This is a genomic window from Sinomicrobium pectinilyticum (assembly GCF_003725735.1).
In the GTDB taxonomy this organism is placed as follows: domain Bacteria; phylum Bacteroidota; class Bacteroidia; order Flavobacteriales; family Flavobacteriaceae; genus Sinomicrobium; species Sinomicrobium pectinilyticum.
This window is the reverse complement of sequence record NZ_RJTM01000072.1, coordinates 1-115,343: the sequence shown is the minus strand read 5'-3', so window position 1 is coordinate 115,343 and position 115,343 is coordinate 1. Positions and strand designations below refer to the sequence as shown.

Here is a 115,343-nt window from a genome sequence, read left to right as displayed (position 1 = left end):
TTTCGGTTTTCGGAATTCCGCTCCCCCGGGAAGATCCAGCTTTGCCCTGTTCTCATTGTGCCCGGACAGACTTTTGACATACAGGTAAACATCTTTATCTCTTTTACCGGCCCCTTCTTTTTTTCCAATAGTCACGAATTCCTCGTCATTTAAAAACTGTATGCGGTTTTCCACGGGATCTTTTCCCGGAAAACCGGACAATTCGCTTTCGTGTATACGATAAAAATCTTTGTCCCGGAATATGCCACCGTACCTGAAGATCGCATTTTTCCCGGTCTGTGACACGGCAATGAGGTCTTCCCCAGTGATCCTGTCTTTTCCCCGGAACCTGTATACCTCGTTCAGATCATTATCCAAAAGTGTAAGCCGGGTCCTGTTCGCGGCACTGCCGTTTTCCAGTATAAAAAAATTACCGGTGCCCGTAACATCACAATCCTGTACCCGGTAACTATCGTCAAGGGTAAATTGCATCGTTTTTTCCTGGGCCTGCAAAGAGATGATAAGGAGATAGAAAAATGTGGTGTAAAACTGTTTCATAACGGTTCGGCATTTTGTTCGTGGAAAAGGAATGCTGAGGCACAATTCCCTTAATCTTTTTTTTATTGATATTCAGTGTTTTTACAAGGAGTTCCGAAAATACATTGCAATCCTTTTGCGAAGACAAAAACGGGTATAGAACAAATTCTAAGACCATATAGAATTTGTTCTACGGCCGGGGCTGTTTTTTTCCGGAGGAGAAGAAAGCGGCATATTCTCCCGGAGGAAAATTATCCATCCGATGGCGAAGTTCGTCCATTTCCCGGCGGTTATACTTTTCAAATCTTTGTACTGTCAATAACGACCTGGATATTAATAATCAAATAAAATGCAAAGAATCGAAGCACTACAGCCGGAAACGGCTAAAGGAAAAACAAAAGAACTGTTTGACGGAATACACACCAAATTAGGTATGGTCCCTGCCATGATGCGGACCATGGGAAATTCACCCGTGGTATTGGAAAGCTACCTGACCATGAACGAAACGTTAGGCAAAAGTTCGCTGGGAGGTAAACTGGGTGAACTTATAGCCCTCACAATTGCCAATGCAAACAAATGTAATTACTGCAATGCTGCCCATAGCTTTATCGGGGAAAAACTGGCCGGGATAGAACCCCGGGCCATTGAAGCGGCGAGGGAAGGTAAATCCGCTATTCCCAAAACCCAGGCAGCGCTGACCTTTGCAAGGGCACTGCTGGCCAAAAAAGGGGAGGTAAGTGATGAAGATGTACAGGCCCTCCGGTCGGCAGGATATACGGATGCCGCGATAACCGAAATCATAGCCCATACTGCTCTGAATATTTTTACGAATTACTTTAACAATGCAGTCGCGGTAGCCATTGATTTTCCCGAAGCGGAATTAACGGAATCAGCCGCAATTTAACCATTCGATTATTCCGGGCGGATACATCACAGCCCGTGCCCGCCTTATTCTTCACTTTTTAAATTTATTTATAATGGAAATCAGAAAACCGGTCCCTCCTTTTTCACGGGAAACCGCCAAAGAAAAAGTACAACTGGCAGAAGATGCATGGAACAGCAAGGACCCCGCCAGGGTAGCCCTGGCCTATACGGCAGACTCCGAGTGGAGGAACCGGGCACAGTTCATTAACGGAAGAGATGAAATTATCGGGTTCTTGACCGAAAAATGGGAAAAAGAAAAGCATTACAAACTGAAAAAAGAGTTATGGGCCTTCAACGAAAACCGCATCGCGGTCCGTTTCGAATATGAATATGAGGATGTAAACGGGCAATGGTTCCGCGCTTATGGGAACGAGCTTTGGGAATTTGATAAAAACGGGCTGATGCAAAAACGATATGCCAGTATCAATGATCTGCCTATTCGAAAAGCGGACCGGAGACTATAAATATCACTTAGGGAGTAAAATAGTATTTTTACTTTTAATACCGTATTATTAATGCACAGTATCCATATGCTACAAACAAGCAACCATACACTCATAGATCCCAAAACGGGCAACCTGGCATTTAAGGTGATGACGTTTGAACACAATATATTCGAATCCTTACAACGGTTTAATTATTATACCCTCGTCTGGGTAACCGGGGGAACGGGCAGAGTACAGGCAGACCTGTCGGAATATGAGTTTACGGAGAATACTGTGCTTTCCTTCTCCTTGTATCAACCGTTTAAAATCCTGCCGGAAACGCAGTTAAAAGGTATTGTGATCCATTTCCACCCCGATTTCTTTTGTATCTACAAACATCATAAGGAAGTAGCCTGCGACGGGGTATTGTTTAACAATATGTACGGAGCGCCCCTGGTGTCCCTCCCGGAAACTTCACGGCAAACACTCCAACTATTGGCAGAACAAATGAAGGAAGGAATCCGGATAAAGGGATTTGCACAGTACGAGTTGCTGGTATCTTACCTGAAAATCTTTTTGATCATGCTGTCCCGGCTGAAATCGGAGCAATACCCTCAACAAGCAACTGATATGACGGGAGATGACGAACCTTTTGTACTGCAAAACTTAAAAGATTGTATCGAAGCCCATTATAAGAAAAAACATGCTGTCAGTGATTATGCCGATATGCTGGCCATTACTCCCAAGGCCCTGGCAAAAATTACAAAAAGGCACTATAAAAAAACCGTCACCGCCCTGATTTCCGACAGGATCATCATAGAAGCCAAGAGAGAACTTTACCTGACCAACAAAACGGTAAAAGAAATAGCCTACGACCTCGGATACAACGATGAATACTACTTCAGCAGGTTTTTTAAAAAGAATGTGGAAGTATCTCCCCAGGTCTACAGGGAAACTGTAGGGTCTGACCGGGGATAAACGGTTTGATCTGTTCCGGGCAATCCGTGAAAAAACTTTAGTAAAACGGAACTATAGGATAATTTGTTTCAGATGGTGAAGTGCCGGCCCTTCTATAACTTTTCCCCGGCTATCAAACCTGCTTCCGTGGCAAGGACAGTCCCAGCTTTTCTCAACAGTATTCCACACTACGGTGCACCCCATATGGGGACACGTAGCGGAAAGTACCTTCAGTTCTCCTTCGAGGTCCCTGTATACCGCTGCTTTTTCATTCCTGATCTTTATTACGGCTGCATCTCCCCTTTTTATACTGTCCAAAGTCTCTTTGTCATTTACACCGGGTTTGAGAAAGTGCGTCAGTACATCGGCATTTTCTTTTATGAACCTTCGGAAAGATTTGACCGGTGAACTCCGGGTAGACTTGTAAAAATAGGCATCATCGTTTTCTGTTCCGGAAATGGTATCGGAAATTATTTTTGCAGCCAATGTCCCAAATACCAGGCCATCGACGGAAAAGCCCGTTGCTACGAACTGGTTCGAATTTTTATTAAGCCTGCCTATGTAAGGCAAATGATCTGCGGGCTTATAATTCTGGGCACTCCACTGATAATCGATTTTATTTATATAGAAATTATCCTTCAGAAAGTCCATCAGTTCAATTACACTTTCCGGGGTGTCCTTTACTTCTCCTGTTTTGTGTTCTTTCCCTACCGCCAAAAAATACGTTTCACTTCCCCGTTCATAACGCCGGAAGGAAATTTTTCCTTTAGGGGTATACCTCCAGTAAATGCCTTCTGGAAAACCCGAATTGGCCACTTTTGTTGCCACCGCGTATTCCCTGTAGGGCAACAGAACGGAGTGATACTGTACTTTTTTGCCCTTGGGGACATGGGTTGACTGCACTACATACTTAGCGGTTACTTTCTTTTTATTTACCTCCAGCTCTATCTCTTCCTTTTTCTCCGTTATCTGGGTTACCGCAGAATTTTCAAATATCTTGCATGTGCCTCCTTCCGCAATTTTTGCTAATTCCTGCACGTACAGAAGAGGGTTAAATTGCGCCTGGTTGGGGAGCTTCAAACCGTTTTTAAAAGGGAAAACAATATCGGAATCATTGAGTTTGGTAAAGGAGGCATGTATTCTTTTTGCCGTTTCTTCCTCTTCCGATATCTTGTCCATACCACCGTCTTCGAAAAGGTACATGGACTGGTTCTGGTAATTACAATCTATGTCGTAGGTCAATATGATCTCCCTGATAAGTTCTATGGCTTTTCGCCTGGAAGAGATCAGTTTTTCCAGGTATTCCAGGTCGTATTTGGATGAAAACCGGGAAAATACGTCTTCTGTTATCTCGTACAAATTCCCCGTACTTTGTCCCGTAGTCCCTTTGCCTACGCTCTTTGCTTCCAGCACAATTACTTTAAAACCCTGTTCTTTCAGTAAATATGCCGTTGTAATTCCTGTTATTCCACCCCCGACTACTGCTATATCCGTTGTCAGGTTCTCCTTAACAGAGGGATAGGCATATGCCGAACTCCATATATTCCAAAAAGCTTCTTTATTCATTTTTTATTTTTTTAGGTAAACCGTTAATCATTGCAGTCCTTCCGACTTGCTTTTACCTCCTTGTGTAAAACAGCACCTCTCCTGGTATCAAAAACTGTATTACCCTAAAACTAGGTAAGATTTATATCTTAAAAGGAAATAATCCCTCAAATAATTGACTCAGATGACTTGTAACAGTGAAATTTCCGGTCACGCCCGTAAATACAGGAGTGTATTCTTTCTTCCCGAAATTTTTTCCCATACGCTCCCCTTCCTTACCGCAATGACCTTATACGCAATCTATGATAAAGAAACCCTCTTTGCCCTGTGACTGGTATAAGGGCATAAAAATGTACGAATCCCAGCGACTCGTTACTTCTTTACCGTTATGAACGGCCAGCAATTCTCCCTTCCTTATTTTTTGAAAATTGGAAAATCCCGGCTCCATCACAAACCGGTCTCCTTCTGCCAAAGCATATCTATGGATAATCCTGAAGGTCGATTGCTTTTGTATATCCTTCCGGAAAACCTCCAGGTATTCGGATAATTCGGGGATCTGGCCAAGGTTTAAGCCACATGCTTTTTCAATGGCAAGCCAAATGAGGCACTCCTGATTCTTTATGGCAGAAAGGGCATCGTGTTGTCCTGCCTCAAATACAAAGCCTGTTATTCCCCTTCTGCTCAGATATTGATCGATACAACCATCTACAATATCACTGAAGCCACGAACAACGGATACCGGAAACAAATGTGCCCACTTATCGTTGTCGCCGACATCCTGTACGGAAATAAAAGGCTGTGTTTCGGCCGAAGTGGTATGGCAGTCCAGGAAATAACGCTTTGTATGTTCCTTTTCCGAAAAGAGCCTGATAACGTTCAGGATATCGAGCATTTCTTTTTTCTCCTTCGTATCTGTTTTCCCGGACACAATGTTCTTTTCTGTCCATACACGGTTAAGATCTTCTTCTATAAAGCGTTTTTTAACTTTCAGCCCCCCGATATTTCCCCTTATTCCCACGACAGTCCCCCCGATTTCCGGCCGGAAATACTGCAATTCGGAAAATACTTTTTCCAGGGCAGCGACACCACTGGGTTCATTACCGTGAATACCTGCCGTTATAAATAATAACGCTCCCTCCCTGTTATTGGAATATGTGCCGATTATTCTTTCCATCATTTTATATATATGCCGGCTATTCCATTGTTGCCAATACCCGGTTACTGAACCTGCCTTTATACTTTTTTTTATAATAAAGCTTACGTTCGATAGCCTTTATTACGGTTTCCGAAAAATCGGACATGCCTATATCCTTGAACCTGTCCAGTCCCCCCGGGCTCAAGACATTTATTTCTATGAGCTTATCTTTTATAACATCGAGCCCCACCAGAAACAGGCCGTCTCTTATCAGTTTGGGAGAAGTAAGGCTAACGATCTTCTCTATGGCCGGGGTCAGCTGGCTGTTGCTGGCTATGGCCCCGACTTTAAAATTGCTTCGGAATTCTTCCTTGTTCTTATTCACCCTCCCGATGAGCGCTTTTTCCCCGTTTTCTTCCAACACCCTGCCGTTCATCAATAGTACCCGGATATCACCTCCCTGGTCTACTTCCGGAAGATATTCCTGGGCAATGACATATCCCTGCGCCAGAATGGTATCTATAATCTGATTGATATTCTTTTCTTTTTTGTCTATCAGGTACACATCCTTGCCCCCCGAGCCTTGTAGAGGTTTTAATACCATTTTCTTATCGTGTTTATCCCAGAACCTGAGGATCTCGCTTTTATACCGCGTAATGATAGATCCGGGTTTAATACATTTCGGCAGTTCTTCAAAATAAAGTTTATCTATAAAAGCTTCCGACAGGCCATAAGGGTCGTTCAACACAAGTACCCCCTCCTGCTCTGCCAGCCTGCCGAATGCTATCCCCGCCTGCTCCGCCCAATGCCTCATAGAATTTTCCTCCGTAGGATTATTCCTGAGAAAAAGCACATCCAGTTCTCCCAGGGGGATTTTACTTTTTATCATGTCGGCACTTTTCAGTTGTTGAAGGCACTCTTCAGGAGATAACAACCGGTCGCACTGTTCGATTTTATAGGCATAAATCTTCATACAGGAGTCATTACAGAAAATAAAGTCCCCCACATCCAGGGCATAGACGCTATGTCCCATCTGCGATGCTTTATTCATTAAGGTTACAGAAGTGCCACAACGTTCGGTAGCAAAATCATTTAAGACAAAACCTATTTTCATGATGAGATCATTTTAAAGAGAGGTAATCCCTCCCTGATGTTATTAAGTTTTTCCTGAAAAGACTCCCATTGCATGTACCTGGGAAGTAATTTCGGTTTTATGAGTATATCCCGTGTGGTCAGGTCCTTTACAACGTCCAGGTGCTTAATGGCAAATTTTCCCGCAAGCAAGGGTTCCAGTTCCCCGCCTTCCCTTAAATAATTCACCACCTGTAACAATCCGCGTAAATAAATTACATCCTTGAGAAAGCCCCCTCCCTGAAAAACCCTGGCTGTGATATTAAAGGCACGCTCCTTTGAAAAGTCGAATTCGGTATACAGTTTGAAAAAGACCTCGTGGAAATTGGAATCTTTAAGTAACTCGTTTCCGGCAACAACTCTCCCTGCCAGCATTCTCAACCGGTTACCTGTAAGGCCGCCACTGAAGTATTCCGAAAGTACGGAAATCCCTTCCTGCAACGTCTCATAATCGGCAAGTCCTATAGCCAGTTGGGTCAGGGGCTGCTCTTTACCATTGTAATACGTAAGGGCATGGGTCCCCACTTCATGCTGTATAAGTGCTTTTGCCTCTTTATGTGGCACCCGCAATGTGGTGGGGATGTACAGTTCTCCTCTTGATACCATCAGTATATTCAGGTCTTCCCTCAGGTGTATCCTGCTTTTAAAAAAAGAACCCCGCTGACGGTATTCCTCAAATTCTTCCATAGCGAGTGTTGCAAATTCCCTGGCGTTCAAAGCATCTTTGTCTTCTTCGTTTTTTTCGGGGATATTCTTTAAAATAGCTGTGGCTTCGGTTAAGAGGTCTTTGTTGACACCTTTGTAAATACGGATACTGTTATAAAAAAAATTCTTTGTCCCCCGCTCACCCAGCATGGATATTTGCTGGTCGAGTTCTTCTCTTTTTTCCTTGAAAATATAAAACAGGGCGGGGTCATCTATTTTCTCTATTTGCAGGTTGAATAATTTTCTTTTCAGCAAATCCGGATCGGCGGTCAGCAACCGGTAATGGTATTTGGACAATTTCTTGAAGTTGCTCTGAAAAAAATTCTTTTTAATCTGTTCGAGGTTTACCGGGGCCACCTGCATAAGGAACTGGTAAGTGTTTTGTATTTCCGTAAGCTGACGGTCCATTTTCAACACTTCTTCCTGGATCTGGCTTTTCCCCAGCGCCTGATAACTGGCAATACCGGAAGTGGTTTGGACACGCAGGTATTCAAAAAGCGTTTTTTGTATGGCCTTGGCAAAATCATTCCTGAACGTCTGGAAAAATACCGGGTAAATATTTCCGTCCTCATCGCGGTATATAGGAGGGACTTCGAGTGCGAGAAGCAATCCCGCACTTATTTTTGCATTTTTGATGTCTATAATAGGACTTTCTTCTTCCGCATGCCTTTTTTTGGTCTGTTCTATGACCACATCTATCGGTTTTACAAGAAAACCATAGGGTATATTTTGTAATTTCTCCTTTAAAACCTGCAACGTGGCCGGTAATTTATGAGCCGGGCCTTTTATAACAAAGGTGGTACTTTGGGGAGGCCCGCTGTAGATTTCAAAAAGCAGGTAGGAATTGTATTTTTTGGTAAAGAAGTTAATCAGTATTCTCAGCAATTTTGAATATTCGGAAAGGTCGTCTCCTCCCATCAGTAAATAAGATCCTATTGTTTTTACCAGCCGGCCTGTCCCTTCATCGTTGGCTTTCTTCCGGTAAATGAGAATAAAAGAGAGTTTTTCTTCTATATGAAGAAAGCCGTTATCCGGGAGAACCAGCTCAACAATAGCATCCTCTTCCAACTGTTTTTTAAATTTTTTATAGTCAATTTGATCCCATTGCATAGATGTGCTGTTGTTATGATTTTTAATAAAAAAAGGTGAGATTTCTAAGAGTAGGCCTAAGCAAATTACATATTCTCGTTCATTTTTTTATGAAAGAAAAGTTAATAATCAGAGGATTTAACCGAATGAGTCAAAAAAAACCTTGATGAGGTTCGCGACTGCTTAGATATTATAGCAACTTGCTCTTCCCTTTCGAATGTTCAGATAAAATGAAACCGACATGACTAAAATAATCTTTAGACACATAAGGCAATGATTATTTTAGTCATCAAAGGTTACATTCCTGTGCTGAGCTTGTCGAAGCATGACCATTTAAAACAATAAAAATAAACACATGAAAGATCAGACCATCTCATTCAGATACGGCAGTATAGTAGGAATAGCCTTAATAGCATATTTTCTGTTACTTTCCCTGATCGGGCTTCACATACAGCCTGTCTTCAGTGTTATGAATATAGTCATTACCGGGGCAGGGATATATTTGGTTATAAAGAACCTGAAAAAGCTCAAGGGAGAAAAGTTCAGGTACCAACACGGTTTTTCAGCCGGGTTGGTTACCGGTTTTACCGCTACTGCTGTTTGTGCCGTATTCTTTGCGCTCTATATTATAGAACTGAACCCGGGTTTTACGGATGAATTCATGACCATGTGGAAATTCGACTGGTTTGCGAAAAAGGGAATGCTGATACTCACGGTCATCCTTATGGGTGCCGCAACCACCATGGTACTTACACTGGCCTTTATGCAACTGTTCAAAGACAGCTGGAATACGAAAGAAGGAAGAAAGCATACCATTTCAAAAGACAAGGGCAAATCCGAAAAGCATGGATAGTGCCGCACTGGAAACAGGGAGCCCCGGGGTCAGAGGTCTATCTTCCCCTTGGTTTTATCCCCGGAATTATCTTCTTTCAACGATTTGTTTTCCACTAGGTTCTTCAGGAGTTCTATGAATTTGTTATGTTCCCTGTCCCAATAATAGATGGAAGCCGGAACTATTTTTATAGCAATCATTTCCACATCATTTATTCCGTCAAACCATTCATCATCCTTTTTGCTGTACAATTCCTCGAGAATACTTTTGTCGGTATAGATATAGGCTTTCCCGTATATACTTATGAACTGCATTTTTTCCGGGTGGCTGTAAAGCAGCTGTACCCTGATATCGGCCAGAATATTAGTGTAGTGGTTGCTGTTAAGGGAACTTAAAAACCAGATATTTCCGTTTTCCTCTATTTTCTTTGTATTCATCGGGTTAGCTCCGATCGGTACCGTTTTCAAGTCGGAAAGCAAAATGGCCACTTTGATATTGTCGACCATTTCTTTCATTTTTTCGAGAGCTTCCTTATGTGATAAATTTTCAGTTTTCATGGCATAAGTTTTTATAAGGTTTATAAATACTTTTTCAGGAGAATGTAACAAGTATGCGAACCGGTTTCGCACGGGTACCACAGGCTTAATACGTATGGTACGGTTTAGGAGGATGGCCCAGGGTAAGTACTGCTATAATTATTTCAATGGTCCCCAGTAATACGAAAGGCCATATCAATATATCCGAGAAACCGAATATCCACGGAGAAATTACCAGAAAAAGACCAGTTAAAATATCAATGGCCAGGTGCAGGTTCATGGGAATGATCTTTACAATTCCTCTTTCGTAATTGGTCGTCAAAGTAAGGAGTACGATCAGGATACCGACCGAAAATAATATGGTTGTCGGCGCCCCTCCGGGAAAAGAAAATAAAAGAGGGATTAACAACAGGAATATCCCCATCATGTAATCCAGCAGTCCGTGAACACGTGTTGTCATAATAATAGTGTTTAAATGTGCTTAGAGAAAAGAGAATACCAGAAACATCTTTCTTTAGAAAAAGATGGGCCTACAGTGCAGACAGGTTTATACAATGCCCTTTGCCTCCGGCATTCTCTTCATCCATTTTACAGTTACACCAACAAAGCTAAGCGTCTCTTTTTCTGATATGTATTGCAAAAAAATAAATAATTAACTCGTTTGGTTATTTGAAATAGGACGCTTTGAAAACCGTTTTTGGAGAATTCGCTTCCGGTGGACAAAGCCGGGGTACCCCCGTTCCAGAGTTGATATCCTCCATATCAAAGTTGACATCCCCGGGAGGAAAGTTGACATCCCCGTGCGCAAGGTTGGCATCCCCATACCTATAGTTAATGTCCCCGTGTGCAAAGCTGACATCCCCGTGCCTGGAGTTAATGTCCCCGGGAGTAAAGTTGGTATCCCCATGCGTAAAACCGCCCTCCTGTCGATAGTAAAGGATTATCCTGGCATTAACATGGCTGTTGGTTGTTAAGTTATTAGGCTATTAGGTTACTTAGTTAATTAGACAATACGCACTAAACAACTCACTAACTCCTCAACTACTACCTTTTGAGTCAAAATTTTTCGTATTACGGCCCACATGGGGCAATGGTAACTCCTAATTTTGTTTTACAACACTGTGAAAAAACAATTTTTGTAACAATATAAATGAAGAGCAACATGGGAAAACTGGAAGGAAAAACGGCAATTATCACCGGGGGAGCCACAGGTATCGGAGAAGCTATCAGCAAGAAATTCTCCCGGGAAGGCGCTAAAGTACTGGTTGTAGGTTTCCCGGACGATCCGGTAGATGATGTTGTACGGGAAATTAAGGATAAGGGAGGTGATGCTGCCGGGTATTCCGGCGATATTTCAGTTAAGGAGCATGCAGAAGAAGCCGTACGGGAAATCCTTAATCGCTGGGAAAAACTCGATATTCTCATTAATAATGCCGGGGTATTCCCGGAAATAAACCCTATAGAAAAATTCAGCACGGAAGCTTTTGAGAACCTGGTCAAAAACAATATCCGTACCGCTTTTCTGATGACAAAAGCATCGGTAAAGGAACTTCAGAAGACAGAAGGGTGCATTATTTATGCCGGCTCGGAATCAGGCACGCTGGGACTGCCTGAAAATGCCGCATATGGCGGAACAAAAGGTTTTCTCCATGCCTTCATGAAAGGTATAGCCGGAGAACAGGCTTCCCGCGGAGTACGTGTTAATTGTGTGGCTCCGGGCCCCATAGATACGGCATGGACGCACCGGGAAACCAGTGATATGGACAGGAGCATGGAAAAACTGACCGTAAACGCCACATTAATGGGAAGAAGGGGAACACCGGAAGAGGTGGCAAATGTTTATCTCTTCCTGGCCTCGGAAGAAGCTTCGTATGTTACCGGTGCCATCTACCCCGTAGACGGGGGGATCACCATAGCCAAGGGCCCTATGGGTGAAAAAGTACCTGACGGACTAAAAGAAAAAGCGACAAAACTGGCTTTACAACATTCTAAAGAAGGAGCTACAGATATGAAGTGAATTTACCGATTACACTTATCTCAACCAGTGGAAGATCAAAGAAAAATGCTATGGAAAGACAGTCGTGAGTTGTTTTACGTAAGTTAGTATATATGCCTCCGGAACTTATGACTTAAATATGTAGAAGGCATATATAGGGTGTAGGAGGTAAAAACCTCCTACACCCACTTTTTTCTCCCTGATCTGCCCTCCTTTGGTTTCCGGCAGATGAAAAATGTATTTCTTCATTATTATACCCGCTTAAACCCTTCTCTTACAATCACCTGTAACGGAATAAATTTTCTTCACAAAATGCTCACGGATTAATTTTTGATCGATATGGGTCAATTTCTCTTATGAAAGCTGATTAGATTTGATATAGAAGAAATTGAATAACTAAAAAAAAGAAACCATGAAAATTTTAAAGTTAACAGTCATAGCTATCGGTGTATTGGCATTGGTAGCCTGCAGAGACAGAAAAAACAAGGACCGTACGGACGATACTTATCCCGATACCACCAACAACAGGAGTTCAAGTGACATGAATGCCAATGAGAACGGGGATTACCAGTCCGGTTCTATGAGAACAAGCGTCGATAAGGAAGAATTGAACGCCTTATACACTCATGTACAGATGGATGATGAGCAAATCAAAAGATTTGAGAGGAACTACCAGACGCGTATAGACGACATGGGGAAGAACGCCCAGACTCCGGGAAATATCCGTGAGATAGACCGGGACAGTATTTTAAGGGAAATATTATCCCCCGAACAATACAAGAGGTACGAAGACTGGATCGAGGACCGCTCCAGGTAAAGGAAAGTGCGGATTCGACCTCCGGGTAAACAGAAGTTTAATTTTTGAAATCAGCAACATGAGCATACAAGCAGATGAACACGACCGGCAATTCCGGGGAAGAGGAAGTATGGACGATAAAGAGCAGGAACAGGAACAGGACGAGTTTCTGGAGGCTCACCTCCACGACGCCGAAGATGAAAATTCCGGTATTCGGGAAAAAGATCGGGAACTGGAAAAAAAATGGACGGAAATAAAAGATGATTTCCGGAAAAAATACAGCGACCTGAGCAATGTGGATGTCTCCTATGCTCCCGGGGAATTCGGCATCATGCTGGGACGCATACAGAAGAAGACCGGCAAAAGCCACGCACAACTGCGTGATGAAATTAACAGATGGAAACTGGGCGGAAGGTAAGGCTTTATATTTTCTCCCTGTGAACCTCTTTAGCAGATAACTACACCACTCCGCACTGCAAGTTCAGAGGTTTAGAAAGGCAATCCTGCCCGTCCGGCCTTTAGGCGGGGAAGTTGCCATAGTTATTAGGTGATTGAGTTATTTAGTCAACACGCAATAACTCTGTAACTCAGTAACCACAGAACAGCACAAAAAATTTGCAGGGACTAAGGTCTCTGCAATAATCCCGATATTCCTGATTATCGGGATCTTGATCGGGAACAGGGTTTTAACCTAAAATTGGGAGCAACAAAAAAAATGTAATCGGATTAATTTTTAATTTTTTCGAGGTAGTGTCCACTTAAAAAGAAGATTAGATTAGCAGTATCGTAAACAGCAATAAATAACAAAACTATGAAAACATTGGAAGATTTATTTGAACATCAGATCAAAGACCTGTATAGTGCCGAGGACCAACTGGTAAAAGCGCTCCCTAAAATGGCCCAAAAGGCAAAAACCGAAAAACTGAAAAATGCCATTGAAAAACACCTGGAACAAACCAAGGAACATAGGAACAGGATCGAAAAAATCTGTGACGAACTGGATATCAAGCCCCAGGGAGAAAAATGCCTGGCCATGAAAGGGCTTCTGGAAGAAGCGGAACATTTCATGAAAGACGATATGGATGATGATGTACTGGATGCCGGGATAATAGCCGAGGCCCAGCGGATAGAGCACTATGAGATTTCCGCATACGGTACCGCAACAAGATTTGCGAAGGAACTGGGACATGGCGACATTGCCAGTACATTACACAGTACGTTAACGGAAGAGTATGAAGCTGATGAGAGTTTAACGGAAATCGCAGAAAGCAGGGTAAATGAAAAAGCAAAAAGCAATGCGGATTAGAGTTGGTTGTCTTTGAATTTAATTCAAAGATGTAATTAGAGGCTCCCTTTCCTTAAGGGAGTCTTTTTTTGATTATATTTACGTTTAATTTTAATTCATCATTTTGTGATTATTCTATCCGTTTTCGTTCATGAATATCGACTGATTGTCTGAATTCATTTAAGTTATACAAAGAAATAGCACTTAATAACGTACCATTAACCGGGATTAATATGATTAGTGTATACTTAACCTATGATGCACAAGAAGTTTATATGAAAGTATTAGAAGAATGTCTTAAAGAAACTTCACTCAAATACGAATTAAATGGCTGGGGTGAAGTAAAATTTACAGGGCAACCCGACATTACGGAAGTTAATGAATTCAAAAACAAGTTACAGGGAACAGGTATTTATGTTATAGAAGATCCCCGGAATGAACTCATTCAACGCATAAAGGATACCATTTCGGAAATGATCTTATTACATGATAACTTCAAATCCAAAAAAATTTCCACCTACTTGACGGAGAAACTAAATTACTCATACTCTTACCTTTCCAAGATATTCTCCGAATACACTCATTATTCGATAGAACAATTTGTTATATTAAAGAAAATAGATTATGCCAAAAAATTGATTCTTGAGAATAAACTTTCCTTAACACAGATCTCCTATAAACTGGGGTATAGCAGTGTGGCGCACTTATCTCAACAATTCAAGAAAACAACAGGATTAACTCCTACAACCTTTTATAATATTATTGAAAAGAGAAAACAATAATATACCTTACACTTATACACACATTAATACATGAAAAGAACTTTTTTTAAACTAGCTATTGTTGATGATGATGAATACTCTATAAAACTATTTGAAAAAACTGTGAAGGAAATTAAACTATGGGTGGGTTTAATGGTTTTCCGTAACGAATCGGAACTCACAGCATATTTGAGCGATCGGCAAAACAATGTTCCCAACATTCTCTTCTTAAAATTAAACCTCCCGGATAAAAACGTTCTGGTTTATTTGCAGGAACTCAGAAAACAACAGCGGCTTCAAAATACGTTAATTACCGTTTACTCCGTCACTGCATCCGAAGAGAGCATTGAAGAGGTTTTCGTAAACGGTGCAAATATTTATATGGACCAGCCCCGCACCTATGAAGAATTTAAGACGGTCCTGGAAAAAGTGCTGAAAATCAACTTTCAATACCTGGAATCCAATTTAAATATCGAAAACTTTCTGTACCGTATATGAAAGAATGTACAGGCAGATGGCATTAAAGAAAGAGGTATGAGAAACGGGTAAAACCAGGAGCAGGAGCAGGTACTTATTTGCACCTAAATATTTGAATATAATAAAGTTACATCATTGCAAAGCATACTGTTTTTTTCATCTGTTCATTTTATTTATTTTTAATTGGTCAGATGTAATTCGCCATTGAACATGTCGTCCCGGTAGTCCCGATCCCGATAGTTATCGGGATTATCGGGATCGAAAGGTATCAACTCAAATTGTCATGGTTCATTTCATAAAAAAATATTTATTTTAAAAAGAATACCGAGGTTTGTTATTATCTTGTTAAATATCAGCAGTTTATTAACATTTTTTATAACGGAATTATATAATATAATACGGCAATTCTGTAATGGTATATCTGTAATCTTTTCTTTACTTTATTACATGTTATTTCACAGAAATCAATTTATTTTCAGACACCATAAACGTTCACACGAACAAGTTGAGTTTTGATTATCGTATTTTTAGTTCTTTGAAACAATTTAACCCCATTGTTTTACCAACTTAGATACCAACTCTATTAAAAAAGCAATCTTATCTCAATCACCGGCAATTTTCCCGTGGTTTTACGGGAAAGCAAAATCTCACCGATTTGATAATCATGGAATTTTTACCTTTCATGATATTCCGGGTTTCACCCCGGCAACAATAACCTTTGGGCTTAACCAGTATATTCGGGGCATCTTGTGTAATTGATAAAGATCCGGCCTGTGCATGTCTTCCTCCGCGGGATATACAGGCAACCTTAAGCAATTACAGCCGTGTTTCACCGGATTAACCCCTGCCCTGATCATACGGATCACCGTCGGATTTTGAAAAATAAGAATGTCTAACTCTATCGCATTAGCTAATAATGCCAGCATTTGAACGTGAAAAGACAGTCTGGTTGCTTCTTTAAATTAGAATTGACTTTACCTACCATCTTTTTGGGACAATGCGAGCATTGATGTGGCAAGCGATAACAAAAATGCTACCCCTTTACTATGAAAACCCCATTAATTATTGAATCGAAACAAACCGGAATTCTGGAGGCACTTGCCGCTTACAGCAATGAGGAAATCTCCAGGACCAAAAATGAAAAAATGCTTTCTTACAACAACCAGGTTGGAAAGATAAGAATAAAAGAATCTGTTATTAAAAAGGGACTGGTTTTTTCCCATTACAGGGTCTGCTTTAATCAGGACACAACTTATAAAGTTTTTACGGAAGAAAAAAGGTGTTTTTTATTTGCTTACAGTGTAAAAGGACAATTATTCCACAAGATCAGCAGCCTGGGAAATAAAGAAGAACACCTGGATGAATTCCAGACAGAGATCCTTCATATAAAAGCGGAAAATATCCTTCAGTACCACTTTAAGGAAAAACAGCCTTACGACTTTTTTGTGATATGCCTGTACGATATTGACCTGCTGCGCAGCAGGCTCAAGCAGGAGACCAGTCCGGACGGAAAGGAAACCTTCCGCTCCTTTCTGAATAAAACCCACACCTATAATTACATAGGTTCTTATAACCTCATGATTGCCGATTATGCCCGGCGCCTGAGACATATAGCGATAACAGATCTCTCAAAGCATTTGTTATTTGAAGGTATCGTAAATATCATTATAAGCCTTAAAATCCAACAATTCATTGAAGATGAAAGGAATAAAGAAAAAACGGCAGGCTCGTTAAACAAAAGGGAATGCAGGGAAATCCACAAACTTTCCGAATTTATCTATGAGAACCCGGAGAAACAATATACCGTGGAATATCTATGCAGTATCAGCGGCCTTGCTCCCTGCAAGCTGCAGGAAGGGTTCAAGGAAATGCACAACCGCACGGTAGCCGATTTTATAAGGAATGTAAGGGTGGAAAAAGCGGAAAGGCTTATCTCCAGTACAGACCTGAATATCTCCGAAGTGGTCTACAGCATCGGGTTTGCCAGCAGGAGCTATTTTTCCAAGATATTTAAAAGAAAATATAATTGCTCCCCGAAATTTTACCAGAAGAATAAAAGCAGAATGGCAGAAGTAAACGGAGCCATTTAGAAGTCATGCCTCCCTGCCATCTGCAGGGGGCGGGGTAAGAACCGGACATTCAATTTTTCATACGGAAGACAGATTGGTCCCCGAATCTTTTTACATAGTTTCCCCGGATACTGCTATCCATAAGAAATCGCCTGGCACAAGCTCAGGCGATTTCCCGTTTTTAAGGATACATGGGGCTTAGAATTATTTCATTTGAGGTCAACCGGTCCTGCCTTATTCCGGCATTTAAGGTAACCGGAGCAGTGAAACGCATATTCCTGGCGTTTGCCGGGTCGTTAGAGCCTTATCCCGCTTCTTCTTTCATGAGGATGCTTATATCCCCGTTGCGTTCCAGTCTCGCTATCTTCACCTTGCTGACATCCGTGGTATGTGCATTCAATCTCAGCGCCTGCATCAGGTCTTTTTCACTGAGGTTACTTTTACGCAATGCTTTCCGGATAATCACCCCGTTCCGTATTACTATTCTTTCCTTCCCGTTAATCATGCGATCGAATTTATCCGAAGTAGCGGCAAGCATGGAAAAAAGAGCATGAAGTATAATTAAGAAGACAGAGACAACGTTTATAGCCACAAACAGGTCTGCATCGACAATACCCCAGCTGAGCAAAGAACCGACCATCACGGCAAGTATCGTATCAAAAGCCGTCATTTTACCTATAAACCTTTTTTTCCCGATACGCACCATGACAATGCCCAGTATATACATCACAAAAGACCTCGTCACAACCTGAAAAACAGACGAATCTGCAATCCCGATACCAAAAAGCTGTTTAAAAAAAGATATGATTTCCGCCATAACACCGATACTCTCTTTTTGTATAAATAACCGGGATAATTTCTATACTACGGCCGGGCATTCTGACCGGAAAGATGCCATTTGTATTTTTCCCATATCAATACCTGCACACCCGGGGAATATCCGACCCGCGTCGGGAAACCCTCTAAAAGGAAATTATAAGAAGGATAGCTGAGGGCCAGGGTATCTACTTTCACCTTCTGTAAAGGCCATTCGATATGATGGATATTAAACTCTACTATATCATCCACACCATCCTGAAAAAGAACATACCGTTCCGTTAACCATCTGTCCAGTTCTGTTTTCTGAACAGGTGATGTCTCTGTCTCATACCGGATATGTAAATGGGACTGTTTTTCGGAATTCACACATTTAAACATATTCACAGTACTTTCTATCGTTGAATAGTAATACGGAAGCTCTGTTATAAATCTGGTTAATACGGACGAGAGAAACTTACTCGCTTCGAGGTTCAGAAAATAGATCCCGTCCTTATAAGAGTTTTTAACGTAGGTCCGTATATTAACCTCGTAAAAATTGGACAGCAATGGCAAAGGAGGAGCTCCCCTCCTTCTCACCCCCTGCGTTTTAAATGCCACTACCGACATCCAGGCCTTCCCCTGAAAAGTATCTATGGTCAATTGCCCGGGAACAAATCTTCTGAGTTCCGATTCATCGACTTCCCAATGTAAAAAAATCACATCTTTCCATTCCTGGTAATATTTCCAGTCCCCGGAAGGAGGTTTCCAGGTACGGTGATCCTGCATTTGAAGTATATCAAAAGTATCCATAACAATAAATGTTTTTCGATTTGTAATTTTTCATTTTTACCACGGTCCTGTGGTCTGTAACAGGGTTATTCCCGGTACGGGCACCGGAACATATACCTTACCCCGTCACTCAAATTTGTACCAATATTTTATTTCTTCACACCTCAAAAGAATATTTTATTGGCTCAAAAAAATATTAACCGCACGATCGCAAAACACACTATTAATTAATCGTTAAAGGCACAGATATTATTGGTAATTAATGTTTTATAGATTAAATTGAAGTATCTATTACCAATTCATGTAAAATTCAGGATTATGATAACGACAGATTTAAATTTCGAAACCTTCGCCCGGGAAGCCCAGACATATATAGATCAACTCGCACAAGAACTGGGACATCCCGATGAAAAGAAAAGGGTGCTCAAAATCTGGCGGGCGGTAATGCATACCATACGGGACAGGATACACCTGGGAGAATCTTTTGATATCATCGCCCCGTTGCCCATGATTTTAAAGGGAATATATGTGGAAGGATGGAAATACAAGGAGAAACCACCCTTAACGTATACTACACTGGAAGAAATGAAATCCAGTGTAAAAGCGCTTCAAAGCCATTACGGAGAACGTAGCTTTCCCTGGAAAAAATCTACGGAACAGATTATATCGGATACGCTGAACTCCCTGCAAAGATACCTTCCGAAAGAACAGTTAAACCACATAAAAAACCAGATGCCCAAGGAGATAAAGGAATATATGGACGGTAAAGTAGAAAATTAACGGGGGCGGAACTAGTTTAACCAAACGTGGATAATGTTTAAGCCTTTGGATTTTAAGTACTCAACCTGTTTATTTTGAATATTTTAAAGAGCTCCTCCCTTCAGATGAAGGGAGGTGGTCCCGATTTTAATCGGGATCGGAGGGTTTGAAAGCCCAAACCATGGGAAAAACACAAAGGTTTGGAGATAATTCCGGAGCCTGAGCCCGGTCAAACTCCCCGTCCCGCAAGCGGGACACCCCTCTTCTCCCGATAGACATCGGGATGAAGATGGGAGCCTTTTTTCTTACCCATTATTCATGTTAACCAATGCTTTCGGAAGTTGAGGAGTTATTGCGTTACAGGGGTATTTGCCGGGTGTTTTTCTATGGAACATCCCTGGTTTCTCCCGGGGGAAAGGTTTACGAAAAACGGACATTTTTAATGAACGGGATAATTCCTTTTCTCACTTCTGCACGGATATACTTGCCGGAGTAATCTTTGACCAGTTCATCATCCACATGCATCACGGCACTCCCGGATTTTATTTTCACACTTTTCACCCGGAGGGTCATCACAAAATTGGAAACACTGCCGGGTTCTTCCTTATTTTCCAGTGTGTTTGTCAAATACCTTTCCAGTGCTTTTCTTTTCTCCTCAGGGATCAGTACCAGGTGAAAGTACTCATCACTTACGGATGCCTCAGGGGCCAGCTCCACGTTGGGCCCTATATGTTTTATTTTCATAAGTTCTGCCAACAGGAAAGAACCTTTGATCGTTATTCCCCCCGTTTTTATCTTGATCTTTTCCGGTTTAAAGTCCTTTACGATAGAAATGAGCTGTTCCAGGGCCAGCTCCATTTTTTTTCCGGGGGAATCCGAATAGATATTACTGTTCTTCATAATGGAAAGCAGTTCGGGAAAAATGCCGAACCCAGCACTTTCAATAAAAAAATCCTTCTCTTTTAAACCTTCGATATCACCATAATTATAACGTTCTACATCCCCTTCGCCATAAGCTATCATTTTTAAAGGGGCCGTAAAAATATTTAAGGTCCTGGCAATGTTATTTGCTGTTCCGAACGGGAGAAGGACAACTGGACAAGTTACCTTTTCACTCCCCTTTTCCTTATTTAACAGGGCTTTTTCAAATACTTTACGCACCGTTCCATCTCCCCCGGCCAGGAAAACCAGGTCAGTTCCGTCAAATTCAAACGCTTTCCAGGCATCATCTTTGGTAGATATATAATTAATCCTGGGCGAGAACCCTTTAACAAGGTTTACGAGAAACGCTTTACTGTGATCTGCTTTTCCGGCAGTCGGATTATGTATGATCTGTAGTGTCTGCATAAGTACTTCATATTAAAATTGAAGTTATCCGGGAAATTTCCGATCTATATGGTTAAGATAATCAACCTGCCGCACATTTCAGAGGATTTTTTACATTTTTAATACCGGCCTAACGGATGAAATGAAAAAGCCCCTGTTCCTACTTCCGGTATATTGATAATATTATGATAAAGCCTATCCGCAAGCGCAGATAAGTCTGTTTTTTTTCGTAAATTAAAGTTTCAGAGAAAACTCAAAAACCATGAAAAACATGAAAATTCTAGTTACAAATGACGATGGTATTTACAGCCCCGGATTGAACTGTCTGGCCCGGGTAGCTTCTTCCTTCGGAAAAGTGATTGTCATGGCCCCGGATGTAGAACAATCCTCCATGGGGCAGGCCATTACCTCCGGAAGGCCCATAACCTACAAAAAATCGCCTATTACTTTTGAGGGGATCGAAGCATACAGGGTGCAGGGCACTCCTGCGGATTGTGTTGCACTTGGTATCCATTTGTTTGAAGATATCGATCTCGTATTATCCGGTATAAATATAGGTGCCAATCTCGGGAATTCCGCATGGCATTCCGGTACCTTGTCTGCCGCCCGCCAGGCAGTATTATTTAATGTGCGTGGTATTGCGCTCAGTGTATCCGTGGGAGAAAACGAACCGGACTTTCAATCGCTCGGGACTTTTGTCAGTACAGCATTAAAAGAAGTTATCGATTTAAACGAGCAAGAGCTGCTCAATATTAATTTCCCACAGCACCCGAACGGAAACATCATATGGACAAAACAATCCGTAAGGCAATATGACGGAAAAGTAATAGCCAGTAAAGATCCTATGGGCAGAAGGCATTATTGGTTTACTGTTATCCCCATTGAAAATGTGGAAAATGGCACGGACAGATGGGCCGTCAGACAGGGAAGCACGAGTATTACTCCTATGCGGCTGGATTTAACCGATAACCAATACCTGGATAAAAGAAGTAAAAATTACGAATAAAAAAGCCAGGCAATGCTTATAGCCTATCGGCTCATTTATCAAACCAACTACACTATATCCGGTAACCCTCAATTACTACTGTTACACTACCTGGCTATTAACCAACAATTAATTATCAATGAACATAAAAATTAAAAAGAAATCATTTTCTATGCAAAAAACTTTTCACACGCCCGGGCACATTCTTCACAGGCCCGCGCACATTTCTGGCAATGCTCTGCTTCGTGGCTTTTACATTCTTCGGCACACCTTTCGCAAATTTCCTGGCAATACCCCACCAACACTTCTGCCGGGTAATTAGTTGCCAATACATCTGCGGTGGCAGCACATACCGAAGCACATACCCTGTCTGTTCGTATACAATCTATCATTTCTTTTACATTCTCTTCCTCCAGGCAAGCATCTGCACAATAATTACAGTGATTTATACAATTGGAAAGAGAGGCCAATAATTCTGAATTTCTCATCATACCAAGTTTTTAAAAGTTTTTAATTCCGTTTATTTATAAAATACTTAACGATTTCATTACTAATGTATATTTCTTTTTTCAAACTCGGTTTACAATTTATTATACGAGCTATTTTTTTAAGGGATAGTATCAATAATCAATTAAATCAGGAGCAGCATCTTCTTCAATAACAAAAAAGACCAACCTTTTTTCTTTTTTGAGCGACGTTTCTTCATTTTTTCGTCCGGACAAATCTGCGCATATAAGCAATGTATCATCTATCCCGTTTCCACCGGATAAAAGATCAGGGGGTAAAATATTTATCGCGTCAATATTTAGTGCATTTGCAGTAATTCCTGTGGATTTTCTACAATACTTTCATCATACATACCGAAAATAATAACTGTCAGACATTGACAGTAAATAGTATGTAAGAACGCTGGACTTGCAATCCGGAGGTTTAGGAAGGCAAAAAATTGCCATAGTTATTAGGTCATGGAGTTGTTGCGTATTGACTAAATAACCTAATAACTCAGTAACTCAATAACCTATCCCCAGATGCAAGCAAAAAAAACAGGCAGAATCATCTTGTACATTATTCATTTGATTAACTAAATATTAAAGATTATGATAACAACAAAAACACACGGCTATATAGATTATCTAATGGGAATATTATTAATTATTCTGCCCTTTATAGCCAATTTTCCCCGGGGTGCGGCCACAACGATTCCTGTAATATTAGGTTTAGGTACGATCATGTATAGCTTGATAACCGATTATGAACTCAGTGTAGCTAATTTAATTACGGTAAAAATGCATTTGGCTCTTGACCTTATAGCCGGGGTTTTACTGGCGGTCTCTCCGTGGGTTTTCGGATTTTCCGAAGAAATTTACCTCCCGTTTTTAATTCTCGGGATAGGTGAAATAATTGCAAGTTTAATGACCTCCAAAAAGAGAAGATATCCTTTGAAACCTTAGGATAATCAGTGCATTACATCCGTTCGCTTTTTGTCCCGTATCCTGGCATATTACCGGTATTACAGCGTGTAAAAGGAACAGGGCCTTATGAAAACAAGGCAGTTGAACGGGATATTCTTCGGATTTATTTATTAATCATTTAAAATCAAAATTATGTTTTATCACGATGGTAAGTTACAATACGATGTTAAAGTCGATAAGCCCAATCCTCAGTTTGCCAAAATGTTACAACAGGCTATAGGCGGTATTGAGGGGGAAATGAAAGTGTGCCTGCAATACCTCTTCCAGGCATTCGGAGCAAGGGGGCCGGAGAAATACCGGGATATGTTACTGGAAACAGGTACAGAAGAGATGGCCCATATAGAGTTATTGGCCACTGCCGTAGCTCTCAACCTGGAAGGAGCTACCAACGATCTGAAAGATGAAGTGGCAAAAGATCCCTTTATGGAACAGATCATGGGAGGAGCCAATCCCCGTCATATTTTATCCAGTGGTATGTGTGCAATGGCCGTAGATAGCAGCGGGGTACCTTTTAACGGTTCCTGGGTTATCGGTACCGGAAATCTCGCAGCTGACATGTACGCCAATGTAACGGCAGAGTCCGCCGGAAGAACATTAGCTACCAGATTATGGCAATCTACGGATGATAAAGGAATGAAAGACATGCTGGCTTTCCTGATTGCCAGGGACACAATGCATCAAAACCAATGGCTGGCCGTACTGGAAGAAATAGGAGGCCTGGAAGGAAACCATCCCATCCCGAACAGTTTTCCCCGGGAAAAAGAAAATCAATACAATAATTATAATTTTCTTTCCACTCATATTAACGGGGAATCAAAAGCCAAAGGAAGATGGAGCGATGGTAAATCTATTGATGGCAAAGGGGAGTTCACTTTCGAAAAAGCAAAGCCACTGGGACGTAAACCTAATTTGGGAAGACCCCATCCCAATGCTTATGCCCAGAAAGAACAAATGAAAGCCAATCCGTCTATGGCAGAATCCGCCATAAACAAAATGAGAAACGATTAATTTTCATTTTTTCCATAAATCTACCCATAAACTCAACAGAGAGGGTAGATTTTTTCTTTGACCGGTGTTTCTACTACGTACCAAGACAACCGGTGATATAGATTTTCTACCCGAAAATCAGATCCCAGAGGTCAAACCGGGCTCATGCCAAAAAATGAGAACGAATGGCTTTTCTACCTGAAATAACTATTAAAAAAAATTACTATGAAAGCATTGGTATGGCATGGCAGGAACGACGTAAGAATAGACAATGTTCCTGATCCTGCAATTACAGATACAAACGATATTATTCTTAAAGTGACCTCTACTGCTATTTGCGGGTCTGACCTTCATATCCTGGACGGTATGGTACCCACAATGGAAAAAGGAGATATACTGGGGCACGAATTTATGGGCGAAGTGGTAGCTGCCGGGAAAAATGTCCGGAAGTTCAGGCCGGGGGACCGGGTAGTCGTACCCTTTACCATTGCCTGCGGACATTGCGAATATTGTAATGATACGCTATATTCCCTTTGCGATAATTCCAATCCCAATCCGGAAATGGCCAGGGCAAACCTGGGGCATTCCGTTTCGGGAATATTCGGGTACTCCCATATGCTGGGAGGCTTTGATGGCGGACAGGCAGAATACGTGAGGGTGCCTTATGCAGATGTAGGACCTGTAAAAGTACCGGAAAGCCTGAGTGATGATCAGTCCCTGTTTTTATCCGATATTTTTCCCACCGGTTATATGGCTGCTGAAAACGCGGATATTAACCGGGGAGATACTGTTGCGGTATGGGGATGCGGGCCCGTAGGACAATTGGCCATACAAAGCGCATGGATGCTGGGGGCCGCGCGTGTCATAGCCATTGATAACGTACCGGAACGTCTGAGCCTGGCAAAAAACTATTCGTTGGCAGAAACCATAAATACCACAGATCGTGATGATGTTTATGAAGAACTGATGGAAATGACCAACGGAAAAGGCCCCGATTGCTGCATTGACGCCGTAGGGGCGGAAGCCCACGGAGATACCATGGTGGGAAAAGCCATAGACAAAACCAAAGAGATCCTGCAATTACCCATGTCCAGGCCTTATGTACTGCAACAAATGATCATGGGCTGCAAGAAAGCGGGAACGGTTTCCATTCCCGGGGTCTATATCGGAATGGTTAACGAAATACCTTTCGGGGCGGCTATGAACAAAGCCCTTACCTTCAGGATGGGACAAACCCACGTACAGCGTTATCTGCAACCGCTCCTGAAAAAAATAGAAGAAGGGCTTATAGATCCCGGTTTTATAATTACCCACAGGATGAAACTAGAAGATGCGCCCCAAGCCTATGAAATCTTCAAAAAGAAAAAAGATAATTGTATAAAGGTTGTGCTGACGCCATAGCAATATGGCAAAAAGAATGTAATCATCCGGTATGATAAAATTACGGAAATCAAAGCCGCGCTAAAAGGTCCGAAAGCATATTTCCCGCTATTCCTATCCCGTATAAAATAAACGGGTAACGTTTATTACCTCCCCCATACCAACTGCATTATAATGATGACTTCCGGAATGCATTAACCTCTTTTTTAAAAAGCATAATTTTAAAAACAGTTTGTTTTTTTCCCGTAAACCAAACCTGATCTGCCTCTCAACCAATCTTCATCGTTTTATCTGGCTAATGGAGCGTCTTTGGTTTTCTTCATAAATATTTCTCAGTGGTAAAGAAAGGGAAAAAGCATACCTGGATTGCGGAAGAAGAAAAACATTTGCCCGGGTTAAGCAGTTGAAATTATGAAATACAACCTCATTATTATTCATTGGCCCCACCTGGGCGAAGAAACTGAAGTGATGAAAAGTAGTTAAAAATATGTAAAATAATAGGATAGAGTTAATTTTTTGTTCGAAAGCACTCACCTACATCTGCTACTTCCGATAGCTTAGCATAAAGATTAACAAATTAACATGCATTATCTCAAAAGTTAACGAAAAAGATTAATAAGTATTTAATCCCCGGACTATGACTGATATGGATAATTACAACAAAAATATATTGATAACGGGAGGAGCCAGTGGCATAGGAAAGGCAATTGCCACAAAATTTGCCGAAGAGGGTTATCGCTCCATTATCACAGACAGGCATGAGCCGGAAGAGGAAGAGGAAGAGAATAATTTCCACTTTAAAAAAGCTGATGTACGAAAAAAAGAAGAGGTCCGGGAATTGGGTGAATGGATAAAAGAAAGGTTTGGCTTTCCGGGGACAGTTATTGTCAACGCAGGACGTGGAATCCGGGAGAAACTTACCGAGGGCGATCCAGCCAAATGGCAGGAAATAATAGATACGAACCTCATGGGTGCCCTGCACTTTATAAGGGTCTTCGCCCCCGAAATGATAGAAAGAAAAAAAGGGAATATCGTTTTCATATCCTCTGTTTCCGCCGGACAACCCCACTCCTACGGTGGTATTTATGCCGCTTCTAAAACCGCGCTGGAGGTGATCGCCGAGACCTTACGGTTAGAGGCCCTTCCATTTATAAGGGTCACAGTCATAAGCCCCGGGATTACCGATACAAATTTTTTCTCCAACTGTATAGGGGGTCACCGGTCCGTTGAAGAAATGGGAATGGGAACAATATCCCCGGAAGAAATAGCCGATGATGTTTTTTACTGTATTAATAAAAAAAACAGCACAGGCATTAATAAAATAATAATACGCCCCATTGAACAATCATTTTAATTAAGGAAACTAACATACAAGATTATGAAAGATAAAATTTTGATTACCGGAGGAGCCGGCTTTATCGGGTCTCACCTTACAGACGAATTAATAAGCAAAGGATACCAGGTGAGAATCCTGGACAACTTATCCGAACAGGTACATGGAATAGCGGGAAAAAGACCGGATTATCTCAATCCGGAAGCCGAGTTGCAGATCGGGGATGTCAGGGATAAGGCTGCGGTTACAGAGGCCTTGAAAGGAGTAAAAGCCGTTTTCCATTTTGCCGCCATGGTAGGGGTCGGACAAAGCATGTATGAAATCCGGGATTATACGGAGGTAAACAACATAGGGACCGCAACACTGCTGGAGGCCCTGATAGACCACCCCGTAGAAAAGTTAATAGTAGCTTCAAGTATGAGCATTTACGGGGAGGGCCTCTATAAAAATGCCGAAGGGGAATATAAAATGGAATGCCGGCGGAAGTTTTCATCGCTCAAAAAGCATCAATGGGAAATGTACGAAAACGGGGAAGTATTAGAATCCGTCCCCACCCCGGAAACGAAAAGGCCCAATCTCTCTTCGATCTATGCGCTCTCCAAATATGACCAGGAACGGTTGTGCTTAATTACCGGCGAAGCCTACAATATTCCCACCACCGCTTTACGGTTTTTCAATGTGTACGGTACACGGCAGGCACTATCCAACCCCTACACAGGTGTGCTGGCCATATTTGCAGCCAGGTTGCTTAACGACAACCCTCCCGTCATTTTCGAAGACGGGAAACAAAAAAGGGATTTTATCCATGTAAAAGATGTAGCCCGCGCCTGCCGGCTGGCTATGGAAGTACCGGAAGCAAACGGAGAGGTTTTTAATATAGGGAGCGGAAACCAGTATAGTATTGCCTACATCGCACATAAACTTGCCAGGGTCATGAAAAAAGATATTACCCCGGAAATTACCGGTAAATATCGTGTGGGAGACATCAGACATTGCTATGCAGATACAGCAAAAGCAGAAAAAATATTAGGATTTAAACCCGAAATAAATTTTGAAGAGGGCTTATACGAATTATCCGAATGGCTCAAAGACCAGATCGCTATCGACAATGCACATAAAGCGAGCAATGAACTTTCTACCCGAGGACTAACAGTTTAAAAGTATATAACATGAAAACGAAAAATAACAAAGCCCAAGCTCCCGTACTAGGTATTCTCGAATGGTTCAGACCGGGAGAATACGAAGAGGTAAGAAGTGCTTTAGAAGATCTGAAAACTTTGGGAATAACACATCTCAGAACAGGGATTTCCTGGGCTGACTGGCACACCGAAGGGGCCAAAGAATGGTTCGACTGGCTGTTTTCCGAATTAAGCCGGGAGGTAGAGATCCTCCCTTGTTTTCTCTATACTCCCCCCTCTTTGGGCGAAACCCCGAAAACCTCCTCCCCTCCCAAATACCTGAAAGCCTATGCCGATTTTATTGACATTATGATCTCGGAATACGGGCAGTATTTTGAATGGGTAGAACTCTGGAACGAGCCTAATAATAAAATAGAGTACGACTATACGCTGGACTATTCATGGAATAAATTTTCCAGGATGATAGATATGGCTGCCTATTGGGCCAAGGAAAAAGGAAAAAAAACCTTACTGGGAGGAATGAGTCCTATAGACCCCAATTGGCTGCAGATGATGGCCGAACAGGGAACCCTGGGAAATATAGATGCCATAGGGATTCATGGCTTCCCCCATGTTTTTGATCAGCAGTGGGACGGCTGGGAAATCAATATAAAACACGTTAAGGACGTACTCAAACGCTTTGATCTCAAAAAGGAACTCTGGATCTCGGAAGCAGGGTTTTCCACGTGGCAGCACGACGAAGTAAAACAATACGAAGAATTTAAAAAAGTGCTCAGTACGGAAGCCGACAGGGTTTACTGGTATAGCCTGAAAGACCTGGCTACCAAGAATGCTACGGTGGGCGGATTCCATCTGGATGAAAGAGAATACTTTTTCGGGTTGAAAAAAATTGACGGGACCAAAAAACTTCTTTACAGGTTGCTGGAAAAAGGAGGTGTGGAAAATATTTTTTCGCACACGTATATTTCCAAAACATACGAACCTGATACTGCGGAAAACTACAGCTTAATAACGGGAGGTGCAGGTTTTATAGGTACCAATCTGGCTTCCAGGCTGCTTTCGGAAGGTAAGAAAGTAATGATATACGATAATCTTCACCGGGACGGGGTAGAGCAGAACTTACAGTGGTTAAAACACAAATACAAGGAGAAACTCATAATACAAATTGCGGATATACGGGAAAAAAGACTGCTTCAGAAATGTGTTGAACCCGCAAATGAAGTATTTCACTTTTCCGCTCAGGTCGCCGTAACACATGCTGTGCAAAACCCTTTGCAGGATTTTCAGGTCAATTTGAGGGGGACTTTTAATTTGCTGGAAGCCATAAGAGAATCCCCTCATCAACCTCCGCTCATTTTCACTTCTACCAATAAGGTGTACGGAAATCTGAAAAGCCTGAAAATGGTCTCCACCCCTACCCGGTATGTCCCTGATGACAAACACGTAAAAAAATATGGCATGGACGAGGAAACACCTCTCAATTTTCATAGCCCTTACGGTTGTTCAAAAGGAGCTGCCGACCAGTATATCCTCGACTATGCGCGCTCCTACGGACTGAAAACAATAGTCTTCAGGATGAGTTGTATATACGGTCCTCATCAATTCGGCACAGAAGACCAGGGGTGGGTTGCACATTTCCTGATCAGTGCTTTGGAAGGAAAACCCATTTCCATATATGGAGACGGAAAGCAGGTACGGGATATTCTGTATGTCCAGGATCTGGTAAACGCATTCACGCTTGCCGCAAAAAATATGGAAACACTTAAAGGAGAGGCTTACAATATCGGTGGAGGGCCCGAAAACAGTGTTAGCCTGAGGGAAGTCCTGAAAATCATAAAGGAAAAAACCGGAAAAGAGATCAATATGTCCTTTTCCGAATGGAGAACAGGAGATCAGTATTACTATGTATCCGATACTTCAAAATTTAAAAAAGCTACGGGTTGGTCTCCCGAATATTCGGTAGATATGGGGATACAAGCCCTGCTACAATGGTTAAGTGAAACCCGGCACATTAAAATCGACAAATCATCATCCATTAAAGCCATTGCGATATGAGAATAAGTAACACAATACAGGAAATGCCTCCCATGCCTTCCGAAACGAACATATACAGGTCCGTTACGCTGGAAGCCCCGAAAAAAGCGTCTGTAAAAGAATCTGCGCTTCCGGAACCGGGAGATGATGAAGTGAGGGTAAAACTGGAAGGCTCCGGAGTATGTGCTTCCAGTATCCCCGTATGGGAAGGAAGAGACTGGTTTGATTATCCGCTCTCAACAGGGAACCCCGGACACGAAGGCTGGGGTGTTATCGATGCGGTCGGCAAAAATGTGAAAAGCCTCCGGGAAAGACAAAGGGTTACCGGTTTGATGTACAATACTCATGCTACACACGATATAGCACATCCCGATATGCTGGTGAAACTTCCCGATTTTCTGGATAATAAGCCCTTTCCGGGAGAACCTATAGGATGTGCCCTGAATATCTTTACAAGGAGCAATATTACAAAAGGCGACACGGTAGCCGTTGTGGGATGCGGTTTTTTAGGGTTATTGCTCATTCAGCTGGCAAAAACGCAGGGGGCAAAAGTAATTGCCGTTTCCAAAAGGAAATACTCCTTACATGCGGCCGGTTTATACGAGGCGGATCACCTTGTTGAAATGGATGACCATTACCGGGTCATCGAAAACATAAAGGAACTGACGGACGGGAAATTTTGCGAACGGGTCATTGAGTGCACAGGAAAAGAATGGCCCCTTAACCTCTCCATTCAACTTACCGGTATTAGCGGAAAATTAATTATTGCAGGGTTTCACCAGGACGGCATGCGAAACATTGATCTGCAAACACTCAACTGGCGTGGGATTGACATGATCAGTGCCCACGAGCGCAATCCCAAACGCTATATCAAGGGCATTAAAAATGCCATTATAGCCGTCCAGACGGGCGCTCTGAATCCTTTTCCCCTGTTCACCCATACATTTTCATTGGAGGAAACGGAAAAAGCGTATCAGAACCTCGTACAAAGGCCCGATGGTTTTATAAAAGCCTTGATTATCAACTAATAATATTCTTTTCACTCATGATTACAGCACTTTCATCAACAAAACCAGAACAAAAACCTCTTTCTCTCGGCTTTTTAGGGTTGGGCTGGATTGGCAGAAACAGAATGGAGGTTCTGTTAAAGAACACCCATTCCGAAGCCAGTGTAATTGCAGAACCAGTCCCTGAAAATGCAGAACAGGCATTAGTTTACGCCAAAAATGCCAAAGTAATGGATGCTACCGATGAAATATACAACAGCCGGGAAATCGATGGAATTGTCATTGCTACGCCAAGCGCCATGCATGCCCGGCAGAGTATCGAGGCCTTAGAGGCGGGGAAAGCCGTATTCTGCCAGAAACCCCTGGGAAGAACTTCCGCAGAGGTCAAAAAAATAGTTGCAGCTTCATTAAAAGCAGATAAGCTGCTATCCGTTGATTTATCTTACCGGTATACAAGTGCTCTTCAAGCCATCCACAAACTCATTAAAAATGATGAGATCGGGGATATTTACGCCGTCGACCTGGCTTTTCACAATGCCTATGGCCCTGACAAGCCATGGTTTTACGATATAAAACAGTCCGGGGGCGGTTGTGTCATGGACCTGGGGATTCACCTCATTGACCTGGCATTGTGGAACCTCGGTTTTCCGGAAATTACAGAAATTACCGGTAACCTTTATTATCAGGGTAAAAAACTGCACTCCGCAGAAAACCAGGTAGAAGATTTTGCAAGTGTATCCATGACTTCGGAGCACAACACCATTATTAACCTGGAATGTTCCTGGAATATTTCCGCAGGAAAAGATGCCGTAATCGAAGCCACATTTTACGGAACAAAGGGCAGCCTGGCCTTTAGGAACATCAACGGATCTTTTTATGATTTCGTAGCGGAAAAATACGCCGGTACGCAAACGGAAGTTTTGGTGAGCCCTCCCGACGACTGGAGCGGCCGTGCAGGGATCATATGGGCTAAAGCCGTACAGGCGGGAAAAGGTTATGATTATAAATCAGCCAGAGAATACATAAAAGTAGCCGAACTAATAGACAGGATTTATGGAAGATAGAACATTCAAAATATTGATGACAACCGATACACTCGGCGGAGTGTGGAACTATTCGCTGGAACTTTGCAGGGAACTGCAAAGGTATGATATCCAGGTACATCTGGCATCTATGGGGGCCTATCCCACAAAAACACAGGAAAAAGAGGCCTCCGATATACGGAATGTAGTCTTTTATAAAAGTGATTATAAACTGGAATGGATGGAAAACCCGTGGGAAGACATCAGAAAGGTCACCAAATGGATTACGGCGATATTCCAGACCGCACGGCCAGACATCGTTCACTTAAACAACTATGCGCAAATAGTACATTATTGGGACTGTCCCATTATTACCGTGTACCACTCTTGTGTACATACCTGGTGGCAGGCCGTAAAAGGAACAACAGCTCCCCATGCCTGGGACTCCTATAAAGAACTGGTTAAAACCTCTTTAAACGCTTCGGATGTGGTGATCAGCCCTACCAGGTCGCTCCTGGAAAAAGCAACTGAAATACATGACATTACCTCAAAGACCAAGGTCATCTACAATGGCCGGGACATAAGTTTCCCGGAAACACCGAAAAAAGAACCATTCATTCTATGTACGGGAAGGATCTGGGACGAAGCCAAAAACTTAAAAGTCCTTTCCGGACTGGCAGATAAAATTACCTGGCCGATATATGTTGCGGGAGACAACGTAAATCCCGGCACAGGCACGGAAACGCGACTGGATAATGTAAATATCCTCGGAAAGCTCTCTTCCGCCGAACTGGCCGACTGGATGCAGCGGGCAAGTATTTACCTCAATCCTGCCAAATACGAACCGTTCGGGCTTGCCGTCCTGGAAGCGGCAGCAGCCGGTTGTGCCCTCGCCTTGAGCGATATAAGCACACTCCGTGAACTTTGGGGAAACAGTGCCGCCTACTTCAGTGCCGACGATCCGGAGGAAATGGAAAAAACAGTAAAAACGCTTATTCACAACACTACCTATAGAAAACAGCTTGCCGAAGCCTCCGGGCAAAGAGCAAAAACATACAATACCCGAAAAATGGGACATGAATATATAAACCTGTATTATCAACTCTTATCAGATAAAAAAACAGTATTAACTCATTAAGCCATAGTCTATGAAAATCGTAATGTTTTATCATTCATTGTATTCTGACTGGAATCACGGTAATGCTCATTTTTTAAGAGGTATAGTAAAAGAACTGACAAAAAGAGAGCATGAGGTAGAAGTTTATGAAGCTGAGAACAACTGGAGCCTGACAAACCTCGTCAAGGATTACGGCATTGAAAAAATGGAGGAGCTTAAATTGCATTACCCTTCATTGAAACCGCTGTTTTATTCCTCAGAGGAAAAATTGAATTATGCCGCCATCTTAAAAGATGCAGATGTCGTAATTGTTCATGAATGGAATTCTCCGGAACTGGTTGCCCGAATAGGCGCCCAGAAAAAACAATATGGATTTAAACTTTTATTTCACGATACCCATCACCGCTCAGTCTCGGATGAAGATAGCATGCAGAAATACGATCTCGGCAACTACGACGGCGCACTTGTATTCGGGGAAGTCCTCAGGCAGATCTATGAAGATAAAAAATGGACCGATAAGGTATGGACATGGCATGAGGCCGCAGACGCGGATTTCTTTAAACCGAACAGGGAGGAGAAAAAAGAAGGAGACCTGGTTTGGATAGGAAACTGGGGAGACGGCGAACGCACCGAAGAACTGATGGAATTTTTGATCGAACCCGTAAAGGAATTAGGCATTAAAGCCAAAGTCTACGGAGTGCGTTATCCCGAAGAAGCCAAGAAAATACTTCGCGAATCAGGTATCGAATACGGAGGCTGGCTACCCAATTACAGGGTTCCGGAAGTCTTTTCAAAATACAAGGTAACCGTACATGTCCCCCGGAGACCGTATGTGGAAATGCTGCCGGGAATACCTACCATCAGGCCGTTTGAAGCACTCTCCTGCGGAATTCCCCTTGTCTGCTCCCCATGGAACGATTCCGAAAACCTCTTTACGCAGGGCAGGGATTACCTTATGGCCAAAGATGGTAACACTATGGGATACAGGATAGCGGAGATCCTGAAAAGTTCACAACTGGCACAGAGTTTATCCGATTACGGAAGAGAAACCATTATAGAAAAACATACCTGCGCCCACCGAGTTAATGAGTTAGAAGAGATATTAACCCAAATCAATTGATATGAAATGCCCATGACCAAATTTTCGGACACCAACCTATATGATTATAGGGCATTCTATCTGACCGCTAAAAAACAATAAATATTAACAGATAAAAATAGCCATGGAAGACAGTAAATTGAATATAGCCTTTTTTGGATCCAGCATAGTCTCTGCGTATTGGAACGGGGCTGCCACATATTACCGGGGCATCGTAAAAGCCCTGCACAAAATGGGGCATAAAGTAACTTTTTATGAACCCGATATCATAGACCGTCAAAAACACAGGGATATTGAAGATCCGGATTGGTGTGAAGTTTACGTATACCCCCAGGACAAGGTAACTTTAAGGGCCCTGCTCAGAAAAGCACATGAGGAAGCCGATATAATTATCAAAGCAAGCGGGGTAGGCATTTTTGACAGTTTCCTGGAAAAAGAGGTCGCTTTGATGAAAGAAAATGATAACCTCATTGTTTTTTGGGATGTAGACGCACCCGCTACACTGGACCGGATAGAAAAGGACAAGAACGACCCTTTTCTCGAATTAATCCCACAATATGACCTGGTGCTTACCTATGGCGGAGGACAGCCGGTAATTGACGCTTATACGAAAAGAGGTGCCAGACAATGTATCCCCATATACAATGCCCTGGACATCAGTACACATTACACAGTGGAACATGAGCCGAGGTTCGAAGGCAGCCTGGCCTTTCTGGGAAACAGGCTTCCGGACCGCGAAAAGCGTGTAGAAGAGTTTTTTATACAGCCTGCTTTAAACCTTCCTCATTTAAAATTTTTACTCGGAGGAAGTGGCTGGGAGAGCAAATCGCTGCCCGAAAATGTCAGCTATCTGGGACATATATATACGAAAGATCACAATGCATTCAACAGTACGCCCACTGCCGTATTGAATATAAGCCGTGACAGCATGGCAAAATACGGCTTCTCTCCTGCTACACGTGTTTTCGAAGCAGCAGGGGCGGCGGCTTGTATTATAACCGATTACTGGGAAGGAATAGAAATGTTCTTTGAACCCGGCAAAGAAATCATTGTAGCTAAAGACGGGGAGGATGTTGAAAATATCCTGAAGGCACTCACCCCAGCCATGGCAAAAAAAATCGGGGAAGCTGCTTACAGGAGAGTTCTGGATGAACACACCTATCAGCACAGGGCTCAACTACTGGAATCCGTAATTTCCAAAAAAAATTGTGCATTGAACTGAAAAAATAACCTGTTAAAAAGAAAGATATGAATTTTGTTATTATAGGATTATCCGTTACGTCCTCCTGGGGAAACGGACATGCCACTACCTACAGGGCACTTCTGAGAGAACTTTCTTCTCTGGGCCATGATATTCTTTTTCTTGAAAAGGACGTTCCCTATTACGCCAGTAACCGCGATATGGCACGCCCTGAATTCTGTAAGCTGGGGCTGTATAAAGACAACTGGGAATTAAAAGAGCGATACGAATCCGAAGTGGTCAATGCCGATGTCGTTATCGTAGGGTCTTATGTTTCCAACGGCGTTGATGTGGGTAAATGGGTTACGGAAAAAGCCAAAGGGATAAAAGCCTTTTATGACATAGACACTCCCGTAACCATATCAAAACTGGGTAAAAGAGATTACGAATATATTCATCCGGAACTAATCCGCAAGTATGATATTTATCTTTCTTTTTCAGGTGGCGGAATTCTGGAGTATATCGAAAAACACTATCACTCCCCGAAAGCCAGGCCTTTATACTGTTCTGTAGATCCCGACATTTATTTTCCGAAAGACGAAGAAATAAAATGGCAGATGGGATATTTGGGGACCTATAGTATAGACAGGCAACCTACTATTCACAGGCTCCTTAACAAACCCGCCGCATTTTTCCCCGAAGGAAAATTTGTCGTTGTCGGCCCCCAATATCCCAAAGACTTCAAGTGGTCGGAAAACGTAGAGCGGATAGAACATTTACCGCCGACGAAACACAGGAAATTCTACAACGCCCAGAAATTCACCTTGAATGTCACCCGTGAAGCCATGATAAAGGTGGGCTACTCCCCCAGTGTGCGGTTATTCGAAGCTGCCGCTTGTGGCGTTCCGATCATTTCTGACTTCTGGAAAGGTATCGACAGCATATTTGAAATTGACAAAGAAATCCTCATTGCAAAAGCGGCTTCCGATGTATTAAAGTATTTCGAAAGCATCGGTGAAGAAGAACGGAAACAGATAGGAACAAATGCCCGTCGTAAAGTTTTGAAACACCATACAGCCAAAACAAGAGCTAAAGAACTGGAAAGTTATATAAACGAAATTTATGAACCTTCAAAAATGTAATATCCCATGACGACGGAAAACGACATAAAAAAGCTTGGGCCTTGGTTTCACAACATACATCTGCCCAACGGAAATCAAACTGCTCCCAATCATTTTTTAGGAGATTTTCCGTCGTTTAAATGGGAAAAAATAAAAGAAATAATCCCCGAAAACCTCACGGGCTGGAAGGTCCTGGATGTAGGCTGCAATGCAGGGTACTATACTGTTAAACTGGCCATGAGAGGGGCAAATGTAACAGCAATCGACCTCGACGCCCACTATTTAAGACAGGCGGAATGGGTAGCAAAACAATTTGGTTTAAGTGAAAAAATAACCTTCAGGCAAATGCAGGTATATGATATTGCCCGTACCGATGAACAGTATGACCTGGTCTGGTTTATGGGAGTACTCTACCATCTGCGTTACCCCATGTTTGCCCTGGACATTTTATCTCAGAAGACCCTGAAAATGATGGTTTTACAAACACTTACCGTCCCCGGAAAAAAAGAAATCAGTATGCCGAAAGATGTGAATCTGGATGAAAGAGAGATCATCAGGGCCCCGAACTGGCCTTCGCTGTCTTTCATCGAACACAAACTGGCCGGAGACCCTACCAATTGGTGGGTTCCCAACCATTCCGGGATCAGGGCCATGCTCCATAGCTGCGGGTTTGTAATAACGGCGACAATGCCCGAAGAAGAAACCTATATAGCCATGAAAAGTGAAGACGCCATAGCCAGTACGGACACCTGGAATCATTCGGAATACCTCTCTGCTATCGGGGAAAAATGGCAGAAGGAAGTAAAGAAAAAAACCAATAAATATTAAACCCAAAAATCAGTAAAAATGGAAAAGTCACAGGCAAATACAACTACGGACCATCGCATAATCAAGCGATGGACAGAAGAGAGAAACGGTAAACCGGCAATTGTCGAAGGCACAGGCAATACGGATGGCCCGGATGGACTGCTAAGAATAAAATTTTCAGATCAGGACGACAAATTGGAGCCCATATCATGGGATGATTTTTTTGAAATATTCGAAGATAACGATCTTGAGTTTTTATTTCAGGAAGAAACCGCAGCAGGTGAGAAAAGCCGCTTTTTTAAATTTATAGAAAAAGGAAATAACAAATAAATCAAATATTATGGAAGACCGGGTATTAATAACAGGTGCGGCAGGATTCATCGGTTCTCACCTATGTGATAAATTCATTGAAAAAGGATATCGGGTCGTTGGTGTGGATAATCTTATAACCGGTAGTTTAAAAAATATCCAGCACTTGTTCAAATTACCGAATTTTGAATTTTATCATCACGACATCACCTCTTTTATCCACATAAAAGGGCCGATAAAATACATATTACATTTTGCTTCTCCGGCAAGCCCTATAGATTATCTGAAAATACCTATACAGACATTAAAAGTAGGATCGATAGGAACTTATAACCTTCTGGGTTTGGCAAAGGAAAAAGGAGCGCGGATCCTCGTGGCCTCGACTTCCGAAATATACGGAGATCCGCTGGTCCACCCGCAAACAGAAGAATATCACGGAAATGTGGATACTCTGGGCCCCAGGGGAGTTTATGATGAGGCAAAACGTTTTATGGAATCCATTACAATGGCTTATCACAGATTTCATAATGTGGACACCAGAATTGTGCGCATTTTCAATACCTACGGTCCCCGTATGCGTATAAACGACGGGCGGGTAATTCCGGCCTTTATAGCTCAGGCATTGAAAAAGGAGAAATTTTCATTGTATGGTGACGGCATGCAGACACGGTCTTTCTGCTACATAGACGACCAGGTTGAGGGAATATACAAACTGTTGATGAGTGATTACATATACCCGGTGAACATGGGAAATCCGGAAGAAATTACCATACGGCAACTCGCTGAGGAAATAGCATTTTTAGCACAACATAAATGTGAAGTAGTTACCAAACCCATGCCGAAAGGAGACCCCTCCAGGAGAAAACCCGACATTTTAAAGGCTACCGAATTACTCCATTGGTTCCCCTTAACCACACGGGCAGAAGGCCTTAAAAAAACGTATGACTATTTTAAGAAACAACTGGAAGAAGAATTGATTACCACGGAACCAAGGGATTTTTCTTCATATAACAAATTTTAAATCTCGTAATTATAAATGAAATACCCCCACCCTAACATCATGTCTTCGGTTTTACCAGAAATCGTCGACATAGATTTCAGTCAAGTTAAATAATTGTATAACCCTTTAAAATGAATATCATGAAGATTATCAAAGTTATTGAAGTTATTGCCAGTTCAGACAGAAGTTTTGATGATGCGACGGAAAATGCTTTAAAAGAAGCGGCCAAAAGCGTCCAGAATATTAAATCTATTTACATCAAGGAAATGAAGGCAAAAGTGGAAAACAACAAAATTGCATCCTACGGCGTAAATGCCAAAATCTCTTTTGGTGTGGAAGACAAGCAATAACCATACAGAATTTCTGAGACTTTTTAAGCGGAAAAAGGATTATAAATATTCTTTTTTCGCTTTTATAACGAAAAAAATACCGTTCAAAACATTTATGTCAATCACGTAAGATCGTCCCATATTATGTCCATACTCCCAAATAACATGCAACGCTATCAGAAGTTTATAAGCTTTATGCTTAAATACTGGAATAGCGGGTTATTTGAACAGGCGACCACCAAAGCTTTTGAAGATAGAACAACTGAGGATAATAACCGGAATTTCAATCAGTCTCCCAAAGAATTGGTGGAGGATTTAAAAAAAATGGGGCCTACCTATGTAAAGTTAGGCCAGTTGTTATCTACCAGACCCGATTTGCTTCCTGATGCCTATCTACATGCCCTGACGGATCTGCAGGACAAAGTTTCCGCAATCAGTTTCAGTGATGTAAAAAGGACAATAGAAAATGAATTACACACCGGCCTGGATAAAGCCTTCAAAAGTTTCGAAAAAGATCCCTTGGCCTGTGCATCTATCGGGCAGGTCCACAAGGCTGTCCTGTTTTCCGGTGAAGAAGTTGCCGTAAAAATCCAACGTCCCGGGATAAAACAAAAATTTGCAGAAGACATTCAGACGCTGGAAAAAGTAATTGCCCTGGCAGTAAAGCATACCGAAGTAGCAAGAAAATATGCTTTTGGTGATATACTGGATGAACTCAGGCAAGTATTACTGCAGGAACTGAACTATGAACTGGAGGCCAGAAACCTCATTGCACTCCACCATAACTTAGCCGAATACGAAGAATTGATCGTCCCCCTTCCCTTCACCAACTATTCTTCGCTACGGGTACTCACCATGCAGTTTATCGAAGGGAAAAAAATCACCGATGTCCCTGTGGCCGCCATGAAGTCCGATCCGGAAGATCTGGCCCGTAAACTTGTAAATGCCTACCTGCAACAAATACTGAAAGACGGTTTTGTACACGCCGATCCTCATCCCGGAAATGTCCATTATACGACCAATCATAAAATAGCACTGATCGACCTGGGAATGGTGGCAAGGTTTTCTAAAAACATGCAGGAATATCTCATACAATTACTCCTGGCATTAACCAATAAAAATGCGCAGGGTACGGCAGAGATCTTACTTACCATCAGTGAAACACAGCAGGAAAGTGATATTCTCAACTTTAAGAAGAAAATCATATACCTGGTCGTAAACCAGCAGCTGAATACCTCGGGAGAAATGGAAACAGGCAGGTTGCTTATTCAATTAAACCGCATAGCGGCAGAACATTATGTGAAATTACCTGTCGATATTAATATTTTAGGGAAAGTACTGCTTAATCTGGAACAAATAATCACCACATTACATCCTTCCTTCGATGTCCGGAAAGCCATTAAAGAGAACCTTTTTAAAATCATCAGGAATAGCATAAAAGAGGAAACCAAACTGGAAAATCTTATTTCACTATTTATAGAAGGAAAGCGGTTGGCCAAAGATATGCCCCGGCGCCTGAATGAAATTTCCAGACATTTTGCCAATAATAATTTTAAAGTAAAAATAGAAGCGGTCGATGAAAAACGCATTACGGATGGCTTCCAAAAAGTAGCCAACAGAATAGCGCTGGGTTTAATTATTGCCGCTATGATTTTAGGCGCAGCCATACTGATGCGGGTCCCCTCGGATTTCGTGATTTTCGGTTATCCCGGGCTCGCCATGATATTCTTTCTGTTAGCCGCTTTGGGAGGAATAATCCTTTCGCTGGTTATCATATTTAAGGACGAAAATTAGCTTTAAAAGATAGCACCTGCAGAAGCTAAACAGGAAAAAACACATATGGTTTTAAGATGATTGAGCGAACAAATTTTCCTCTGTTAATTAGACCATTCCTTTTATATTGCTGCCCTTCAGAGTAAGCCAAAGGCTAAAATACAGGAAGTTGTCCGTATAAGATGGGACATAAAGCTTTAAACACAGAAAATGACAAAAATACAGGAGATAAAGACAATAAAAGAGTATGGCAGAGGAATTATCGGGGGCCTCCTTTTCAGTCTGCCGCTCCTTTACACCATGGAGCTTTGGTGGATAGGATTTTTAGCTTCTCCGGAAAAACTGCTGGCTTTTATCGGGGTAACATTTATCCTGCTCCTGGGGTATAACAGGTATGCCGGCATGAGGGAGGACAGCAGTTATTCGGAAGTCTTCAGGGAATCGGTGGAAGAAATCGGGATTGCTTTTGTGGTTACCTTTCTTTTTTTGCTTCTCATAAACAAAATCAATTTTCAGATGTCTTTTGATGAGATGATAGGAAAAGTCATTGTAGAATCCATGATTGTAGCTATTGGCATCTCCGTAGGGACCGCTCAACTAGGACAGGAAGATAAAGGAGATACCGGGATGGATAAAGAGGATAAAGAGGATAAAGAAAGTGACAAAAAGCAGGACCCGTTGCAATTGTGGATCCTCTCTTTCTGCGGAGCGGCACTCTTTTCCTCATCGGTAGCCCCGACGGAAGAGATATTGCAGATTGCCGTCGTGAGTGAAAATATACATTTGCTCCTCATGGTACTCACCTCTTTATTGCTGAGCTTTGTCATCCTGTATTACAGTGATTTCAAGAATTCAAAAGCGGCTAAAGGAGGGCTCCGGGAAATTTCGTTACACATTATGATCGCCTATTCCGCAGCGCTTTTTATTTCTGTTATCTTCCTGTGGTTTTTTGGAAGAACAGGAAGTAGTTTCAACAGTAGTTTTGATATTCTCCTGGCCCAGGTTATAGTACTTTCTATTCCCGGCCTGATAGGCGCTTCGGCAGGAAGATTATTGATCAAATAAAAAAAGAATATGGAACAGGTTCAGAGAAAATATAACCGTATAGAGCAAATATCCTTTTTTCTGGGAGTACTTATTCTCGTAACCCTGATCGGCGATTTGACATATCAGCTGGCAACAAATGAAAATGCACCTCCGCACCTGCTCGTTATCAGCAAATACGAACCTTCCATGCCAGGATATACCTATAGAGTAGAAATCGAAAATACCGGGGATAAAACTGCAGAAGCAGTAAATATTCAATTGAGTCTTTTTCAAAACGGGAAGTCAGCCGAAACAGCTACCCTGGAATTAAAATACGTACCCGCACAATCCAAGGAAACAGCCTGGGTTTCTTTTAACAATGAAAAGCAAACGTCAGATTCGCTGAAGGTAACCTCCCTTACATTCGTAAAGCCTTAAAGCAGTGTCATTTCTCCCGGACAGACAGTAAATTTCAGAAGCATTTCCGCTACCTCGTCTGTACCTCTACCACCACGACCACATATCATCTCATAATGATAACCGTGTTGTTAGTTATGGATGCTATAAGGATATACATTAATCCCATGGAAACAGCAAAAAAGAGGTGTGCCAATAACAGGTGGACATAAAATTCGCTGAATCTTATTTTAGGTGGATCATTATTAAGCGAAAACATGAACAACCATGAACATACACCGATAACCCCTATGACAATTCCATAGACAACACATATGACCAGGGAAAAATCAACGATGCCTGTACTTAACAGGATTTCAAAAATCAGGACAAAAAAGAAACCTATGGCATAGTGAAGTATCCATCCCAGGATATTTTTTTTAGAGGGAGAGAGGGGGATAATTCCCGAATTTTTCACTAACAGGTTCAGTAGTTCGGGTTCTTTGAATTGAGAAGAACGAGCCCGTGCGTACCTGTAACTGAATAGCGTCATCACACTCGTACTTACAATTGCCGTTATGATTAATTCAAATATATTCATTTGTCCTTTTTAACTTTAATGTTAGTTCCCCCCTCTCTCATCTGAGCGTACGGCCGGGGCATGTTCTTTATGTCTTTCCCGTACACTTGTCACATAATTTAACGTGCTCGTAATACTTAGTAGCTTTTTTAAGCGCTGATTGTGAGTTCTTTTGCCAGCCTAATTTAATCGGAAAAGGCTTCTCTTTCATTGTACACGCAAAGGTATGGACAAGGTGGTTCCCGTCCGGCTTGGCTTCGCTGTCCAGATAATAAAAGGCTTCCATGACATCAATTTTATGCATAACACGAAGATAGGTTGATCCTGCTTCATTTTTTAACTGTATCGATTTAACTAATAATGCGATCCGTTTTCACCCGTATTTCAATCCGTCAGCAACTTCTTGAATTAATTTTTTACTTCATTGAGTTAAGACATTTTATTTATTAAACCGACATTTCGTTATCATTTTCAAACCGGGAATTATTCATAAAAAGCATTTATAAAATTCAGTGCCATGGAAGAAAAGAAAGATAACCGTAAAACAGAACAGCTGGAGCAACACAAAAATCAGCAAAAGGATAAATTTATAACCACCAACCAGGGGGTTCGGGTAAACGACACCCAAAACTCCCTAACCGCAGGAGAAAGAGGCCCTACCCTGATGGAGGATTTTATGTTCAGGGAAAAAATGACACATTTTGATCATGAGCGCATACCGGAAAGGGTTGTCCATGCACGGGGAGCGGGGGCCCATGGTTATTTCCAGGTTTATGAACCGATGAAGGCCGTAACCAAGGCAGACTTTTTGCAGGATCCGGATGCCAAAATTCCTGTTTTCGTACGGTTTTCTACAGTGGTAGGATTCAGAGGATCCACTGATCTTGCAAGAGATGTAAGAGGATTTGCAGTTAAATTTTATACCGACGAAGGAAATTACGATCTGGTGGGGAACAATATTCCTGTTTTTTTTATTCAGGACGCCATGAAGTTTCCGGACCTAATCCATGCGGTAAAACCGGAAGCGGACAATGAGATACCCCAGGCATCCACAGCTCATGACACCTTCTGGGATTTCATTTCATTAATGCCCGAATCTATCCATATGATCATGTGGGCCATGTCCGACAGGGCGATACCCAGGAGTTACAGGATGATGGAAGGATTCGGAGTGCACACTTTCCGTTTTGTCAATGACGCGGGAAAATCAACACTTGTAAAGTTTCACTGGAAACCTTTACTGGGCGTACACGGAGTTCTGTGGGACGAAGCCCAAAAAATTTCAGGAGAAAATCCGGATTTCCATCGGCAGGATCTATGGGAAGCCATCGAAAACGGAAACTATCCGGAGTTTGAACTCGGGGTACAAATGGTTGCCGAAGAGGACATGGACCGATTCGATTTTGACCTGTTGGACCCTACCAAAATTATTCCGGAAGAATTGGTACCTGTGGTAAGGATCGGGAAGATGGTACTCAACAGGAATCCCGATAATTTCTTTGCGGAAACAGAACAAATAGCTTTTCATCCCGGGAATATAGTACCCGGCATCGATTTCACCAATGATCCCCTGCTACAGGGAAGGCTCTTTTCCTACTTAGACACTCAATTAATCCGTTTAGGCGGCCCGAATTTCCATGAGATTCCTATTAACCGTCCCATCTCTTCAGCCCTGAACAATCAGCGGGATGGCTTTATGCGGCAAGAGATCAATAAAGGAAAAAATCATTACCATCCCAATTCCATAGAAGGGGGCTGTCCTTTTCAGGCTAAAATGAGAGAAGGAGGATTTACCACATATACAGAAAAAATAGAAGGAAGGAAAGTGCGTACACGGAGTAAAAGTTTCTCCGATTTTTTCAGCCAGGCCACACTGTTTTACAACAGCCAGACGCCTATAGAAAAAAAGCATATGATAGATGCTTTCAGTTTTGAACTGGGAAAAGTAAAAAGAGAGAGGATCCGGGAAAGAATGGTGGGACTTCTTACCCAGGTCGATCATGAACTTTCCGAAAAAGTGGCTGCCAGACTAGGTATGGACTCCCCTCCCGAACCGGAAAAACCAATCAACAAGGGAGTCCCTGCGGATGCCGGTGCAGAGGAATTCGAACCTGTTTATGTAGAACAGAAAATCAAATCTTCCGAAGCACTGAGCATGCTTAAAAACCCTGTTTCCTTCATCGTTTCCCGCAGAATTGCTTTTTTATGTGCAGATGGAGTTGACGGTAATGCCATCCGGAATGCGAGGGAAAACCTGGAAAGCCAGGGTGCTAATGTTCAGGTAATAGCCCCTCATTCCGGTATGTTAAAAACCGATTCAGGAGAAAAAATAAAGATTGACAGTAGCTTTATAGCAACTTCCTCTGTTCTTTTTGATGCTGTTTACATTCCTGCCGGCAAACAAAGTACTGATGAACTTAAAAAGAATATGGAGGCTATTCATTTTATAAATGAATCCTATAAACATTGTAAAGCTATTGCTATTGAAGGTTCGGCAAAAGAGGTATGGGAAAAGACCTTTCCCGGCAGTATGATGCCGGACCTCCCCCAAGGGAATGATGCGTTGAAAAAAGGAATTTTCCTGGACAGCAAAATAGAAGATTTTATAGAAGGGGTCTCCAAACATCGTTTTTGGGAAAGAGAAGTCGCTGAAATGGAAAAGTAGTTCTTAAAAAAAGAACTCAGGTTTTAGCGAAAAAACATATAAATACCATGCATAACAGCATTCCAAAATTTAAGAAAATGGATAATAAACCCGACAAATTTCCGGAACAAAGCCAATCCCAGCCGGGGAAAGAACATCAAATGCATCCGCAACCTGAAATCATACAAAAAGGCTATCGGGGAAGCGGAAAACTGGAAGATAAAGTGGCGCTGATCACCGGGGGGGATAGCGGTATTGGGAGGAGTATAGCAGTACATTTTGCCCGCGAAGGTGCAAATGTGTGTATCGTATACCTGGAAGAGGACAAGGATGCCATGATGACCAAAGAGCTTGTAGAAAAAGAAGGCAGGGAGTGTCTACTCATCAGGGGGAATCTTATTGAGGAAAAATTCTGTATAGAAGCTGTACGGCACTGTATCTCTACTTTTAACCGTTTGGATGTTATTGTTAATAACGCCGCTAAGCAATTTACTAAAAGCAGTATCTCCGAAATCAGCTTTAAACAATTACAGGAAACTTTCGGAGTAAATATTTTCCCCTATTTCTCTGTTGTTAAAGAAGCCCTGCCTCATCTGAAGGAAGGAGCTTCTATCATTAATACGACTTCCGTTACCGCATACAGGGGCAGTGAGCACCTGTTGGATTATGCCAGTACCAAAGGAGCTATAGTAAGTTTTACCCGTGCACTGTCCAAAATGCTCGCAGAAAAGAATATACGGGTTAACGGGGTAGCCCCGGGGCCGATCTGGACCCCTTTAATACCGGCTACTTTTGATAGTGTTAAAGAATTCGGGCAACATACCCCTCTGGGACGAGCGGGACAACCGAGCGAAGTAGCCCCTGCCTATGTTTTTCTTGCTTGCAGGGATAGTAGCTATGTTACGGGTCAGATAATACATGTTAACGGGGGAGAATTAATCGGTAGCTAACAGTAAAACATATTGGATTATATAATTATTTTAGGATTAGTTGCCGGCGTCTGTACGACAATTGCCGTGATCCCGCAAATAAAGAAATCCTGGAGAAACAAAGAAGTGGAAGACATCTCTCCGTTGATGTTCATCATTCTCGTAACAGGACTATCGCTATGGACGGTATATGGCATTATTAAAAAAGATATTCCCATTATCCTGACTAACGGGACTTCGCTTATGTTGAACGGGATTATGCTATATTTAATGATGAGATATAGAAAAAAGTAAATATAAAACAGTATTTTAGAGAAGTATTCCTGCTCTCATGCAAGTTTTTTCACTTTCGGAAACGGATATGCTTTGTCAAATATAATCAGGAACCGGCTTATTCTCAATATATCCGCAATCTTCTTTTCACGCTGATATTGAGTTTACGGTTTAGAAATAATCAGGTAATGGTAATAGAGATAATTATTTCTGAAATAGATTTTTACATCACCCAAAATATTCGGGAAAAAAGGATATTATCGGGTATGAGCCAGCAGGATTTATCTTGTACCATAGGTGAATCGGAGAGCTATTTCCGCAATGTAGAAGATCCGAAACACCCTCAAAAAATGGACCACAGGATGCTGGCGAAAGCTGCCAGGGCACTTAAGATCGAACGGTACGAAGATATTTATCCCGAAAAAGTCCCGAAACATGATCTGGTCAAAATAAGATTAAAGTTGTTGAAGAAGGAAAATGACGAGAAAGAAATTGATGAAAACGGTAACGTTATCCCCAATATGGAGATCATATTTACCAAATATCTGTCCGAAAAAGAAATAAACGAATTTAAGATCAGGGAAGGAAGGGATAAATTTTTAAAGATAATTTCAAACGGATCATAGAAAGCCTGGCTGCAGAACCCCTTCTGTCCCCCATTTCTGCAATTCACTTATATTAGTTCATTTACATCTTGTCGAGGAGATATTTTTATTTTGAATTTCGCAGCGCTTTTATCAGTTCTTTCTTATTCATTTTACTCCGGCCTTTTATCCCGATCTGTTTTGCCTTCTCATATAAGTCCTTCCTGGAGCGCTCTTCGTATTTTTTAGCCCTACCGCCTTTTTCACCGGAATCCGGGGTATTGGCTATCCGGGCAGCTTTGGTCTTGCTCATGCCCTCTTCCCTGAGTTTCTCATATTTTTCATCATCCTTAATCTGTGGTCCATGATCTTTTGCCATCACTCGTAGTTTTAAATGTTAATCACTATTAATTTAAAAAAATATAATGGTCAGGCCATATCATATCAACGTTTTAAGAAAAATTTATACATATCCCCCTCTAAGAGCTTACGGAAAAGGAATTCCATACCGGTTTTTGCCCGCATACCTTTATTTACTCTTTATATATTCCTATCTTTGATAGGACCGACATATCCTCTTCTGTTCGGTTAATGACCACTATTCAAGAACAGAAAAATAACTTGTAGTTCAATAAAAAAGCAGGCCATGTTACGTTCCATAAACCCATATACCCAGAAAGAAATTTACCATACCGAAGAATTCACTTCGGCACAGGTCGAAGAGGCTATTAATAAGGCAGATCATACATTCGGCTCCTGGAAAACATTATCGTTTTCGGAAAGGAGCAAATTAATGCTGGCTGCCGCCCGGGAACTGAAAAAGAACAAAAAAGAGTATGCGGAAACCATAACCGCAGAAATGGGTAAACCCATACGCCAATCTGTGGCGGAAGTGGAAAAATGTGCCTGGGTATGTGAATATTACGCCGAAAAAGCGGAAAAGCACCTGGCGGACAAAATAATTCACACAGAAGCAGAAGAAAGTTATGTCAGTTATGAACCCATAGGAGTTGTACTGGCCGTTATGCCCTGGAATTATCCTTTCTGGCAGGTCTTCCGCTTTGCCGCCCCCGCATTGATGGCCGGCAATGTAGGCGTACTCAAGCATGCCAGCAACGTAATGAAAAGTGCTGCAAATATTGAAAAAGTGTTTATAAGAGCCGGTTTTCCCGAAGGATGTTTTACCAACCTTCCCATTGGCAGTGACAAGGTTGAAAATATTATTAAGAACAGGAAAGTAAAAGCAGTTACCCTTACGGGAAGTAAACCCGCAGGAGGTGCCGTAGCTTCCGCGGCAGGCAGGGAAATCAAGAAATCGGTACTGGAACTGGGAGGAAGCAATGCCCTGGTAGTTTTCGATGACTGTGATATCGACAAAACGGTTAAAACCTGCATCCAGGCCCGGTACCAGAATACCGGACAAAGCTGTATTGCGGGTAAAAGACTGCTCCTGCACAGGCCCATCGCCGACGCGTTTACGGAAAAATTCCTGCACGCCGTTCGCGAACTGAAAAGCGGAGATCCCATGGACGAAGAAACATATATCGGGACCATGGCACGCGAAGACCTTGCCGGGGAACTCGAAGATCAATTAAACAAATCGGTTGCACAGGGTGCCGCAATATTAATCGGAGGAAAAAGGGAAAAAGCGTATTTCGAACCAACCGTAGTTGGGGCAGTAACTCCCGAAATGTCTATTTTTAAAGAAGAAACTTTTGGCCCGGTTATCGGAATAACGGTGTTCGAAACCGAAGAAGAGGCCGTTGCATTGGTAAACCGTAGTGAATTCGGGCTGGGCGTCTCCCTCTTCACACAAGATTTCCACCGCGCAAAGAAACTGGTCCCTCAATTTGATGACGGAGCAGTATTCATTAATGAGCTCGTAAAAAGTGATCCCCGTTTACCGTTCGGAGGCACTAAAATTTCCGGATATGGCCGTGAATTATCCATGGATGGAATACAGGAATTTGTAAACAAAAAGACCGTGTATTTCCATAAATTCTAATATAAACCGTTTTCGGTAAACCGGGGCCTAGATGAAAAAAGTAAGATTATCGGTATTTGCAATACTTACTGTATTTCCATCAAGGCCGCAAGCCCCAAAAAAGATCGTAAATCTTCCTTAAAGATTTCCCTCTATCCCTTTGAATACTACCGTAGAATTATGTCCGCCAAAACCAAAAGCATTACTCATAGCCACTGTAACTTCTTTTTCCAGGGCCTTATTGGTCACGATCCGGAATTCTTTGGGAATGGCTGCGTCCAGTTCCTCCACATTAATGGTAGGCGGAATGATATTATGATTGATGGATTTGATACAAAGAATAGCTTCTATAGCCCCGGCGGCTCCCAGTAAATGTCCTGTCATGGATTTGGTCCCGCTGATATGCAAATTCCCGGAAAAACCAAATGCCGTTTGGACGGCATTGAGTTCGGCTATATCCCCCAGGCCCGTAGATGTGGCATGAACATTCAGATAATCGACCTCTTCCGGAGACAAACCTGCTTCTTTTAAAGCCAATTGCATAGATTTTGCCGCGGCAATTCCTTCCGGATGCGGAGATGTCATATGATAGGCATCTGCAGTCATTGCCGTACCCACCACTTCGGCATAAATTTTAGCGCCGCGCTTTCTGGCATGTTCGTATTCTTCCAGGACCAGTGCCCCGGCCCCTTCTCCCATTAAAAAACCATCGCGATCCTTATCAAAAGGCCTGCTCGCCCTTTCCGGGTCATCATTTCGTTTGGACATAGCTTTCAAAGCAGAGAACCCTCCTATGGAAGCCGGGGAAATTCCCGCTTCCGAACCACCTGTTATAAATACTTTTGCCTTACCGAGCTTGATGTAATTATATGCATCCATAATAGCGGTATTGGAAGTGGCACAGGCTGAAACCGGTGTATAATTAATCCCCATCAACCCCAATTTCATGGAAATCATACCCGAAGCCATGTTCACCAATAACTTGGGAATAAAAAACGGGCTGAAACGCGGGCGGTAATCACCTTCCACGTAATTTCTTACTTCTTCTTCGAAAGTAATCATACCTCCTTGCCCGCTTCCCCAAATCACCCCGATATCGAAAGGGTCCATTTCATCCACACGCAACCCTGCGTCTTCCCAGGATTGCATTGCCGCATAAAGTGCATATTGCGTAAACAGATCACTCCTTTTGATCTCGTTCCGGTCCAGGTATTTTTGCGGTGCAAAATCCTTGACTTCGCATGCAATCTGCGTTCTGAACTGCGATGCATCAAAACGGGTGATCTTCGTAGCACTGCTTTTTCCGGCAACGCTGTTTTCCCAAAATTCCTTAACCGTATTTCCCGAAGGGGTAACAGCTCCTAATCCTGTAACGACAACTCTGGTCATATTTAACTGATATTTCTTAATGCTTCACTGACTTGTTGATCGGCAAAGGTAGTTGCTCCGGCCGGAACTTCATACTGATCTTTGTGAAAAGCTTTGGATGAACTGCAAACTACTCCTGTAGAAGCAATCTCCTGCTCTCTTTTTCCGGTGGCTATCAACCCGTGCATTTGTGGCCCGGGGAGCAAACAGAGCCGTTTGTTCATTAGTATCACCATAAAATCCCGCTTGAAGGATTAAACTGAGACAATCCTTTAATTAGCAATTATGACATTAATATCCCTGCTTTCCAAAGCTTTTACCACTCCGGAGGGCACATCGGAATCTGTTATTATATAATGTACCTGTTCCAGGCTGCATACCTTACCGAGTCCCCTTTTCCCGAATTTGGAACTGTCGGCCAGTACGACCAATACCTGCGCCGACTCGATCATCTTCTTGTTCAGCGAAGCCTCCGCCAGGTTGGTAATGGACAGACCGAAATCGAGATCTATTCCGTCCACGCCCAGAAACAGGATCCCGGAAGAAATCTCCCCCAGCGTGTTTTCGGCAGTGGTCCCCGCTACCGAAGAAGAATTGGGCCTGATGATCCCGCCGAGCTGTACGATCTCCACATTGGGACGGTTACACAGGGCCATGGTCACCTTTACGGCAGGAGTGATCACCGTAAGCGGTTTTGCAGGGTGCAGCATATTGGCAAAAGTATATACCGTGGTCCCCGACCCGATAATGATCGAATCGTTGTCCTTAATCAGGTTCAGCGCCACTTTGCCGATCTTTTGTTTGGCTTCGGCATTGATGTGTTCCTTTTCATCAATGGTACGTTCGTTCATATAAGGATTACTCATAGAAGCCCCTCCATGCGTCCTGAACAATAACTTTTTGTCTTCCAGAATTTTAAGATCCTTTCTTATAGTAACCCCGGAAACATCAAGCAAAGCGCTGAGATCGTTGATCTTTACCCGCCCCTCTTCCTTGAGTTTCTGAAGGATCATTTCATGTCTATCGGTAATATCCATACTTCCTATTTTAAACAGTTGATTTAATATAAAATTAATAATAATTACAAAAGGTTTCACAAAGGGGCAAAAGCTAACTCTAAGTTAACATAACATGTTTAAATCACCACCGTGTTTAATCATTTATTAACTTTCATATTGTTTTATTAATGTTTTATTTCATTTAAAATACTAAAATAACAACTTTCATTATATTTAATTATGTTATTTTTAATTTTATTTCATTACTTTGCGATACCCAAAGCAAAGATACATGTCTTTTTGAAAGCCGAAATATTTATGCATTGAAAATCAAAAGTCCAATCAAAACACACTATTATTATGAAAACCAGACTGACCGTCTACCGCAAAACACGAAACGTGCTACAACTGCTGCTGCTCTCCTTTGCAGTATTCTTTTTCCCGGCCTGTAACCACATCGAAGCTCCCGACGACCCCGAATCCGCGGTCCAAAGTGAAGAAATGGTGACGGCCAACAGTGCCGAAGACACTTTTTTCCAGATCGCCGTCCTTCCGGACACCCAATATTACACGGCCCTGAAACACGGCGGCACCATGGATATGTTCCGCGAACAGATCGCCTGGATACGCCGCAACCGGGAAACCTCCAGAATTGCTTACGTTACACACCTGGGCGATGTAGTAGACCACGGCAGCACGGACAACGATGTGGAATGGCAACGCGCCTCGACAGAACTCTACAAGCTTGAAGAAGACAATATTCCCTACGGTATAGCTGTCGGCAACCACGACCAGACGCCTTACGGCAACCCGTCCTCCCCCGGTACCGCACACGGTTACGGTGTTTATTTCGGAAGAGACCGCATGGAGAATTTCCCCTGGTACGGCGGTGCGCAAGGCAGTTCCAATAACAATGACAACCACTATGATATTTTTACGGCGGCCGGACAATCCTTTCTCGTCATATACCTGGAATTCAACTCTCCCGGCCAGGAATTCTACAGTTCCAGCCGCGAGACCATCGTCATGGACTGGGCAGACCAGGTCATATCGGCCCATCCCGGTCACAAGGTCATCGTGGTGAGCCACAGCCTGCTCCGGAAACCTTCCGGCAGCAACAGCGATATCATTGACGGACAGGGAAACAACAGTGTAGCCAGTTCTTTCTCCAACCAGGGCGAGGTCATATATGAACGAATGAAACATCACGACAACGTATTCCTCATGCTGGGAGGACATGTCTCGGGCGAAGGCTTCAGGAGGGACGAATACAATGGCCATGTCATCAAATCCTATCTCTGCGATTACCAGTCGCGAAGGAACCCGCCCTATACCGAAAATGACCGGAACGGTGGAAACGGGCTCATGCGTATCATGCGGTTCGACCTGGCCAACGGGACCCTGAGCATCCGCACCTTTGCCCCGAGACCGGGCGCCAACATCCTGGAAGAAGACGAAGACAGCAAATTTACCACCTCCCTGTATAATTAAAGAACCTTAATTAAATAACTAAACACAATCATCGCTAACAAACCAGAACTATGAAAAAATCGCTGAAAATTTCTTTCATGTTCCTGCTATGCCTGTTCGCTGTGCCGGGATTTGCACAGGAACGCACGGTAACCGGAAGTGTAAAAGACGAAGAAGGCGTACCGCTCCCCGGAGTCTCTGTACTTATCAAAGGCAGTTCTACGGGGACCGCCACTGATTTTGATGGTAATTTTTCCCTGAAAGTACCCGGGGATGGTTCCGTACTGGTGTTTTCCTTTATGGGATATACCAAACAGGAAGTGACCGTCGGAACGCGCTCGGAGATCGGGGTTACCCTGACCCCCGACCTCACCTCCCTGGACGAGGTTGTTGTAGTAGGCTTCGGCAAACAGAAAAAGGTGAACCTGACCGGCTCGGTTTCGGAAATTTCCGATCAGAATATTTCCAACAGGCCCGTAGGACAGGCTTCGGCCGCATTACAGGGACTGGCTCCCGGTGTTACGGTAACACAATCTTCGGGGAGGCCCGGGGGTGATGCCGGAGCCATACGTATCCGGGGGATCGGAACCCTGAGCAGTGCCAATCCCCTAGTCATGATAGACGGCGTTGAGGGAAATCTCAATGACCTGGACCCGAATAATATAGAATCCATTTCCGTATTAAAGGATGCAGCCTCGGCTTCCATATACGGTTCCAGGGCCGCCAACGGGGTAATCCTGGTCACTACAAAACGATCTGACAGTGACAAGCTCGCCATAAATTATAAGGGATATGTAGGCTGGCAGGACCCCACAAATCTCCCGGATATGGTCGATGCCATCGACCATATGAGGCTTACCAATGTGGCTTACGTAAATACGGGCAGGGAGCCCCTGTATCCGGAAGAATTGATCCGGGAATATATTGCAGACGGAGGAGTGGATACCGATACATACCCCAATACCGACTGGCAAAAGGAGGTCCTTACCGGGTCAGGGCTGATGAACAGCCACTTTGTAACGGTTAGCGGCGGCGGAGGTAAAGTCAGGTTTATGACCTCTTTCGGCTATTTCGACCAAAAAGGGATCATTGAAAACTCGGGCTTTACCCGTTTGACCCTCAGGAACAACATGGATATAAATTTCTCCGAGAAATTTGATATGAGTATCGACCTGCAGCTCCTGGCCAAAGAGACAAAAGAACCGGGACGGAGCACTTCGAGCGTATTTCACTGGATGAACCGAATCCCCGCAAATCAACCGGGGATCAACCTGGACGGATCTTACGGTGAAGGCTGGAACGGGGCCAATCCCATTGCCTTCAGCAGAACGGGCGGTCTCCGGAAGAACAGCAGCTACCCCAGGATACAGATCAATTCCTCATTTAACTACAGGCCCGTCAACGACCTGGAACTTTCGCTTACCATAGCCCCGAGGTTTGCGGAATACAGTAATGACGAATTTTACGGCGCCATAGATACCTATCATCCCGACGGAACCGTGGCCAATACATCCCCGGCCAGAAGTACACTGACCAGAGAGGTCAGCAGGTCACTTTACAATAACCTCCGTGTCACGACAACCTACGATAAAACGTTTGGGGATCACAATTTCAAAGTCTTGCTGGGAGCATCCCGCGAGGATTATCAGAATAAGTACCTTTCCGCATTCAGGGATGACTTTCCCCTGCCGGAATATCCCGTACTGGACACCGGGTCCGCCCTGAACCAGCAGAATTCAGGAAATGAAGCAGAATGGGCCCTGCAATCTTTCTTCGGAAGAATAAATTACGATTACAAACAAAAGTATTTGCTGGAAATAAACAGTCGTTACGACGGTTCGTCCCGTTTTTCCAAAGGCAACAAATACGGTTTTTTCCCCTCGGTATCCGTAGGCTGGAGAATTTCAGAAGAAAGTTTTATGCAGCCATTAAAAAATACCCTGACCGAACTGAAACTAAGAGGCTCGTGGGGAATGCTGGGCAACCAGGATATAGGGAACTACCCTTTTACGACTTCGATAGATATCGGTACGTATAGCTTTAACAAGGAAATTGTGAACATAGCCGCTTTAAATACCATGGCCAATTCCGAAATATCCTGGGAAACCACCGAAATGATCGATTTCGGTCTCGATTTTACACTGTTCTCCAAATTGTCTGTTACCGCAGATTACTATTCCCGGGAGACCAGGGACATCCTGTACGACCTCAATATCCCCCTGACCATAGGTCTGGCCGCCCCTACCCAGAATGCAGGTGTGGTGACCAACAAAGGCTGGGAAGTCGGTGTTACCTACCGGGAAACCATTGAAGACTTTCAATTTGATGTCAACCTCAATATTTCCGATGTCAGAAATAAAGTGGTAGACCTGAAAGGGGTAAACCGTACGGGACTGACTGTTAGCCGGGAAGGTCATTCCATAAATTCTATCTGGGGCCTGGAATCACTTGGCCTGTTCCAGTCGGAAGAGGAAATAGAGAACCATGCCGCACAATTCGGTAATGTGGCTCCCGGCGACATCAAATACAAAGATCAGAACGGGGATGGTATCATCAATGACGACGACAATGTGATTATTGGCAGCACCATCCCCAGATATACCTTCGGGGCCATCCTGAATGCCGCCTATAAAGGATTCGATTTCAATGCTGTTATTCAGGGCGTGGGAAAGGCAGACGGATATCTGTACCAGCAGGGCATCATGCCCTTTTTTAACGGCGGAACGGTACAGGAGCAGCACAAGGACTACTGGACCCCCGAAAACACCAATGCCGCATTTCCCCGCCTCACCATCAGCGAGGCGAACAATGAAAAGAACTCCAGCTTTTGGGTGAAAGACGCTTCTTATGTACGTCTAAAGAACATCCAGATAGGCTATACCCTTCCCGAAAAGATATCAGCGAAAATAGGAATGAACAAAATACGACTGTATGCTACCGGTCAGAACCTGTTTACCATTGATAATTTCTGGAAAGGATATGATGTGGAAGCCCCGATAGGCAGAGGGGATGTATACCCGCAGGTAAAAGTTTACAATATAGGTTTGGACATTAACTTTTAAATTGCATAAAATGTTTAAAAAAATACAATTTTGGTTTTTTGCAGCCGGTCTGGTATCCTGCCTGGCAGCCTGCAGTGACGGGTATCTGGACAGGTACCCGTTGAACGGGCCGTCTTCGGAAACTTTTTACAGCAACGAAGACGAATTGATGATGGGACTGTTTGGCGCTTACAAGGCCCTGAATTTCAATCCGAAATCAAGCCGTCCCTGGCCGGTTATACTGGATGTCACAACGGACCTTAGCTGGAACAGGAGCAATCATGAAATGCAGCATATCGGAAACGGCAGCCATGAGAGTGACAACGGTTCTGTTCTCATATTCTGGAGGGAATTCTACCAGGCGATAGGCCGTGCCAATTTTCTTCTGGACAATATCGACCAGCTGAAAGATCAGATCTCTGCCGAAACATATAATCGGACCAGGGCCGAAGCACGTTTTATCAGGGCGTTGTGCTATCATTACCTGATCGAACTTTTTGGTGATGTTCCCCTGATAACAGCTACCCAAACCATAGAAGAAGCCCAGGTGCCCAGGAACCCTAAAAACGAAGTCGCGGAATTCGTAATGCAGGAAATGACCGAAGCAGCTTCGGATCTCCCGGAACGGTATGGCGATGATGCCTACCACGGCAGGGCTACCAAGGGAGCAGCTTTGGCCATAAAGGCCCGAACCGCTTTGTATAATGAGAAATGGGATATTGCCGCCGCAGCCGCCAGGGAAGTGATGGACCTGGGTTATGAATTACACCATGACTTCGGAGAACTCTTTACCTATGACGGTCAGACCTCTGACGAGATCATATTCTCCCTGCAATATTTAAGGGGAGTCATGACCCACGCAACAGCCAACTATCTGACCTCCCGTCTGGCAGGCGGAGTTTCCAACGAAGTCCCCTCACAAGCCGTTGTGGACTCCTACGAAGCCAGCGACGGACTCCCCATTGATAAGTCCGGACTGTACGACCCGGAAAAACCGTTTGAGAACCGCGACCCACGCTTGTATGAGACTGTTGTTCTCCCGGGATCGGTCTTATTCGGATACCAGTTCGAGACCCATGACGACAGCACAAAGGTCTGGAATTACAATACTAATCCGCCGACAAGGGTTAACAATATAGATGCCTCCCATGCCTATGCCACATATACGGGATATTTGTGGAGAAAATATACGGACATTGAAGACATGCCCGATGATACGAATTCACATATCAATATCATCCTGATACGTTACGCCGAAGTTTTGCTTATTTATGCCGAAGCAAAGATCGAGGCCGGCGAACTGGATGATTCGGTATACGATGCGATAAACCAGGTAAGGCAGAGACCGGGTGTGGACATGCCGCCCATAGCACCAGGTAAAACACAGGAAGAGCTACGTTCCATAGTGCGAAAGGAGCGCAAATACGAACTGGCTAACGAAGGGCTCCGGCTATTTGACATCCGGCGGTGGAGGATCGCCGAAGATGTTATGCCCGGGCCGTTCCTGGGCAGGATTCCCAACGAATTTCTGAGCGGTACACCGGAGATCGACGAGTACGGAACACCCGATTATTCCAACGTACCGAACGGCGCTGATCTCAGGCATGTGGAAACCAGGAATTTTAATCCGTCACGGGATTACTTGTTTCCGATACCTAATATAGATATTTTAACCAATGAGGCATTGGAACAAAACCCCGGCTATTAAGCACAGGATAAGTTTCGATTTAAAACTTATTTTTAATGGTTTTGGAAAATGTCCAGAATAAAAGAATGACGAACCCATAAACAAAATATGTATACAATAGATATTGTAGTATTAGTCATATACCTTATAGGCCTTATAGGAATGGGAAGCATTTTTTCCCGTTTGAAAAACACCAGCGAAATGTTCGCTGCGGCCGGAAAGTCACCCTGGTGGCTCTCCGGTCTCTCGTCGTTTATGACCACCTTCTCGGCAGGCACCTTTGTGGTCTGGGGCGGTATAGCCTACCGCTTCGGCATGGTAAGCGTTTCCATCCTTACGGTTATCGGTATTGCCGCCCTGTTTGCAGGCTGGTTCCTGGCCTCCAGGTGGAAAAAATTCGGCTACGTCTCCGCAGCAGAATTCCTCAACGACCGCTTCGGCAAGTCCTTGGTGCACTTTTATACCCTTCTGCAGGGACTGGTAGGACTGTTTACCATGGGCGGGGCCGTTTATGCCCTTTCCGTAGTGATCACAGCACTCGTTCCCCTGCCGGGGGGACATCTGCTTGCCGACCCGGAAACCGGGTACCTTTCAGTTACTTTTACTTCCCTGATACTTTGTGCTCTCGTAATTCTTATCACTTTCGGAGGCGGACTATGGGCCGTACTGATGACCGATGCCCTGCAATTTATTATTCTCTCAGCTTCCGTGCTCATCGTGGTGCCCCTGATCCTGTCTAAAATCGGCGGGCCTTCGGAGTTATTCCGCTCCGCCCCGGGCGGCTTTACCCAATTGGTCAACAGTGAGTTCTCCTGGTATTTTCTACTGGGCTGGAGCGTGGTCTTTTTCTTTAAGATCGGGGGCGAATGGGCCTATGTTCAACGGTTTGTATGTGTGCCGAACAGCAAGGATGCCAAAAAAGCAACCTATCTCTTCGGAATCCTTTACATTGTCAGCCCTTTTATCTGGATGATCCCTCCTATGGCCTACCGTGTTCTCAATCCGGATGCAGATTATGAACAGGCTTATATCCTCGCCAGTCAGGAGGTCCTTCCGGCAGGCATGCTCGGGCTGATGATCGCCGCCATGTGCTCGGCAACAGCAAGCATGGCCACTACCCAGCTCAATGTTTTTGCCGGGGCGTTTACCACGGAATTTTACCAGCGTATTTTCCGGCCCTATGCCACTGACAAAGAACTCGTAAAAGCCGGCCGGACCTTTACCCTGCTTCTCGGCACGATCATCATAGCCGGGGCACTGCTCATTCCCGCCCTGGGCACCTATACCGGCTATATCCTGGCTTCCGTGGCCATACTTACCGGGCCTCTAGTACTACCGACCATCTGGGGGCTGTATTCAAGGAAAATCGGTATCCGTACGGCATGGACCGTAACCATAACAAGCATCGTATTGGGCCTGACCGTCAGGATTGGCTTTCAACAAGGCGGATTCCTTACAGGACTCGCCTTCCTCTCCGGTATGGCCTCTGTCGTACAGGGACATGAACGCCTGACAGAAGTCATCGTGGGAACCCTGCTACCCTTATTACTTCTGGTGATATGTGAGATTTTCAGCAAAGAAACCAACCCTGGCTGGGACAAAGTACAACATAGCCGGAAAACATATACGGAGGGCATATCGTCAAATGCTTCTGCCCTGCCTGCCAGATTATGTGCATGGTCTTCCATTATTGTAGCCATACTTATGGCACTGATAGCCCTGTCAGGTGATGAAAAAGCGGTGCTTGTACTCTCTTTCAGCATAGGGCTTATGCTTTTGGGCTCGGTTATCCTCTGGTATCAAAAGAAAAAGACCAAACACAACATTATCACCTGATAAAAACTAAATAACTGACATATTATGAAATATATAACAGAAAAAGGAAAAGAGATCCCCATAAGAACGGAAGCAGATATCATTGTCGTAGGTGGCGGGCCTTCGGGAATTACAGCCGCACAGGCCGCAGCCGAAGACGGCTTAAAGGTCATACTCATTGAAAACCGCAGCTTCCTGGGCGGAAATATGACCATAGGCCTTCCCGTACTGGGATTCCTGGGGCAAAAGGGCAACCAGATCATCAAGGGCCTTCCCCAGCAGTTCATCGACAGGCTGGCCGCACAGGATGCTGCCAGTGAACACCGCCCCTGCCCCCTGCACATGAGCATCACCCTGGTAGAACCCGAAGCCGTAAAAAATACGGCATTGGAAATGCTGCTGGAAAGCGGTGTGGATGTCCTGCTCTACACCTATTTTGTAGATGCCGTTGTGGAAAACGACCGGATGAAAGGTATCATCATAGAAAGCAAGGCGGGAAGGGAAGCCATCCTCGCCAAAACGGTCATCGATTGCAGCGGTGATGCCGACGTTGCTTTCCGGGCCGGTGTTCCCTGCGAAAAAGGCAATGAAAAAGGCGGGATGCAGCCCCCTACCCTCATGTTCTGTATGGGTGGCGTGGATACAGAGAAACTGCGGATGAGCATCGCCAACGAACACCGCACCTACCTCACCGATTTCATACCTGCGGAATACTTCGGGCAGAACCACCAGTTCATCGTCGTGGGACTCCGCGACCTGATGAACAAGGCCCGCAACGAAGGATTTACGCTCAATACGGAAAGGACTATTATCATCACGGGGCTCCGGAAAGGCGAGGTATGGATCAATATGTCCAGCGTACACGGTGTGGACGGCACAAAACCGGAAGACCTGACCTACGGGGAAGTCAAAGGCCGGGAACAGATCAGGGACATTCAGAAATACCTCATAGAATACGTTCCGGGATTCGAAAAGGCATTCTTTACCAAAATGGCACCGTTCCTCGGTATCCGGGAAACCCGGAGGATCGTGGGCAAATATGTAATGACCAGTGAAGACGTGCTCGGCTGCAGGCGGTTCGACGATGCCATTGCCGTAGCCAGCTACCCGCTGGACCTGCATCATCCCCACGACGGCGGTTGTACCCTGACCTGGTGCGGGGACTGTTATGACATCCCCTATGCCTCCCTGGTGCCACAACGTATCGAAAACCTCCTGGTGGCCGGAAGGGCCATCTCCACGACACACGAAGCCATGTCCGCCATAAGGGTCATGGCACCCTGCATGGCCATGGGAGAAGCCGCCGGGAGAGCCGCAAAGCTCGCCATTCGCAACGGGGTATTACCCTCAACTCTTGATGTCCGCCTCGTACAAAAAGAACTCCTGGAAAAAGGGGCTTACCTGAATGAAGAAATCGCTTTAAACCGGCAAACATTATGAAGTTGTACATAACAAAACACCGGGGCTTATGTCTGATCCCGGTCGGAATACTCCTGCTGATGTTCTGCGTTTCCGTCTCTGCCCAGGAAAGCAGGACCGCCTTTAAGGTGATCAGCGCCAATATCAGGGTGGCCCTGTCTTCAGATGCAGACAAAGGGCACGACTGGGACAGCCGGAAAGAACTGCTCTTCGATATTCTTAAAAATCACGAACCGGACATTATCTGCCTACAGGAAGTCCTCGAAGTCCAGAACAGCGATTTCAAAACAGCTTTCCCGGACTTTACCATTATAGGGTTCGAAGGCCCGGAAATGGATGTCCATACGGATGGAGAATACCACGGCATAGCCAAGAACCCCATCGCATTTTCCAATACAAGGTTCGAACTGGTGGCGGCCGGGCAATACTGGCTTTCCGAAACGCCGCTAAAAGCCGGAAGCATTTCCTGGAATTCGGCCAGGGCCAGGAATGCTAATTGGGTGCGGCTCAAAGACCGGGCGAGCTCCCGGGAATTCCGGGTGGTAAGCCTCCATCTGGACCATAAAAGCCAACCGGCAAGGGAAGGCCAGATCAGGGTAGTGACGGACGAAGCCACGCAATATCCGCCCGATTTTCCCCAGATACTCGCGGGAGATTTCAATTCCAGTGCAAAAAACGAAGTGCATCGTATGATCAGGAATGCCGCCTGGAATGATACGTATGCTGCCATTCATGGCAATGCGGAGCCCGGCTATACGGTGCATCTGTTCAAGGGCGATACATATGAGAAAAAAGATAAAGGCCGTAAGATCGACTTTATCTACACCAGAGGGACCGGATGGCAGGTGAAGGATGCCGCCATCATCCGGGACCATGTTGACGGGAGGTACCCGAGCGACCATTATTTCGTATCCGCGGATGTTTTGCTGGATTAACTTTATACGAGGGGTCCGTTCCCAAATCTTTTCGCCATAAGAAACTAATAAAACCGACTAAACAATCCTTAAACACATGAAAAAAATTAAAATACCATTAATAGTAAGGACGGTTTTGATCTTCTCTTTTTTGCTGATGAATGGAAATGTACCGGCCCAGAAAGATACCCTGTCAATTCTTCATATTTCCGATCTTCACGTGATCTTCAATCCGTATGCCTATATCCCCGAGATGATGGAATACAGGAAAAAGAAGCAATATGATATGGGTGAAACCCGTCTGAGGAATTTCCTTGAAACCATACCGGACAGGACAAACAGTGACATGGTCGTTGCTACGGGAGACCTGGTCGACTTTTTTGAATCAAAAACCGTGGACAGCACCACAATAGATATTCAGCCGGCAGAATTCTCCGGATTGCTCAACGACTATCAGATCCCCGTCCTGTTAACATTGGGCAATCACGACATTTTTACATTTGATTGGGACAACAGCCGGGACTATAAACTTTTACACAATCAGAATCATTCTGGTCGTGCACGGTCTTTATGGATCAAAAATATTCCCTGCTTTAGTAATGGGACCTATTACAGCAAAATGGTCAGTGCGGGGCAAACCGATTATCGGCTCATTTTTCTGGATGACAGTTTTTACCAGTTTTCACCGGAGGATAAAACAAGGATAGTTCCTTATCTCGATAAATCACAACTTTACTGGTTGAAAGATCAGCTGAATGCATCGGAAAATGATATCGAGATCATTTTTATGCATATTCCCTTCGGTACAAAAGACGAAAAGTATAAAAACAATGAGCTCTATACGGTCATTGCTCAAAACCCATCATGCAAATTAATAGTCGGAGGGCACCACCATAAGAGTATTGTTAAAAAAATCCCGGCAGGTACGCATAATCAAATTATCCAGGTACAAACCGATGCCCTTGTTAAAAATACGGAAAACTGGAGGTTGATTCGGCTCACCGAAAACAATATCCTGGTTTCTGAAACGGGAAAAACCGAAAATGAATTGACAATCGATATTAAATAACCCCTCACACAAATAAAAATGTATTTAAAATCCGTTTCCATTTTTGCAGTTCTCCTCGTGTCTTTTTGTTCGCGTGCACAAACCGTGGAGATAAACACTTTGAGCTTTGAAGAAGTATCGGACACCAGGGCCTATTTTCAATATACGGAAAACGTATTTCCCATCATCAGCGCCCATCGCGGGGGAGCCCGGGCCGGTTACCCGGAAAACTGTATCGCTACCCTGGAATACACCCTGAGTAAAACCCCGGCCATTTTTGAAATAGATGCCCGTATGACCAAAGATGACCAGGCGGTATTGCTGCACGATAAAACCCTGGAACGCACCACTACGGGGAAAGGCAAACTCAGGGATCATACCCGTAATGAGATTAAAAAGTTCCGGTTAAAGGATACGGAAGGTAATATCACACCTTATGCCATCCCTACCCTCGAAGATGCCATCGTATGGAGTAAGGGAAAAACTCTGATCAACCTGGATGTCAAGGACGTGCCCTTAAGAACAAAAGCGGAACTGGTAAAAAAACACAATGCCTTTCCGCATGTGATCTTTACGGTACATAATGCAGATGAAGCCCGGTTCTTTTACGACTTCGACAACCGGAGCATGTTTTCTGCTTTCGTAAAGACCAAAGAAGCTCTGGCCTCATATGAAGAGGCAGGTATTCCATGGGAAAATGTCCTGATAGCTTATGTAGGGGCAAAAAGTACGAAAGCAAACAAAGAACTGTACGACCTGCTCCACCGCAGGGGTGTGATGATCATGGTGAGCGCTGCACCTGTTTACGATAAAATGGAAAAACGTGTGGATGCGTACCGGAAAATCCTGGAAGACGGGGCGGATGTTATCGAAACCGATCGCCCTGCCGAAGTTGCCGAAGCCATCAAAATGCTATACCCGGAGAAAAGCAGCAAATACAATTATTGGAAAACCCAAAAAATAAAAGAATGAAATACTAAATCATAACTTATGTTTTATAATCAACCACCAAAACTTTCTTTGAAATCATTGTGGAACAAGGCCGGCCCGCCCAAACAACTCGCCTGGGGGTACCTGGGAGTTTTGATCTTTATGATGGGAGACGGTGTGGAACAAGGCTGGCTCAGCCCCTACCTGATCGAAAAGGGAATATCCATGCAGTATTCGGCTACCCTATTTACCATGTACGGGGTTGCCATTGCCGTATCTTCCTGGTTCTCCGGCGTACTGGCGGAAGGGTTCGGTCCCAGAAGAACCATGTTAACGGGTGTTGTACTTTATATTCTCGGAACGATCGGTTTTGTAGGATACGGTCTTCCCGACCTGGATTACGGTATCATGCTTTTTATGTATACTATCAGGGGGTTCGGTTACCCGCTTTTTGCGTATTCGTTCCTGGTATGGATCACGTATCGCAGCCCCCGGAAGAAGCTGGGAAGCGCCGTAGGCTGGTTCTGGTTTGTCTTTACAGGAGGGCTGAATGTCCTCGGAGCCTATTACTCCAGTTGGGCCATCAGGGAGCTCGGTTATCTGAACACCTTATGGAGTTCCGTTTTCTGGGTCCTGGTCGGGGCATTCTTTGCTATTATCATGAACAAAGACAAATTTAAAAGTTCCGACGACAAAAAGCGAAACACCAGGAGACAGGAATTGATAAAAGGATTGACCATAGTCACGGAGCAACCGAAAGTCCTTGTCGGAGGAGTGGTCCGTATCATTAATACCACTGCCCAGTTTGCCTTTCCGGTATTTATTCCCACCTATCTGGCCGGGTATGGCTTTACCACCACGGAATGGCTCCAGATCTGGGGAACGATCTTTACCGCCAATATTGCCTTTAACCTGATCTTCGGCTTTATAGGCGACCTGTTCGGATGGCGTAATACGGTGCTGTGGTTCGGCGGTGTGGGTTGCGGGATCAGTACGCTGCTCTTTTTTTATTCACCGGTCCTGTTCGGAAACAGTTTCTGGCCGGTGATGCTATGCGGCATATTGTGGGGCATTTTATTAGCCGGGTATGTCCCCTTGTCGGCACTGGTCCCTTCCCTGGTCAAAAAAGACAAAGGAGCAGCCATGTCCATATTAAACCTGGGAGCCGGTCTTGCGGTTTTTGCAGGCCCGGCCATTGTAGGACTGTTTATCGGCTCGCTCGGGAATGAAGGCGTAGTATGGATACTGGCCGGGCTTTACTTTTTAAGCGCCGTACTGACCTGTTTTATAACTCTTCCGGAGCATGCAAAAACCGCTTCGGGAATCACAAAAACAAACGCCATACGGCCGGCAGAATAAACTGATGTTTTCCGCCGGTCCAAAAGTGACTATACATTTAATTAAAATCTGGATAAAATGAAATGCCCATAAGCAAAATCAGCATACTAACCGATATGATTACTTTGGGCATTACTTACGGTTTTAAACATTTAATGGATGGAGTTCGTGAAATTGAAAATTTGCTTGCCAAATTAAAAATCGGCGAAGCCAATCTCCGATTTCCATCTGACCTATAAAAACAAATAAAAAATAAACAGATGAAATTATTGATTACCGCACCTTATCATGAAAAAGCCTTAAATGAACTCAGGAATGCCTTCGGGGAGATCGTATATAAACCCTGGAAGCCCCACGGAAGGGCCTACAACGAAACGGAACTCCTGGACCTGCTGAAAGAACACGGAGCCGATGCCCTGATCACCGAACACGACGAGGTCTCGGAAAAGGTCATCGAAAGTTTCCCGAATCTCCGGTTCATCGGAGTTTGCCGGGGCACCCCTTCCAATGTCGCGGTAGCTAAAGCCAAAGAACAGAACATCCCCCTGTTCCACACCCCCGGGCGCAATGCACAGGCCGTGGCCGAGTTGTTCCTGGCCGGGGTCATTACCCTCCTGCGTAAAGTGGTACCCGCAGTCGCATGGCTGCAAGGTGAAGAATGGGAAAAAGGGGCACATACGTCCTACCTGCAGTTCAAGGGTAATGAAATGGCTAATAAGACTATCGGACTCGTAGGATTCGGCGACATCGGCCGGAAGATCGCCGGAATGACCACCGCTTTTCCATGCCATATCCAGTATTACGACCCTTATGTGTCTACAGATAACCCGCTGTATAAAAGCGTCTCCCTCGAAACCCTGTTCGAGACCAGCGATATTGTATCCATACATTTGCCTGTAAATGACGAGACCACAGGCATGATCGACAAACGTCTCTTCGATAAAATGAAAAAGGATGCCGTTTTTGTCAATACGGCACGGGCAGCCGTAGTAGACCGGGAGGCCCTGTTGGAAGCTTTGGAAAACAGGCACATCCTCGGTGCGTACCTGGATGTGTTCGACCATGAACCTCCGGACGAAACAGATTACAGGATCATCCACCTGCCCAATGTTTTTGCCACCCCACATATCGCCGGGGCCACGCATGAAGTGGAAGATCACCATTCGTTTATCATGAATGCCAGATTGCTCGAAACCTTTCAAAAAACTAAAACCAAAGCTGTTTAACCGATGAATACCGACAAAACATTCAATTACCTGGTTACCGATATCGGAACGGGAAATGTACGGGTAGCCCTGATCGATTCCCACGGGAAACTAATCGGTATAGAACGCGACGAAGTACATTATCACCGGGATGATACCCATCCCGAAGCCCTTTATTTCGATCCCGAACAATTGTGGGAGCAGATCATGACATTGGCCGGAAAGCTGTTGTCCCGCTTTCCAGATATTAAGATCAGGGCCATAACGGCATCGAGCCAGCGCGAGGGTATCGTTCTCACCGACCGGGAAGGCCGTAGCCTTATCGGGCTTCCCAACCACGATCACAGGGGACGGGAATGGGAATCGGTCATCACCGACCCCGAAAAGATATACCGTCTTTGCGGAAGGTTTCCCGGTTCCATTTTTTCAGCATTAAAACTGTATGGTATTAAAAAGAAACGCCCCGAATTGTTCAACGCCACGGAAACATGTATGAGTATCAGCGACTGGGCGCAATACCGGTTTTGCGGGGTCGCGGGATACGAGCATTCCCAGGCTTCCGAAACACTACTGTATGATATTTCGGCCAGGCAATGGTCTGCCGGGTTATGCAGGGAATTTGACATCAACCCCGGTATCCTTCCCCCACTGAGGGAATCGGGGACCCTGCTCGGCAGCGTTTTGCCCGAAATTGCGGAAAAACTCGGTATTTCCGGGGAAACCGAAGTGATCGTCGGCGGTGCGGACACCCAACTGGCCATTCACAGCACCCGGCCCGAGACCGATGATGTGATCGTTGTGGCGGGGACCACGACCCCCGTTGTAAAACTGCTTCCCTCCTACACGCTCGATCCGCAAATGAAAACCTGGACCGGAAGGCATACCGACCCCGATCATTTTGTACTGGAAACCAACGCTGGGGTCACGGGCCTTAACTACCAGCGCTTAAAATCCCTGTTCTATCCCGATTGCGGATACGCCCGCATCGAAGAAGAGATGAGTCCTTACAACGATCCGTCGTGTGTAGCCTCGCTGGGATCCCTCATTGCTTCCGAAACAAGTGCGATCACTACCGGGGGATTCCGGTTCATCACTCCTGTTCCCCATCACCTGAAGCGGTCGGATTTTATGCTGGCCACCCTGTGGGACATGGCTTTCTGCATTGCGGAGAACTACAACTACCTGCAATCGGTAAACGGCCATGATAAAGACTATATCTGGGGATGTGGCGGCGGATTTCAGAGTGCTACGTTTGCCCGTATCCTGGCTGATGTGTTACAGAAAAAAATAAGGATACACACCGGCTCTGAACACGCCACAATAGCGGGGGCAGCTTATTGTTGTAACCAGACATACGGACTGAAGGTACAGCCCCCGGAGGATTCCATTACCGAATATTTTCCGAAAAACAAGGTACCCGCATCCGTTTCGGAGGCGTGGCGACAAACCAGAGAAACTTTTATCAGATAAGACCAGCAAAAAACATGCGATATTTTTTAGGAATTGATATCGGCACCCAGGGTGCCCGGATAGCCGTAACCGATATTTCGGGAAACCAGGTGGTTAACGGAGAAGAAATTTTTAAACTCACCGAAGATTCCCGGCAGGAACAATCCCCGGAAATGTGGTGGGACTGCTGCCGCTATCTCATACAAAAGAACATCAATGACGATATAAAGAACAGTATAGAAAGTATTTCCGTTACCTCTACCTCGGGAACGGTCATCCCCCTGGATCGGGAGAACAGGCCCCTGCACCCGGCACTGATGTACAGTGATAAAAGGTCGGCCGTACAGGGAAAACGCTGTATGGAAGTTGCCCGGCAAAACAGTAAGGGCTATACCGGGTTTAACGCTTCGAGCGGGCTGTCCAAAATGATCTGGTTTGCCGAAAATCACCCCGGAAAGACGGAAAGCATAGCCCGGTGGGTTCATGCTGCTGACTATATCACGGGTAAATTATCTGGCGTCTGGGGGGTAACGGACCATACCAATGCCCTGAAATCGGGATACGACACTGCAAACGAGATTTGGCCGGAATACCTGTTTTCGGAACTCGGGCTTTCCGGGGCATGGATGCCGGAAGTGCTTCCGTCAGGTACGGTTATCGGCACCATGAGCCCGGAAACCGCACAAGCCCTCGGTTTTAAGAACCGCCCGAAAGTAACGACGGGGATTACTGACGGCTGTGCTTCCCAGATCGCTTCCGGAGCCATCTACCCGGGGACGTGGAATACCACCATCGGCACCACGCTTGTGATCAAGGGCGTTACCCAAAAGCAGATGATCGATCCGGTCGGAAGATTTTACAGTCATAAGCATCCGCAGGGCTACTGGATGCCCGGCGGTGCCGGGAATATCGGTGCCGACTGGGTGAGCCGCGATTTCGGGAAGGGGCTGGACCTTGTGGAAAGAGAGGCTGCAGACAATATTCCTACAGGCAAAATGAGTTTTCCCCTGGTACAAAAGGGAGAGCGCTTTCCCTTTATAGCCCCCGAGGCTGTCGGGTTTAGCCCGGACGATATTTCCAGGGCCATTCTCTACGCCTCCAATATGGAAGGGGTAGCTTTTGTAGAACGAATGGCCTATACCCTGGCACAAAAACTGTCCGGAGAGAATATTGAAGCGGTCTATACCGCCGGAGGGGGCAGTAACAGCCCGTTATGGCTCAAGATCAGGAGCAGTGTACTGAATTTACCTGTATACAAAATGAAATACACATCCGGGGCTTTCGGTGCCGCGGTCCTGGCCGCTTCACAAACTTTTTTCGGGACGCTTACGGAAGCGGGGAAAGAACTGATACGAATGGAAAAAGAAGTTCTTCCCGATACCGGACTGAATGAAGCTTATGAGAGGCAATACGAACAGTTTCTCCGGCTGATGGAAACAAAAAAATACATAAAACAAGAAGACTATGCTTAATATATACCTTGCAAGGCACGGGGAAACCCCCTTCAATGCCGACGGCAACCGATACTGCGGAAAAACAGATGTGAAACTCAATGAAAAAGGCATATCGCAAGCCGAAAACCTGCGCAACCTCATCCGGAACATCCGGTTTGAGGCGGTTTACTGTTCTCCCCTCAAACGGGCATATAAAACGGCTGTTACCGCTGCCCCGGACCAGCAAATACTTGTAGACGAAAGGCTAACAGAACTGGATTTCGGCCGTTGGGAAGGAAAGACCCGGAGCGAATTTATCGCCGAAGCCCCTGACTTGTGGCATAACTGGAATACCGCTCCGGAAAACCATCCCGCCGGGGGAACAGGTGAAACGGCATCGGGACTTATACAACGGCTCTCCTCCTTTATGGAAGAACTGCATACCCATCATCCGGAAGGGAATGTCCTGGTCGTTGCCCACAATGCCGTAAACCGTTTTCTCATAGCTCACCTGATAGGCCTGCCGCTAAAAAATTATCGGAAAATCCGCCAGGAGAACTCTGTATTGTCCTGTATTACCTATGATATCAACGAAGGGTATATCCTTTCCAAACTCAATTGTAAGGGAGTGACAAATTACTGAAGTGACCGCAAAAACTTCTTAAAGATACGCTATACCACTACACCACAGACTTGAAGTCCATAGGTTTGTGGTAGACTGAAAGTCGGTTTGCCACGGATTCACGAATCATTTTTTTACACTACTATAGATTATATATAGAGATTCGTGAATCAGTGGTAAAAAATTTATAGAAAGTAAAGCAACTGCAATAATCCCGATAATCGGGATCGGGAGCAGTGATACTCAATCCTCCCTGGAAATCCAGGACAAAATTTGTTCCGGCTAAAATTATTGTAACATAAAAGGCACTATGCCATAGGTAAATTCAGTACCGGAATTGTTAACCAACCCGAACCATCCACGGTCGTCCCATACGCAGTAGGACATGGATTGCCCCAATATGGCATCGGCCATTGTTTTATAATACCCCCGGACCAGGTCAGTATTGCGTTCGCCCGTATTACTGCTTCTCCCTACCCCGAACTCACCGTAATTCACCGGAACACCCAATAAGGTGGAATGCACGCTGACCTCCTGAATTCCTGTTTCAAAGAAAGAACTTCCGGGAAATGCCGCATTGCTCCCTGTTTCCCCGCAAAAAGACCAGGGCGAATAACTATGGACCTGAATAGCCAGGTACGGGTCTGCCCCTTCCCCCGGAAGACTGGACTTGTTCGGATAAACTTCATCGATATATAACGCATTTCCCTGCCCGTTGGTCCCCACCATGATAATACGGGTGGTGTTATTTCCTCCGGTGGCCCTGATAGCGTCATAACCTATTTTATTTATTTTTCTCGTATATTCGAGTGCAGTAGGATCGGTGGGATCGGGAAAAGGGCCCGAACCATCGTTTTCTCCCAGATTCCCCTCGGGTTCATTGAGGACCTCAAAAACGAGGTTTACCGGGTATTCCCTGAAGTAGGTCGCGATCCCGCTCCACAAGTTCCGGAATTTATTATCAAACCCGGCAGATCCGTCGTAATGATCCTTGAGCCAATGTTCGTGATGTGTATTCAGAATCACATATATATCTCGTTCAATCGCATAGTCGATTACCTGAACAAGTTCGAGAAATCTCGGGTGGTTTATATTTATATTCCCTTCACTGTCCGCCAGGTGATCTTCAAAACGGTCCATCCAGGTGGTAGGAATCCGCATATGCTTCATCCCTGCATTCGTGTAGAGGTCCACAATAGGTTTTATTCCCGAAAATGAAGTTGCATTAATTCCGTTATCAAACGTATTGCCCAGATTAAACCCGGCTTTCATGTCCAGGATAATCTCCTGTGCGGTGGGAAATGCCGAATCGACAGGTTGCTCGAGGGGCTGCTCCCCGTCTACAAAGACTATCCTTTCATCCTGAGAGCAGGAACAGGACGTCAGGAGGACTACTAATGCGAAAAGTCTGAATTTATATTTCATGGTGTATTTTTTAAGAATGTTCAAGAAGATTAATTAGTTTTTCCCATTGTTTTGGTTTTATAATAATCCTGCAGTACGTAAAATGCCTTTTTCTTCTTCCCTGTATTGGATATCAGTCCTTTTCTGTTCCAGAAATTCTGATAAACGGGATGTTGCCGTCGCGGGGACTTGAAATCGACAAGTATCCAGGGGGTCATGCCACGAAGGGCGTCCATTTTTTCGAGCATTTTAATCTGGTTGATATAAACCAGTTCCTGGTGTTCTTCACTCCAGACCGTATCCTCGTCGCCGTGAAACCCGGCCAGTGCTCCGGCCCCGAATTCCGAGATTACCACCGGTTTATTAAACCTGATATCAAAGGAGTACTTCGGTAATTCCTTGGGGGCAGACCAATACCAGCCTCCATATTCGTTAAAGCTTGCCAGGTCCAGTTTATCGCCGAGAGGATCTTCTACCTTAATCGTATATCCTTCCCGCTCTACTTCCAGTGCCGCAGCCACCAATCGGGTATCATCAAGACTTTTCGCCTTGTCGACGAGACGGCCCATAAAGATATTCCGCTCCTCGGTAACCGGGGTTTCATTCCCTACGGACCAGATGATGATACTGGCCCTGTTCTTATCTCTGTCTATACCTACGGCAAGCTGATTTTCGGCATTGGCATAGGTATGAGGGTTAGTCCAGGATATCGTCCAGTATACCGGGATCTCCGCCCAGACCAGCAAACCGATCTCATCGGCCAGGCGAAGTATGGTTTCATTGTGGGTATAATGTGCCAGACGGATATAGTTACATCCGAGTTCCTTGGCCCAGTTGAGCATCATCCTCATATCACCTTCGGACCGCAATCTTCCGCCAAGGATCGGATTTTCATCATGTATGGAAATTCCTTTCAGGAAAACGGATTCGCCATTGAGCAGGATATCCTTGTTTACTGTCCGAATGGTCCTGAAACCTATCTTATCATGGACTTTATCACTTCCGGAAGTTATGGTTACATCGTATAATTTTGGATGTTCGGGCGACCAGTAATCCACTTTCCTCGTACGGAACCTGAATGTTGCCCGTCCGCGGTTATCTGTCGTAAACGATGATTTTATTCCAAGTTCCGGAATCTCCAGTACGACATGTTCCGGTTTATGGTTTCCCTTCATTTGGATAAATCCTTCGATAAACTCTTTGTTGTCTTTGGACAATTGTACCTTGTAGTCTTCAATATAGACCGGCGGGGTTTCAACCAGCATAACATCCCTGGTGATCCCTCCGTAATTCCACCAGTCGGTATTGATCGTGGGGATTTCATCCTTTTTCCGGGTATTATCCACCATCAGTACTACAAAATTATTACCGTCGTTGAGTTTTCCGGAGACATCGAACTGGAAGGGGGTAAAACCACCCTTGTGAACTCCCAGTTTTTTTCCGTTGAGATATACATGACACTCATAATTTACCGCCCCGAAGTAAAGCAGGTAGCGTTTATTGTTCTTCGGGGAAATGACAAAATCCCTTTTATACCACAACGTGCCTTCATAAAACGAAAGTTTTTCCTCCTGTGAATTCCAGTCTCCCGGAACCTCTAAGGCAGGAGCGTACGTAAAATCGTATTCTACTTTCATACTTTTGTCCACATCGGTCAGATTATCATAAAAACCTCCTTTTCCCGATTTGCTCTGGTCAAAGGGCTTTTGCCTGTAATCCAGGTATCCCATCTGGTAAGGGTCCATAATATAATTCCACGGGCCATTAAGGCTCAGAAAAGTCCTGCCATATACATTATGAATCGTCTCCTGACCATACCCCTGGCCATAAAATGCGGTAAAGGCGATAAGGGCTAAAATTATTATTCTCAACATAAGATGTACTTTTAAATTCTAAAATTTATGGGTTGTATTAAAAATCATTAAATTCCATCCGCGGTTAATAACCGGTATTGAACTGGGATGCACTGCTTCCCATGATGTCTATCTGACTTTGTGGTATGGGGCAATTGACAAAATGCGGTTGCCAGGGAGTCTCGCTGTTATTTGCGTCATTGGCTTCTGCGGTTGAATTATCGCCGTTCCTGTAGTACAGTGAAACCCGTTCTCCCAGGATACCGAGCCGTTTTAGCAGGAACCAACGGTTATTTTCAAAAGCGAGTTCCCGGGCCGATTCCTCCAGGTAGTCTTCCAGTGTCCACGAGGTAAAATCCACAGCCGGAGCAACAGTATCGGGATCGAGACCATATCCTCTGCGCCTTACCTTGTTCATATATTCCAGGGCAATACCGTCTTCACCCAGGTTATGGTATGCTTCTGAGGCCAGTAATAAGGTCTCGGCAAACCTGTAATACATATAGTTCTTATAACTCTCGTTGGTGTTGGGTAATTTGGTCTCAAAATCGGCATATTTTTTCAGGCTCCAGTGAAATCTCCTGTAATTATCCTCCGGCTCGGTAATAGGTTGTCCGAAATTCGGATGCTCCGGATTATTTACGGTATATTCCCTGTAGTCTTCGGGCCAGTAATATGTGGAAAACCTGAGATCGTTTTCCTTGTCGTACAGCCCGTTCAGATAGGAGTTTGGAAAAAACCATCCCAGGGATTGCCCGCCATAGTCAGCGTCAATAATCACTTCTGGTTGTCCGTTAACTTCCCCGGACTGTTTTTCATACAACCTCTGATTAAACACACTTCCCAGCCAGGACCCCCCGCCTCCTGCCAGATCGTCTTCATCACCCAGCATCTGGTCTTTCTGGTAGACAAACAGGGCCTCATGATGATTTACATCGGCACCAAAAACCTGGTTTATGCCCACAAGCTGGTGCGTTCCGTTGTTTATAATAGTATCAAATTGTCCTGCCGCCTCTTCCCAGTCGCCGGTCCACATTGCAGCTTTTCCCCGTAAATGCCTGGCCACACCCTGCCCGTAACGTCCGTTCGGGACCTGCCAGTCCAGATAACGGACGGCAAAATCGAGATCCTCGTTTATCACCCCGAAAACAGCCTCCTCCGTGGCTGCTTCATAGACCACGGGATCGTCAATATTCTGGGGAGTTGTGGGGATGGTGTCCAGAAGAATGTTTCCGTACATCCTGATCAGGTCAAGGTACAATTCGCCCCGGATCACCCTGGCCTGTGCCACCAATTTATTTTTGGCGGTCTCTTCCATTTCAATATTCCCGGCACTGGTAATAATGGCCGAGGCCCTGTCTATAATACGGTAAGCATTATTCCATTTATCTGCCGGGAATACCATAGGGGTATGTGTGGTAGGGCCGTACGGGGTGAACCAGGTCCTGTGCAGACCAAGGTCTGTCGCGGCCAGGAAAAACACATTGGATTTCAGATTATTGTTATCCCTGGAAGGAGCATTGTATACCCGCATCCTGTTATAAAGCGCATTTACCCCCACTTCGAGTCCTTCGGGTGAATTGTAAATGAAATCTACGGAAACTTCATCTGTTATTTCTTCCTCAAGGAATGATTCGCATGATACCAATGAAAATGCCGCTAAAAGGGAAGAAAAGAATATATATTTAATTTTTTTCATCTGTCTGTTTTTTATGGTTAGTATCAAAACCCGAACTGAAGTCCGACTACTACCGTCACCGGCTCCGGGTATTCGTTGGGGGTTCTTTCCGGACTGAAAGATTGAAAATCCGTGATCGTTACCAGATTACTTCCTGTGGTATACACCCTAAGATTGCTCAGCCCGAACCGGGTCAGTACCTCCTCCGGTAAAGTATATCCCAAAGTAATATTCTGTAGCCTTACATAGGACGCATCCTGTAATCCAAGGAAATAGATGTTGGCAGGATCGTTTCCTTCCCTGGGCCTCGGGAAATCCCCTCCGGGATTTTCCGGGGTCCAGTAATTTTGCCTGATCCCGTTTTTGATCCCTCTCAGGGACCCTCCTTCCTGGTAGCCGTACAGGAACGGGTTATTTCTTGTAACTCCCTGCACCGTGTATATATCGGCAGACATATCAAAACCTTTATATTCGGCACCGAGGGAAAGTGTTCCGAACCAATCCGGGGCCTGTGAAGTAATGACACGGTCCTGGTCGTTGATAGCCCCGTCTCCGTTCGTATCCTGCAGTTTGATATCGCCCGGAAGGGCCAGGGGCTGAGCCGAACCCGCAATATTCTCTCCTTCCTGGAATATTCCCACGGGTTTATACTGGTAGAAAACACCGATGGGATACCCGATAAACCTTCGGTTCAGTACATCATCATCTTCTCTCCCGTCACCGTCGGCATCTTCTCCGTAAAGACTGATTATTTTATTTTTATTTTTTGTAAAAGAAGCTCCCAGTGTTACCTTAAAATCTTCTTTCCTTATAATATCCGCATTAAGTGTAACCTCTATTCCCGCATTCTCTATTTCCCCTATGTTGGTCAGCTTTGAGGTATAGCCGGAAGAAGGATCCAGTGCTTCTGCCACCAGCAGGTCTTTTGTCCGTGTATTGTAATATTCTACTGTTGAAGTAATCTGGTTATTGAAAAGCCCCAGATCTATGGCCGCATTAAAAGTAGTGGAAGTTTCCCATTTCAGATCGGGATTGGGTAATGTAGTACCCGGCACATACCCGGAAACGCGGTTTCCGTCTATAACGTAACCTCTCTGGTCTGCAGTACTCTGGCTCTGCCCCGGGCTGATCCCCTCATTCCCCACACTTCCATAGCTGAACCGCAATTTCAAATTGTTGATCTCACTGATATTCTTCATGAAATCTTCCCGGTGTACATTCCATCCCAGATTGGTCGCAGGGAAAAATGCCCATTTGTTGTTCTTTCCGAACACGGTAGAACCATCTGCCCTTCCGGAAACTGTAAAATAATATTTATTATCGTAATCATATTCGATCCTGCCCACCGCAGAGACGATACCCCTCTTATTCCCGGAAATGGAGGGTGTGTTTAAAAATGCACCTTCCAGACCTTTAATGCCAAGAATATCATTGGGAATCCTGTCTGCCTCGTTAACAAAATTATTATATTCCGTTTCGGAAACACTCTGTACTGCGGTAATGGCAAAATGGTTTACTTCTTTTATATTGAAATCATAGGTCAGAATATTTTCGATCTGCCATTCTACATTATCCTGAAACTGGATGGCGCCACTTCCCTGCCCGTTTTTAGCTATCCCGGCCAGTGACCTTGAGGTATTGTATGAATATCTCTTGTAATTCCAGGATCGCCTGCTGGCATTTAACCTGTACTTGAACCCCTCGAAAGGCATGACATCCACGAAAACATTTAAGATATCGTTCCTGTTCCTGACCTGATTGGTTGTTTCCTCCAGATCGATCAGCGGGTTTTTATTTTCTTCAAATCCGCCGGGTAACCAGCGTAGGGTACCGTCGTCATTATACACCCGCCCCAGGGGTGCCGTAGTAATGGCATTGAGTAATACCCCGCCGTTATTCGGATTATTGGTCCCGGAAAACTGAAAGGAAGTGTTCAACCCGATTTTCAACCAGTCCCGGATTTTCTGGTCGGCGTTCAGCCGCAATCCTACTTTATGGTAATCGGAATTGGGTATAACACCTTTGGTATTAATATAGTTAACACTACTGAAAATACTGAATTTCTCCGTACCGGAAGAAATACTCAGGGCGTGGTTCTGGGTCTGTCCCGTACGAAGTATCAAATCCTCCCAATTGATATAGTTCCCGCTTTCTACACTCTCCAGCTCCAGGGTAGAAAATATATCCGCATCCGGCCGGTAGACACCCCCGTTGTTCGTCCGGAATGCTTCCCGTTTTAACCGGGCAAATTCTTCACCGCTGTAGATATCAAAGTTCCTGTTGATGGTCTGAAGGCCGGAAAAGCCATTGTAGGATACGCTCATTCTACCCTCCTTCCCTCTCTTGGTTGTGATGAGAATCACCCCGTTTGAGGCCCTCGCTCCGTAAATAGCCTGGGCTGCAGCATCTTTGAGAACTTCCAGCGATTCGATGTCATTGGCATTAATATCGTTAATACTTCCTATTCTTACACCATCCGCAATAATAATAGGGTCATTACCTCCGGTGATGGAACGTTGCCCTCTTATACGAATGGTAGATGACCCTCCGGGGGCACCACTGGCCAGGGTTACCTGTACCCCTGCCGCTTTTCCGCGCAGCATTTCCCCGATATCCGAAGTAGCGACTTTAACCAGGTCTTCGGTCTCCACCCTGGCTACGGAACTTATCACATCGCTTTTCTTTTTGGTCCCATACCCGATGACGACTACATTGTCCAGCAGAGAATCACTTTCCAGTGTCACATTGATGATGTCCTGGTTTTCCACGGTTACGGAAACGGGTTTCATCCCTACAAAAGAAAATATGAGTTTCTGACCCGACGATACGCTAATGGCATAATTCCCGTCAAAATCCGTTTGTGTACCTATTGTCGTACCTTCGATCAGAATATTGACACCTCCAAGCGGCAAACCGGTATCATCTACCACCGTACCGGTGATTGTATTCCCCTGGGCGTAAGTATTCGTACATATGAGGCAGACATAAACGATGAGACCCCAATGCAGATAAGCTGCAAACTGTAAAAGAACATTTTTCTGGTTTTGGTTTTTCATTATTCAGTAAAGTTGATTAATCGATACGCAAATATGGTCCATTCCGTTTTTGCATGGGGGATTTATATATTCGTTTGTGGGGGTAAAAATGTGTTTATACATATAAAACCATAACTTTCAATACATTAGTAAAAACAAAAAACATCCTTTTTAGCGATAAAGCCTTTCAAAGGATGTTTAAAACCGTATTGCCCGGTAACAGCTATTCTGTAGTGTATCCGGAATCTTTATAAGCAGTAGGAGAAACCTTATACACTTTTTTAAACTCCCGGCTAAAGTGCTTCCTGTCATTGAAGCCCACCATAAATGCCACTTCAGAAATGGGAAATGTTGTTTTTGAAATAATGTCCGCCGCCTTTTTCAAACGTGCCTGTTTGATTAAGCTGGCCACGGAATGATCGGTAAGGGTATTGACTTTTTTGTAAAGTACGGTCCTGCTCATCCCGATTTTGTCCACAAGCATACTTACATCAAAATCGGGATTCTCTATATTCTCCGCGATGATTTTCATGAGCTTTTTGAGAAATAACTCTTCGGGAGTCGTCAGTGTATCCAGATCTGAATCGAAAATAAAATTACCGCTGTACTTCTGGCGGAAAACCTCTTTGGACTTGAGCAGGTTCTGAACACTCAACATCAGGATCTTTGTGCTGAAAGGTTTTGAAATATAAGCATCCGCCCCGGTAGACAGTCCCTCAATCTTATTGTCCAGCGAGGCTTTGGCTGTCAACAATATTACGGGAATATGATTGGTACTCTCATTGGTCTTCACATGCTTACAAAACTGCAAACCATCCATTTCCGGCATCATGATGTCGCTAATAATCAGATCGGGAATTTCCTTCTCCATATATGAAATGGCATCTCCGGCATTTGAGAAATCCATTACATTATACTTTTCATATAAAATATTGGTTATAAATCTCCTTACCTGATCATTATCTTCTACCGCAAAAATTGTTTTTTTGCCGGGATCGAAATCGTTAAAAGTAAATTCCTCATCCACATCATCTTCAAACGATCCCGGTATTTTCGAAGGAATATTCTCTGCATCTATAACAGTGTGATATACATCGGTTTCACTTTCACTGACCTGGTCGGCATTCAGGTGGTCCTTGCCTAGCAGTAAAGCGATCTGAAAGACGGTATTGGCCCAGCTTTCTTTCTCTTCGGGCACGGTGATCTCGCCTTTATGAAGTTCCACTATGGTTTTGGAAAGTGCCAGGCCAACACCACTTCCCATATTGTGGATTCCCCTGTTATCTACCTGGAAAAAACGATTAAAAATAGTGTCTTTGCTATTCTCCGGGATTCCTATACCGTTATCTTTTATCTTAATGAGAACCTTTTTCCCGTCCTGCGCGGGTTGCTCCACAGCGAATACTATTTTTCCATTCTTCCCGGTAAATTTAAAAGCATTGGAAAGCAGGTTAAAAATAACCTTTTCCAGCTGGTCCCTGTCAAAATACACCTGTACGGAACTGGAATTCAACACAAATTTATATTCTATGTTCTTTTTGGCTGCCAGTTCTTTAAAAGATTCGTAAATCTCAAAACAAAAGGACACAATATCCTGTTTTCTGCAATGAATGCGCATGAGTCCTTTTTCGGATTTCCTGAAATCCAGCAGTTCATTGACAAGTTTCAATAGCCTGTCTGAATTCTGTTGAATTGTTTTTAACTTACTTTCTGTTTTAGGGTCCTTTCCGGAAACGGACAGCAGTTCTTCTATCGGGCCTTTGATAAGGGTTAGGGGAGTTCGTATCTCATGAGAAATATTCGTAAAGAAATTAAGCTGCATATTGAGCATTTCCTGCTTCCGCTCGCTTTCTACATGCTCCAGGAACAACTTTCTTTTTAGTTTTACCCTATTGCTCACAAACCTGAAGATAGTAAAACCGCAGGACAGCAGCAGCAAAAAATAAACAAGATAGGCCCACCAGGTTTTCCACCAGGGCGGTAGCACATGGATCTGCAATGTCTTTATCCTGGGGTTCCAATTGTTATCCTCATTAGTAGACTTTATGGATAGCAAATAATTGCCGGGATTCAAATTGGATAAATTGATCCTGTTCTGTGTTCCGGTATCGTGCCATTCGTCTTTTCGCAAATCATCGTCCAGTTTATAGGCATACCTGCTTTTTCCGGGATTAATAAAATTAAGGCTGCTGAATTCCAACCCCACATAGCCCTGGTCGTAATTGATCGTAATTTCCGAAGTTTCCGAAATTGTCTTTTTCAGTATGGCATTTCCGGGACCAGGCTCTATGGTCTCATTATTAATGATAAGCGTTGTAAATACTATTTCACTATCATTAGGAGTTTTGTACAGCTTATCGGGTTCAAAAACAGTCAGTCCCCGGGTGGAACCGAAAACCAGTTGCTTTTCATTGAGTGCGAGACCGGTATTATAGGAAAACTGCTTTACGGAAACCCCGTCCTTATCAGCATATTTGGCAATCTTAAAGTCAGTTTCTTTTAAGGCCGTAGATGAATCCTTTACGCTGATCTTAAACAGGAAATCTTCGGAACTGACCCAGATATTTCCCCCAGTGTCTTCGGTAATACTCTTAATGGCTGCATTGGTAAACCCTTTCTCTTTATTAAGCCTTGAAAATGTTTCCGAGGCACGGTCAAAACAGAAAAGTCCGTCATAATCCCCCCCTATCCATAGCCTTTCTTTCGAATCGGTGAATAAAACGGTTAAACTGTTATTGCCTATAGACAATGGTCCGCCTCCCGTTCTGTATATCCTGGTCACTTTTTTAAGGGACTTATCAAAATAGTTCAGACCGTTCTGGGTGGATATCCAGATTCCTTTCTTGCTGTTTTCCAGGTCCATGATAAAATTATCGGAAAGCGAATTCGGAGATCTTTCGTGAAGATAGTGCTCCACACCACCATCTTTCAATACCCGTTTCAGGCCATTCCCATCGGTACCCACCCAGATATCACCATTATCTGCCAGTAAGGACGTAATAGGACGTTCGTCTTCCACACCCCCATGCGCTGAAAGAGGAACCGGTGTAAATTGTTTGTTTCTCTTATCGAAAGTATATAAACCGTTAAAGGTACCACATACCAGCTGGTGCCTGTTCTTCTGCTCCAGGGCTGTGATTACATTTTTGTTTTTTTTATCAACCTTATCTTCAATCATATAGGAGACAGAACTGCGCCGGTTAAAATCGATATATGTCAATCCTCCGCCATAGGTCCCCACCCACAGTGCATGGTCATTTTCCCTGGCCAGGGCACGCACGATGGAGTTGTTCAAACCGAAACCCTGTCCAATGGTCTCACCAACATTGATGAAGTTCGAATTGGCTTTATTGTAGAAATTGATCCCGCCGGCCACGGTACCGGCCCAGATACAGCCGTGCCTGTCCTTCAGAAAACACCGGATATCATTATCAGTAAGGCTGGAATTGTTGAGCGGATGATGTTTATACTGTGTAAAAGCCGCTTTGGCCTGATCGTAAACACTAAGTCCGTCCTTTGTTGCAAACCATAAGATATTGTCATCAATCGCAATGATATCATTGATCCAGTTGGAAGAAATAGAAGTGCTGTCATCATATTGATGCATGAATTGAACGAGAGTCTTTTTCTCCGGAGAATATAAAAATGTCCCCATTGTTTCCGTCCCGAACCACAGATCGCCATCGGGTTCCTTTATGATCTTCCAAATCTTGGCTTTTAAAAACTTTTTGTTCTCACGTAAAATTTCCGGAAGCTCCCGTAGTTCTGAAGTTGCCGGATCAAAACATTGTAGCCCCTGTGCCGTACCTGCCAGGATTCCGTAATCTTTATCATAAAACAGGGAGAGTACCCTGCTTTTATTTAGTGTAAAATTAGAATCGCTGGTGATATTGTCAAGTAACTTGTTTTTTTTATTCAGTTTTTTTACACCGCCGAAAGTCCCCACCCATACGTTTTGATCGCCATCCTCGACAAAAGAACTGATATAGTTTCTGCCTCCTTTGGTCATAGAGACATCGACAGGGGAAAAATTATCCCGGTTTTTATTAAAGAGGTTAACTCCGTGATTAGTACCTACCCATAACAACCCTTCGCTGTCTTCGAAAATCACATTTACATGGTTGTTACTCAGGCTTCCCTGGCTCTTATCCCTCATATACCGGTAAAAGCGATATCCGTCATACCTGAATAATCCGTTTTCGGTCCCGATCCAGACAAATCCCCTATCGCTCTGAGCCAGACAGGAAATCATACTGGGTGAAAAATCTTCGTCGTAACTGATATGTTCAAAGTGTAAAGCGGGGTCCTGTGCCTGGAGGATACAGTTACCTCCGGCAAAAAACAACAGGTATATTATGTTTCTAATCAAACGAAGCATATTGTGCCCGAACTTGAGAACTATTAAATTATCATTGGCGCAGGTGAACTTTGATTCCAGACCAACCTGGCTAAAAATACGATTTTTTTAGTCTCTCCATATATTGATAGGGATAACAGAGAGAAGCTTTCCTTTCCTTTCCTTTCCTTTCCTTTCCTTCACTACATTTACACTACAGTACATCCTGTATTCCTGCAAAAGTAACACTCCTTGCAGTTGCCGCTTGTCTTATATATCTTTTTTTAGGGGTAAAAACGTACATGTTGTTTACAAATGCCGGATATGGTAATCACCTGAATGGCTGATGAACAATAGCGCCAAAACAAGATTTTTTATATTACACCTGTCTCTTGCCTATTTACAGCCCGGATACGGAAAAAAAATACATTTTTACCCCTAAAGAAAAACGATCAGGCTCCTTTTTGTTTTATAAAATCCCAATATTTGCCATCATCATAACTCCTTCGGGACTATCCATTCCGGGGACATTAACTATACAAAACTAACCATAGCTCATTGTAATTATGAAAAAGTACATACTTCTGAAAAACCGGTACCTGATCCTGGTCTGCCTTTTTCTGGCCTTTTCCTGTGAAGATGATATCCGGGAGGTTGCCCTGTTTGACAAAGGAGAAACCATTGCGGAAGCATCGGAATCCGATATAGAGTTTGGGGAGTCTGTCCGTTTTACGAGTACCTCCACCAAAGCCCTGACTACCAACTGGACTTTCCAGGGTGGTTCGCCCGCTACATCCATCAATCCGGAAGTCTCCGTAACCTATGCTACACCGGGAACATTTGAAGCTCAACTCATCGTAAAATACATCGATAATACTATCGATACCCGGACCTTTACCATTACGGTACGGGGTATTGCCCATCCCCTGCCTTTCGGAGGTACTCCTGTCGAAATAGAAGGGATCATCGAAGCAGAAAATTTCGATTTGGGGGGCCAGGGTGTAGGCTATCATGATACCGAGGAAGAAAATCTGGCAGTCATCAACGGCAGTTCTATATACCGGGATGATAAAGGAGTGGATGTCGAGGTCGGTGAAACAGTAACCAACATTGGCTATACCAATGAAGGAGAATGGGTAAACTATACCGTGAACGTATCAGAAACCGGAGATTATGACTTTGAATTTACGGTAGCGTCCGGCAGTGATACCGGAGGGCATTCCATTAAACTTCAGTTGGTGGACCGGAATACCGGTGCGGTTTCTGACCTTGGAGAAACAGGTGATTTCAGCAATACCGGGGGATGGTCTGCCTATACCGGAATTACTGTTCCCGAAGTCGGTCTGTCAGAAGGTTTGAATACCTTACGGGTATATTTTACCGGAGGGGGTACCAACCTGGATAAAATACATGCCACTCTTCGGGGTACTACACCGCCGATCGTGGGACTAGGCATCTACACCGAACGTGAGATCACGGAAACCAATCCGGCAGTTATACCACCGGTCAATAATGCTAATTTTATTGTCAGCGAGGTCGGAAATGCAGCTCATGGCAGTCATGCTTTATATTATCAATTTGATCCGGCAAATTCATCCAGTCCCCAAACATGGGGGGCCATGGCCACGTTATTTCCCAAAGAAAATGTAGATGCCTCTTCTTATTCCTATTATCATATCAGCCTGAAAACGACATCAACATCAAATATCAGGATCCGTATCAAAGCTAACGACACAAATTACTGGGTCACCCTCAACAGCGGTACCACCGATGAAACCTATGGCATGGCAAGGGATGGACAATGGCACGATGTAAAAATACCTTTAGCCGATTTCAATGCCCCCGATCTGTCATCGATATCCGAAATCCTGGTACTGCGGAGCGATGATGCAGATTTCGGCAATACATCACCGGAGGATACGGAAAGGGATTATGACTGGTATGCGGATGATATTTACCTGAGCGCAGAATAAAAAAATATCACCAGACTCCACTCCGCTCAGGACTCCAGAAAGACCGGAAACGGCGATGAACCCTTGTAAGATCACTGCTTATAAGGGTTCACAATTTCATTACCTTACATGGCTTAGTCATATCGCGGTAGGTTTTTCACCTGCAAAGGGATTGCCTTCCGATGCAGGTCCTGAGTCACCTTATCTCACAAGGTTATTGGACCGAAATTCATAATCACTTATTTTAGTATACTTTAACTGCGTCTTATTTTTCGGGTGCCGGACAAAAAACGGCTGGAGTGGGCTGCTTCCGGCAAACCGGCCATTCAGGTCATCTCTCCGGGTGTTTGTACAGGCACCATATTCCAACTGCCGTCTGCATGTGTACAAAAAATATCTGTCTCTTCAATTACACGCAGAAGTAGAATACGAAATTAGTATAGATTGCAGAAAAATCGATAAAAAATCATGTTTTTCAGTTGTGCAAAAAATCGTTATGTTTAAAAAACAAGTGAAATATGCAATTGGGCTTACGGATTCTTAAAAGTTTTTAACCTTTCAAAATAGAATTTTTATATTTTTATAGTTAATCAAACCCTTTATCTTTTGAAGAATCATAGAGATCACATATATCGGACCTTTTAAAAGCAGGAAATTAATGCCAAGGGAAGGAAAGCATCCGGAAGCCGGTCTCATACAAAATTTATATCACGATGTAAGATGAACAGTAAGATCTTTAAACCAATTTTAGTACTTGCATTTTCTATTCTGAGCACATCTGTGTTCGGACAAAAAAGCAGAAAAAATGACGAAGCATTGCGCTTTGCTATTGAAGAACGATATAAAAAAGACCAGGCTTATGCTCAAGCAAAGAGGGCAGCGTTTAACAGAAGTTCCTGGATTGGCTCAAAATTGTCGGAGCTAATCTCCAGTTGGGGGCCACCAACCCGGGTAGTTACCGATGGCGCAGACGGAAAAATAGCTGTTTATGAAAAAGCCTCCTATAATTCAGGAGGAACGTACACCCCGGGTTATGTGGTAACAAACGGATGGGGCCAGGTAGTGGCAGAAAAAAAATCAGAGGATACCCGGTGGTCCAGTTCCTATTCGGAAACAGTGGCAGTGTATGCGGACAAAGATAACATTATCCGCGAAGTGAAATTTGACAACACTTATAAACAAAACTGAGCATGATCAAATTAAGACTCTTCACGTTATTCTTTTTCTGTTTATCTATGGGTATCCTAGGTGCACAAGAAAAATACTTTGAATTGGTAGCTGAAAAAAGTACCAATTCCTTTAATGAAAAAGGATATACTTATTTTGGCCATATCAAACCCCTTAACAATCATCCATATGCCATATTACATTTTGAAGGGATAAGCAAAACAGAACTTCACAAGGGTATTATGGATTACCTGAAAGAGCGGCCGGGATTGGTCATCAAACCAAAGTACACCAATGAGCATCTTATCATATACCGGGATTTTGCAACTATCGGAAGTAAAGAACAATGTTTTGCCGACCTGGTAGGGTTGGTTTATGTATATGCCATACCTGAAGAGGATGGGACAATTAAGCTGGATATGAGTACGAGCGATCTGTTCGCCTCTGTAAACAATGCCGTGCTTAGAATCACACCGGATGATAATGTCGCTTCCGATGCTGATGTTCCGTTTAATGAATATAAGTATGTGCAACCTGCGGATCAAACGTATTTATCATCTGGTTCTACCGCATCCCGCATTCTATTGGGAAGCAGGACCAAACGCAAAAAACACTCCCTGAAGGAAGCTTATCCGGATAGTGTATTTGACCCGGAAGGAAACGTGGTAAATGCTACGAATAAAGTGCTTATAGAAACTTTTTTTAATAACTATGCCGAAGACCTGCACAATTACCTGAAAGCCCGTTTTAAATAGTGATCTAATACAACTAGAAGTCAAAATAAATTTGAAAATATAACAAAGGATAAAATATGCTTCTCTTCCCATCAATTTGTGGGATCGATCCGAACTATGCTCTCATATGGAAATAAAAAACCATAAAGATATATCTTTATGGTTTTCAATTATTTAATGGATCAAAATTAAAATTTTAATGTCCTGAAAAAGTCGGGGTGGCAGGATGACGCCACACCACTATATTGTATTGTATATCAGAAATTTACAGAACCCAAAATAGTCTGTTATCCGAATTGTTGACGGTAATGTAAATGAACTGTAAAGAAAGATGAAATCCTTCCGGTTTTGTAAAGATAACGGCTTTATTTTAACAGAACAATTTAATGGATACCAAATTTCATTAATTCCAATCAATCATATACTTAAACTTAAATTACTATTATAGATGACCCTCATAAAATGTCCAGTTTAATTTTGGATTTCCCCGTTTCTCAAAATCCTGTACTTTTTGGATTATTGGCCTTCTATGTGTTGCTCCACAGATGAACAATGCTTTATTGAATGGATTCTGTTTACTATACTCGTATATATTTCGTAACATTTCATTTTCCCGCTTTTCATGCAATCCAATTTCCGACTTAAATTCCCGGGACAATTTTTCGTTATTCAATTGTAATAAAACATTTTGTTCAATTGTTCGAATTTTATCAAACAGCTCTATGCATGTGTTGCTATTCAGGAAGTTAAAACCGTATTTTGCAACCAATAATACTTGCTCCCTCCATAGTTTGTTGTATTCCAAACTTGATTGTAATATTTTATCAGACCCACTGAAAAGTTCCGTTTCTTTTATGGGATAGGTATCCACTGGAAAATGCTTTATAGAATAATCCCTTAAATACTTTTTGATTGTTATTGCCTCAATGGTACTTGGAATATATCCATCTGAATACACATTGGAAAAAGTGCCTATGGAAAGTTCCTCAAAAATAATTTCTGGCCCAATCTTTTTAATGATTTTGAACAATTCATTAGGGTTACATTTTCCAAGATTCTTATGGAATGATGAAAGTAAAGTGATATTGTACATTAGTTTTCAATGGTAATACTTTATTGGTTTAAATAGCTTTTCTTGGATACATATATGCTTTAGAAAATAAGTTGATTAAGCACCTAAAAATCGGCACGAGAGTCTTTTATTATGATTAATAGCCTGATCTCCTTTTCTGTTATTCTTTGATGAGTGTATGGCTTACCTGCCTACAAGAAAGGTTATAACAAGTCTTCCAATTCCAGAAAGAACGAGCCGCGCGACCTAACAATACTTAATCTTGAAATACCCTTAATTTTATCTTTTTTCACCATTCCTTCGATTCAGTTATATTCATAAATTATAGAATTCAATTGCCTAGTAGGAAAATATGAATTGCCAGAATTTGTCGTCCTACCTGTTTCTGAAATTAAGTGTAATTCACGTTTTGCTCTGGAACAAATTACGTAGAGTAATTTTTCCGCTGCATTTTCAGTACTTTCATTCCAATTAGGTAGCTTCCCATGTAATAACCCAAAAGCAATTACTGTATCAAATTCTGCTCCTTTGATTCCATGACAAGTATTTACAACTACACCTTCCTCATGCTTAAACATTTTTTTGAAGCTCTCGATATCCTTTGCTAAATCAAAATCTGGGTTTTCAAGTCTCTTTTCTGCTCCTTTAAAAAAAAAGTCCCATTGCACTTGCAAATGCTCATTCAAAGAAAAATCGACTTCAATAATTACAAATAATTTTAAGAAGCATTCCTTTAAGTAATTCAATCCTTCAGTTTCTTTAGAACTTATTGAATTAATATTCTTTAAAAGTGTCTTTGATTTAAAATCGTCATTCTCAAATAATACAACACCATAATCCTTTAATTCATTGATAAGCTCAGTTGCCCATCTCTTTCTTGTAAGATAAGTATTAGGAGATGGAGGAACAAGAAATAATCTAGCAAATTTAAACCAAACGTTTTCTTTGTTTTTCAACAAAGGAGAAAGACCAACTGCATCAAACTTTACATCAGGCAATAAAGACTTTAATTTCCGCCCCATTGGAATTACCATATACCAAGTTGGTGCTAATACACATATTTCATGTTCAGGAATACCTGCCTCTAACTTGTCACTAATTATCTTTACAATATATTCAACCAATTCATCTTTATGTACTGTCTTATTATATGTTATAATCGCTGATTCATCAGCATTTGAGCCAAAGGCTTTAATCTCTATTGTTGATGTTTGAAAATTCCTATAATAGTCGATTATTTGTTGATTACTACGATAATTCCCTGACAATTCTTTATTTATAAAAGTTGTTTTAAATTCTTTTTCTATTTCAGCCAATGACTTTGCTACTCCACCCAAAGAACCATATATTGCTTGGTCTGAATCACCAACCATAAACATTTTACAACTTCCAGAAGCTCCTTTCATAATCTGTGAAAGTATGGCATATTGCAAAAGTTGGGTATCCTGATACTCATCAACACAAATGAGTTGAAACATATTCTTTAGCGTTTCCGAGATTTTGGGATATGTTGTAATCAGTTTATGTGAATAATGTAGAATCTGGTCAAAATCAACCAATTTTTCGTTTGATAGTATTTCATGATACTCATCAATCAATTCACGATTAATCGTTTCTTCCTTTTCTCCATTAGGTAAATACCTGGTTGAAACAGAATCAAAAAAAACTAGACCGTACTTCTCTTTTAATTCACTAATCAATCTCTCAGAATTAAATTCATCAGATATTGAAAAACCATTCTTAAGCTCATCTAAGTAACACATATATGGTCTCAAAATCCATTCTAAACAAAATGAATGAATTGTGCCTGCCCATAAATTTGTATCATCTGCATTTAGATTTCTGATTCTTTTTTTTATTTCATCGGCAGCTCTGTTTGTGAATGTTACAGCAATAATGATTTTTTTTGAGTTTGTTAGTCTTTCTAACTCGTATGCAATTTTATATGTTAGAGCACGAGTTTTGCCACTACCTGGACAAGCAGTTAAAAGAACATTCCCTTGTTCAACCACAGCCTCAATCTGTTGCTCATTAAGTCCCTTAAGCATATGCTAAATGGATTAGTTTGGTTAGAACATCTTCGGGTAATTGTTTCTTATAAAACTCTATTGCCTCAATTTGATTGTCAAATGAAATTAGCTCAGAAAGCAACTTTTTATAGTCAGTATCATCACCATCAAAATGTCTCGTCTCTAATTTTTTGAGTCTATATTTAGCAATAGAAAATAAAGTGTTAGTATTAAAAGAAGGACAAGCAAAAGATATTGCTTTTAGGATATATTTTGGGATAATGGTAATATTATCTATATTTTCCGAAACCATTATTGCAAACCATCCTTTTCCAAATTTTTCAGCCAAACGCAAGACTTCTTTACCTGAAATTGCAACGTCTTTATCTTCAATTAGTTTTTTAATTCGTTTTTTGTCAGCAACCTGCTTATAAGCCTTATTAACTGTAGCAATAATTTCAAATGAATTATTAGCTAATAAAAAATCAACTTCAAATGTATGTTTGGCATAAAATGGTCGTAAGTATTTGTTCCCTTTACAATAAGCGTCAAGTTTTTGTTTACGTGCTTTCCCAGAAATTTCAGATTGTCTGCATGATTTTTCATAATCTGAATCACCTATTAAAGAGTCTGGTAACTCAACTATTGAAAGGTCATTATCTGTCAAAATGCTACAATTACGTTGAACACGTTCTTCATGAAATAGCTGTGCAACATTTTCAAAACCCGTACTTCCAATATTGATTATAGAAATGCCAAGTTCATCCAAAGAAACACCCAATACTTTTTTTACTAATTCTGGAATCAAAATATGTTCAGCATCACCTTCAACCAGAATAACGCCTTTTGCAAATAGTAAATTAGTTCTATTTGTGTCCAAATATCTTTCCAATTTAACTATATCCCCTCCATCAAGATTTTTTGAGGGATTATAAATTTCTGCTTTTTGCTTCCCTCTACCCAAAATATTCATTGAACTAATTGCGCTAACAGAAGAAATATGAGTTGAGTGCGTAGATATAAAAACTTGTGTTTTTTGCTTGTCTAATTTTTGAAATAGGGTTTTCTGAATATGTGTATGTATGTGTGCTTCTGGCTCTTCAATTAGGATAAAGTTTGCTATCTTATTTTCTTTTTTTACTTTTTCAAACTCTAATAATTTAAGGGAAAGATATATAAGATTTGCACCACCTAAACTCAATTCCCACAATCGTCCTTCATGTCCTTCCTCGTCAGGGTCACCTACCCATAATTTTAAGGATTGCAGTAATTTTTCCATATCAGAAGGCAATTCTGATTTTATATTCACATTCGGAGCGTATGTTTCACCAACAGCTTCTTTAATTGTTTGGGTTATACCCGTTGACACACCTTTTACTTCATCAAGTCCTGAAATGTTGTTATTTAAAACCTCCACTTGTCCTTCAATTTCAGCCTTTTTAGCAACAGAGATATTTTTTTCATTGTCTCTCAAAAGATTAAGTAGTGGATTATCACGATACGAACGTAAATCAGATTCAACATCTCTAAGTGCTTTTGCAAATGTGCAAGCAAATTCATTGGGAATCGAAATGCCATACATTTTAACTCCATAAACATCAGTTTTTTCTTCGTCGGGGTCTGGAAATGTTATTGATTCAAAGTCACCAACATATTTTAAATAATTATCATCAATTGAAAAATCTATATTGCCACGTCCTGCAAAAACCGTTTCATAGTCGTTAAGAGATATGCCAGTCAGTATTTTTTCTAGTTCATCATCAGTTTTGTCTTCGTCTTCCGAAAGTTCAAACAGACTTCTTCTAAAGTCGATTCGTGGTCTAAAGTATAGAGAATAAGTTCCTTTTGTGCTATCAAAATCATCAGCAGCGCCAATTTTATGCATTGCAATAGACTGAGCCTCCTCACTTGAATCAAGTTCTTGGAATTCTAATTGAATTATTATCCAATGACCTTTCCATTCCCCAATAGAGCGATTAAAATCAGTTTCAAATAACTTTGTAATTCTTGGCATACTTTCATCAATCATTATTCGAATTGCATGAAAGAGATTTGTTTTACCTGAACCATTCTCTCCAATTATTGTATTTACTCCTTTATTAAAGTCTAAAGATGCATTACTAAAGTTTCTGAAATTCCTTATGGATAGTTTGGATATATACATTTCAAATCAGTTAATTATTTGCGTTCTTATACAAAATACAACCCACTTGCTTATTTAGGTTGTTGATCTCTATGATTGATGTGCCGAAGAAATATTTAAAGCAGTGGCACCTTATTTTAATCTCTCACCTCCTGTATATTCATTGTAAGACCATATTGTTTATAGTCAATCTTTAAACTAAGTGTTTTATTCCTTTTTCAATTCTTCAATCATCCACTCAAGTCTGTTTCTAGCAGAACTTATACAGTCGAGATAAGTCATATATTTAATATTGTCCTTAACGTCACGTATAGTTTTATCGATCTTTCCTCCCATTAATAATATATCTATTGGTTGATTTCCAAAATATTCCCCCAACTCGTCCATATATCTCTGAGCTTGACTTTCAGTGTCTCTAGTCAATGTAAAGTTTGGTCTTTTGAACTCAATAAGTAATAATCTTTTATTTGTTGTCCTTGAAAGGAATAAATCAGGACGTTTTTTTGGATTTTTTCCTTTATATTTTTTGTCAAGTAAATTGCTGATTGCGGACTTTAAGTTCGTGTCAGAAAAGAGGACAGAATAATCTTCACCTAAAACCCATGTGCTTTTCTCCAAAGCAGTATGAATATCTTTTTCTAATGTGTTAGAATTATGAATGAGAATAGATAATTCATCCAAATATCTCAATCGGTTAATAGCCTGACTTGTAACTATGCTCATTTCCAATAGTCCAAATTCAGAAAGTGCACTTGCAAACTTTTCAATATCGTGATTTTCCGTTTCTTGGATATTTGAAACTATGTCCCAATAATGGTCTTTTTCCATTGCAGATACCATAACGGAAATGACAGTATTTATCCGCTCTTCTGTTTCCCCGTAAAACTTTTCCAAGGTCTTATACAGGGCTTTTTTTGCAAATGGTTGTTTATATTCAGGTAGTTTTGCAAGTTCTTTATTTATCTTTCTTTGATATCTAGCTCTTGCCATTTTCATATCCGTAGCAAAAACTTCATCAACGGATATTTTTACACTTTTAGTTGTTTCAAAAATAATTGAATTATAAAGTTTACTATTTTCGATTATGGCCCCATGGTCGGCGGTTACATCATCTTCTAAATCATCACAAATTAATTCACCATAAATTCTGTTTTTTAATTTCTTGGGAACAATTTCATCATCTTTAAGAAGATTTTGGGGTCGTCCGATAATCTTATTGTTAACACGGGTGACAATTCCTGCTTGTTTTATCGGTTTTGGGGTTATAGTATATTTTAATATTGCCTTTTTCCCTTCTTTGGTAGTTATTTTTTTTTCAAAAGTTTTACCTGCCAAATCCTCAACTCCAAGCTTTTCACCATTTATGAATAATTCAAAGTCAGGTTCTCGTCCATAATCCCACATTAAAATTTGTCCGAGTCTGGTTGCATTAGGAAATTCCAAATTTTGATTGAGTCCTATAAGTGTAATTGTCGTTCCACGTTTCTCCTTATTACATCTTTCTGTTTCAATGGGTAGTGGCACTTTTTCTAAATCATAATTACCTTTCGCAAGTTCAGATTTATTGATTTTTAATGTGGTCTTTGTCCCGTTTGCGTAGGTTTCAACAACCATAATTTCCGCAACCATTAAGCCTGAAAATTTTCCAATTCCCTTTCTGCCTTTGACTTTTCGTTTTTTCTTGAAGGTTACATCTCCCTTTCTACTGGTACGGCTATTGGCTACATTTAAGTATTCTGAACGAACTTCATTTTCTTTCATTCCTGAACCATTGTCTGAAATAATAATATTTGGGTCAGGAGTAAGTTCCTTTGGCAAGGATATCTCAACTTTATCTGAGTCGGCGTCATAAGCATTATCGATTAGTTCTTTAATTGCATCTTCTGTCGAACGATATGTTTCGCCAAGAAGTTCAGCTAGTTTAGTGTCTACTTTGAAAAATGCCTTTTTATTCATTATGCCGTTTTTTAGAAGTACCTCAATTAGTTTATTCTGAAACATTATCTATTTATGCCTCACCATAGAACCTAAAAGGCATAATTTTTTATCTATAAAATTTATTGTAATCCAAATCCCTTTTCAAACCAGGCGAAGGGGGGACTTTTTACTGGAAACATCCAGTATAACCGGTTTTTACTTTAATAAGAATAAGGCTGTTAAAAACAAACACCCAATATACTAAATATTCCCAAAATGATCCAAAATGAAAACCGGAGTTTTATTCCATAAAAAAATGGGATATAGGGGCTGTTTTACCAGTATTCCAAAAGCAAAAACAGTACTATAAATATATGCTCATACAATATTCCCGAAAGGTAAGCTCGCAAACTTTTCTCGGACAAGGGACGGCATAAAGCCGTTCTTCCCTCACTTTTTATTCCGTTTCCTTCCCACTCCAAAAATTTGTCTTCCGCTTAGTGCCATCCTCAAATATTGTTTAACCATAAATTCATGTATCATGGAAACTAAAACAAAACAAAAGGTAAGCCGGAGAACCGCAGCTAGGAAAAAAACCAGCCCGGTCAACACCAAAACAAATGTGAGGAAGAACATTCCCCTACAGGTCCAGGACATGGATCTGGCATCAATCGCCATCGATCCCGACCAACCCAGGAAGACCCTGAACGGCGAGAGTCTCAAACAGCTTGCCCAAAGCATTACGGAATATGGCGTACTTCAGCCCATCACCGTCCGGAAGACTGGAAAGAACTTCATCATTGTGATGGGGGAACGTCGGTTTCGGGCCAGTCAGCTGGCTGGACTAAAGACCATTCCGGCCATGGTCAGGGAATATGCCGACAACGATGTCCTGGAGGTACAGATCATCGAGAACCTACAACGTAAGGATGTCGAACCCACGGAGGAAGCGGAGGCCATTGCCTTCCTTACGGATCGGTACGACCCCACGGAAATCGCCAAAAGATTGGGTCGCTCGGAAAACTTCGTTAGGCAACGGCTCAAACTTGCAGGCCTGATCGAAGGGTTCAAGGCATTTGTCCGGACTGGGGAAATGTCACTGGGCCTCGGGGTGGCCGTGGCGCTTTTTGAACCCGGGGAACAACAGATGATGCTGGAAAGTCTCGAAGGGAAGTTCAATGCCAACCAAGTCAAGCGGATGGTGGACAACAAGACCTTTGATTTGTCCAAGGCACCCTTCGACCTCGCCGACGACAAATTGCTCCCCAAGGCAGGGTCCTGTACCCTCTGCCCTTTTAATGCCGCCAACCAGGGCAACCTCTTTGGGGAAGGCCACATGGTCTGTACCCGCACGGCCTGTTTTGAGAACAAGAAGACCAAGACCTTGATGAACCTCATCGAAAGAGCGAAAAAGGAAGGGTTCCGACTGGTTCCCAAAATCAGGTACTATTGGAAGGACGAAGAGCACAACCAGTTGTTCATCGCCCATTTGGAAGAACACGGGTTTACCGTCCACCTTCCCGATGAACTGGAAATTATCGAAAAACCCGTGGAACCGACCCTGGAGAGCATCAAGGAAAAATACCACTACCGTGATCTAAACGAAGATGAACTACAACAGGAGTTTGACCATGCAATGCAGGAACACATGCTGGCACAGGAACGTTTCGATACCGCCTCAGACCATGGATTTGAAAATGGGTTCTTTGTCCACACCGATTCCTACCACACAGAGGAAATCTTCGTAAAGGTCAGGGAAACTGCCGATGAGGAAGAGGACCATGCCCTACCCCTGGAAAAACGTAAGATGGACGAATGCACCCCGGAGGAACAGATTGTAAAAATCAATGGTCGGGAGGAACGCAAAAAGGAAATCGAGAACAACAAACTCTTCGAGGAAGTGGTACAGATGGTACGCGATACCGAATATATCGATATGGACAAACCCCTGTCCAAGGATGAAATGGCCGCCTTTGCCATCTCCCTGTACCAGAACAATATCGGATACCACAATCAAAGCCAGTATTTCCAAAACTTCTTCGGGGATATGGGCAATAGGTCCAGGGAAGAGATCGTGGCCGATTTCAGGAAGGACTTTAAGGAGGCAACCCTCAACAGGCTCATCCGCCTACTACTCACCAAACAGGTGCATTTCGGGGAAAGCAACCATACCAATGACTGGACCAATATCAGTTTTTATTCGGCCATGAAGGAGTACCATAAAAAGGACATCGAAACCATCGAGGTCCGGTACGACAAGGACAGGAAAAAGCGGGAGAAAAGGTTGAAGGAGCGGATCAAGGAACTTCAGCAACAGGTCAAGGTCCTGAAAGGTTAGTCCTCAGCATGGGGAATATTAAAAGGGTTCGGGAAACCGGACTCTTTTTTATTTATTCACACAGGGAATTTTCTTCATACACAAAGGGGGGAGTATGGGGCTTTAATTCAATTGTCCAGGGAAACCTTAATCTACTTTTAAAATTACTTTTTTACTCGTAACTGTCAGATTAAATATTGACTAATTCAGATTACCTCAATTCAAACCATCCAAGACTTTAATGAGGTCGAGTATGGTGCCATTGGGCTCTATTTTATGGTCCATCCAATCGTTGAGTTCGTCAACAACTCCCTTCCCTGAATAGACCGTCTTGATTTCTCCGCTAAATGAAAATTCCTTTTTGCCCTTTTCATTGAGATGACCGTTCAATATTTCCATAACGGCATCGGCCGTTTCCGTGGAATCAAAAAGCAGGCTCATCAAGCGTTGCTTCTTGTAATGTATGGTCAATTCAGCGACCGTTTTTTTTTCATTCATATCAATCTATTTGTAGTGGTCTACCATGTTCCACGATCAGAAACGCCCGGCACTGTATGCCAATTCTACTGGGAAATAATGAGCACATTAAAAATACCAATAAGCGAATAAAAAACTCTTTAATATTCAGAGTTGAAACTTTCCCTTTGGACCAAGTCTAATCTTGATGCTCTACAATAGTCAAGGAAACTTCTTTTTTCATCTTAATATTATTTAACGGAAGCTTCCGGACAGAGACTTTTGGCCCTTTCGAATTCCTTCCATGTTTTTTCCCCAGCGTTATCTATGGCCAAAAACTCTTCTTTGGTCAACATAAAGGGAGATACTTCATCCTCATTACAAATACGCCATAGAACATTGCGTAGGCGGGTGCTGACCCCTCCCGGTACCTGTTGGCACCATTGATTGAGTTTCGAGTGGTTCCAGATGACAGCCCGTTCGAAAGCAGGGTCTGAAAGAACCGTTTCAATCTGTTCACTGAAGAATGGCTTCTTACAGTCCGGATCTTTACTCCGGAAATATAGCATGGTCATGAACTTTGTCGGCGACTCCACCGAGGTGACCTTGATATCTATGATCTCATAAAATTCCCCGTCCACCTTAAAGAACTGGCCTCTGGCAATCTCCGGATATGCCTTCTTTTGCTTTCCCATCAGGGTGTTCTTTCTCAGTACGCAATGGAAACTTCCGGGTAGTCCACCTTTTCAATTATTCCCGGATAGTTGGAATCCACACTCCTGCTGTACAGGTCGCGTGTTACCGGGTAAGCTTTCAGTTCCCCTTCCCATAGGTCGTCCTCCATAATGTCCTGTACATCGGATTCCGTGTTACCGGGATACAGCCAGGATTCCAGGTTCTCCTCATTGATGATCACGGGACGTCTTTTCTTTTCATTGTGGATCTCTTCAAACTTCGGGGTAGCCTCCTTGGTAAGCACCGCAAAGGTCCTGCGGCCATCCGCGGTATTGGTATAGATGCCCGCCAGGTACAAGGGATCCCCGTTCTTCCTGCTGAAGTAAAAGGGGACCTTGAAATCCTTGCCCTTGACCTTCACATGGGTATTATGGGGTTCAAAAAAGCCATCCACCGGGATCAGGCAGCGCTGCCGTTCCCAACTATACCTATAGATAAAATGATCGAAGAGTTTTTCGGATTTGGCATTCAGTCCCCCAAAGGTCTTGGGGTTGCTGAAATATGCCTTGTAATCCCGCTGGTTTTCCTTCGGGGGCATAATGCCCCACATGGCCGGGAGCATATTGTCCGGATCTTCCTGTCCAATGGTCCACATCACCGGGTGGCTCCATCCGTTGGCATGAAAATAAATGAGTTCCAGGTCAGTGTCAAGGTCGCCGTACATGGCCTTGACCGACAACAATTTCTCCAGTTCCTTGCGTTCCCTGGTCTGTCTGGTAGAGTAACACATATCGAGGTTGATTAAACACTAATAAGATAAGTAAAATTGTTAAAGTTTGGAAACAACGTTCCTTCTTTTGTAATTTTGGACATTTTCCAACTACTTGGAATATATCCAATTTTTAATGATGAGCACTACTATTCTCCATATGGACCTGGACACCTTTTTCGTGTCCTGTGAACGACTGCTGGACACCCGTTTGATGAAACGGCCCCTGCTTGTCGGTGGCCTTGGCGATCGGGGAGTTGTAGCGGCATGCAGCTATGAGACCCGGCGGTTCGGGGTGCATTCGGGCATGTCCATGAAAGTGGCCCGCAGGCTCTGCCCGGAGGCTACGGTCATCAAAGGCAATGCCGGCACCTACATGAAGTTTTCGGACAATGTGACGGAGATCATCAAAGAAAGTGTGCCCGTTTTTGAAAAGGCCAGCGTGGACGAGTTCTATGCAGACCTTTCGGGCATGGACCGCTTTTTCGGTTGTTACAAATATGCTTCGGAACTGCGGCAACGGATATTGCAGGAAACCGGGCTGCCCATCTCCTTCGGACTGTCCAAGAACAAGGTGGTCTCCAAAGTGGCCACCGGAGAGGCCAAGCCCAACAACCAGATGATGATCGATCTCGGCTACGAACGGGAATTCCTGGCCCCGCTCTCCATCCGGAAACTGCCCTCCGTCGGGGAAAAGACCTATGGCCTGTTGTCCAACATGGGCGTCACCACCATCCGTACCCTTCAGGAACTGCCCCTGGAAATGATGGAAAGTGGCTTTGGTGCACACGGACGTACCATCTGGATGCGGGCCCACGGACTGGACAACCCGCCCCTTGTCCCCTTCCATGAACGAAAGTCCATTTCTTCCGAGCGTACCTACGGCAAGGACACCATCGATATGGACAAACTGGAGACCACGCTGGTGGCCATGGCCGAGAACCTGGCCTACCAATTGCGGCGTGGACAGAAAATGACAGGCTGTGTCAGCGTGAAAATCCGGTATTCCGATTTCCAGACCTATACCAAACAGAAACGCATTCCCTATACCAGTGCAGACCACATCCTTATCCCCCTGGTCCGGGAATTGTTCCATACCCTGTACCAGCGCAGGATGCTCATCCGTCTGGTCGGGGTCAACTACAGCCATATCGTGGGCGGCCATTACCAGATTGACCTGTTCGAGGACAGCGACAAGCGCCTGGACCTCTACCAGGCCATGGACAAGATCCGCAACCGCTTCGGGGAATCCGCCCTGATGCGGGCCTCGGCCCTGGGTGCCCGTACCATCGGAAGGGGCGGGAACCCGTTTGATGGAAAACCGCCTATTTTATTGGCACATCGACAGCAATAATGTACCTGAACTGCCATACATATTACTCCCTGAACTACGGAACCTTTTCCGAAGCGGAACTCTTGACCCTGGCCGAAGCCCATGGGGTCCGGGCATTGGCATTGACCGACATCAACAATACCTCCACGGCCATGAATTTTGTGCGACTGGCCCGCGTGCAGGGCATCAAGCCCGTGGTGGGTATTGATTTCAGGAACGGCAATCAGCAGCAGTTTGTTGCACTGGCCCAAAACCATGAGGGCTTCCGGGAACTCAATGCCTTTCTGTCCGGGCACCTGCATTCGGGAAAACCCATAGCTTCCGATGCCCCGGCCTTTGCCAATGCCTATACCATCCATCCTTTCGAAAAGGTACTGAAAGAGGAACGCTCCCGGTTCCGGGAACGTGAATTCATCGGGGTATCCCTGGGGGAACTCCGCAAACTGCGCTTTTCCCATTACCGGAATGATCACGATAGACTGGTGCTCTTGCAGCCCGTCACCTTCAGGAACAAAAAGGATTTCAATACCCATCGGCTGCTCAGGGCCATCGGGCTGAATACCCTGCTCAGTAAACTGCCCCAATCGGAACAGGGCAGCCAGGACGATACCATGCGCCCCATTTCGGAGGTGGAAAGCCTGTTGGCCGACTTTCCCCATATCGTTGCCAATACCCGGAAATTGCTGGAGGACTGTACCCTTGATTTCGGGTTCGGGAAGGACAGGGTCTCCCAGAACCAATCCCGCTTCCTGGAATCGAAAGAAGCCGATTTCCAAAAATTGAGGGAACTGGCCGAAGCAGGACTGCCCAAGCGTTATGCCAACCCTTCCGACACCGTCAGGGAACGGATGGAACGGGAACTGGAAACCATCCGGAAACTGGATTTCGTATCCTACTTCCTCATCAACCACGATATTGTCTCCTATGCCCGGTCCAGGGACTATCCCTATGTGGGACGGGGCAGCGGGGCCAATAGCCTGGTGGCCTACCTTATCGGTATCACCGATGTGGACCCCATTGAACTGGATCTCTATTTCGAGCGGTTCATCAATCCCTTTCGGGCCTCCCCTCCCGATTTTGATATTGATTTCTCCACCTGGGACCGGGACGATGTGACCGGGTATATCTTTAAACGCTTCGACCATGTCGCCCTGTTGGGTACCTACAACACCTTTAAGTACCGGGCAGCCGTTAGGGAACTCGGCAAAGTGTTCGGACTGCCCAAGGAAGAAATCGACAAGCTGGTCTCGGACCGCTTTAAACACCATTCCCTGGATGAGCTCTCCAAACTGGTCTTGAAATATGCCACGTATATCCATGGGATGCCCAATTACGTCAGTGTGCATTCCTCCGGCATCCTGATATTGGAACGGTCCCCCCATTACTATTCGGCCACTACCCTGCCGCCCAAAGGATTTCCGATGGTACAGTTCGATATGATCATTGCCGAGGATGTGGGGATATTCAAGTTCGACATCCTGGGACAACGTGGACTGGCCAAGATCAAGGAGGCCGTCTCGATCATCCGGGAGAACCGGCCCGAAGCGGAACTGTGGGACATCAAAGAGGTGGAACGCCTCAAACGGGACCCCAACATCAACCGTTTGTTAAGCGAGGGCCGGGCCATCGGGGCCTATTATGTGGAGTCCCCGGCCATGCGGGGCCTGATGAAAAAACTAAGCACCCATGACTACCTGGGACTGGTGGCCGCCAGTTCCGTCATCCGCCCGGGTGTGTCCTCCTCCGGGATGAAGGACGAATATATCCGTAGGGAGCGGGAACCGGAACGCCGGAAGCAGGCCAATCCCATTCTCCTGGAGATCATGCCAGAGACCCATGGCATCATGGTCTATCAAGAAGATGTACTTAAAGTGGCCCACCTGTTCGCAGGGCTGGACCTGGGCGAGGCCGATGTCCTGCGCAGGGGCATGAGCGGGAAGTTCCGCTCCCGGGAGGAATTCCAGGCCGTCAGGACCAAGTTTTTTGCCAACTGTAAGGAAAGGGGCCATGATGCCGTTTTGACCAACATGGTCTGGGAGCAGATCGAGAGTTTTGCAGGCTATGCCTTTGCCAAGGGACATTCCGCTTCCTATGCCGTGGAAAGTTACCAGAGCCTTTACCTGAAATGTTATTTCCCGCTGGAGTTCATGGTCGCCGTGCTCAATAATGGGGGTGGCTTTTACGATATGGAGCTCTATGCCCATGAGGCCAAAATGTGGGGGGCAACCATCCTCCCTCCCTGTATCAACCTGAGCGACCACATCAATGTCATCCATGGACGCAACATTTACCTTGGGCTGGGAAACCTGAGGGACCTGGAACGGCCTGTCATCCAAAGGCTGTTGACCGAACGGCAGCTTCATGGCAAATTCCGGGACTTTGACGATTTTATCGACCGGGTGCCGATATCCATCGAACAACTCTCCATACTGGTGCGTATCGATGCTTTCCGCTGTTTCGGGGTGCCCAAAAAGGAAGTGCTCTGGCATGCGGTGTTCAAGACCCGTGCCTATGGCAAACGCACACCCCAAACACTGCTGTTCAAGCCCAGGCACCGGAACTTCAAGTTGCCCCAGTTGCCCTCCCACCCCATTGAGGATGCCTATGACCAACTGGAACTGTTGGGGTTCCCCTTGTGCGGGTACTATGCCCTGATGGACGGGGAGCCAAAGAGCCGATTGGTTTACCGGGATTTTCCGGACCATTTGAACAGAAAGATACTGGTCTATGGTGCCATGGTACACACCCGTACCAATACCACCTCCAAAGGGGAAATCATGCGTTTTACCACCATGCTGGACCTAAACGGGGAATTCTTCGATTGTGTCCACTTTCCGCAGGCCATGGACCAAACCCCCATTCATGGTAAAGGCATTTATGCCTGTTTTGGAACGGTCACCGAGGAATTTGGCCATTACAGTCTGGAAGTGCTGGCCACTAAAAAACAACCCCTCAAACCGGACCCCAGGCAAACCTCAGGGGCAATGGTTAAGACCAAATAGCAGAGGGAATAAAAGTATAATTCCAAAAAAAATTAGGACGACTAAGTTAGGTTTACTCAATATTAAACGAAGAAAAATTACTCCGAAGTTCAAGACCAAGGTTTATGTAGTTCCATTGTTACTATTTTCTTTAAAGCAATTTACTATTTACTATTTATGAATTCGATAATTATCTTGTTTGTTTACCTTCCTAATTTCACCATTTATTCTGTAGTCCTCATAAACTTGAGGTAACCAATACAAAAAATAATCAGATTTTTCCATAAAGATTTCGAACCACTCTTTCATATTTTTTAATTCAATTTCGCCCTTATTACTAAGGATTTCAAGTGAGTGTTGGAGTTTGGTTGTAATCTCTCCATTTTCCATATTATTATCTTCATTAAGAGTTTCAAAGTGTAATGAATGTGCAAATCCATTCCTTATATTGGCGAGTTGCATTAATCGAGAAAATTCATCTTCATCAATTATTGAGAGGCTACGCAAAAGCTTCACTTTCCCCCCAAATCCAATAATACTGCCATTTAATAAAACTTTAACAAAATCATATTCTTTGTCTTTTTTTGGTTCAAAATATGAAAGTAATATAAGGGAGCAGTAATATTCAAATTGATTAATGGTTACAATTATATGAGACCGTATTTCTGAGACATTTAAGTTATTTACATCACTCAGTTTGGTGCTTATTCTATCGTCTATTATTTTCTTGTCATCCATTTTATAAATTCATTTAAAAATTCAATTAGCGGTCTCCTCGTAACCATGGTTCCGTGGTTTAGCGGTTAACATTGCAAGTATATATACAAAATTGAAAATCCTCAAGGATTTTCAGAAGTAGGCGAGAACAAGCAATTACTTATAGCCAACTTTGGTGTAAGGCGTTTTTTTCTTTATATTTTTTATTGGATTTATCAATTTCCCAAAGTTCATATATCCTTTGGATTTCTTCATCACTTATCAAATTCAATCCGCTTACTTTTTCGGTTTGCAATAATTTATTTAAAATAATCTCTCGTCCTTCTAATGTTATTGGACCTAATCCTTTTACACCATTTCTTCTAAAATCACAGCGATATTTTTCATTATCCCTAAATTCCGAAATCCAGTTCCGAAATTCATATAATTCTTTTAATTCCGAATAACCATTATCAATTAGATTTCCCATTGATTTGTCTTTTCTGACAACTGTACAAGTCCAACATCCAAACCTTGAGTTACCGCAAGACGAACCTTTTGTTTCTTTGTAAGCTGGACATTCGGATTCAGCATCTTGGTAGATATCCCTAATTTTAGAGAAATCAATGCTTTTCGGTAAATCAGAGTATCTCAAAGTCAACCATACATCTTCTAATGTGTGATTAATAATTGGGCTAAAAATAATTTTACTTGATGAGCCATTTTGTTTCAAAAAATATTCGTTTGCCGTTTTGTGCTTTTCAATGGTTCTGTCTCTTTGTTCGCTCTCTGTATTTCTTATTCCAAGTAAAATAATAGCCTTGTCATCTTTTTCAATTAATTGTTTTACTGGATTTATTCTCAATTTGTCAGTACACCATCGGAAAATATTAGTTGGCGTAGGATATCCACGACCTATAACTTTAACAAAAAACCTATCGTTTAATTTTGGTTTAAGGATTTTAAACTTTAGAGGTATGTTATGTATAGAGCATTCTTTCTTTAAATTCTCAAAAGTCTCAAAAACGTAATCAGTTACTATCGGGTTTTCTACTCCAGTATCACAATACATTACAGTAACATCTTTGTGAAATTTATTTACTTTCATTAGAGCATTGAATACTAATGAAAGCATAGAGGAAGAATCTTTGCCACCACTATAGCCAATAAACCAAGGAATATCATTTTTTTGATATTCTTCAATTATTATTTCTATAGCTTTTTTATCCCCTTCAGTCATTAAATCAAATGTTATTTATCATACCATCAATTATTTCATCTACTCTTTTAATGTGATGTGTTTCAATATATTCGATTTGTTCATTAGAAAGTTTAATATGTTTCAGAAAAGCCAAAACGTGTCCAACTAATGAAATTAGAGATATTAGTATTAAAATAAAACCGCCCATCAGAAGTGGGTCAGCTACCTCTTTGAAAATCATAATAGAAACTAAAAATACTAATGCGAATAAGAAACTAATCAAAACTAAATCAGCAGTCGATGTCCAAATAAGACCATTGAAATAAACATTAGTTTGTTTTTTCTTTAAAGACTCATCATTATCAATTATATTATAGAATACGCTTTTAAGTCTATTATTTTTATATAAAAATTGCTTTTGTTCATCTGTTAAGCTTTTGGTGTATAGCTTAATCACATGGTTTTTAATATTCAAGTCAATTTTTTTATGTGAGAAGTTTGTAATTAAAAACCTTATGTCTGTTAAGTAAAATAATGTCCCAAAAGCAATTGCTATAAGAATTGGAATTGAATATTCTTTAAATTCTATTTCTTCGATTGATTGGCCTGTTATTATCCAATAATAATAAGTACCAATAATAACTCCAATTATACCTGGAATTAGTAGTCTTAATTTCTTTAAAGTATTTTGCTCCATAGTTTATTTCAAATGCCTTGCAACTAGGTTTATGTTTATGAGGTGTGGAGTGTCTCGGCACAGAACTCTCCTGAAAAAACCGGCTTTGGAAAATCCGCAGGACTTTCCAATTGTGGACTGACCAAGCCATAGCTTATATACGGTGTTACCAACCGTTTTCTATTCAAATTACTATATGCAGTTGGAATTACGACAAAAATTAAAGACTCTGGGATAAATAGATTTTTGTTAATTCCTTTGTGAAATTAGCCATAATTACCTTTATCTCACTCTTTAATTTTTCTTGGAAATCAACTGTTGTATTTGAACCTTTAAATTTTTCATTAAAGTTTATAAGCGGTTCTTCTAAATAGCTCCTAAAATCGGATTCAGATAAATTGATGTTTTTAGAAGCGGATAATACTCTATCACATTCATTGCTTAAATAACTTTTTAATTCTTCAATATTCATAATATTATTTGTTCAAATTATTAAAACCCACATTTTATAAAAGTCTAATTTAATTTAAACTATCTTTTAACATGACTTGTTCTTTGTTCAATTGTTGGACAGTAGTTGGTTGTTCTTTCGTGTAATTATTATCATCGACACGCCAAAATTCAAGAGTCAAAACAGTTATTAGAAAACTCAAAAAGGCGATTACAAAGCCAGCAATGATTAGTTTTTTTCCAATCCTAGATTCAAACTGTTTAAGTTTCAAGTCCAAGTCCATTAATTTGTCCGATTTAGCTTCTCGTTCAGCTTGTTTAATACGTTCGATTTCTAAATCTTGTTCAATTCTAGTAAATCCTCCTTTTTTTAAAAATGAATCTACTAACCCAGAAGGTGATACAGCAAAAGGCTCTCCAATTACTTTTTCTATCTTTATTAATTCAGGTTTTTCTCTAATAATTTCTTTAATTAAGAACTCTATTTCGTCTCTGTGTTTGTCTTTTAATATTACAGAAATTAAAGATTCAGGAGTAAAATATGTATCAGGATTTCTATTTGGATTCGAAATCATTTGTTGTAATATCAAATCTTTATCATTCATTTTTCAAATGGTTGGCAACTTGTTTATATTCTGAACTTATCTCAGTATAGACAGCCAATTTAGTTGGTCATGCCCAAGTTTTATGATTTTTTATTCATTGTATTTTCCAATTGATATGTTATTTTCTTAAATATCAAATAAATACTGTTAGCTAATGGCTCAATCCCAATAGGATTATAGAAATAATTGTTTATGGCATCGTCAAACCAATACTTCTTTTGTAAAACAGAATCCTTATTTAAACCGGGCGAAGAGGGGACTTTTGCTTTAACACCAAGCAAAGCCGGCTTTACATTTAATAAGAATATGGCTGTTAAAAAAACAGTTCCCAAGTTAATAAAAAACTCTTAAAAAAATCTAAATAATTTTACGGTTCCATTACCTATCGAAATAGTTTTGAAGAAACCAATTCCTCAGCCCATTCCCCTACTTTCCATTGACTCCAATTCGGGAAATGCGCATCGTCAAAATATTCTTGGACACAACCCCTTCCTTTTTGCTCCCGTTCCGCTTCCTATTCCGGAAAGGCCTGGAATAGGACACTACACTTCCCGGTCAGCGTCGGTCCACAAAAATAAAGGGGTTAAGTCCGCTTTGCCCCTACTTCCAATGGAACAATAGTAATTAAGAAGTATCCCACCATTATTTCCACAAGATAAACCCGGAAAATGTTTCCCGGACAAGGGACGGCATAAAGCCACTCCCCTTCCACCACCTGCCTAGCGGCAGGCCGATTTATTCCGTTTCCTTGCCTCGTTAAAATTTTCGCTTCCGTTTGCTTCAGCCTGAAAATAATGTTGAATCCTAAAAACAAGTATCATGGAACATCCGGAAATGCAACAACTCGATTTCGGCTTTGATTTGGAACCATTGGCACAACCCAGACCCAAACAAAAATCCCCGAAACAGGCCCAGTCCGATTTTGTCTTCGATTTTATGGATTGCCTGACCAGTCCCATCATCGTCTATCCGAACTCCTGGCAGAATGCCGTACCCAATCATCTGCTCAACGACATTACCCTGGCCCGCCTCTTGACCCAGATGCAGGGACAGCCGATGGCCTCCCTGACCGAGGTAGTGGCCTATATGATGCCCCGTACCCTTGAAGCCCCAATGCCCGGGGAATGGGCCAACATCTATACCTGGTGCGGACTGCAATACGCCAAGACCTTTAAGCATGCAGGGCAATTGGAGGCCATGGTCGAAATAGCCCCCGAAAAGCTTTCCTCCTATGAGGAGACCTTGCTGAAACGGCTCCGTATATGGATTTATGACAAACGACGTCTCGCCCTGAAAGAGCGCATGAAGGCAGATACCACAAAATCCGGAAGGGAGACCCCAGCTCCACAGCAAAACCTTTTCGACCTGCCCGATGGGGAATGAAACCTTAGACAATAAGTCACAAAGCTAGTTGTCGCAACTCATAACCGTCAAAGCAACAATAAATTTGCTTCATGATTTTAAGGACAGCTTATTTCATAAAAACCATTTTATCCAAAGTAAGCCTATTTGCAACATTGATAATTTCTCTTCGTCTTTAAATAGGAGATTCCAATTTTATACCGGAATTTCTTGGCATAAAACTTGTGTCCGTTTTAAAGCCTTTTAATGGTTCAACCTTAACAGAGAAAAATGAAATTCCAATGTATCATCATATGTATGTTTGCTACCTCAATTGCAGCATACACCCAAAGTGGGAATTTGACCAATGCCCATAAAAAAGAAATCATCGACTCCATCAACTATCAATTGAAGGATAAATACGTGCTTGAAAAAATGGCTGACTTAATGGCCAAAGATTTACTCAAAAGACACAAACGCGGTGAATACAAAACGATTACAGACAAAACCGTTTTTGCCGACTCACTGAAAAGCCATTTGTTCACGGTCAGCAGGGATAAACATATTGGTGTTGCTTATGATGAAGAAAAAGCGGCACGATTGAGAAGTCCTTCAAAAAAAGAGGACCCGGCCGAAAAATTCAATAGGGTCAATGAACGGGTACGGAAGTTCAATTATGGGTTTGAAGAGTTGAAAATTTTGGAAAACAATATCGGTTATATTAAAATAACCGCTTTTGCACCGACCCTATATGGAGGGAAAACAGCATCTTCAGCAATGCAATTTGTTTCCAATTGTGATGCACTCATTTTCGATTTGAGAAATAATTTTGGTGGGGACCCGACAATGATTCAGCTCTTAATAAGCTATTTGTACTCGGATGAACCGGTACATCTAATCGACTTCTATCATAAGAAAGAAAACACAACTACCCAATCCTGGACCTTACCTTATGTAGATGGGGAAAGAATGCCAAATGTTCCTGTCTATGTCCTGACAGACCATAAGACGATTTCTGCCGGGGAAGAGTTCGCCTACGACCTTAAAAACCTCGGCCGGGCAACCATTGTAGGGGAAACCACTGCCGGTGCCGCCAATTTTGGGGAAGAGTTCAATTCATCAGGAAATTTTATCGTATGGGTCCCCACGGGAAAAGCCATCAGTCCAATTACAAAGACCAATTGGGAAGGGAAAGGAGTTGAACCAAATGTAAAGGTAAAAGCCAATGAAGCGCTGGATACTGCTTATAAACTAGCACTCGAAAAAATAAATCCCAACTTGAAAAGCCATTAAGGGAAATCTTGTCCTCCTTACTATTGAAGCCGAAGAAATTCTCACTGGACACGATAACTGGACCAATGGCGGATTTCACATTTCCACGCTCGGGTTGCCAGTCAGCGCAACTCTTATCTTCCAATAACATACGTCAGAAGCGCAGGATACCTTTGGTGCAATCAGAAATGGTTCTGTAAACCTCCCTGATCAGGATATTCTACCCAATAGAGGTTTCCAGATAGAATTTGAATTTCCTATTCCTGCCCTACCATATCCTAAAATTTGACATTAGTAAATGGCTTTAAGTACCATATGCAATAAGATGATAAAAATACCGTAGAACAAGCAAACCATCCAACCAATCCTTTGCGAAAGATAAACGTCGCAGCCCGTATCCGGACAAGGGACGGCATAAAGCCGTTCCTTCCTCTCTTTTTATTCCGTTTCCTTGCCGCTCCACGGCCTGCCTTCCGTTTGGGTGTCCTGCAAATATTGTTTAACCTTAAATCCATGCGTTATGTATTTAGACAAATTGCAACAGGACGAGGTCTTTGTACCGTCCGAGGTAAAGCCCCTCAGGGAACTTACCGAAATGGAACCCCGTAAAGGGCTTGAAAATGTCATTGTATCCAATGGCAAGATTGTGAACATCGTGTCCAAAAGCTATGGGCACATCCCCAATGAGCTGTTCTTCGCCAAAGCGGAACAGATGCTCATCGATGCCAAACTGACCTATCACCGCCAGACCATCAACCGCTCGGACCGCAGCTTCAGTATGGACTTTATCCTTTCCGACAGTACCCAGTTCTCCGTGGGCAACAAGGCGGACACCATCCTGCCATTGCTCCGGTTCACCAATTCCTACGATGGCAGTGAGCGTACCTCGGGCCACTTCGGCTTCTACCGTATGGTATGTTCCAACGGCCTGCACGTGGTACAGTCGGAGATTGCCTTTTCCATCAAGCACAGTACCAATGGCGTGCACCTTATCATGCCGGAACTGGAAGGGCTCTTCCGCAGGTTCCTCGACAACGAGTTTTACACCATCTCCGGTAGCTTTGGCCGTATGATGGCCGTGGAACTCATGGACACCCATCAATTCGTCAGGGAAGTGTTGGAGCGTACCAAACTCTTCCGCTTTGAGTGCAGCGATAAGAACGATGCCCCGTCCAAAAAGGCCAGGGAGGTTCTTGATATCCTGCACAACGAATCCATGGCCATGGGGGTCACCCCAAACCTATGGCTGGGCTACAATGCCTTCAACGCCGTGCTGCACCGTACCCTGAAACGCAGCTTTTCACGACAGGAACGCCTGGACAGGCAACTCTTCCAGGAAATCCATGATATGGCCTAAAGGCCGGGGGGCCGCTCCGGTATCCTATACTCCGGGGTGGCCCTTTCCTTCTCCTTCCTGCTCGCATTTCCTGACCGTTGTAGCATGAACGCATTTTAAAAGGCCTCCTGTAGGTTTCATGGCAAACCTACGGCCCGCACCGACACACCATTTCGACAGGCTCATGGCTTTATCGGCATGGACGGCCCGTCTTCCCGGTTGCATGAAATCTTCAGGTTATGTAACCTTTTAAATCCTTTATATCATGGCAAATTCATGTTACAATTCCATCAGCATCACCGGAAATGAAACGGAGCTCGATACGCTCCATCGGCTCCTGACCAAAGAGAAAGACAATATTGACTTTGAGCATGTCCTCGACAGGGAGATTCCCTTTGAAAACATCTATGAGGTCGTTGGCACCAAATGGTTCACCCCTGACATTACATTTCAGGACAAAGTGTTGAAACTTACCGGGGACAGTGCCTGGTCACCGCCCGTACCGCTATTCGAGAGTCTCGCCAAGACCTATCCCTCACTGCACATCACCATGGACTTTGAGGAACTCGGCATGTGCTTCGGCGGCAGGTTGGAAATCGACCATAAGGGGACCAATATCATTTTCCAGGGCAATTATTGGCAGTACATGGCCTTTCTCGATTACGAAAGCTTCCTTCAGGAGGCTACCCTGGAACTGCAATGCCAAATCGAGACCAGCGAATTGACCACGGTATCCCAACTGGGACAAATGCGCCTGTACCAATGTGTCGCCGAACCCGACCGTCCCAAATTGCTCAAACAACTGTTGGAACTCACGGGCATGGGACTGTACGCCGTTACCTTTGAAAAAAATCCGCATATCGAGGAACGCATTTTTGCCACATGCCCTGAAGACATCAAGGAACAGGCTCCCAATGCCCAGGTCAAACGGGTGGAACCCTAGTTGAACGAAATACACTAAAATGGATCCCGGTACTTCGGTTTCGGGAGTTTTTTGGCTTTGGGTCCACTGCACAAAAAACGACCTTTTGAACAAAGTGTTTTCGGACGTTTGAGCAAAGTTCCCCATAATCAACGCCCCTATCTTTGTTCCATCAAAAAATCTAAAAAATGGAACACAATAATTATCAGGGGACCCTGCAACGCCCCATCGGTTCAGGCTTCAACGCAAAATCTACCACTAACGAGGTCATCCGGGGCATTGACCTGAACGGGAAAACGGCCATTGTGACCGGAGGGAATACGGGTATCGGACTGGAAACGGTCAGGACACTGTCAAGTGCCGGGGCCTGCGTCATCGTTCCGGCAAGGGACATCGATAAGGCAAAACGGAACCTGGAAGACATCGCAAATGTCGAAATAGAGGTCATGGATTTAATGGAACCGGCCTCCATAGACGCCTTTGCCGAAAAGTTCCTCGCTTCACAAAGACCACTCCACCTGCTCATCAACAATGCGGGCATTATGTGGGTGCCGTTGCGCCGGGACAAACGTGGCTTCGAATCCCAATTGGCCACTAACTATCTGGCACCCTTCCAGCTCACCGCAAGACTTTGGCCCGCTCTTAAAAATGCACAGGGAGCAAGGGTGGTCAATGTCTCTTCCGGAGGGCACCAGTTCGCTGATTTTGACTTTGAGGACCCCCATTTCAGGCATCGGGACTATGAGACCCTTTTGGGCTACGGGCAGTCAAAAACCGCCCTGAACCTGTTTTCCCTCGAACTGGATGTACGGGCAAAAGAATACGGGGTCAGGGCCTATGCGCTTTGTCCCGGGGCCGTGGGCGGAACGGAACTCTCCCGGGAAGCACCGGCAGACCTGTTCCAAAAGCTGGGGTACACCGATGCGGAGGGGAATATCCTCCCCGAGGTCGCGGCTTCCCTGAAGACCATTTCCCAGGGGGCTGCCACTTCGGTCTGGTGCGCCACAAGCCCCATGCTGAATGGAATGGGCGGAGTCTATTGCGAAAATGTGGATGTGGCGCTATTGAGCGAAGACACTACCATTATCGGTGGGGTCAAATCCTATTCCCTGGACAGGGAAAGCGCAAAACGGTTGTGGAAATTAAGTGAAGAAATGACCGGGCTGGTCTTCGACACCGGCTCCAATTCGTAACTTTGTAGGTATGGAGGCCATGGACTATAAAGTGGATTACATCAATCCCGAGATCAAACTTTCCTGCTACGGAGGCAAGCTGTTCAAGACGGAGGCCGCCTTCGACGACCACTTGCTGGTATGGTTGATTTCGGGGGAGACCAGGATTATAGGTGCCGATGAAAACCTGGTGTTCGGTAAGGGAAGTACCTTCATGATACCACGGCACCTGCTGGCCACCATCATCAATGTACCAAAGGACGGGTTGCCGCACAAGGCCGTGGCCATGCACCTCTCCATAAATAGGCTCCGTGAATTTTACAGGGACAGGGAAATGACCCCAAGACCTGCCCCGGGCAAAATAAGGAGTTTCCGGGAGCATCCCCTTTTACGGAGTTGCATGGCATCGCTCATTCCCTATTTTGAAATGCAGGGAACTTTTCCGGGGGACATTGCCTCATTGAAAATCAACGAGGCCATCAGTATCCTCAGGAATATTGACCCCGGGATTGACCATGTACTGGCCAATTTTGAGGAACCCCATAAAATAGACCTGGCGGCCTTTATGGAAAGGAATTTTATGTTCAACATGCCGCTGGAGAAATTCAGCTACCTCACCGGGAGGAGCCTGACCACATTCAAAAGGGATTTCCACAAGGCCTTTGGCACTACACCACAGCGGTGGCTGACGCACAAACGCCTGGAAAGGGCCCATTACCTGTTTACCGAAAACCAAAGGAGGCCCGTCGAGGTGTGTTATGAAACGGGCTTTGAGAACCTGTCCCATTTTTCCTTTGCCTTCAAAAAACAATATGGCTATGCGCCCACCCAGTTGCTGGCCAGATTGGACAATACATCAAAATCACATTGAATATGCCATGGAACCCGGATACATACAACCAGTTCAAACAAATCAGGTACCAACCTTTTTTTGACCTCATGGATATGATATCCGAAAAGGGATTGACAAAGGGTGTGGACATCGGTTGCGGGACAGGGGAACAGACCGCCATACTGTCCACAAAATTCGGAAAGGCCCATTTCCTAGGCATTGATTCCTCAGCGGAAATGCTCGCAGGTTCGGAAAAATATGCCGGGGGCAATGTGCGGTTCCAAAACTGTTCCATGGAGTCCTTTGCCCGGGATGGTTCCACCTGGGACCTCATTTTCAGCAATGCCGCCCTGCAATGGGCAAATGGACACCGGGAACTCTTTCCCGCGTTAATGGCGAAACTCCATACCAACGGGCAATTTGCCGTACAGATGCCGGTACAGAACGAAAATGTGCTCAATAGAATACTGCTGGAGCTCGTACAGGAAATACCCTTTGCAGGTTTCCTTCAGGGCTACCGGAGACTATCGCCTGTGCTGGGCATGGACGACTACGCCCAACTCATGTTCGACAGTGGCCTGGAGCAAATACAAATCATCAAAAAGGTATATCCCATCATTGCGGATGGACCGGATAAACTCTTTGATTTTATTTCGGGTTCTGCATTGATTCCCTATATGGAGCGCATGTCGGAAAACCAGCAAGAGCTGTTCGTCACCGAATTTAAAAACCGTATCCGCTCGGCCTTCAAATTTCCGGCCATATATGCGTTCAAGCGCCTGTTCCTCTATGGGGCAAGGCCATAGTTCCATGATGGCCTGTTTGGTATAATATCCCCAGTGGTATAACCTATTCCTTATTCTTATCCATGGATAAAATTTCCATATACACCGCAAAGTCTGCTCTCCGGTTAATCCGGAGGCAGTAATTTCCCCTTCCACAAAATCTCCACTCCTGTTCCCGGTTCCTGTAAGAGCTGGGAGGCCCACCGCATCATCTACTAACTACCACAGGGCAACGTGCCCGATGGTAGGCAGGTTTAAATCCCGTTCATCGGGGAATAATCCAATAAGGAAGTCCAAGGGCAGGGTTTCTTTACGCCATCCCTCTGGCAAGCCCTTCTTGGGGCCTTGCCGGGGCTGTCTGAAACCCCGTCCTTGGCCCGGCGATTTTAAGGGGTTCATAATAAAAGAAGCCCTGGTAGTTTTTCGGGGCCTCGAAAAACAGGGCAGTGCCCAAGGACTTCCAATCAGGACACCATTTGCTTTCCTCGTTTAACTTCCCGTACACTCGGACACAAATGGGTCGGAAGGAATTCCTAAGGCCCTTATGGAACCTGTCAAGGCCAGGCCCTGTTTTGCTCACAAATAAGGGCTCTACTTCCTTGTTATTGGCCCTTCGGCAAAAACTACGTCGCAGACACTCCTGATTTCCTCCCAAAAGCCTTGACCGAACCCACTTATTTTATTGTGCTGCGCACGGAAGAAGCAAACAAACACCCCCTTAAAATCTGGACACAATTGCACAGGGATACAGGGGCATTATTAACCCGTCTGCCATGAGTGCAGACCTTTAAATCCTTTTATTATGAGTACGTTGAGAAACAAAGTACAGCTGATTGGAAACGTGGGGCAGGAACCCACCATTACCAACCTTGAGAACGACAGGAAAGTGGCACGGCTTTCATTGGCGACCAATGAGACCTACAAGAATGCCAAGGGCGAGAAAGTGACCAGTACCGAATGGCACACCATTGTTGCCTGGGGCAAGACCGCCGACATTATCGAAAAGTACGTGAACAAGGGTAAGGAGATTGCCATTGAGGGCAAACTCACCTCCCGTTCCTATGACGACAAGGAGGGCGTAAAACGTTACGTGACCGAAGTGGTGGCCAATGAAATCCTCCTTTTGGGTAGTAACGACTAGAAAGCAAAGAGGGCGCAACGGGGGAACGGGGCGCCCTCTCTTCATGTTCAACTTCTAAATACGAAATCAATATGAACACTAAAGGTAACCAAATCAAGGCAGGTTTGCAACAGTTTTGCGGTACACAGACCCTTTACAGTATCCCCTTACTTCAGACCCGTTTTACGGACGGGCTCAAATTCCTTGCGGACAAGGCGGAATGTTACTGGCTCATCACCGATGTATCGGTGATCGCCAAGAGCCTAATGGCCAAAAGCTATTTTGTCACCGTGGACTTTAAACGGCTTTCCCCAGAGGAAAGGGAAGCGCAACAATGTGAGGCCACCATCACCTACGGGGATGGGAACGGCAACATATTGGAGACCCACCGTTATGGCGTGACCGATTTTCCACTGGATGAATTGCGCCTGTATTTTACGGACGATACGCTGATGCTGCCCACGGAGTACTAAGCCCGAAAAGGGGAGCTTCTCCCCTTTTCCTTTTTTCAATGCAAAATGTTGACATCATGGATGACAATACCGAAATGACGGAGTTTGAAATCTGGTTGGAGGAGCAACAAGACCCAAGGGACTACCCCGAGGGTTTTGACCCCGACCTGTACGACCTGTAAAACATCTTAATCCTTAAAAAATGGTCTATCTCAATTTTAGCAATCTCGATGCCGAGACCCAAAACCATTTGCTTTCCATTTCCAGAGAGGAAGTGGAGAGCCGTTACGGGGAGCAATTGCGCACCTATGCCGAATGCCATTATCTCGATTATGACGAACTCGTGGAACAGGAAGCCATCCGCAACCTGTACACCTACGATTATGTGTTCAATATGTGAACACGACGGACACCACCCAAGACCCTTGCCATCCCAAGGGTCTTTTTTTGTTCCTATTTGATTTTTGGGAGGATCGAACGCCCAAAAATCAACCGGGGTCACGCCTGCCTGCCAAGGCCGTGGCATTCCGAATGAAACCCTATCCCTTATTTGA

General features: G+C 43.6%; 102 protein-coding genes (1 of these 102 running past the window's edge). 67 read left to right on the top strand and 35 right to left on the bottom strand.

All coding sequences use genetic code 11. From position 1 onward, the window contains the following. Positions 1 to 537, bottom strand: partial view of a hypothetical protein gene (locus ED312_RS10685; RefSeq protein WP_123215997.1) — the 5' portion only. The gene continues 831 nt to the left of window position 1, outside the view; the window shows 537 of its 1,368 coding nt (coding positions 1-537); the start codon lies at positions 535 to 537; its stop codon lies off the left edge, out of view. Between the two features lie 328 nt (positions 538 to 865). Between ED312_RS10685 and ED312_RS10680 the strand changes: the two genes are divergently transcribed. The 3 genes from ED312_RS10680 to ED312_RS10670 all read left to right on the top strand — a co-directional run bounded on the left by ED312_RS10680 (position 866) and on the right by ED312_RS10670 (position 2,843). Next, positions 866 to 1,420 (top strand): carboxymuconolactone decarboxylase family protein, encoded by a 555-nt coding sequence (locus ED312_RS10680; protein WP_123215996.1) that lies wholly within the window; start codon positions 866 to 868, stop codon positions 1,418 to 1,420. A gap of 73 nt (positions 1,421 to 1,493) precedes the next feature. Then, a complete protein-coding gene (locus ED312_RS10675) occupies positions 1,494 to 1,904 on the top strand; it encodes a nuclear transport factor 2 family protein (RefSeq protein WP_123215995.1) in 411 nt (136 codons plus the stop codon). 51 nt (positions 1,905 to 1,955) lie between these two features. Then, entirely contained in the window at positions 1,956 to 2,843 is an 888-nt protein-coding gene (locus ED312_RS10670; RefSeq protein WP_240643079.1) for a helix-turn-helix domain-containing protein, read from the top strand. A 51-nt stretch (positions 2,844 to 2,894) separates the two neighbouring features. On the opposite strand, the gene ED312_RS10665 is transcribed toward ED312_RS10670, so the two are convergent. The 4 genes from ED312_RS10665 to ED312_RS10650 all read right to left on the bottom strand — a co-directional run bounded on the left by ED312_RS10665 (position 2,895) and on the right by ED312_RS10650 (position 8,448). Then, positions 2,895 to 4,388, bottom strand: coding sequence for an FAD-dependent oxidoreductase (locus tag ED312_RS10665; RefSeq protein WP_123215994.1), 1,494 nt, complete (start codon positions 4,386 to 4,388; stop codon positions 2,895 to 2,897). 268 nt (positions 4,389 to 4,656) lie between these two features. Further along, positions 4,657 to 5,544, bottom strand: a complete 888-nt coding sequence (locus ED312_RS10660) for a M14 family metallopeptidase (RefSeq protein WP_123215993.1) — start codon at positions 5,542 to 5,544, stop codon at positions 4,657 to 4,659. 16 nt (positions 5,545 to 5,560) lie between these two features. Further along, entirely contained in the window at positions 5,561 to 6,616 is a 1,056-nt protein-coding gene (locus ED312_RS10655) for an ATP-grasp domain-containing protein (protein WP_123215992.1), read from the bottom strand. Continuing rightward, complete coding sequence (locus ED312_RS10650; RefSeq protein ID WP_123215991.1) at positions 6,613 to 8,448, bottom strand: flavohemoglobin expression-modulating QEGLA motif protein; 1,836 nt, start codon at positions 8,446 to 8,448, stop codon at positions 6,613 to 6,615. The genes ED312_RS10655 and ED312_RS10650 overlap by 4 nt, the downstream gene beginning before the upstream one ends. Positions 8,449 to 8,782: 334 nt before the next feature. On the opposite strand from ED312_RS10650, the gene ED312_RS10645 reads away from it, so the two are divergent. Then, positions 8,783 to 9,280, top strand: a complete 498-nt coding sequence (locus ED312_RS10645; protein ID WP_123215990.1) for a DUF4199 domain-containing protein — start codon at positions 8,783 to 8,785, stop codon at positions 9,278 to 9,280. A gap of 29 nt (positions 9,281 to 9,309) precedes the next feature. On the opposite strand, the gene ED312_RS10640 is transcribed toward ED312_RS10645, so the two are convergent. Continuing rightward, entirely contained in the window at positions 9,310 to 9,816 is a 507-nt protein-coding gene (locus tag ED312_RS10640) for a pyridoxamine 5'-phosphate oxidase family protein (protein WP_123216011.1), read from the bottom strand. 85 nt (positions 9,817 to 9,901) lie between these two features. Continuing rightward, the gene (locus tag ED312_RS10635; protein WP_123215989.1) at positions 9,902 to 10,255 is read right to left on the bottom strand and encodes an SPW repeat domain-containing protein; all 354 of its coding nucleotides are present in this window, start codon (positions 10,253 to 10,255) and stop codon (positions 9,902 to 9,904) included. Between the two features lie 702 nt (positions 10,256 to 10,957). On the opposite strand from ED312_RS10635, the gene ED312_RS10630 reads away from it, so the two are divergent. The 7 genes from ED312_RS10630 (at position 10,958) to ED312_RS10595 (ending at position 17,200) form a co-directional block, all read left to right on the top strand. Next, on the top strand, positions 10,958 to 11,812 hold the full coding sequence (locus ED312_RS10630) for an SDR family NAD(P)-dependent oxidoreductase (RefSeq protein WP_123216010.1): 855 nt from the start codon (positions 10,958 to 10,960) through the stop codon (positions 11,810 to 11,812). Positions 11,813 to 12,203: 391 nt separating this feature from the next. Further along, positions 12,204 to 12,608 carry a hypothetical protein gene (locus ED312_RS10625; RefSeq protein WP_123215988.1) on the top strand — a complete coding sequence of 135 codons (405 nt, stop codon included), beginning with the start codon at positions 12,204 to 12,206 and terminating at the stop codon, positions 12,606 to 12,608. A 58-nt stretch (positions 12,609 to 12,666) separates the two neighbouring features. Further along, a complete protein-coding gene (locus ED312_RS10620) occupies positions 12,667 to 13,005 on the top strand; it encodes a hypothetical protein (protein ID WP_123215987.1) in 339 nt (112 codons plus the stop codon). Positions 13,006 to 13,398: 393 nt separating this feature from the next. Further along, positions 13,399 to 13,893, top strand: coding sequence for a YciE/YciF ferroxidase family protein (locus ED312_RS10615; RefSeq protein WP_123215986.1), 495 nt, complete (start codon positions 13,399 to 13,401; stop codon positions 13,891 to 13,893). A 254-nt stretch (positions 13,894 to 14,147) separates the two neighbouring features. After that, positions 14,148 to 14,654, top strand: coding sequence for a helix-turn-helix domain-containing protein (locus tag ED312_RS10610; RefSeq protein ID WP_123216009.1), 507 nt, complete (start codon positions 14,148 to 14,150; stop codon positions 14,652 to 14,654). Between the two features lie 30 nt (positions 14,655 to 14,684). Continuing rightward, positions 14,685 to 15,131: a response regulator gene (locus ED312_RS10605; RefSeq protein ID WP_123215985.1), complete on the top strand. Its 447-nt coding sequence runs from the start codon at positions 14,685 to 14,687 to the stop codon at positions 15,129 to 15,131. A 1,025-nt stretch (positions 15,132 to 16,156) separates the two neighbouring features. After that, positions 16,157 to 17,200 (top strand): helix-turn-helix domain-containing protein, encoded by a 1,044-nt coding sequence (locus tag ED312_RS10595; RefSeq protein WP_123215983.1) that lies wholly within the window; start codon positions 16,157 to 16,159, stop codon positions 17,198 to 17,200. A 283-nt stretch (positions 17,201 to 17,483) separates the two neighbouring features. Here the strand turns inward: ED312_RS10595 and ED312_RS10590 are convergent, their stop codons facing one another. Both ED312_RS10590 and ED312_RS10585 read right to left on the bottom strand, forming a co-directional pair. Further along, positions 17,484 to 17,996, bottom strand: coding sequence for a DUF421 domain-containing protein (locus tag ED312_RS10590; protein WP_123215982.1), 513 nt, complete (start codon positions 17,994 to 17,996; stop codon positions 17,484 to 17,486). 47 nt (positions 17,997 to 18,043) lie between these two features. Beyond that, positions 18,044 to 18,787, bottom strand: a complete 744-nt coding sequence (locus ED312_RS10585; protein WP_123215981.1) for a YqjF family protein — start codon at positions 18,785 to 18,787, stop codon at positions 18,044 to 18,046. Positions 18,788 to 19,084: 297 nt separating this feature from the next. Here ED312_RS10585 and ED312_RS10580 point away from each other — a divergent pair, with 297 nt between their 5' ends. Next, the gene (locus tag ED312_RS10580; protein WP_123215980.1) at positions 19,085 to 19,546 is read left to right on the top strand and encodes a DUF2267 domain-containing protein; all 462 of its coding nucleotides are present in this window, start codon (positions 19,085 to 19,087) and stop codon (positions 19,544 to 19,546) included. Between the two features lie 399 nt (positions 19,547 to 19,945). On the opposite strand, the gene ED312_RS10575 is transcribed toward ED312_RS10580, so the two are convergent. Next, positions 19,946 to 20,872, bottom strand: coding sequence for a diacylglycerol/lipid kinase family protein (locus ED312_RS10575; RefSeq protein ID WP_123215979.1), 927 nt, complete (start codon positions 20,870 to 20,872; stop codon positions 19,946 to 19,948). A gap of 250 nt (positions 20,873 to 21,122) precedes the next feature. On the opposite strand from ED312_RS10575, the gene surE reads away from it, so the two are divergent. Beyond that, on the top strand, positions 21,123 to 21,857 hold the full coding sequence (surE, locus tag ED312_RS10570) for a 5'/3'-nucleotidase SurE (protein WP_123216008.1): 735 nt from the start codon (positions 21,123 to 21,125) through the stop codon (positions 21,855 to 21,857). Positions 21,858 to 22,006: 149 nt separating this feature from the next. Here the strand turns inward: surE and ED312_RS10565 are convergent, their stop codons facing one another. Continuing rightward, positions 22,007 to 22,327 (bottom strand): four-helix bundle copper-binding protein, encoded by a 321-nt coding sequence (locus ED312_RS10565; protein WP_317125674.1) that lies wholly within the window; start codon positions 22,325 to 22,327, stop codon positions 22,007 to 22,009. Positions 22,328 to 22,933: 606 nt separating this feature from the next. On the opposite strand from ED312_RS10565, the gene ED312_RS10560 reads away from it, so the two are divergent. The 19 genes from ED312_RS10560 to ED312_RS10470 all read left to right on the top strand — a co-directional run bounded on the left by ED312_RS10560 (position 22,934) and on the right by ED312_RS10470 (position 42,409). After that, positions 22,934 to 23,287: an SPW repeat domain-containing protein gene (locus ED312_RS10560; RefSeq protein WP_123215977.1), complete on the top strand. Its 354-nt coding sequence runs from the start codon at positions 22,934 to 22,936 to the stop codon at positions 23,285 to 23,287. A 153-nt stretch (positions 23,288 to 23,440) separates the two neighbouring features. Then, positions 23,441 to 24,316 (top strand): manganese catalase family protein, encoded by an 876-nt coding sequence (locus tag ED312_RS10555; protein ID WP_123215976.1) that lies wholly within the window; start codon positions 23,441 to 23,443, stop codon positions 24,314 to 24,316. 204 nt (positions 24,317 to 24,520) lie between these two features. Continuing rightward, positions 24,521 to 25,696, top strand: coding sequence for a zinc-dependent alcohol dehydrogenase (locus ED312_RS10550; protein WP_123215975.1), 1,176 nt, complete (start codon positions 24,521 to 24,523; stop codon positions 25,694 to 25,696). 616 nt (positions 25,697 to 26,312) lie between these two features. Continuing rightward, positions 26,313 to 27,029, top strand: coding sequence for an SDR family oxidoreductase (locus tag ED312_RS10545; RefSeq protein ID WP_123215974.1), 717 nt, complete (start codon positions 26,313 to 26,315; stop codon positions 27,027 to 27,029). A 24-nt stretch (positions 27,030 to 27,053) separates the two neighbouring features. Further along, positions 27,054 to 28,166 (top strand): NAD-dependent epimerase/dehydratase family protein, encoded by a 1,113-nt coding sequence (locus ED312_RS10540; protein ID WP_123215973.1) that lies wholly within the window; start codon positions 27,054 to 27,056, stop codon positions 28,164 to 28,166. An 11-nt stretch (positions 28,167 to 28,177) separates the two neighbouring features. Continuing rightward, entirely contained in the window at positions 28,178 to 30,202 is a 2,025-nt protein-coding gene (locus tag ED312_RS10535) for a GDP-mannose 4,6-dehydratase (RefSeq protein WP_123215972.1), read from the top strand. Beyond that, positions 30,199 to 31,209, top strand: coding sequence for an MDR/zinc-dependent alcohol dehydrogenase-like family protein (locus ED312_RS10530; RefSeq protein ID WP_206363246.1), 1,011 nt, complete (start codon positions 30,199 to 30,201; stop codon positions 31,207 to 31,209). The genes ED312_RS10535 and ED312_RS10530 overlap by 4 nt, the downstream gene beginning before the upstream one ends. Positions 31,210 to 31,226: 17 nt before the next feature. Further along, complete coding sequence (locus ED312_RS10525; RefSeq protein ID WP_123215971.1) at positions 31,227 to 32,252, top strand: Gfo/Idh/MocA family protein; 1,026 nt, start codon at positions 31,227 to 31,229, stop codon at positions 32,250 to 32,252. After that, positions 32,242 to 33,348 carry a glycosyltransferase gene (locus ED312_RS10520; protein ID WP_123215970.1) on the top strand — a complete coding sequence of 369 codons (1,107 nt, stop codon included), beginning with the start codon at positions 32,242 to 32,244 and terminating at the stop codon, positions 33,346 to 33,348. The genes ED312_RS10525 and ED312_RS10520 overlap by 11 nt, the downstream gene beginning before the upstream one ends. A gap of 10 nt (positions 33,349 to 33,358) precedes the next feature. Then, positions 33,359 to 34,447, top strand: a complete 1,089-nt coding sequence (locus ED312_RS10515; RefSeq protein ID WP_123215969.1) for a CgeB family protein — start codon at positions 33,359 to 33,361, stop codon at positions 34,445 to 34,447. 103 nt (positions 34,448 to 34,550) lie between these two features. Beyond that, entirely contained in the window at positions 34,551 to 35,648 is a 1,098-nt protein-coding gene (locus tag ED312_RS10510; protein ID WP_123215968.1) for a CgeB family protein, read from the top strand. Between the two features lie 26 nt (positions 35,649 to 35,674). Beyond that, on the top strand, positions 35,675 to 36,748 hold the full coding sequence (locus tag ED312_RS10505) for a CgeB family protein (RefSeq protein WP_123215967.1): 1,074 nt from the start codon (positions 35,675 to 35,677) through the stop codon (positions 36,746 to 36,748). Between the two features lie 6 nt (positions 36,749 to 36,754). Continuing rightward, positions 36,755 to 37,555, top strand: coding sequence for a TIGR04290 family methyltransferase (locus ED312_RS10500; RefSeq protein ID WP_123215966.1), 801 nt, complete (start codon positions 36,755 to 36,757; stop codon positions 37,553 to 37,555). Between the two features lie 18 nt (positions 37,556 to 37,573). After that, a complete protein-coding gene (locus ED312_RS10495; RefSeq protein ID WP_123215965.1) occupies positions 37,574 to 37,864 on the top strand; it encodes a hypothetical protein in 291 nt (96 codons plus the stop codon). Between the two features lie 10 nt (positions 37,865 to 37,874). Further along, a complete protein-coding gene (locus ED312_RS10490; RefSeq protein WP_123215964.1) occupies positions 37,875 to 38,864 on the top strand; it encodes a UDP-glucuronic acid decarboxylase family protein in 990 nt (329 codons plus the stop codon). A 119-nt stretch (positions 38,865 to 38,983) separates the two neighbouring features. Next, a complete protein-coding gene (locus ED312_RS10485) occupies positions 38,984 to 39,193 on the top strand; it encodes a dodecin family protein (protein WP_123215963.1) in 210 nt (69 codons plus the stop codon). A 123-nt stretch (positions 39,194 to 39,316) separates the two neighbouring features. Continuing rightward, the gene (locus tag ED312_RS10480) at positions 39,317 to 40,966 is read left to right on the top strand and encodes an AarF/UbiB family protein (protein ID WP_123215962.1); all 1,650 of its coding nucleotides are present in this window, start codon (positions 39,317 to 39,319) and stop codon (positions 40,964 to 40,966) included. Positions 40,967 to 41,155: 189 nt separating this feature from the next. Further along, positions 41,156 to 42,010 carry a TIGR02587 family membrane protein gene (locus ED312_RS10475; RefSeq protein ID WP_123215961.1) on the top strand — a complete coding sequence of 285 codons (855 nt, stop codon included), beginning with the start codon at positions 41,156 to 41,158 and terminating at the stop codon, positions 42,008 to 42,010. Between the two features lie 9 nt (positions 42,011 to 42,019). Then, complete coding sequence (locus ED312_RS10470) at positions 42,020 to 42,409, top strand: hypothetical protein (RefSeq protein ID WP_123215960.1); 390 nt, start codon at positions 42,020 to 42,022, stop codon at positions 42,407 to 42,409. 85 nt (positions 42,410 to 42,494) lie between these two features. Here the strand turns inward: ED312_RS10470 and ED312_RS10465 are convergent, their stop codons facing one another. Beyond that, on the bottom strand, positions 42,495 to 42,968 hold the full coding sequence (locus ED312_RS10465; RefSeq protein ID WP_123215959.1) for a hypothetical protein: 474 nt from the start codon (positions 42,966 to 42,968) through the stop codon (positions 42,495 to 42,497). A 496-nt stretch (positions 42,969 to 43,464) separates the two neighbouring features. Between ED312_RS10465 and ED312_RS10455 the strand changes: the two genes are divergently transcribed. From ED312_RS10455 to ED312_RS10440, 4 genes are all read left to right on the top strand, one after another. Then, positions 43,465 to 45,612 (top strand): catalase, encoded by a 2,148-nt coding sequence (locus ED312_RS10455; protein ID WP_123215957.1) that lies wholly within the window; start codon positions 43,465 to 43,467, stop codon positions 45,610 to 45,612. 77 nt (positions 45,613 to 45,689) lie between these two features. Further along, on the top strand, positions 45,690 to 46,541 hold the full coding sequence (locus ED312_RS10450) for an SDR family oxidoreductase (protein WP_123216006.1): 852 nt from the start codon (positions 45,690 to 45,692) through the stop codon (positions 46,539 to 46,541). Between the two features lie 12 nt (positions 46,542 to 46,553). Next, positions 46,554 to 46,814 carry a SemiSWEET transporter gene (locus tag ED312_RS10445; protein WP_123215956.1) on the top strand — a complete coding sequence of 87 codons (261 nt, stop codon included), beginning with the start codon at positions 46,554 to 46,556 and terminating at the stop codon, positions 46,812 to 46,814. A 167-nt stretch (positions 46,815 to 46,981) separates the two neighbouring features. Then, positions 46,982 to 47,419 (top strand): helix-turn-helix domain-containing protein, encoded by a 438-nt coding sequence (locus ED312_RS10440; RefSeq protein WP_123215955.1) that lies wholly within the window; start codon positions 46,982 to 46,984, stop codon positions 47,417 to 47,419. Positions 47,420 to 47,504: 85 nt separating this feature from the next. Here the strand turns inward: ED312_RS10440 and ED312_RS10435 are convergent, their stop codons facing one another. Then, positions 47,505 to 47,756, bottom strand: a complete 252-nt coding sequence (locus ED312_RS10435; RefSeq protein WP_123215954.1) for a DUF7218 family protein — start codon at positions 47,754 to 47,756, stop codon at positions 47,505 to 47,507. Positions 47,757 to 48,023: 267 nt separating this feature from the next. Between ED312_RS10435 and ED312_RS10430 the strand changes: the two genes are divergently transcribed. Then, positions 48,024 to 49,382: an NAD-dependent succinate-semialdehyde dehydrogenase gene (locus ED312_RS10430; RefSeq protein ID WP_123215953.1), complete on the top strand. Its 1,359-nt coding sequence runs from the start codon at positions 48,024 to 48,026 to the stop codon at positions 49,380 to 49,382. Positions 49,383 to 49,499: 117 nt separating this feature from the next. On the opposite strand, the gene fabF is transcribed toward ED312_RS10430, so the two are convergent. The 3 genes from fabF to ED312_RS10420 are packed head-to-tail and all read right to left on the bottom strand — an operon-like array spanning position 49,500 to position 51,766. After that, a complete protein-coding gene (fabF, locus tag ED312_RS10425; protein ID WP_123215952.1) occupies positions 49,500 to 50,750 on the bottom strand; it encodes a beta-ketoacyl-ACP synthase II in 1,251 nt (416 codons plus the stop codon). A 2-nt stretch (positions 50,751 to 50,752) separates the two neighbouring features. Further along, positions 50,753 to 50,965 carry a hypothetical protein gene (locus ED312_RS23590; protein WP_148044273.1) on the bottom strand — a complete coding sequence of 71 codons (213 nt, stop codon included), beginning with the start codon at positions 50,963 to 50,965 and terminating at the stop codon, positions 50,753 to 50,755. 36 nt (positions 50,966 to 51,001) lie between these two features. Next, the gene (locus ED312_RS10420; RefSeq protein WP_123215951.1) at positions 51,002 to 51,766 is read right to left on the bottom strand and encodes a DeoR/GlpR family DNA-binding transcription regulator; all 765 of its coding nucleotides are present in this window, start codon (positions 51,764 to 51,766) and stop codon (positions 51,002 to 51,004) included. Between the two features lie 321 nt (positions 51,767 to 52,087). Here ED312_RS10420 and ED312_RS10415 point away from each other — a divergent pair, with 321 nt between their 5' ends. From ED312_RS10415 to ED312_RS10355, 13 genes are all read left to right on the top strand, one after another. Further along, positions 52,088 to 53,218 carry a metallophosphoesterase gene (locus tag ED312_RS10415; RefSeq protein WP_123215950.1) on the top strand — a complete coding sequence of 377 codons (1,131 nt, stop codon included), beginning with the start codon at positions 52,088 to 52,090 and terminating at the stop codon, positions 53,216 to 53,218. A 50-nt stretch (positions 53,219 to 53,268) separates the two neighbouring features. Continuing rightward, positions 53,269 to 56,259: a SusC/RagA family TonB-linked outer membrane protein gene (locus ED312_RS10410; RefSeq protein WP_123215949.1), complete on the top strand. Its 2,991-nt coding sequence runs from the start codon at positions 53,269 to 53,271 to the stop codon at positions 56,257 to 56,259. Between the two features lie 10 nt (positions 56,260 to 56,269). Continuing rightward, entirely contained in the window at positions 56,270 to 57,946 is a 1,677-nt protein-coding gene (locus tag ED312_RS10405; RefSeq protein ID WP_123215948.1) for a RagB/SusD family nutrient uptake outer membrane protein, read from the top strand. Between the two features lie 87 nt (positions 57,947 to 58,033). Next, positions 58,034 to 59,761 (top strand): sodium:solute symporter family transporter, encoded by a 1,728-nt coding sequence (locus ED312_RS10400; protein WP_123215947.1) that lies wholly within the window; start codon positions 58,034 to 58,036, stop codon positions 59,759 to 59,761. Between the two features lie 24 nt (positions 59,762 to 59,785). After that, a complete protein-coding gene (locus tag ED312_RS10395) occupies positions 59,786 to 61,180 on the top strand; it encodes an FAD-dependent oxidoreductase (protein WP_123215946.1) in 1,395 nt (464 codons plus the stop codon). Beyond that, positions 61,177 to 62,094, top strand: coding sequence for an endonuclease/exonuclease/phosphatase family protein (locus ED312_RS10390; protein ID WP_123215945.1), 918 nt, complete (start codon positions 61,177 to 61,179; stop codon positions 62,092 to 62,094). The genes ED312_RS10395 and ED312_RS10390 overlap by 4 nt, the downstream gene beginning before the upstream one ends. Before the next feature lie 76 nt (positions 62,095 to 62,170). After that, positions 62,171 to 63,142 (top strand): metallophosphoesterase family protein, encoded by a 972-nt coding sequence (locus ED312_RS10385; protein ID WP_123215944.1) that lies wholly within the window; start codon positions 62,171 to 62,173, stop codon positions 63,140 to 63,142. Between the two features lie 18 nt (positions 63,143 to 63,160). Then, positions 63,161 to 64,093, top strand: a complete 933-nt coding sequence (locus tag ED312_RS10380; protein WP_123215943.1) for a glycerophosphodiester phosphodiesterase family protein — start codon at positions 63,161 to 63,163, stop codon at positions 64,091 to 64,093. Positions 64,094 to 64,111: 18 nt separating this feature from the next. Then, on the top strand, positions 64,112 to 65,410 hold the full coding sequence (locus tag ED312_RS10375) for an MFS transporter (protein ID WP_206363245.1): 1,299 nt from the start codon (positions 64,112 to 64,114) through the stop codon (positions 65,408 to 65,410). A gap of 239 nt (positions 65,411 to 65,649) precedes the next feature. Beyond that, positions 65,650 to 66,615, top strand: coding sequence for a 2-hydroxyacid dehydrogenase (locus ED312_RS10370; protein ID WP_123215942.1), 966 nt, complete (start codon positions 65,650 to 65,652; stop codon positions 66,613 to 66,615). Between the two features lie 3 nt (positions 66,616 to 66,618). Then, positions 66,619 to 68,064: an FGGY-family carbohydrate kinase gene (locus ED312_RS10365; RefSeq protein WP_123215941.1), complete on the top strand. Its 1,446-nt coding sequence runs from the start codon at positions 66,619 to 66,621 to the stop codon at positions 68,062 to 68,064. A 14-nt stretch (positions 68,065 to 68,078) separates the two neighbouring features. Beyond that, positions 68,079 to 69,515, top strand: a complete 1,437-nt coding sequence (locus ED312_RS10360) for an FGGY-family carbohydrate kinase (protein WP_123215940.1) — start codon at positions 68,079 to 68,081, stop codon at positions 69,513 to 69,515. Then, entirely contained in the window at positions 69,508 to 70,119 is a 612-nt protein-coding gene (locus ED312_RS10355; protein ID WP_123215939.1) for a histidine phosphatase family protein, read from the top strand. Before ED312_RS10360 ends, ED312_RS10355 begins: the two co-directional genes overlap by 8 nt. 267 nt (positions 70,120 to 70,386) lie before the next feature. Here ED312_RS10355 and ED312_RS10350 read toward each other — a convergent pair whose 3' ends face one another. The 5 genes from ED312_RS10350 to ED312_RS10330 form a co-directional block, all read right to left on the bottom strand. Beyond that, complete coding sequence (locus ED312_RS10350) at positions 70,387 to 71,523, bottom strand: glycoside hydrolase family 5 protein (RefSeq protein WP_123215938.1); 1,137 nt, start codon at positions 71,521 to 71,523, stop codon at positions 70,387 to 70,389. Positions 71,524 to 71,552: 29 nt separating this feature from the next. Next, the gene (locus tag ED312_RS10345) at positions 71,553 to 73,376 is read right to left on the bottom strand and encodes a glycoside hydrolase family 2 protein (RefSeq protein ID WP_123215937.1); all 1,824 of its coding nucleotides are present in this window, start codon (positions 73,374 to 73,376) and stop codon (positions 71,553 to 71,555) included. Between the two features lie 64 nt (positions 73,377 to 73,440). Further along, positions 73,441 to 75,054, bottom strand: coding sequence for a RagB/SusD family nutrient uptake outer membrane protein (locus tag ED312_RS10340; protein ID WP_123215936.1), 1,614 nt, complete (start codon positions 75,052 to 75,054; stop codon positions 73,441 to 73,443). A gap of 23 nt (positions 75,055 to 75,077) precedes the next feature. Continuing rightward, a complete protein-coding gene (locus ED312_RS10335) occupies positions 75,078 to 78,089 on the bottom strand; it encodes a SusC/RagA family TonB-linked outer membrane protein (protein WP_123215935.1) in 3,012 nt (1,003 codons plus the stop codon). A gap of 202 nt (positions 78,090 to 78,291) precedes the next feature. Next, entirely contained in the window at positions 78,292 to 82,446 is a 4,155-nt protein-coding gene (locus ED312_RS10330; protein WP_123215934.1) for a hybrid sensor histidine kinase/response regulator transcription factor, read from the bottom strand. A gap of 524 nt (positions 82,447 to 82,970) precedes the next feature. Here ED312_RS10330 and ED312_RS10325 point away from each other — a divergent pair. The 3 genes from ED312_RS10325 (at position 82,971) to ED312_RS10315 (ending at position 86,278) form a co-directional block, all read left to right on the top strand. After that, positions 82,971 to 84,377 (top strand): carbohydrate-binding protein, encoded by a 1,407-nt coding sequence (locus ED312_RS10325; RefSeq protein WP_123215933.1) that lies wholly within the window; start codon positions 82,971 to 82,973, stop codon positions 84,375 to 84,377. Between the two features lie 699 nt (positions 84,378 to 85,076). Then, positions 85,077 to 85,544 (top strand): hypothetical protein, encoded by a 468-nt coding sequence (locus tag ED312_RS10320; RefSeq protein ID WP_123215932.1) that lies wholly within the window; start codon positions 85,077 to 85,079, stop codon positions 85,542 to 85,544. Between the two features lie 2 nt (positions 85,545 to 85,546). Beyond that, on the top strand, positions 85,547 to 86,278 hold the full coding sequence (locus ED312_RS10315) for a hypothetical protein (RefSeq protein ID WP_148044272.1): 732 nt from the start codon (positions 85,547 to 85,549) through the stop codon (positions 86,276 to 86,278). Positions 86,279 to 86,699: 421 nt separating this feature from the next. Here ED312_RS10315 and ED312_RS10310 read toward each other — a convergent pair whose 3' ends face one another. From ED312_RS10310 to ED312_RS10295, 4 genes are all read right to left on the bottom strand, one after another. After that, positions 86,700 to 87,350, bottom strand: a complete 651-nt coding sequence (locus ED312_RS10310; RefSeq protein ID WP_123215930.1) for a hypothetical protein — start codon at positions 87,348 to 87,350, stop codon at positions 86,700 to 86,702. Positions 87,351 to 87,634: 284 nt separating this feature from the next. Beyond that, on the bottom strand, positions 87,635 to 89,377 hold the full coding sequence (locus ED312_RS10305; protein ID WP_123215929.1) for a UvrD-helicase domain-containing protein: 1,743 nt from the start codon (positions 89,375 to 89,377) through the stop codon (positions 87,635 to 87,637). Then, a complete protein-coding gene (locus ED312_RS10300) occupies positions 89,370 to 91,502 on the bottom strand; it encodes an AAA family ATPase (RefSeq protein ID WP_123215928.1) in 2,133 nt (710 codons plus the stop codon). The genes ED312_RS10305 and ED312_RS10300 overlap by 8 nt, the downstream gene beginning before the upstream one ends. 186 nt (positions 91,503 to 91,688) lie before the next feature. Then, complete coding sequence (locus ED312_RS10295; RefSeq protein ID WP_123216004.1) at positions 91,689 to 93,437, bottom strand: ATP-binding protein; 1,749 nt, start codon at positions 93,435 to 93,437, stop codon at positions 91,689 to 91,691. Between the two features lie 502 nt (positions 93,438 to 93,939). Here ED312_RS10295 and ED312_RS10290 point away from each other — a divergent pair. Further along, positions 93,940 to 95,736, top strand: a complete 1,797-nt coding sequence (locus ED312_RS10290; RefSeq protein ID WP_123215927.1) for a ParB/RepB/Spo0J family partition protein — start codon at positions 93,940 to 93,942, stop codon at positions 95,734 to 95,736. Positions 95,737 to 95,931: 195 nt separating this feature from the next. Here ED312_RS10290 and ED312_RS10285 read toward each other — a convergent pair whose 3' ends face one another. The 3 genes from ED312_RS10285 to ED312_RS10275 form a co-directional block, all read right to left on the bottom strand. Then, positions 95,932 to 96,213, bottom strand: coding sequence for a hypothetical protein (locus tag ED312_RS10285; protein ID WP_123215926.1), 282 nt, complete (start codon positions 96,211 to 96,213; stop codon positions 95,932 to 95,934). 209 nt (positions 96,214 to 96,422) lie between these two features. Then, complete coding sequence (locus ED312_RS10280) at positions 96,423 to 96,866, bottom strand: hypothetical protein (RefSeq protein ID WP_123215925.1); 444 nt, start codon at positions 96,864 to 96,866, stop codon at positions 96,423 to 96,425. A gap of 14 nt (positions 96,867 to 96,880) precedes the next feature. Further along, positions 96,881 to 97,636: an SOS response-associated peptidase gene (locus tag ED312_RS10275; protein ID WP_123215924.1), complete on the bottom strand. Its 756-nt coding sequence runs from the start codon at positions 97,634 to 97,636 to the stop codon at positions 96,881 to 96,883. A gap of 118 nt (positions 97,637 to 97,754) precedes the next feature. Between ED312_RS10275 and dinB the strand changes: the two genes are divergently transcribed. Continuing rightward, positions 97,755 to 98,969, top strand: a complete 1,215-nt coding sequence (gene dinB / locus ED312_RS10270) for a DNA polymerase IV (protein ID WP_123215923.1) — start codon at positions 97,755 to 97,757, stop codon at positions 98,967 to 98,969. Further along, positions 98,969 to 101,950 (top strand): DNA polymerase III subunit alpha, encoded by a 2,982-nt coding sequence (locus ED312_RS10265; RefSeq protein ID WP_123215922.1) that lies wholly within the window; start codon positions 98,969 to 98,971, stop codon positions 101,948 to 101,950. Before dinB ends, ED312_RS10265 begins: the two co-directional genes overlap by 1 nt. A gap of 150 nt (positions 101,951 to 102,100) precedes the next feature. On the opposite strand, the gene ED312_RS10260 is transcribed toward ED312_RS10265, so the two are convergent. The 6 genes from ED312_RS10260 to ED312_RS10235 all read right to left on the bottom strand — a co-directional run bounded on the left by ED312_RS10260 (position 102,101) and on the right by ED312_RS10235 (position 105,889). Next, on the bottom strand, positions 102,101 to 102,667 hold the full coding sequence (locus ED312_RS10260) for a hypothetical protein (protein ID WP_123215921.1): 567 nt from the start codon (positions 102,665 to 102,667) through the stop codon (positions 102,101 to 102,103). A gap of 139 nt (positions 102,668 to 102,806) precedes the next feature. Next, a complete protein-coding gene (locus ED312_RS10255; protein ID WP_123215920.1) occupies positions 102,807 to 103,865 on the bottom strand; it encodes a phosphoadenosine phosphosulfate reductase domain-containing protein in 1,059 nt (352 codons plus the stop codon). A 4-nt stretch (positions 103,866 to 103,869) separates the two neighbouring features. Continuing rightward, positions 103,870 to 104,523 carry a hypothetical protein gene (locus ED312_RS10250; protein ID WP_123215919.1) on the bottom strand — a complete coding sequence of 218 codons (654 nt, stop codon included), beginning with the start codon at positions 104,521 to 104,523 and terminating at the stop codon, positions 103,870 to 103,872. A gap of 199 nt (positions 104,524 to 104,722) precedes the next feature. Further along, a complete protein-coding gene (locus tag ED312_RS10245; protein ID WP_123215918.1) occupies positions 104,723 to 104,974 on the bottom strand; it encodes a hypothetical protein in 252 nt (83 codons plus the stop codon). 49 nt (positions 104,975 to 105,023) lie between these two features. Beyond that, on the bottom strand, positions 105,024 to 105,557 hold the full coding sequence (locus tag ED312_RS10240) for a hypothetical protein (RefSeq protein ID WP_123215917.1): 534 nt from the start codon (positions 105,555 to 105,557) through the stop codon (positions 105,024 to 105,026). Between the two features lie 80 nt (positions 105,558 to 105,637). Beyond that, positions 105,638 to 105,889 carry a hypothetical protein gene (locus tag ED312_RS10235; RefSeq protein WP_123215916.1) on the bottom strand — a complete coding sequence of 84 codons (252 nt, stop codon included), beginning with the start codon at positions 105,887 to 105,889 and terminating at the stop codon, positions 105,638 to 105,640. Positions 105,890 to 106,376: 487 nt separating this feature from the next. Here ED312_RS10235 and ED312_RS10225 point away from each other — a divergent pair, with 487 nt between their 5' ends. From ED312_RS10225 to ED312_RS10215, 3 genes are all read left to right on the top strand, one after another. Beyond that, complete coding sequence (locus ED312_RS10225) at positions 106,377 to 106,940, top strand: hypothetical protein (RefSeq protein ID WP_123215914.1); 564 nt, start codon at positions 106,377 to 106,379, stop codon at positions 106,938 to 106,940. A 249-nt stretch (positions 106,941 to 107,189) separates the two neighbouring features. Beyond that, positions 107,190 to 108,191 carry a S41 family peptidase gene (locus ED312_RS10220; protein WP_123215913.1) on the top strand — a complete coding sequence of 334 codons (1,002 nt, stop codon included), beginning with the start codon at positions 107,190 to 107,192 and terminating at the stop codon, positions 108,189 to 108,191. Between the two features lie 499 nt (positions 108,192 to 108,690). Then, positions 108,691 to 109,527, top strand: coding sequence for a DUF932 domain-containing protein (locus ED312_RS10215; RefSeq protein WP_123215912.1), 837 nt, complete (start codon positions 108,691 to 108,693; stop codon positions 109,525 to 109,527). Positions 109,528 to 109,551: 24 nt separating this feature from the next. On the opposite strand, the gene ED312_RS10210 is transcribed toward ED312_RS10215, so the two are convergent. Next, positions 109,552 to 109,731 carry a hypothetical protein gene (locus tag ED312_RS10210; protein ID WP_123215911.1) on the bottom strand — a complete coding sequence of 60 codons (180 nt, stop codon included), beginning with the start codon at positions 109,729 to 109,731 and terminating at the stop codon, positions 109,552 to 109,554. A 40-nt stretch (positions 109,732 to 109,771) separates the two neighbouring features. Between ED312_RS10210 and ED312_RS10205 the strand changes: the two genes are divergently transcribed. The 8 genes from ED312_RS10205 (at position 109,772) to ED312_RS10170 (ending at position 115,189) form a co-directional block, all read left to right on the top strand. Then, the gene (locus ED312_RS10205) at positions 109,772 to 110,449 is read left to right on the top strand and encodes a DUF1281 family ferredoxin-like fold protein (protein ID WP_123215910.1); all 678 of its coding nucleotides are present in this window, start codon (positions 109,772 to 109,774) and stop codon (positions 110,447 to 110,449) included. 167 nt (positions 110,450 to 110,616) lie between these two features. After that, complete coding sequence (locus tag ED312_RS10200; RefSeq protein ID WP_123215909.1) at positions 110,617 to 111,621, top strand: SDR family NAD(P)-dependent oxidoreductase; 1,005 nt, start codon at positions 110,617 to 110,619, stop codon at positions 111,619 to 111,621. Positions 111,622 to 111,640: 19 nt separating this feature from the next. Next, positions 111,641 to 112,471, top strand: coding sequence for a helix-turn-helix domain-containing protein (locus ED312_RS10195; protein ID WP_123216003.1), 831 nt, complete (start codon positions 111,641 to 111,643; stop codon positions 112,469 to 112,471). 2 nt (positions 112,472 to 112,473) lie between these two features. Continuing rightward, positions 112,474 to 113,238, top strand: a complete 765-nt coding sequence (locus tag ED312_RS10190) for a methyltransferase domain-containing protein (protein WP_123215908.1) — start codon at positions 112,474 to 112,476, stop codon at positions 113,236 to 113,238. 781 nt (positions 113,239 to 114,019) lie between these two features. Then, the gene (locus tag ED312_RS10180) at positions 114,020 to 114,358 is read left to right on the top strand and encodes a single-stranded DNA-binding protein (protein WP_123215906.1); all 339 of its coding nucleotides are present in this window, start codon (positions 114,020 to 114,022) and stop codon (positions 114,356 to 114,358) included. Positions 114,359 to 114,429: 71 nt separating this feature from the next. Beyond that, positions 114,430 to 114,810, top strand: coding sequence for a DUF6876 family protein (locus ED312_RS10175; protein WP_123215905.1), 381 nt, complete (start codon positions 114,430 to 114,432; stop codon positions 114,808 to 114,810). Between the two features lie 38 nt (positions 114,811 to 114,848). Next, entirely contained in the window at positions 114,849 to 114,971 is a 123-nt protein-coding gene (locus ED312_RS24365; protein ID WP_262707132.1) for a hypothetical protein, read from the top strand. Between the two features lie 20 nt (positions 114,972 to 114,991). Next, entirely contained in the window at positions 114,992 to 115,189 is a 198-nt protein-coding gene (locus ED312_RS10170; RefSeq protein WP_072319335.1) for a hypothetical protein, read from the top strand. Positions 115,190 to 115,343: the final 154 nt, after the last annotated feature.

What these genes read in the sequence shown, in the direction of transcription:
- ED312_RS10400 (WP_123215947.1), top strand. Translation starts at nt 58,034, where the DNA reads ATGTATACAATAGATATTGTAGTATTAGTCATATACCTTATAGGCCTT.
- surE (WP_123216008.1), top strand. Translation starts at nt 21,123, where the DNA reads ATGAAAATTCTAGTTACAAATGACGATGGTATTTACAGCCCCGGATTG.
- ED312_RS10530 (WP_206363246.1), top strand. Translation starts at nt 30,199, where the DNA reads ATGAGAATAAGTAACACAATACAGGAAATGCCTCCCATGCCTTCCGAA.
- ED312_RS10375 (WP_206363245.1), top strand. Translation starts at nt 64,112, where the DNA reads ATGTTTTATAATCAACCACCAAAACTTTCTTTGAAATCATTGTGGAAC.
- ED312_RS10315 (WP_148044272.1), top strand. Translation starts at nt 85,547, where the DNA reads ATGATCAAATTAAGACTCTTCACGTTATTCTTTTTCTGTTTATCTATG.
- ED312_RS10450 (WP_123216006.1), top strand. Translation starts at nt 45,690, where the DNA reads ATGGATAATAAACCCGACAAATTTCCGGAACAAAGCCAATCCCAGCCG.
- ED312_RS10330 (WP_123215934.1), bottom strand. Translation starts at nt 82,446, where the DNA reads ATGCTTCGTTTGATTAGAAACATAATATACCTGTTGTTTTTTGCCGGA.
- ED312_RS10660 (WP_123215993.1), bottom strand. Translation starts at nt 5,544, where the DNA reads ATGATGGAAAGAATAATCGGCACATATTCCAATAACAGGGAGGGAGCG.
- ED312_RS10670 (WP_240643079.1), top strand. Translation starts at nt 1,956, where the DNA reads ATGCACAGTATCCATATGCTACAAACAAGCAACCATACACTCATAGAT.
- ED312_RS10485 (WP_123215963.1), top strand. Translation starts at nt 38,984, where the DNA reads ATGAAGATTATCAAAGTTATTGAAGTTATTGCCAGTTCAGACAGAAGT.
- ED312_RS10520 (WP_123215970.1), top strand. Translation starts at nt 32,242, where the DNA reads ATGGAAGATAGAACATTCAAAATATTGATGACAACCGATACACTCGGC.
- ED312_RS10305 (WP_123215929.1), bottom strand. Translation starts at nt 89,377, where the DNA reads ATGCTTAAGGGACTTAATGAGCAACAGATTGAGGCTGTGGTTGAACAA.
- ED312_RS10615 (WP_123215986.1), top strand. Translation starts at nt 13,399, where the DNA reads ATGAAAACATTGGAAGATTTATTTGAACATCAGATCAAAGACCTGTAT.
- ED312_RS10480 (WP_123215962.1), top strand. Translation starts at nt 39,317, where the DNA reads ATGTCCATACTCCCAAATAACATGCAACGCTATCAGAAGTTTATAAGC.
- ED312_RS10370 (WP_123215942.1), top strand. Translation starts at nt 65,650, where the DNA reads ATGAAATTATTGATTACCGCACCTTATCATGAAAAAGCCTTAAATGAA.
- ED312_RS10585 (WP_123215981.1), bottom strand. Translation starts at nt 18,787, where the DNA reads ATGGATACTTTTGATATACTTCAAATGCAGGATCACCGTACCTGGAAA.
- ED312_RS10635 (WP_123215989.1), bottom strand. Translation starts at nt 10,255, where the DNA reads ATGACAACACGTGTTCACGGACTGCTGGATTACATGATGGGGATATTC.
- ED312_RS10575 (WP_123215979.1), bottom strand. Translation starts at nt 20,872, where the DNA reads ATGCAGACACTACAGATCATACATAATCCGACTGCCGGAAAAGCAGAT.
- ED312_RS10515 (WP_123215969.1), top strand. Translation starts at nt 33,359, where the DNA reads ATGAAAATCGTAATGTTTTATCATTCATTGTATTCTGACTGGAATCAC.
- ED312_RS10435 (WP_123215954.1), bottom strand. Translation starts at nt 47,756, where the DNA reads ATGGCAAAAGATCATGGACCACAGATTAAGGATGATGAAAAATATGAG.
- ED312_RS10595 (WP_123215983.1), top strand. Translation starts at nt 16,157, where the DNA reads ATGAAAACCCCATTAATTATTGAATCGAAACAAACCGGAATTCTGGAG.
- ED312_RS10390 (WP_123215945.1), top strand. Translation starts at nt 61,177, where the DNA reads ATGAAGTTGTACATAACAAAACACCGGGGCTTATGTCTGATCCCGGTC.
- ED312_RS10415 (WP_123215950.1), top strand. Translation starts at nt 52,088, where the DNA reads ATGAAAACCAGACTGACCGTCTACCGCAAAACACGAAACGTGCTACAA.
- ED312_RS10665 (WP_123215994.1), bottom strand. Translation starts at nt 4,388, where the DNA reads ATGAATAAAGAAGCTTTTTGGAATATATGGAGTTCGGCATATGCCTAT.
- ED312_RS10295 (WP_123216004.1), bottom strand. Translation starts at nt 93,437, where the DNA reads ATGAATAAAAAGGCATTTTTCAAAGTAGACACTAAACTAGCTGAACTT.
- ED312_RS10340 (WP_123215936.1), bottom strand. Translation starts at nt 75,054, where the DNA reads ATGAAAAAAATTAAATATATATTCTTTTCTTCCCTTTTAGCGGCATTT.
- ED312_RS10645 (WP_123215990.1), top strand. Translation starts at nt 8,783, where the DNA reads ATGAAAGATCAGACCATCTCATTCAGATACGGCAGTATAGTAGGAATA.
- ED312_RS10610 (WP_123216009.1), top strand. Translation starts at nt 14,148, where the DNA reads ATGAAAGTATTAGAAGAATGTCTTAAAGAAACTTCACTCAAATACGAA.
- ED312_RS10680 (WP_123215996.1), top strand. Translation starts at nt 866, where the DNA reads ATGCAAAGAATCGAAGCACTACAGCCGGAAACGGCTAAAGGAAAAACA.
- ED312_RS10505 (WP_123215967.1), top strand. Translation starts at nt 35,675, where the DNA reads ATGAATTTTGTTATTATAGGATTATCCGTTACGTCCTCCTGGGGAAAC.
- ED312_RS10500 (WP_123215966.1), top strand. Translation starts at nt 36,755, where the DNA reads ATGACGACGGAAAACGACATAAAAAAGCTTGGGCCTTGGTTTCACAAC.
- ED312_RS10510 (WP_123215968.1), top strand. Translation starts at nt 34,551, where the DNA reads ATGGAAGACAGTAAATTGAATATAGCCTTTTTTGGATCCAGCATAGTC.
- ED312_RS10355 (WP_123215939.1), top strand. Translation starts at nt 69,508, where the DNA reads ATGCTTAATATATACCTTGCAAGGCACGGGGAAACCCCCTTCAATGCC.
- ED312_RS10245 (WP_123215918.1), bottom strand. Translation starts at nt 104,974, where the DNA reads ATGAATATTGAAGAATTAAAAAGTTATTTAAGCAATGAATGTGATAGA.
- ED312_RS10410 (WP_123215949.1), top strand. Translation starts at nt 53,269, where the DNA reads ATGAAAAAATCGCTGAAAATTTCTTTCATGTTCCTGCTATGCCTGTTC.
- ED312_RS10240 (WP_123215917.1), bottom strand. Translation starts at nt 105,557, where the DNA reads ATGAATGATAAAGATTTGATATTACAACAAATGATTTCGAATCCAAAT.
- ED312_RS10560 (WP_123215977.1), top strand. Translation starts at nt 22,934, where the DNA reads ATGATAACAACAAAAACACACGGCTATATAGATTATCTAATGGGAATA.
- ED312_RS10640 (WP_123216011.1), bottom strand. Translation starts at nt 9,816, where the DNA reads ATGAAAACTGAAAATTTATCACATAAGGAAGCTCTCGAAAAAATGAAA.
- ED312_RS10290 (WP_123215927.1), top strand. Translation starts at nt 93,940, where the DNA reads ATGGAAACTAAAACAAAACAAAAGGTAAGCCGGAGAACCGCAGCTAGG.
- ED312_RS10555 (WP_123215976.1), top strand. Translation starts at nt 23,441, where the DNA reads ATGTTTTATCACGATGGTAAGTTACAATACGATGTTAAAGTCGATAAG.
- ED312_RS10590 (WP_123215982.1), bottom strand. Translation starts at nt 17,996, where the DNA reads ATGGCGGAAATCATATCTTTTTTTAAACAGCTTTTTGGTATCGGGATT.
- ED312_RS10190 (WP_123215908.1), top strand. Translation starts at nt 112,474, where the DNA reads ATGCCATGGAACCCGGATACATACAACCAGTTCAAACAAATCAGGTAC.
- ED312_RS10320 (WP_123215932.1), top strand. Translation starts at nt 85,077, where the DNA reads ATGAACAGTAAGATCTTTAAACCAATTTTAGTACTTGCATTTTCTATT.
- ED312_RS10605 (WP_123215985.1), top strand. Translation starts at nt 14,685, where the DNA reads ATGAAAAGAACTTTTTTTAAACTAGCTATTGTTGATGATGATGAATAC.
- ED312_RS10620 (WP_123215987.1), top strand. Translation starts at nt 12,667, where the DNA reads ATGAGCATACAAGCAGATGAACACGACCGGCAATTCCGGGGAAGAGGA.
- ED312_RS10265 (WP_123215922.1), top strand. Translation starts at nt 98,969, where the DNA reads ATGTACCTGAACTGCCATACATATTACTCCCTGAACTACGGAACCTTT.
- ED312_RS10255 (WP_123215920.1), bottom strand. Translation starts at nt 103,865, where the DNA reads ATGACTGAAGGGGATAAAAAAGCTATAGAAATAATAATTGAAGAATAT.
- ED312_RS10455 (WP_123215957.1), top strand. Translation starts at nt 43,465, where the DNA reads ATGGAAGAAAAGAAAGATAACCGTAAAACAGAACAGCTGGAGCAACAC.
- ED312_RS10475 (WP_123215961.1), top strand. Translation starts at nt 41,156, where the DNA reads ATGACAAAAATACAGGAGATAAAGACAATAAAAGAGTATGGCAGAGGA.
- ED312_RS10225 (WP_123215914.1), top strand. Translation starts at nt 106,377, where the DNA reads ATGGAACATCCGGAAATGCAACAACTCGATTTCGGCTTTGATTTGGAA.
- ED312_RS10630 (WP_123216010.1), top strand. Translation starts at nt 10,958, where the DNA reads ATGGGAAAACTGGAAGGAAAAACGGCAATTATCACCGGGGGAGCCACA.
- ED312_RS10490 (WP_123215964.1), top strand. Translation starts at nt 37,875, where the DNA reads ATGGAAGACCGGGTATTAATAACAGGTGCGGCAGGATTCATCGGTTCT.
- ED312_RS10540 (WP_123215973.1), top strand. Translation starts at nt 27,054, where the DNA reads ATGAAAGATAAAATTTTGATTACCGGAGGAGCCGGCTTTATCGGGTCT.
- ED312_RS10625 (WP_123215988.1), top strand. Translation starts at nt 12,204, where the DNA reads ATGAAAATTTTAAAGTTAACAGTCATAGCTATCGGTGTATTGGCATTG.
- ED312_RS10465 (WP_123215959.1), bottom strand. Translation starts at nt 42,968, where the DNA reads ATGAATATATTTGAATTAATCATAACGGCAATTGTAAGTACGAGTGTG.
- ED312_RS10580 (WP_123215980.1), top strand. Translation starts at nt 19,085, where the DNA reads ATGATAACGACAGATTTAAATTTCGAAACCTTCGCCCGGGAAGCCCAG.
- ED312_RS10280 (WP_123215925.1), bottom strand. Translation starts at nt 96,866, where the DNA reads ATGGGAAAGCAAAAGAAGGCATATCCGGAGATTGCCAGAGGCCAGTTC.
- ED312_RS10195 (WP_123216003.1), top strand. Translation starts at nt 111,641, where the DNA reads ATGGACTATAAAGTGGATTACATCAATCCCGAGATCAAACTTTCCTGC.
- ED312_RS10170 (WP_072319335.1), top strand. Translation starts at nt 114,992, where the DNA reads ATGGTCTATCTCAATTTTAGCAATCTCGATGCCGAGACCCAAAACCAT.
- ED312_RS10545 (WP_123215974.1), top strand. Translation starts at nt 26,313, where the DNA reads ATGACTGATATGGATAATTACAACAAAAATATATTGATAACGGGAGGA.
- ED312_RS10395 (WP_123215946.1), top strand. Translation starts at nt 59,786, where the DNA reads ATGAAATATATAACAGAAAAAGGAAAAGAGATCCCCATAAGAACGGAA.
- ED312_RS10420 (WP_123215951.1), bottom strand. Translation starts at nt 51,766, where the DNA reads ATGGATATTACCGATAGACATGAAATGATCCTTCAGAAACTCAAGGAA.
- ED312_RS24365 (WP_262707132.1), top strand. Translation starts at nt 114,849, where the DNA reads ATGCAAAATGTTGACATCATGGATGACAATACCGAAATGACGGAGTTT.
- ED312_RS10655 (WP_123215992.1), bottom strand. Translation starts at nt 6,616, where the DNA reads ATGAAAATAGGTTTTGTCTTAAATGATTTTGCTACCGAACGTTGTGGC.
- ED312_RS10380 (WP_123215943.1), top strand. Translation starts at nt 63,161, where the DNA reads ATGTATTTAAAATCCGTTTCCATTTTTGCAGTTCTCCTCGTGTCTTTT.
- ED312_RS10350 (WP_123215938.1), bottom strand. Translation starts at nt 71,523, where the DNA reads ATGAAATATAAATTCAGACTTTTCGCATTAGTAGTCCTCCTGACGTCC.
- ED312_RS10470 (WP_123215960.1), top strand. Translation starts at nt 42,020, where the DNA reads ATGGAACAGGTTCAGAGAAAATATAACCGTATAGAGCAAATATCCTTT.
- ED312_RS10335 (WP_123215935.1), bottom strand. Translation starts at nt 78,089, where the DNA reads ATGAAAAACCAAAACCAGAAAAATGTTCTTTTACAGTTTGCAGCTTAT.
- ED312_RS10365 (WP_123215941.1), top strand. Translation starts at nt 66,619, where the DNA reads ATGAATACCGACAAAACATTCAATTACCTGGTTACCGATATCGGAACG.
- fabF (WP_123215952.1), bottom strand. Translation starts at nt 50,750, where the DNA reads ATGACCAGAGTTGTCGTTACAGGATTAGGAGCTGTTACCCCTTCGGGA.
- ED312_RS10250 (WP_123215919.1), bottom strand. Translation starts at nt 104,523, where the DNA reads ATGGAGCAAAATACTTTAAAGAAATTAAGACTACTAATTCCAGGTATA.
- ED312_RS10260 (WP_123215921.1), bottom strand. Translation starts at nt 102,667, where the DNA reads ATGGATGACAAGAAAATAATAGACGATAGAATAAGCACCAAACTGAGT.
- ED312_RS23590 (WP_148044273.1), bottom strand. Translation starts at nt 50,965, where the DNA reads ATGGTGATACTAATGAACAAACGGCTCTGTTTGCTCCCCGGGCCACAA.
- ED312_RS10360 (WP_123215940.1), top strand. Translation starts at nt 68,079, where the DNA reads ATGCGATATTTTTTAGGAATTGATATCGGCACCCAGGGTGCCCGGATA.
- ED312_RS10565 (WP_317125674.1), bottom strand. Translation starts at nt 22,327, where the DNA reads ATGATGAGAAATTCAGAATTATTGGCCTCTCTTTCCAATTGTATAAAT.
- ED312_RS10300 (WP_123215928.1), bottom strand. Translation starts at nt 91,502, where the DNA reads ATGTATATATCCAAACTATCCATAAGGAATTTCAGAAACTTTAGTAAT.
- ED312_RS10175 (WP_123215905.1), top strand. Translation starts at nt 114,430, where the DNA reads ATGAACACTAAAGGTAACCAAATCAAGGCAGGTTTGCAACAGTTTTGC.
- ED312_RS10675 (WP_123215995.1), top strand. Translation starts at nt 1,494, where the DNA reads ATGGAAATCAGAAAACCGGTCCCTCCTTTTTCACGGGAAACCGCCAAA.
- ED312_RS10325 (WP_123215933.1), top strand. Translation starts at nt 82,971, where the DNA reads ATGAAAAAGTACATACTTCTGAAAAACCGGTACCTGATCCTGGTCTGC.
- ED312_RS10220 (WP_123215913.1), top strand. Translation starts at nt 107,190, where the DNA reads ATGAAATTCCAATGTATCATCATATGTATGTTTGCTACCTCAATTGCA.
- ED312_RS10535 (WP_123215972.1), top strand. Translation starts at nt 28,178, where the DNA reads ATGAAAACGAAAAATAACAAAGCCCAAGCTCCCGTACTAGGTATTCTC.
- ED312_RS10310 (WP_123215930.1), bottom strand. Translation starts at nt 87,350, where the DNA reads ATGTACAATATCACTTTACTTTCATCATTCCATAAGAATCTTGGAAAA.
- ED312_RS10405 (WP_123215948.1), top strand. Translation starts at nt 56,270, where the DNA reads ATGTTTAAAAAAATACAATTTTGGTTTTTTGCAGCCGGTCTGGTATCC.
- ED312_RS10345 (WP_123215937.1), bottom strand. Translation starts at nt 73,376, where the DNA reads ATGTTGAGAATAATAATTTTAGCCCTTATCGCCTTTACCGCATTTTAT.
- ED312_RS10525 (WP_123215971.1), top strand. Translation starts at nt 31,227, where the DNA reads ATGATTACAGCACTTTCATCAACAAAACCAGAACAAAAACCTCTTTCT.
- ED312_RS10440 (WP_123215955.1), top strand. Translation starts at nt 46,982, where the DNA reads ATGGTAATAGAGATAATTATTTCTGAAATAGATTTTTACATCACCCAA.
- ED312_RS10385 (WP_123215944.1), top strand. Translation starts at nt 62,171, where the DNA reads ATGAAAAAAATTAAAATACCATTAATAGTAAGGACGGTTTTGATCTTC.
- ED312_RS10180 (WP_123215906.1), top strand. Translation starts at nt 114,020, where the DNA reads ATGAGTACGTTGAGAAACAAAGTACAGCTGATTGGAAACGTGGGGCAG.
- ED312_RS10550 (WP_123215975.1), top strand. Translation starts at nt 24,521, where the DNA reads ATGAAAGCATTGGTATGGCATGGCAGGAACGACGTAAGAATAGACAAT.
- ED312_RS10285 (WP_123215926.1), bottom strand. Translation starts at nt 96,213, where the DNA reads ATGAATGAAAAAAAAACGGTCGCTGAATTGACCATACATTACAAGAAG.
- ED312_RS10275 (WP_123215924.1), bottom strand. Translation starts at nt 97,636, where the DNA reads ATGTGTTACTCTACCAGACAGACCAGGGAACGCAAGGAACTGGAGAAA.
- ED312_RS10200 (WP_123215909.1), top strand. Translation starts at nt 110,617, where the DNA reads ATGGAACACAATAATTATCAGGGGACCCTGCAACGCCCCATCGGTTCA.
- ED312_RS10210 (WP_123215911.1), bottom strand. Translation starts at nt 109,731, where the DNA reads ATGCAACCGGGAAGACGGGCCGTCCATGCCGATAAAGCCATGAGCCTG.
- ED312_RS10430 (WP_123215953.1), top strand. Translation starts at nt 48,024, where the DNA reads ATGTTACGTTCCATAAACCCATATACCCAGAAAGAAATTTACCATACC.
- dinB (WP_123215923.1), top strand. Translation starts at nt 97,755, where the DNA reads ATGAGCACTACTATTCTCCATATGGACCTGGACACCTTTTTCGTGTCC.
- ED312_RS10495 (WP_123215965.1), top strand. Translation starts at nt 37,574, where the DNA reads ATGGAAAAGTCACAGGCAAATACAACTACGGACCATCGCATAATCAAG.
- ED312_RS10205 (WP_123215910.1), top strand. Translation starts at nt 109,772, where the DNA reads ATGGCAAATTCATGTTACAATTCCATCAGCATCACCGGAAATGAAACG.
- ED312_RS10650 (WP_123215991.1), bottom strand. Translation starts at nt 8,448, where the DNA reads ATGCAATGGGATCAAATTGACTATAAAAAATTTAAAAAACAGTTGGAA.
- ED312_RS10215 (WP_123215912.1), top strand. Translation starts at nt 108,691, where the DNA reads ATGTATTTAGACAAATTGCAACAGGACGAGGTCTTTGTACCGTCCGAG.